Origin of the sequence: Croceicoccus pelagius, assembly GCF_001661915.1 — a bacterium.
Classification (GTDB): Bacteria; Pseudomonadota; Alphaproteobacteria; order Sphingomonadales; family Sphingomonadaceae; genus Croceicoccus; species Croceicoccus pelagius.
Genome location: NZ_LYWY01000039.1, coordinates 224700 through 333096, shown reverse-complemented (window position 1 = coordinate 333096; position 108397 = coordinate 224700). Strand labels below are relative to the sequence as shown.

125 protein-coding genes and 1 riboswitch (1 of these 126 running past the window's edge) are annotated in these 108397 nt (G+C 63.3%); of the genes, 40 read left to right on the top strand and 85 right to left on the bottom strand.

Going from position 1 to position 108397, the window contains the following annotated elements; translation table 11 throughout:
• Positions 1–34, bottom strand: partial view of an outer membrane protein gene (locus A9D15_RS13075; protein WP_066765674.1) — the 5' portion only. 623 nt of this gene lie to the left of the window's left edge; 34 of the gene's 657 nt are visible here — the first part of the coding sequence; its start codon is at positions 32–34; the stop codon falls past the left edge of the window.
• A 310-nt stretch (positions 35–344) separates the two neighbouring features.
• Here A9D15_RS13075 and rlmN point away from each other — a divergent pair, with 310 nt between their 5' ends.
• Entirely contained in the window at positions 345–1577 is a 1233-nt protein-coding gene (rlmN, locus tag A9D15_RS13070; RefSeq protein ID WP_066765672.1) for a dual-specificity RNA methyltransferase RlmN, read from the top strand.
• Here rlmN and A9D15_RS13065 read toward each other — a convergent pair whose 3' ends face one another.
• Entirely contained in the window at positions 1578–2009 is a 432-nt protein-coding gene (locus tag A9D15_RS13065; RefSeq protein ID WP_244881980.1) for a winged helix-turn-helix transcriptional regulator, read from the bottom strand. It lies immediately after the preceding gene.
• 38 nt (positions 2010–2047) lie between these two features.
• Here A9D15_RS13065 and A9D15_RS13060 point away from each other — a divergent pair, with 38 nt between their 5' ends.
• The 7 genes from A9D15_RS13060 to A9D15_RS16300 all read left to right on the top strand — a co-directional run bounded on the left by A9D15_RS13060 (position 2048) and on the right by A9D15_RS16300 (position 9394).
• Positions 2048–2641, top strand: coding sequence for an FMN-dependent NADH-azoreductase (locus tag A9D15_RS13060; protein ID WP_066765670.1), 594 nt, complete (start codon positions 2048–2050; stop codon positions 2639–2641).
• A gap of 195 nt (positions 2642–2836) precedes the next feature.
• Positions 2837–3196 (top strand): glycine zipper 2TM domain-containing protein, encoded by a 360-nt coding sequence (locus A9D15_RS13055; protein ID WP_066765668.1) that lies wholly within the window; start codon positions 2837–2839, stop codon positions 3194–3196.
• A gap of 141 nt (positions 3197–3337) precedes the next feature.
• On the top strand, positions 3338–4105 hold the full coding sequence (locus A9D15_RS13050) for an SDR family oxidoreductase (protein WP_066765666.1): 768 nt from the start codon (positions 3338–3340) through the stop codon (positions 4103–4105).
• 57 nt (positions 4106–4162) lie between these two features.
• Entirely contained in the window at positions 4163–5410 is a 1248-nt protein-coding gene (locus A9D15_RS13045) for an SAM-dependent methyltransferase (RefSeq protein ID WP_066765665.1), read from the top strand.
• 99 nt (positions 5411–5509) lie between these two features.
• Complete coding sequence (locus tag A9D15_RS13040; RefSeq protein WP_082924457.1) at positions 5510–6814, top strand: MATE family efflux transporter; 1305 nt, start codon at positions 5510–5512, stop codon at positions 6812–6814.
• A gap of 9 nt (positions 6815–6823) precedes the next feature.
• Complete coding sequence (locus A9D15_RS13035) at positions 6824–8041, top strand: argininosuccinate synthase (protein WP_066765658.1); 1218 nt, start codon at positions 6824–6826, stop codon at positions 8039–8041.
• 783 nt (positions 8042–8824) lie between these two features.
• Complete coding sequence (locus tag A9D15_RS16300; RefSeq protein WP_082924456.1) at positions 8825–9394, top strand: septal ring lytic transglycosylase RlpA family protein; 570 nt, start codon at positions 8825–8827, stop codon at positions 9392–9394.
• 7 nt (positions 9395–9401) lie between these two features.
• Here A9D15_RS16300 and A9D15_RS13025 read toward each other — a convergent pair whose 3' ends face one another.
• Positions 9402–9809, bottom strand: coding sequence for a hypothetical protein (locus A9D15_RS13025; protein WP_156521778.1), 408 nt, complete (start codon positions 9807–9809; stop codon positions 9402–9404).
• A gap of 172 nt (positions 9810–9981) precedes the next feature.
• Here A9D15_RS13025 and A9D15_RS13020 point away from each other — a divergent pair, with 172 nt between their 5' ends.
• Positions 9982–10527 carry a YybH family protein gene (locus tag A9D15_RS13020; RefSeq protein ID WP_066765652.1) on the top strand — a complete coding sequence of 182 codons (546 nt, stop codon included), beginning with the start codon at positions 9982–9984 and terminating at the stop codon, positions 10525–10527.
• A 4-nt stretch (positions 10528–10531) separates the two neighbouring features.
• Here the strand turns inward: A9D15_RS13020 and A9D15_RS13015 are convergent, their stop codons facing one another.
• The 4 genes from A9D15_RS13015 to A9D15_RS13000 all read right to left on the bottom strand — a co-directional run bounded on the left by A9D15_RS13015 (position 10532) and on the right by A9D15_RS13000 (position 15446).
• Complete coding sequence (locus tag A9D15_RS13015; RefSeq protein ID WP_066765650.1) at positions 10532–10846, bottom strand: hypothetical protein; 315 nt, start codon at positions 10844–10846, stop codon at positions 10532–10534.
• An 83-nt stretch (positions 10847–10929) separates the two neighbouring features.
• Positions 10930–11367, bottom strand: coding sequence for a CHRD domain-containing protein (locus A9D15_RS13010; protein ID WP_066765649.1), 438 nt, complete (start codon positions 11365–11367; stop codon positions 10930–10932).
• Positions 11368–11421: 54 nt separating this feature from the next.
• Positions 11422–14358, bottom strand: a complete 2937-nt coding sequence (uvrA, locus tag A9D15_RS13005) for an excinuclease ABC subunit UvrA (RefSeq protein WP_066765647.1) — start codon at positions 14356–14358, stop codon at positions 11422–11424.
• 107 nt (positions 14359–14465) lie between these two features.
• Positions 14466–15446 carry a hypothetical protein gene (locus tag A9D15_RS13000; protein WP_066765646.1) on the bottom strand — a complete coding sequence of 327 codons (981 nt, stop codon included), beginning with the start codon at positions 15444–15446 and terminating at the stop codon, positions 14466–14468.
• A gap of 84 nt (positions 15447–15530) precedes the next feature.
• Here A9D15_RS13000 and A9D15_RS12995 point away from each other — a divergent pair, with 84 nt between their 5' ends.
• The gene (locus A9D15_RS12995) at positions 15531–16271 is read left to right on the top strand and encodes a 2OG-Fe(II) oxygenase (RefSeq protein ID WP_066765645.1); all 741 of its coding nucleotides are present in this window, start codon (positions 15531–15533) and stop codon (positions 16269–16271) included.
• Entirely contained in the window at positions 16271–16825 is a 555-nt protein-coding gene (gene thpR, locus A9D15_RS12990) for an RNA 2',3'-cyclic phosphodiesterase (protein WP_066765643.1), read from the top strand. Before A9D15_RS12995 ends, thpR begins: the two co-directional genes overlap by 1 nt.
• On the opposite strand, the gene A9D15_RS12985 is transcribed toward thpR, so the two are convergent.
• From A9D15_RS12985 to A9D15_RS12965, 5 genes are read right to left on the bottom strand one after another with little or no spacing between them, the layout of a single operon-like run.
• On the bottom strand, positions 16818–17156 hold the full coding sequence (locus A9D15_RS12985) for a hypothetical protein (RefSeq protein ID WP_066765642.1): 339 nt from the start codon (positions 17154–17156) through the stop codon (positions 16818–16820). The two genes, thpR and A9D15_RS12985, sit on opposite strands and share 8 nt — an antisense overlap.
• 25 nt (positions 17157–17181) lie before the next feature.
• The gene (locus tag A9D15_RS12980; protein WP_066765641.1) at positions 17182–17964 is read right to left on the bottom strand and encodes an ABC transporter ATP-binding protein; all 783 of its coding nucleotides are present in this window, start codon (positions 17962–17964) and stop codon (positions 17182–17184) included.
• On the bottom strand, positions 17964–18923 hold the full coding sequence (locus tag A9D15_RS12975) for a FecCD family ABC transporter permease (protein WP_066765640.1): 960 nt from the start codon (positions 18921–18923) through the stop codon (positions 17964–17966). Before A9D15_RS12975 ends, A9D15_RS12980 begins: the two co-directional genes overlap by 1 nt.
• Positions 18920–19699 carry an ABC transporter substrate-binding protein gene (locus tag A9D15_RS12970; protein WP_066766122.1) on the bottom strand — a complete coding sequence of 260 codons (780 nt, stop codon included), beginning with the start codon at positions 19697–19699 and terminating at the stop codon, positions 18920–18922. Before A9D15_RS12970 ends, A9D15_RS12975 begins: the two co-directional genes overlap by 4 nt.
• A gap of 39 nt (positions 19700–19738) precedes the next feature.
• Positions 19739–21610: a TonB-dependent receptor plug domain-containing protein gene (locus A9D15_RS12965; protein ID WP_066765638.1), complete on the bottom strand. Its 1872-nt coding sequence runs from the start codon at positions 21608–21610 to the stop codon at positions 19739–19741.
• Positions 21611–21707: 97 nt separating this feature from the next.
• Positions 21708–21941: riboswitch (cobalamin riboswitch) on the bottom strand.
• Between the two features lie 229 nt (positions 21942–22170).
• Here A9D15_RS12965 and mdh point away from each other — a divergent pair.
• The 9 genes from mdh to A9D15_RS12920 all read left to right on the top strand — a co-directional run bounded on the left by mdh (position 22171) and on the right by A9D15_RS12920 (position 32196).
• Entirely contained in the window at positions 22171–23133 is a 963-nt protein-coding gene (gene mdh / locus A9D15_RS12960) for a malate dehydrogenase (protein ID WP_066765636.1), read from the top strand.
• Positions 23120–23623 carry a hypothetical protein gene (locus A9D15_RS12955; protein WP_066765635.1) on the top strand — a complete coding sequence of 168 codons (504 nt, stop codon included), beginning with the start codon at positions 23120–23122 and terminating at the stop codon, positions 23621–23623. Before mdh ends, A9D15_RS12955 begins: the two co-directional genes overlap by 14 nt.
• Positions 23620–24240, top strand: coding sequence for a hypothetical protein (locus A9D15_RS12950; protein WP_066765634.1), 621 nt, complete (start codon positions 23620–23622; stop codon positions 24238–24240). Before A9D15_RS12955 ends, A9D15_RS12950 begins: the two co-directional genes overlap by 4 nt.
• 22 nt (positions 24241–24262) lie before the next feature.
• The gene (gene sucD, locus A9D15_RS12945) at positions 24263–25153 is read left to right on the top strand and encodes a succinate--CoA ligase subunit alpha (RefSeq protein ID WP_066765633.1); all 891 of its coding nucleotides are present in this window, start codon (positions 24263–24265) and stop codon (positions 25151–25153) included.
• Between the two features lie 109 nt (positions 25154–25262).
• Positions 25263–28094 (top strand): 2-oxoglutarate dehydrogenase E1 component, encoded by a 2832-nt coding sequence (locus A9D15_RS12940; protein WP_066765632.1) that lies wholly within the window; start codon positions 25263–25265, stop codon positions 28092–28094.
• Between the two features lie 22 nt (positions 28095–28116).
• Positions 28117–29340, top strand: coding sequence for a 2-oxoglutarate dehydrogenase complex dihydrolipoyllysine-residue succinyltransferase (odhB, locus tag A9D15_RS12935; RefSeq protein ID WP_066765630.1), 1224 nt, complete (start codon positions 28117–28119; stop codon positions 29338–29340).
• 41 nt (positions 29341–29381) lie between these two features.
• Positions 29382–30785, top strand: a complete 1404-nt coding sequence (gene lpdA / locus A9D15_RS12930; RefSeq protein ID WP_066765629.1) for a dihydrolipoyl dehydrogenase — start codon at positions 29382–29384, stop codon at positions 30783–30785.
• A 77-nt stretch (positions 30786–30862) separates the two neighbouring features.
• Positions 30863–31555, top strand: coding sequence for a PepSY domain-containing protein (locus A9D15_RS12925; protein ID WP_066765628.1), 693 nt, complete (start codon positions 30863–30865; stop codon positions 31553–31555).
• Positions 31552–32196: a trimeric intracellular cation channel family protein gene (locus A9D15_RS12920; protein WP_066765627.1), complete on the top strand. Its 645-nt coding sequence runs from the start codon at positions 31552–31554 to the stop codon at positions 32194–32196. The genes A9D15_RS12925 and A9D15_RS12920 overlap by 4 nt, the downstream gene beginning before the upstream one ends.
• Here A9D15_RS12920 and A9D15_RS12915 read toward each other — a convergent pair.
• The 38 genes from A9D15_RS12915 to A9D15_RS16625 form a co-directional block, all read right to left on the bottom strand.
• A complete protein-coding gene (locus A9D15_RS12915; RefSeq protein WP_066765625.1) occupies positions 32178–32960 on the bottom strand; it encodes a hypothetical protein in 783 nt (260 codons plus the stop codon). The genes A9D15_RS12920 and A9D15_RS12915 overlap by 19 nt on opposite strands.
• 172 nt (positions 32961–33132) lie before the next feature.
• Complete coding sequence (locus A9D15_RS12910) at positions 33133–33717, bottom strand: hypothetical protein (protein WP_066765623.1); 585 nt, start codon at positions 33715–33717, stop codon at positions 33133–33135.
• Positions 33718–33918: 201 nt separating this feature from the next.
• Complete coding sequence (gene rplQ / locus A9D15_RS12905) at positions 33919–34341, bottom strand: 50S ribosomal protein L17 (protein WP_066765621.1); 423 nt, start codon at positions 34339–34341, stop codon at positions 33919–33921.
• 223 nt (positions 34342–34564) lie between these two features.
• On the bottom strand, positions 34565–35620 hold the full coding sequence (locus A9D15_RS12900) for a DNA-directed RNA polymerase subunit alpha (RefSeq protein ID WP_066765617.1): 1056 nt from the start codon (positions 35618–35620) through the stop codon (positions 34565–34567).
• 139 nt (positions 35621–35759) lie between these two features.
• The gene (rpsK, locus tag A9D15_RS12895; RefSeq protein WP_047820301.1) at positions 35760–36149 is read right to left on the bottom strand and encodes a 30S ribosomal protein S11; all 390 of its coding nucleotides are present in this window, start codon (positions 36147–36149) and stop codon (positions 35760–35762) included.
• A gap of 56 nt (positions 36150–36205) precedes the next feature.
• Positions 36206–36574 carry a 30S ribosomal protein S13 gene (gene rpsM, locus A9D15_RS12890; protein ID WP_047820300.1) on the bottom strand — a complete coding sequence of 123 codons (369 nt, stop codon included), beginning with the start codon at positions 36572–36574 and terminating at the stop codon, positions 36206–36208.
• Between the two features lie 295 nt (positions 36575–36869).
• A complete protein-coding gene (locus A9D15_RS12885) occupies positions 36870–37649 on the bottom strand; it encodes an SDR family oxidoreductase (protein ID WP_066765615.1) in 780 nt (259 codons plus the stop codon).
• A 36-nt stretch (positions 37650–37685) separates the two neighbouring features.
• On the bottom strand, positions 37686–39041 hold the full coding sequence (gene gdhA / locus A9D15_RS12880; RefSeq protein WP_066766120.1) for an NADP-specific glutamate dehydrogenase: 1356 nt from the start codon (positions 39039–39041) through the stop codon (positions 37686–37688).
• Between the two features lie 103 nt (positions 39042–39144).
• Entirely contained in the window at positions 39145–39903 is a 759-nt protein-coding gene (locus tag A9D15_RS12875) for a hypothetical protein (RefSeq protein ID WP_066765610.1), read from the bottom strand.
• A 110-nt stretch (positions 39904–40013) separates the two neighbouring features.
• On the bottom strand, positions 40014–40661 hold the full coding sequence (locus tag A9D15_RS12870; RefSeq protein ID WP_066765609.1) for an adenylate kinase: 648 nt from the start codon (positions 40659–40661) through the stop codon (positions 40014–40016).
• A 37-nt stretch (positions 40662–40698) separates the two neighbouring features.
• Positions 40699–42063, bottom strand: coding sequence for a preprotein translocase subunit SecY (gene secY, locus A9D15_RS12865; protein ID WP_066765607.1), 1365 nt, complete (start codon positions 42061–42063; stop codon positions 40699–40701).
• 116 nt (positions 42064–42179) lie between these two features.
• Positions 42180–42668 carry a 50S ribosomal protein L15 gene (gene rplO, locus A9D15_RS12860; RefSeq protein ID WP_066765604.1) on the bottom strand — a complete coding sequence of 163 codons (489 nt, stop codon included), beginning with the start codon at positions 42666–42668 and terminating at the stop codon, positions 42180–42182.
• 190 nt (positions 42669–42858) lie between these two features.
• Complete coding sequence (rpmD, locus tag A9D15_RS12855; protein ID WP_066765603.1) at positions 42859–43044, bottom strand: 50S ribosomal protein L30; 186 nt, start codon at positions 43042–43044, stop codon at positions 42859–42861.
• Between the two features lie 6 nt (positions 43045–43050).
• Positions 43051–43842, bottom strand: coding sequence for a 30S ribosomal protein S5 (gene rpsE / locus A9D15_RS12850; RefSeq protein WP_373283464.1), 792 nt, complete (start codon positions 43840–43842; stop codon positions 43051–43053).
• Positions 43842–44186, bottom strand: coding sequence for a 50S ribosomal protein L18 (gene rplR / locus A9D15_RS12845; protein WP_066552646.1), 345 nt, complete (start codon positions 44184–44186; stop codon positions 43842–43844). Before rplR ends, rpsE begins: the two co-directional genes overlap by 1 nt.
• A 1-nt stretch (position 44187) precedes the next feature.
• Positions 44188–44721: a 50S ribosomal protein L6 gene (gene rplF, locus A9D15_RS12840; protein WP_066765601.1), complete on the bottom strand. Its 534-nt coding sequence runs from the start codon at positions 44719–44721 to the stop codon at positions 44188–44190.
• The gene (gene rpsH, locus A9D15_RS12835; RefSeq protein WP_066765599.1) at positions 44721–45116 is read right to left on the bottom strand and encodes a 30S ribosomal protein S8; all 396 of its coding nucleotides are present in this window, start codon (positions 45114–45116) and stop codon (positions 44721–44723) included. The genes rplF and rpsH overlap by 1 nt, the downstream gene beginning before the upstream one ends.
• Positions 45117–45127: 11 nt before the next feature.
• Positions 45128–45433, bottom strand: a complete 306-nt coding sequence (rpsN, locus tag A9D15_RS12830) for a 30S ribosomal protein S14 (protein WP_066765597.1) — start codon at positions 45431–45433, stop codon at positions 45128–45130.
• A gap of 26 nt (positions 45434–45459) precedes the next feature.
• The gene (gene rplE, locus A9D15_RS12825; protein ID WP_066765595.1) at positions 45460–46041 is read right to left on the bottom strand and encodes a 50S ribosomal protein L5; all 582 of its coding nucleotides are present in this window, start codon (positions 46039–46041) and stop codon (positions 45460–45462) included.
• On the bottom strand, positions 46034–46354 hold the full coding sequence (gene rplX / locus A9D15_RS12820; protein WP_066765593.1) for a 50S ribosomal protein L24: 321 nt from the start codon (positions 46352–46354) through the stop codon (positions 46034–46036). Before rplX ends, rplE begins: the two co-directional genes overlap by 8 nt.
• On the bottom strand, positions 46354–46722 hold the full coding sequence (gene rplN, locus A9D15_RS12815) for a 50S ribosomal protein L14 (RefSeq protein ID WP_066765590.1): 369 nt from the start codon (positions 46720–46722) through the stop codon (positions 46354–46356). The genes rplX and rplN overlap by 1 nt, the downstream gene beginning before the upstream one ends.
• Before the next feature lie 65 nt (positions 46723–46787).
• Complete coding sequence (rpsQ, locus tag A9D15_RS12810; RefSeq protein WP_066765584.1) at positions 46788–47078, bottom strand: 30S ribosomal protein S17; 291 nt, start codon at positions 47076–47078, stop codon at positions 46788–46790.
• Positions 47079–47088: 10 nt separating this feature from the next.
• Positions 47089–47292 (bottom strand): 50S ribosomal protein L29, encoded by a 204-nt coding sequence (gene rpmC, locus A9D15_RS12805; protein ID WP_066552632.1) that lies wholly within the window; start codon positions 47290–47292, stop codon positions 47089–47091.
• The gene (gene rplP, locus A9D15_RS12800; RefSeq protein WP_066552631.1) at positions 47289–47723 is read right to left on the bottom strand and encodes a 50S ribosomal protein L16; all 435 of its coding nucleotides are present in this window, start codon (positions 47721–47723) and stop codon (positions 47289–47291) included. The genes rpmC and rplP overlap by 4 nt, the downstream gene beginning before the upstream one ends.
• A gap of 21 nt (positions 47724–47744) precedes the next feature.
• On the bottom strand, positions 47745–48440 hold the full coding sequence (rpsC, locus tag A9D15_RS12795; RefSeq protein WP_066765582.1) for a 30S ribosomal protein S3: 696 nt from the start codon (positions 48438–48440) through the stop codon (positions 47745–47747).
• A 3-nt stretch (positions 48441–48443) separates the two neighbouring features.
• A complete protein-coding gene (gene rplV / locus A9D15_RS12790; RefSeq protein ID WP_066765580.1) occupies positions 48444–48821 on the bottom strand; it encodes a 50S ribosomal protein L22 in 378 nt (125 codons plus the stop codon).
• Positions 48821–49096, bottom strand: coding sequence for a 30S ribosomal protein S19 (rpsS, locus tag A9D15_RS12785; RefSeq protein ID WP_066552624.1), 276 nt, complete (start codon positions 49094–49096; stop codon positions 48821–48823). Before rpsS ends, rplV begins: the two co-directional genes overlap by 1 nt.
• Positions 49097–49102: 6 nt before the next feature.
• Positions 49103–49939 carry a 50S ribosomal protein L2 gene (gene rplB, locus A9D15_RS12780; protein ID WP_066765579.1) on the bottom strand — a complete coding sequence of 279 codons (837 nt, stop codon included), beginning with the start codon at positions 49937–49939 and terminating at the stop codon, positions 49103–49105.
• Between the two features lie 12 nt (positions 49940–49951).
• Entirely contained in the window at positions 49952–50260 is a 309-nt protein-coding gene (locus tag A9D15_RS12775) for a 50S ribosomal protein L23 (RefSeq protein WP_066765577.1), read from the bottom strand.
• Positions 50253–50876: a 50S ribosomal protein L4 gene (gene rplD / locus A9D15_RS12770; protein WP_066765574.1), complete on the bottom strand. Its 624-nt coding sequence runs from the start codon at positions 50874–50876 to the stop codon at positions 50253–50255. Before rplD ends, A9D15_RS12775 begins: the two co-directional genes overlap by 8 nt.
• A 3-nt stretch (positions 50877–50879) precedes the next feature.
• Entirely contained in the window at positions 50880–51734 is an 855-nt protein-coding gene (gene rplC, locus A9D15_RS12765) for a 50S ribosomal protein L3 (protein WP_066765572.1), read from the bottom strand.
• Between the two features lie 190 nt (positions 51735–51924).
• Positions 51925–52236, bottom strand: a complete 312-nt coding sequence (gene rpsJ / locus A9D15_RS12760; protein ID WP_047820271.1) for a 30S ribosomal protein S10 — start codon at positions 52234–52236, stop codon at positions 51925–51927.
• A 168-nt stretch (positions 52237–52404) separates the two neighbouring features.
• Positions 52405–53580: an elongation factor Tu gene (gene tuf, locus A9D15_RS12755; protein ID WP_066765571.1), complete on the bottom strand. Its 1176-nt coding sequence runs from the start codon at positions 53578–53580 to the stop codon at positions 52405–52407.
• A gap of 138 nt (positions 53581–53718) precedes the next feature.
• A complete protein-coding gene (fusA, locus tag A9D15_RS12750; protein ID WP_066765570.1) occupies positions 53719–55851 on the bottom strand; it encodes an elongation factor G in 2133 nt (710 codons plus the stop codon).
• A gap of 122 nt (positions 55852–55973) precedes the next feature.
• Entirely contained in the window at positions 55974–56444 is a 471-nt protein-coding gene (rpsG, locus tag A9D15_RS12745) for a 30S ribosomal protein S7 (protein WP_066765568.1), read from the bottom strand.
• A gap of 25 nt (positions 56445–56469) precedes the next feature.
• Positions 56470–56841, bottom strand: a complete 372-nt coding sequence (gene rpsL / locus A9D15_RS12740) for a 30S ribosomal protein S12 (protein ID WP_047820267.1) — start codon at positions 56839–56841, stop codon at positions 56470–56472.
• 715 nt (positions 56842–57556) lie between these two features.
• A complete protein-coding gene (locus A9D15_RS12735) occupies positions 57557–58135 on the bottom strand; it encodes a MarR family transcriptional regulator (protein ID WP_156521777.1) in 579 nt (192 codons plus the stop codon).
• A gap of 87 nt (positions 58136–58222) precedes the next feature.
• The gene (locus A9D15_RS16625; protein WP_156521776.1) at positions 58223–58435 is read right to left on the bottom strand and encodes a hypothetical protein; all 213 of its coding nucleotides are present in this window, start codon (positions 58433–58435) and stop codon (positions 58223–58225) included.
• Positions 58436–58680: 245 nt separating this feature from the next.
• Between A9D15_RS16625 and A9D15_RS17000 the strand changes: the two genes are divergently transcribed.
• The 4 genes from A9D15_RS17000 to tmpT all read left to right on the top strand — a co-directional run bounded on the left by A9D15_RS17000 (position 58681) and on the right by tmpT (position 62033).
• Positions 58681–59616 carry a hypothetical protein gene (locus tag A9D15_RS17000; RefSeq protein WP_229660259.1) on the top strand — a complete coding sequence of 312 codons (936 nt, stop codon included), beginning with the start codon at positions 58681–58683 and terminating at the stop codon, positions 59614–59616.
• A gap of 40 nt (positions 59617–59656) precedes the next feature.
• Positions 59657–60472 carry a universal stress protein gene (locus tag A9D15_RS12725; protein ID WP_066765562.1) on the top strand — a complete coding sequence of 272 codons (816 nt, stop codon included), beginning with the start codon at positions 59657–59659 and terminating at the stop codon, positions 60470–60472.
• A gap of 131 nt (positions 60473–60603) precedes the next feature.
• Positions 60604–61278: an energy transducer TonB gene (locus A9D15_RS12720; protein ID WP_066765561.1), complete on the top strand. Its 675-nt coding sequence runs from the start codon at positions 60604–60606 to the stop codon at positions 61276–61278.
• Between the two features lie 116 nt (positions 61279–61394).
• On the top strand, positions 61395–62033 hold the full coding sequence (tmpT, locus tag A9D15_RS12715) for a thiopurine S-methyltransferase (protein ID WP_066765559.1): 639 nt from the start codon (positions 61395–61397) through the stop codon (positions 62031–62033).
• Position 62034: 1 nt separating this feature from the next.
• Here tmpT and A9D15_RS12710 read toward each other — a convergent pair whose 3' ends face one another.
• Positions 62035–62826, bottom strand: a complete 792-nt coding sequence (locus A9D15_RS12710) for a LysR family transcriptional regulator (protein WP_066766118.1) — start codon at positions 62824–62826, stop codon at positions 62035–62037.
• A gap of 149 nt (positions 62827–62975) precedes the next feature.
• Between A9D15_RS12710 and A9D15_RS12705 the strand changes: the two genes are divergently transcribed.
• Positions 62976–64064, top strand: a complete 1089-nt coding sequence (locus A9D15_RS12705) for an AI-2E family transporter (RefSeq protein WP_066765557.1) — start codon at positions 62976–62978, stop codon at positions 64062–64064.
• A gap of 68 nt (positions 64065–64132) precedes the next feature.
• The gene (mddA, locus tag A9D15_RS12700; protein ID WP_066765552.1) at positions 64133–64861 is read left to right on the top strand and encodes a methanethiol S-methyltransferase; all 729 of its coding nucleotides are present in this window, start codon (positions 64133–64135) and stop codon (positions 64859–64861) included.
• Between the two features lies 1 nt (position 64862).
• On the opposite strand, the gene apaG is transcribed toward mddA, so the two are convergent.
• From apaG to A9D15_RS12685, 3 genes are all read right to left on the bottom strand, one after another.
• Positions 64863–65261 carry a Co2+/Mg2+ efflux protein ApaG gene (apaG, locus tag A9D15_RS12695; protein ID WP_066766116.1) on the bottom strand — a complete coding sequence of 133 codons (399 nt, stop codon included), beginning with the start codon at positions 65259–65261 and terminating at the stop codon, positions 64863–64865.
• Positions 65262–65352: 91 nt separating this feature from the next.
• Positions 65353–66792, bottom strand: a complete 1440-nt coding sequence (locus A9D15_RS12690) for a sensor histidine kinase (protein ID WP_229660260.1) — start codon at positions 66790–66792, stop codon at positions 65353–65355.
• 33 nt (positions 66793–66825) lie between these two features.
• Complete coding sequence (locus A9D15_RS12685; RefSeq protein WP_066765550.1) at positions 66826–68034, bottom strand: trans-sulfuration enzyme family protein; 1209 nt, start codon at positions 68032–68034, stop codon at positions 66826–66828.
• Positions 68035–68113: 79 nt separating this feature from the next.
• Between A9D15_RS12685 and A9D15_RS12680 the strand changes: the two genes are divergently transcribed.
• Positions 68114–69397, top strand: coding sequence for a phospholipid carrier-dependent glycosyltransferase (locus tag A9D15_RS12680; protein ID WP_066765544.1), 1284 nt, complete (start codon positions 68114–68116; stop codon positions 69395–69397).
• A gap of 101 nt (positions 69398–69498) precedes the next feature.
• Complete coding sequence (locus A9D15_RS16620) at positions 69499–69666, top strand: hypothetical protein (protein WP_156521775.1); 168 nt, start codon at positions 69499–69501, stop codon at positions 69664–69666.
• Here the strand turns inward: A9D15_RS16620 and A9D15_RS12675 are convergent.
• The 4 genes from A9D15_RS12675 to recO are packed head-to-tail and all read right to left on the bottom strand — an operon-like array spanning position 69663 to position 72967.
• Positions 69663–70763, bottom strand: a complete 1101-nt coding sequence (locus A9D15_RS12675) for a glycosyltransferase (RefSeq protein WP_066765542.1) — start codon at positions 70761–70763, stop codon at positions 69663–69665. The two genes, A9D15_RS16620 and A9D15_RS12675, sit on opposite strands and share 4 nt — an antisense overlap.
• Before the next feature lie 45 nt (positions 70764–70808).
• Positions 70809–71228, bottom strand: coding sequence for a hypothetical protein (locus A9D15_RS12670; protein WP_172807528.1), 420 nt, complete (start codon positions 71226–71228; stop codon positions 70809–70811).
• Between the two features lie 35 nt (positions 71229–71263).
• Positions 71264–72319, bottom strand: a complete 1056-nt coding sequence (leuB, locus tag A9D15_RS12665) for a 3-isopropylmalate dehydrogenase (RefSeq protein ID WP_066765539.1) — start codon at positions 72317–72319, stop codon at positions 71264–71266.
• A 39-nt stretch (positions 72320–72358) separates the two neighbouring features.
• Complete coding sequence (gene recO / locus A9D15_RS12660) at positions 72359–72967, bottom strand: DNA repair protein RecO (protein ID WP_066765537.1); 609 nt, start codon at positions 72965–72967, stop codon at positions 72359–72361.
• A gap of 85 nt (positions 72968–73052) precedes the next feature.
• Between recO and A9D15_RS12655 the strand changes: the two genes are divergently transcribed.
• Positions 73053–73973: an energy transducer TonB gene (locus A9D15_RS12655; RefSeq protein WP_082924453.1), complete on the top strand. Its 921-nt coding sequence runs from the start codon at positions 73053–73055 to the stop codon at positions 73971–73973.
• 117 nt (positions 73974–74090) lie between these two features.
• On the top strand, positions 74091–74933 hold the full coding sequence (locus A9D15_RS12650; protein ID WP_066765533.1) for a hypothetical protein: 843 nt from the start codon (positions 74091–74093) through the stop codon (positions 74931–74933).
• 41 nt (positions 74934–74974) lie between these two features.
• Here A9D15_RS12650 and A9D15_RS12645 read toward each other — a convergent pair whose 3' ends face one another.
• Genes A9D15_RS12645 through A9D15_RS12635 form a run of 3 tightly spaced genes read right to left on the bottom strand, consistent with a single transcriptional unit; the run spans position 74975 to position 76593 of the window.
• A complete protein-coding gene (locus tag A9D15_RS12645; RefSeq protein WP_066765527.1) occupies positions 74975–75283 on the bottom strand; it encodes an accessory factor UbiK family protein in 309 nt (102 codons plus the stop codon).
• A gap of 26 nt (positions 75284–75309) precedes the next feature.
• Positions 75310–75813, bottom strand: coding sequence for a TspO/MBR family protein (locus tag A9D15_RS12640; protein ID WP_066765525.1), 504 nt, complete (start codon positions 75811–75813; stop codon positions 75310–75312).
• A 21-nt stretch (positions 75814–75834) separates the two neighbouring features.
• Positions 75835–76593, bottom strand: coding sequence for a TlyA family RNA methyltransferase (locus A9D15_RS12635; protein WP_066765524.1), 759 nt, complete (start codon positions 76591–76593; stop codon positions 75835–75837).
• 75 nt (positions 76594–76668) lie between these two features.
• On the opposite strand from A9D15_RS12635, the gene A9D15_RS12630 reads away from it, so the two are divergent.
• Entirely contained in the window at positions 76669–77283 is a 615-nt protein-coding gene (locus A9D15_RS12630; protein WP_082924451.1) for a hypothetical protein, read from the top strand.
• A gap of 689 nt (positions 77284–77972) precedes the next feature.
• Positions 77973–80030: a 3-hydroxyacyl-CoA dehydrogenase NAD-binding domain-containing protein gene (locus A9D15_RS12625; protein WP_156521773.1), complete on the top strand. Its 2058-nt coding sequence runs from the start codon at positions 77973–77975 to the stop codon at positions 80028–80030.
• A 94-nt stretch (positions 80031–80124) separates the two neighbouring features.
• Here A9D15_RS12625 and A9D15_RS12620 read toward each other — a convergent pair whose 3' ends face one another.
• Both A9D15_RS12620 and glk read right to left on the bottom strand, forming a co-directional pair.
• Positions 80125–80421 carry a UrcA family protein gene (locus A9D15_RS12620; protein WP_066765523.1) on the bottom strand — a complete coding sequence of 99 codons (297 nt, stop codon included), beginning with the start codon at positions 80419–80421 and terminating at the stop codon, positions 80125–80127.
• 171 nt (positions 80422–80592) lie between these two features.
• Positions 80593–81576, bottom strand: a complete 984-nt coding sequence (glk, locus tag A9D15_RS12615) for a glucokinase (protein ID WP_066766105.1) — start codon at positions 81574–81576, stop codon at positions 80593–80595.
• A 48-nt stretch (positions 81577–81624) separates the two neighbouring features.
• Between glk and A9D15_RS12610 the strand changes: the two genes are divergently transcribed.
• A complete protein-coding gene (locus A9D15_RS12610; protein WP_342341731.1) occupies positions 81625–82416 on the top strand; it encodes an SDR family NAD(P)-dependent oxidoreductase in 792 nt (263 codons plus the stop codon).
• Here A9D15_RS12610 and A9D15_RS12605 read toward each other — a convergent pair.
• Entirely contained in the window at positions 82413–83570 is a 1158-nt protein-coding gene (locus tag A9D15_RS12605) for a D-alanine--D-alanine ligase (protein WP_066765521.1), read from the bottom strand. The two genes, A9D15_RS12610 and A9D15_RS12605, sit on opposite strands and share 4 nt — an antisense overlap.
• Positions 83571–83662: 92 nt before the next feature.
• Here A9D15_RS12605 and A9D15_RS12600 point away from each other — a divergent pair, with 92 nt between their 5' ends.
• Both A9D15_RS12600 and A9D15_RS12595 read left to right on the top strand, forming a co-directional pair.
• Positions 83663–84427, top strand: a complete 765-nt coding sequence (locus A9D15_RS12600) for an alpha/beta fold hydrolase (RefSeq protein WP_066765519.1) — start codon at positions 83663–83665, stop codon at positions 84425–84427.
• Complete coding sequence (locus A9D15_RS12595; RefSeq protein WP_082924450.1) at positions 84424–86046, top strand: Mur ligase family protein; 1623 nt, start codon at positions 84424–84426, stop codon at positions 86044–86046. Before A9D15_RS12600 ends, A9D15_RS12595 begins: the two co-directional genes overlap by 4 nt.
• Before the next feature lie 16 nt (positions 86047–86062).
• On the opposite strand, the gene A9D15_RS12590 is transcribed toward A9D15_RS12595, so the two are convergent.
• The 5 genes from A9D15_RS12590 to A9D15_RS12570 form a co-directional block, all read right to left on the bottom strand.
• Positions 86063–86851: a DUF2189 domain-containing protein gene (locus A9D15_RS12590; protein WP_066765518.1), complete on the bottom strand. Its 789-nt coding sequence runs from the start codon at positions 86849–86851 to the stop codon at positions 86063–86065.
• Positions 86852–87183: 332 nt separating this feature from the next.
• Positions 87184–87750: a nucleotidyltransferase family protein gene (locus A9D15_RS12585; RefSeq protein WP_066765516.1), complete on the bottom strand. Its 567-nt coding sequence runs from the start codon at positions 87748–87750 to the stop codon at positions 87184–87186.
• A gap of 10 nt (positions 87751–87760) precedes the next feature.
• Positions 87761–88510, bottom strand: coding sequence for a molybdopterin-dependent oxidoreductase (locus A9D15_RS12580; protein ID WP_066765513.1), 750 nt, complete (start codon positions 88508–88510; stop codon positions 87761–87763).
• Positions 88507–89304 (bottom strand): cytochrome b/b6 domain-containing protein, encoded by a 798-nt coding sequence (locus A9D15_RS12575; protein WP_373283470.1) that lies wholly within the window; start codon positions 89302–89304, stop codon positions 88507–88509. Before A9D15_RS12575 ends, A9D15_RS12580 begins: the two co-directional genes overlap by 4 nt.
• 19 nt (positions 89305–89323) lie before the next feature.
• Positions 89324–89836 carry a hypothetical protein gene (locus A9D15_RS12570; RefSeq protein ID WP_066765509.1) on the bottom strand — a complete coding sequence of 171 codons (513 nt, stop codon included), beginning with the start codon at positions 89834–89836 and terminating at the stop codon, positions 89324–89326.
• A gap of 203 nt (positions 89837–90039) precedes the next feature.
• Between A9D15_RS12570 and A9D15_RS12565 the strand changes: the two genes are divergently transcribed.
• A complete protein-coding gene (locus A9D15_RS12565) occupies positions 90040–90366 on the top strand; it encodes a PilZ domain-containing protein (protein WP_066765507.1) in 327 nt (108 codons plus the stop codon).
• Here the strand turns inward: A9D15_RS12565 and A9D15_RS12560 are convergent.
• From A9D15_RS12560 to A9D15_RS12515, 10 genes are all read right to left on the bottom strand, one after another.
• Positions 90363–90656: a formate dehydrogenase subunit delta gene (locus A9D15_RS12560; protein ID WP_066765505.1), complete on the bottom strand. Its 294-nt coding sequence runs from the start codon at positions 90654–90656 to the stop codon at positions 90363–90365. The genes A9D15_RS12565 and A9D15_RS12560 overlap by 4 nt on opposite strands.
• Positions 90653–93508 (bottom strand): formate dehydrogenase subunit alpha, encoded by a 2856-nt coding sequence (gene fdhF, locus A9D15_RS12555; protein ID WP_066765500.1) that lies wholly within the window; start codon positions 93506–93508, stop codon positions 90653–90655. Before fdhF ends, A9D15_RS12560 begins: the two co-directional genes overlap by 4 nt.
• A complete protein-coding gene (gene fdhD, locus A9D15_RS12550; protein ID WP_066765498.1) occupies positions 93508–94323 on the bottom strand; it encodes a formate dehydrogenase accessory sulfurtransferase FdhD in 816 nt (271 codons plus the stop codon). Before fdhD ends, fdhF begins: the two co-directional genes overlap by 1 nt.
• Positions 94320–95858, bottom strand: a complete 1539-nt coding sequence (locus A9D15_RS12545) for an NADH-ubiquinone oxidoreductase-F iron-sulfur binding region domain-containing protein (protein ID WP_066765496.1) — start codon at positions 95856–95858, stop codon at positions 94320–94322. Before A9D15_RS12545 ends, fdhD begins: the two co-directional genes overlap by 4 nt.
• On the bottom strand, positions 95855–96271 hold the full coding sequence (locus tag A9D15_RS12540; RefSeq protein ID WP_066765494.1) for an NAD(P)H-dependent oxidoreductase subunit E: 417 nt from the start codon (positions 96269–96271) through the stop codon (positions 95855–95857). Before A9D15_RS12540 ends, A9D15_RS12545 begins: the two co-directional genes overlap by 4 nt.
• A 4-nt stretch (positions 96272–96275) precedes the next feature.
• Entirely contained in the window at positions 96276–96704 is a 429-nt protein-coding gene (locus A9D15_RS12535; protein ID WP_066765492.1) for a ketosteroid isomerase-related protein, read from the bottom strand.
• Entirely contained in the window at positions 96677–97516 is an 840-nt protein-coding gene (gene fghA, locus A9D15_RS12530) for an S-formylglutathione hydrolase (RefSeq protein WP_066765490.1), read from the bottom strand. Before fghA ends, A9D15_RS12535 begins: the two co-directional genes overlap by 28 nt.
• A gap of 4 nt (positions 97517–97520) precedes the next feature.
• A complete protein-coding gene (locus A9D15_RS12525; protein ID WP_066765488.1) occupies positions 97521–97898 on the bottom strand; it encodes a VOC family protein in 378 nt (125 codons plus the stop codon).
• An 87-nt stretch (positions 97899–97985) separates the two neighbouring features.
• Positions 97986–98369 carry a VOC family protein gene (locus tag A9D15_RS12520; protein WP_066765486.1) on the bottom strand — a complete coding sequence of 128 codons (384 nt, stop codon included), beginning with the start codon at positions 98367–98369 and terminating at the stop codon, positions 97986–97988.
• A gap of 71 nt (positions 98370–98440) precedes the next feature.
• Entirely contained in the window at positions 98441–99553 is a 1113-nt protein-coding gene (locus A9D15_RS12515) for an S-(hydroxymethyl)glutathione dehydrogenase/class III alcohol dehydrogenase (RefSeq protein ID WP_066765484.1), read from the bottom strand.
• 111 nt (positions 99554–99664) lie between these two features.
• Between A9D15_RS12515 and A9D15_RS12510 the strand changes: the two genes are divergently transcribed.
• Complete coding sequence (locus tag A9D15_RS12510; protein ID WP_172807527.1) at positions 99665–100558, top strand: LysR family transcriptional regulator; 894 nt, start codon at positions 99665–99667, stop codon at positions 100556–100558.
• Here the strand turns inward: A9D15_RS12510 and maiA are convergent.
• The 4 genes from maiA to A9D15_RS12490 form a co-directional block, all read right to left on the bottom strand.
• Positions 100555–101196, bottom strand: coding sequence for a maleylacetoacetate isomerase (maiA, locus tag A9D15_RS12505; RefSeq protein ID WP_066765482.1), 642 nt, complete (start codon positions 101194–101196; stop codon positions 100555–100557). The genes A9D15_RS12510 and maiA overlap by 4 nt on opposite strands.
• Positions 101196–102491 carry a fumarylacetoacetase gene (fahA, locus tag A9D15_RS12500; protein WP_066766098.1) on the bottom strand — a complete coding sequence of 432 codons (1296 nt, stop codon included), beginning with the start codon at positions 102489–102491 and terminating at the stop codon, positions 101196–101198. The genes maiA and fahA overlap by 1 nt, the downstream gene beginning before the upstream one ends.
• A gap of 29 nt (positions 102492–102520) precedes the next feature.
• Positions 102521–103804, bottom strand: a complete 1284-nt coding sequence (gene hmgA, locus A9D15_RS12495) for a homogentisate 1,2-dioxygenase (RefSeq protein ID WP_066765480.1) — start codon at positions 103802–103804, stop codon at positions 102521–102523.
• A 185-nt stretch (positions 103805–103989) separates the two neighbouring features.
• A complete protein-coding gene (locus tag A9D15_RS12490; RefSeq protein ID WP_066765477.1) occupies positions 103990–104577 on the bottom strand; it encodes a GNAT family N-acetyltransferase in 588 nt (195 codons plus the stop codon).
• 113 nt (positions 104578–104690) lie between these two features.
• Between A9D15_RS12490 and A9D15_RS12485 the strand changes: the two genes are divergently transcribed.
• From A9D15_RS12485 to accC, 3 genes are all read left to right on the top strand, one after another.
• Entirely contained in the window at positions 104691–105104 is a 414-nt protein-coding gene (locus A9D15_RS12485) for a holin family protein (protein WP_066765476.1), read from the top strand.
• A 105-nt stretch (positions 105105–105209) separates the two neighbouring features.
• Positions 105210–105704 carry an acetyl-CoA carboxylase biotin carboxyl carrier protein gene (gene accB, locus A9D15_RS12480; RefSeq protein ID WP_066765475.1) on the top strand — a complete coding sequence of 165 codons (495 nt, stop codon included), beginning with the start codon at positions 105210–105212 and terminating at the stop codon, positions 105702–105704.
• Between the two features lie 13 nt (positions 105705–105717).
• Positions 105718–107064 carry an acetyl-CoA carboxylase biotin carboxylase subunit gene (gene accC / locus A9D15_RS12475; RefSeq protein WP_066765469.1) on the top strand — a complete coding sequence of 449 codons (1347 nt, stop codon included), beginning with the start codon at positions 105718–105720 and terminating at the stop codon, positions 107062–107064.
• Between the two features lie 45 nt (positions 107065–107109).
• Here accC and A9D15_RS12470 read toward each other — a convergent pair whose 3' ends face one another.
• Positions 107110–107697, bottom strand: a complete 588-nt coding sequence (locus tag A9D15_RS12470; RefSeq protein ID WP_156521772.1) for a hypothetical protein — start codon at positions 107695–107697, stop codon at positions 107110–107112.
• Positions 107698–107713: 16 nt separating this feature from the next.
• Positions 107714–108175, bottom strand: a complete 462-nt coding sequence (locus tag A9D15_RS12465; protein WP_066766097.1) for an Lrp/AsnC family transcriptional regulator — start codon at positions 108173–108175, stop codon at positions 107714–107716.
• Positions 108176–108397 lie beyond the last annotated feature (222 nt).

Below are 108397 nucleotides of genomic sequence, written 5' to 3'. Positions count from 1 at the left end.
TGCCTGCGGCGAGAATTGCAACGATCTTTTTCATAGTAACTCCAATCATTTCCCTCATTCGCCCTCTTGTGAGGTACGATGCCCCGCGACGGGGCTTGGATCACGGAAATGATCGAACGGCGAGCCTTGTTTCATGAACGCCAGACAACGATGCGGCCGGTCGAAAATCCGTCACGATCTGACGCTGAAGCGTTCCATGCTTGCGACCGACTGCTGCCGAATGCGTTTTTCGGACAGAGTGTGTATTGAAATCGTGCCGGGCGCCTCCTTCCCGCACGGGCACGCCCGGTCCCGTCCTATCGGCGCCCTTTGCGTGCGCGCAGTTCCTCTCTATATGGCGCGCCATGCAGATCCCCGGCCACATCGACCCCGTTCCCGTTCCCCGGGAGGTCACTCCGCGCGAAGACGGACGTATCGACCTCCTCGGCCTGCCGAAAAAGCAGATCGCCGCCCTGTTTGAACAGGCGGGCCTCGACGCGCGCCAGGCAAAGCTGCGCGGCAAGCAGGTGTTCCATTGGATCTACCATCGCGGCGTATCCGACTTCGAAGCGATGACCGACATCGCCAAGACCATGCGCCCGTGGCTGGCCGACCGCTTCGTCATCGCCCGCCCCGAAGTTGTCGAGGCCCAGCATTCAAGCGACGGCACCCGCAAGTGGCTGCTGCGCACGGCGGATAAGCACGACTTCGAGATGGTGTTCATCCCCGACGCGGACCGCGGCACGCTCTGCGTTTCGAGCCAGGTCGGCTGCACCCTCAATTGCCGCTTCTGCCACACCGGCACGATGCGCCTTGTCCGCAACCTGACGCCGGGCGAGATCGTGGGACAGGTCATGCTGGCCCGCGACGCCTTGGGCGAATGGCCGAAGGGCCGGATGGACGGGCTCGACGATGCGGAAAGCGAGGGCGATTATTCTGCCGACGGACGCTTGCTCACCAACATCGTGATGATGGGTATGGGCGAACCGCTCTACAATTTCGACAACGTGCGCGATGCGCTCAAGATCGTGATGGACGGCGATGGCCTTGCGCTGTCAAAGCGCCGCATCACGCTGTCGACCAGCGGCGTCGTGCCGATGATGGACAAGTGCGGCGAAGAGATCGGCGTGAACCTTGCCGTCTCGCTCCACGCCGTCACCAAGGACATCCGAGACGAGATCGTACCGATCAACAAGAAGTACGGCATCGAGGAACTGCTGCAGGCCTGTGCCGATTATCCGGGCGCATCGAATGCGCGGCGCATCACGTTCGAATATGTGATGCTGAAGGACAAGAACGACAGCGACGACGACGCGCGCGAGCTTGTCCGCCTTATCAAGAAGTACAAGCTTCCGGCCAAAGTGAACCTGATCCCGTTCAACCCCTGGCCCGGCGCGACTTACGAATGTTCGACGCCCGACCGTATCCGCGCTTTCTCGAACATCGTGTTCGAAGCCGGGATCAGCGCGCCGGTCCGCACGCCGCGTGGGCGCGACATCGACGCGGCCTGCGGTCAGCTCAAGACGGCAGCGGAAAAGAAGAGCCGGGCCGAACTGGACCGGATCGCCGCCGAAAAGCAGGCGGCGCTGGAAGACTGATCAGTCTGCGTCGGCGCGCGCGTCATATTCGGCGCGCGCGCTTTCGATCTCGATCCGGTTGTCGATGACCCACCGGCTGAGCATCGTCACCGGGCCCCACAGCGACTTGCCAAGCGGCGTCAGTGCATAGTCCACGCGCGGCGGGACCGAAGGCGTGACCTTGCGGCTGACCAGCCCGTCGCGTTCTAGGTTGCGCAGCGTGCGGGTCAGCATGCGCTGGGAAATACCCTCGACCGCACGGCGCAGTTCGTTAAAGCGGCGCGGTTCCTCGCCCAGCTTCATGACGACCTGCATCGACCACTTGTCCCCCACGCGCGACATCATGTCGGTCACCGCCGGGCATGCGCCGATCGCTTCAATCGCAGCGGTCACACCCATGTGCCCTGCGGACGTTTCTGTGCCTTCTTGAAGGTCCGGGTCGATCATTTCCATATGGGGTCGGTTATCATTTGATACCGGAGCATAGCAACGTGAATATCCTGCACATCGACAGTTCGACATCCGGCGCCGATTCGGTCAGCCGCGCGGTTACCAGGGCCGTCATCGACAAGCTGACCGCCGACAATCCGGACGCCAGCGTCACTTATCGCGATCTCGGCACCGAACCTCTGGCTCACCTCAACCCCGTCATCACCGGCGCGATCCGCACGCCCGAGGAACACCAGACCGACGACATGAAGGCCGCCGCGGCGCCCGAACGCGCGATCCTGGACGAATTTCTTGCCGCCGACACGATCGTGATCGGCGTGCCGATGTACAATTTCGCGATTCCCTCCAACCTCAAGAGCTGGATCGACCGTCTGGGCGTGCCGCGCACCACGTTCCGCTATACCGAGAACGGCCCCGAAGGCCTTGCCGGCGGTCGCCGCGTGATCTTCGCGATCGCAGCCGGCGGCCCCTACGAGCCGGGCAGCCAGCCGCTCAGCCTGATCGAGGATTTCCTGACGACGATGTTCGGTTTCATCGGCATCACCGACATGACATTCGTGCGCGCAACGGGCGTCGGCATGACCGGCCCCGAAGGCGCGATCGACAAGGCGAAAGAGGACATCGCCAAGCTCTGAACCCTTGAAACGAGACCGGCGAAACGTGCCTAATTCGGAGTTAATCGCGTTTCGTCGTTTCTCGGAAACGGTTCGTCCATAAGCTAAAATCTGAAGACGCGGTTCATCTCCCGTTCCGGGATCGGATTGCACTCATGAGGGTAAGTGCTGAGCGATCTGACCGATTGACCAGTCGGACTGAAGAAAGGACGAACCATGAAGAAGACGCTGATGGGGGCCCTCGTGGCAGCAAGCGTAGCCATTCCCGCCCCGGTTCTCGCCGATCCGCCGCCTTGGGCGCCCGCGCATGGCGCGCGTGCGAAGCATAAAGGCGGCCATTATTACGAGCCGCGCGTTATGCGCCGCGGTGATCGTTACTGGCGCGGCGACGATGGCCGCTACTATTGCAAACGCAATGACGGCACTACGGGCCTGATCATCGGTGCTGCCGGCGGTGCTCTTCTGGGTCGCGAAATCGACGGCGGCCGCGACCGCACGACCGGTACGATCCTCGGCGCTGCGGCCGGTGCGATCATCGGCCGCGCGATCGACAAGGGCGATGCCCGCTGCAACTGATCTCCTGAAATCAATGCCAGCCAAGGGCCGGGCACCGAATGCGGTGTCCGGCCCTCGTCGTTTATGCGCGGCGAAATATACAGGCGGCCGTTTTCAGCCGGCCGTTTGCGCGAATGGGGGATTTGTGGTCCAAGCGTGACCATGTCCGGAACCGATCGCCCCGCTGTCCTTATTACCGGTGCCGCCCGCCGCCTCGGCGCGGAAATGGCCCGCCGCTTTGCAGCCGATGGCTGGCATGTCGTCGTCCACTATCGCAGTTCCACTGACGAGGCGGAAGCGCTGGCCTCGGGCCTTGAAAGTGCAGAGACGGTGCGCTTCGACCTCACCTGCAGGAACGAGATCGCGGCGACCGTGCGCGATCTTTCCGCCCGCCTGCCAGACTGGCGCGCGCTGGTGAACTGCGCTTCGCTGTTCGAACTCGATACGGCCGAGGCGCTCGATCACGCGACTTTCGCGCGTGGATTGGAGGCCAATGCCGAGGGACCGGCCCTGCTCGCGCAGGCCTTCCTTGCCCATGCCCGTGCACCTGCCGGTCGCCGCGTCATCAACGTGCTCGACCAGAAACTCGCGAACATGAACCCCGATTTCTTCAGCTACACGATGTCGAAGGCAGCACTCGCGTCCGCGACCGAGATGCTGGCGATGGCGCGCCAGGGGACTGCGGACCGCATATACGGCCTGTGCCCGGGCGCGATGCTGCCCAGTTTCGATCAGGTCGATACAGAGCACGAAGCAAGCGGACGCATGAACCTACTGCAGCGCCTGACCGATCCTGCCGAACTGGCCGATGCGGCGCTGTTCCTGGCCAGCGGCGCAGCGGCCAACGGACAGGTTCTTTATGTCGATTCGGGGCAGCACCTTATGCAGCAGGACCGCGACGTCCTGTTCCTCGCGCGCGGAGAACATTGAAGCTGTGCCCGATTGCCGCTTGCCTACTGCCGCCAATAAGCGTCTATGTTCAGGCACATGAGCGCTTCCGACCGGATCATCGCCCGCTTCTTCGCAAGCACCGTCAAACAGGGAACGCTCGAAGTTCACTTCGAGGGTGGCGGCACCGAGACTTTCGGCACACCCGCCCCCGGTTTCGAAAATCTCTCGGTCAGGTTGCGCGAAGGCGCGACACGCCAAATCCTGACAGACCCGCGCCTCGGTGCGGCAGAGGCTTTCATGGATGGCAAGCTTGTCATCGAAGGCGGCGGCATCATGGAACTCATCCACATGCTGCGCGCCAACCAGCCTTGGGACAAGGGACAGCGCCTGCGCCCGCCGACGTTCCTGCGCCGCTTGAAGGACCGCGTGGCGCACTTGCGCGCCGCCACCAACCGGGCGTCCAGCTCCAAAAGCAACGTCGCGCATCACTACGACATCGGCAACGATCTCTACGAACTGATGCTCGATGCGCCGCACATGCAATATTCATGCGCCTACTGGCCGCGCGAAGGCATGACGCTGGAGGAAGCACAGCACGAAAAGCTGGCGCATATCGCGGCCAAGCTGGCCCTCGAACCGGGGCAGGAAGTGCTCGACATCGGCTGCGGTTGGGGCGGAATGGCTATCTTCCTTGCGCAAAAGGCAGGCGTTCGCGTCACCGGCATCACCCTGTCCGAAGAGCAGCTGGCCCTCGCCCGCAAACGGGCAGAAGTGGCAGGCGTTGCCGACAAGGTCAGCTTCGAACTTGTCGACTACCGCGACCTTGCCGCATCGGGCCGTCGATTCGACCGGATCGTCTCTGTCGGGATGTTCGAACACGTCGGCCAGCCGCAGTTCGAAACCTATTTCCGCGCGGTCGGCAATCTCATGCACCAGGACGGCGTGGCACTGATCCACACGATCGGTCGCATGGGCCAGCCGGGGATGACCGACGCTTTCACCCGCAAGTACATCTTCCCCGGCGGCTACATCCCCGCTCTGTCCGAAACGATCGCGGCGAGTGAGAAGGTCCGCCTGATCGCCAGCGACGTCGAGAACCTGCGCATCCACTACGCCAAGACCCTGCGCTGCTGGTACGACCGCTGCATGGCGCACCAGTCAGAGATTGAGGCGATGTACGATCCACGCTTTTTCCGGATGTGGACGTTCTACCTTTCCGGCGCGACCGCCGCGTTCGAAAACGGCGGCATGTGCAATTTCCAGATTCAATACATCCGCGACCGCCGTGCCCTGCCGCTGTCACGCGACTACATTAGCGAAGCGGAGAAAAAGCTGCTCGCCTGACGCGGCTTGCCCTGCCCCTGGCCGCGCGGCATGGGCGAAAGGGTGACTGACGCCGGCCCTCTCACCCGAAAAACCATACTCGCGCAGGCTTGGCCTATCATGCTGGGCCAGGCCTCGGTGCCTCTGGTAGGCATCGTCGATACCGTTGTCGTGGGCCGCACTGGCGATGCAGGCGCGCTGGCGGGGGTGGCACTGGGCGCGACGATCATCAACCTCGTTTTCTGGAGCTTCGGTTTCCTGCGCATGGGCCTTACCGGCCTTACCGCACAGGCGCACGGGGCAGACCGGCAGCGCGAGGTCGAGGCGCTGTTCCTGCGCGGAATCGGCATCGGCGGGTCACTGGGTTTTCTGCTGCTGGCCTTCCAGATCCCGCTGACCTCCCTCGCGCTCGCCGTCATGTCGGGCGGAAAACAAGTCAGCGCCGAAGCCAGCGCCTACGTCTCTGCCCGGTTTTTCGGCGCGCCTGCCGCTTTGGCCGTCTTCGCCATTACCGGCTGGCTACTGGGCCTTGGGCGCACACGGGCAGCTCTCGTGCTGCAGATCGTGATGAACGCGTCGAATACCCTGCTCGATGTCGGGCTTGTCTGGGGCGCCGGAATGGGCGCAGGCGGGATCGGCGCAGGTACGGCAGGGGCCGAATGGATCGCGCTCGTCACCGGCCTCGTCATCTGCGGGCGGGTGGCAGGGGCAAGTCCCCTTGCCATGCTGAAACGGTTTCCGAAGTCGCACCTTCTCGACCGCGAGGAACTCGCCAAGCTCTTCGCCGTCAACCGCGACCTGATGATCCGCACCGTTGCGCTGCTTCTGGTCTTCACGTGGCTCGCCAGTTCGGGGGCAAGGCTCGGCGCGACGACGCTGGCGGCGAATCACGTGCTCTTGCAGTTCATCTCGGTCGCCGCTTTCGCGCTCGATGCCTTCGCCTTCACCGCTGAAGCGCGCGTCGGACAGGCGCTGGGAGCGGGGTCGCGCCCGCGTTTCCTGCGCGCGATCCGGCTCACGAGCGAATTCGCGCTTCTGGGCGGAGCATTGATCACGCTGAGCTACTTCGTGTTCGGAAAGAAGGTGATCGATCTCATGGTGACCGACCCTGCAACCTTCGAGACTGCCGCGGCGTTTCTGCCATTTGCCGCCCTTGTTCCCCTGCTTGGCGCGCCCTCGTGGATGCTCGACGGCGTGTTCATCGGCGCGACGCGCGGCAAGGCCCTGCGCAATGCCGCGGTGCTTACCACCGCGCTCTATATCGCGCTTGACCTGCTGCTCCGCCCCTATGGCAACTGGGGCGTCTGGATAGCCTTCACGGCCACCTATGTGCTGCGTGCAGTGACCCTCGGCGCGTACCTTCCGGGTCTCCTCAGGTCGATCAAACCCGCAGAGAGACTTGCAGGAGGCGCAAGTCCCGCCTAACCGGCCCGCATGAGCGATTCCATCAAGAAAGTTGTGCTGGCCTATTCAGGCGGCCTCGACACCTCGGTCATCCTTAAGTGGCTGCAGGTCACCTACAACTGCGAGGTCGTGACGTTCACGGCTGACCTCGGCCAGGGCGAGGAACTCGAACCCGCGCGCGCCAAGGCGAAGCTGATGGGTATCCCGGACGAGCACATCTACATCGACGACCTGCGCGAGGAGTTCGTGCGCGACTTCGTCTTCCCGATGATGCGCGCCAACGCGAAGTACGAAGGCGACTACCTGCTCGGCACTTCGATCGCACGCCCGCTCATTTCCAAGCGCCTGATCGAAATCGCGCACGAAACCGGCGCCGACGCCATAGCCCATGGCGCGACCGGCAAGGGCAACGACCAGGTCCGCTTCGAACTGTCGGCCTATGCTCTTGATCCCGACATCAAGGTCATCGCCCCGTGGCGCGAGTGGGACCTCAATTCCCGCACCGCGCTGATCGCGTGGGCCGAACAGCACCAGATCCCGGTTCCCAAGGACAAGCGCGGCGAAAGTCCGTTCTCGACCGACGCGAATCTGCTGCACACCTCGTCTGAGGGCAAGGTCCTGGAAGATCCGTGGGAAGAGACCCCCGACTACGTCTATTCGCGAACGGTGAACCCCGAGGACGCGCCCGATACGCCCGAATATATCGAGATCGGGTTCGAAAAGGGCGACGGCATTTCGCTGAATGGCAAGGCAACCTCGCCCGCCACGCTTCTGACCGAGCTCAACGAGCTGGGCCGCAAGCACGGCATCGGGCGTCTCGATCTCGTCGAGAACCGCTTTGTCGGAATGAAGTCGCGCGGGATGTACGAAACGCCGGGCGGCACGATCTATGCGGCGGCGCATCGCGGTATCGAGCAGATCACGCTGGATCGTGGCGCCGCGCACCTCAAGGACGAGCTGATGCCGAAATATGCAGAGCTCATCTACAACGGCTTCTGGTTCGCGCCGGAGCGCGAGATGCTGCAGGCCGCGATCGACCACTCGCAGGTTTCCGTGAACGGCACCGTTCGCCTGAAGCTCTACAAGGGCTCGGTCTCGGTCGTCGGACGCAAGTCGCCGAATTCGCTCTATTCCGAACGCCACGTGACGTTCGAAGACGATGCCGGTGCCTATGACCAGAAGGACGCGGAAGGCTTCATCAAGCTGAATGCGCTTCGTCTGAAGCTGCTGGCCAAGCAAGGCCGCTAATCGCCTTTGCGGGCGTGCCGCAGTCGCGAGATTCGCTCGCGATCGCGGCGAACCGCGCCAATTGACGGGTTTATCCACTCTTGTCCACCGCGAAGATTGCGATTTGTGGATAAGTCGCCGCTTGCCTGCTTGAACGACTCAGTCATCAGGATCACCTTGAACTTGTCGAACGGGGATGAAGCCCTTTCGGATCGGGCCGCAAGGCTCTGAAACGTAAAGGAAATCGAACCGATCGATATGCTGGCGAAAGCCGCGCGACAGATGGACGGACCAGCGTCCGGCAGGCCTCTCGAAGGCCGCGGATGAGGAAAGACCGGATACGCGAAAGGCGCATCAGCATGGCCGGAATTCCGGACCGACGTGGACGAAAGGCATATCCCTTGTGGAAATGCCGGATCGGTTGAAGCGCCGGACCAATATGGAACGAAGGCTTCGGATCCGGGTGAGAAACGGAACGGGAGAAGAGAACGCTCTTCTTCGCCGGGCCGAACCCCCGCCAGGAACCGGATGCCGGCGCGAGCGCCGGGCGACATAGGCATCCCGACCTTCGGGAAAGGAAGCCGAAACGCCAGGCGCCAAGTTCCCCAGTGGACCACGCGTCGGTGAGAGTGGGGCCAGCAGCGATGCTGGCCCCATTTGCGTTTGGGCGCGCAGAAAGTGCTTCAAGCGTCGAGTCGCGCCCTGCCCCGAAATCTGTGCAAGTTCCCCGAACCCGGTCCGAATGTGGCCGAATTGAGACGGGCCGAAACCTTTGGGCTACTTTTCCATGTTATAAGCCAGCCCATGGACGGGACAACATTGCACCGCTTCATCCGCCACCACCGTGTGACGGATCGTCGCCGCCGCGTATCGCGCCTGGCCGTGGGCTTCGCCCTCGCCACGCTCGTTCCCGGAGCCGCGCTCGCCGTGTCGGACGACATTCAGGTGACCGCGCCGGGCTTCGATATCGACACCGCGACGCCGGACGAAGCCCTGCCCGAACTGCCCGGCATGGGCACCGACGATCCCGGCTTTGCCGAGCCGGCTCCGGTCATCTCCGAACTCAGCGACGTTGCCGAAGAACTCGGTGTAGGCCTTGCCAGCTGGTACGGCCCGCGCTTCGCCGGTCGTCCGACGGCGAATGGCGAACGCTTCGATCCGACCGAATATACCGCCGCGCATCGCACCCTGCCTTTCGGCAGCAAGGTCCGCGTGACGTCGCAGCGCACCGGCAAGTCGATCATCGTGCGCATTAACGATCGCGGCCCGTTCCACGGCAAGCGCGTGATCGATCTGTCCGAAGCGGCCGCAGACGCCATCGGTATGAAGTCGCGCGGCCAGGACCGCGTCGCCCTCAGCCTGCTTCAGAACTGATACCCGATTACTCGGCAGCCGGAGCATCCGTCGCTGCCGGTTCATCCATGATCGGCTCGGCATCGCCGGGGCCTTCCACTCCGGGCTCGCTCGCCGAAGGCTTGGGCGCGGGCGCAGTGCTCTTGCTGAAAATACCGACCTGCTGACCGCACCAGCGCAGTTGCTCCATCGCGCGGTCGCGCTTGGCGCCGCGCAAATCGTCCACGGTCAACTGCTGCTGCGCCAGCCTGCCGGTCAGACATTCGCAGAGCTGGTCCTTCTTGCGTTGGGTCGGCGCGAAATGTCCGACGACCGCCTTGCAGTCGCTCACCTTCTCGACGCGCTGTTCGTCCTGCAGACCCGGCTTGGGATCCTCGCACCCCGCAAGGGCAAATGTCGCCAGCGCCATCGCGCCTGCAAGCCTGACCGCCGTCATCAACCGTCTCCGTATTCTGTCCGTCTGGCCCGATCCCTAAAGCCTGATGGTGAAGAGCAGGTTACCTGCCCTCAACCACCGGCCCAGCCAAGGGGATAGTCACCCGATTGACTCCCGTCCGCAAGAGGCGCCTTCTTCCCGTCCTCGGGTCGCCAATGTCCGGAGAGTCGCCATGAAGCGTCTGCCTGTAACCGTGCTTGCCATTGCCCCTGCCCTTCTTGCCCTTGGTGCCTGCAACTCCACTCAGGCCGAAGCGCCGATGGTCGACACCGATGCGGAACTGGCGACGATTACTCAAATTCAAGACGGTCAGGCCGCCGCTTTTGCCGCCGACGACGCCGAGGGCGCGACCAACATCTATGCCGCCGATGCAACCTTCGCGGCCAGCGGAGCGCCGGTGATGAGCGGTCTCGAGGCAATCCGGGCCGCCTTCGACGAGATGCTGGGCGATCCGAACTCGGCAGTGGAGATCAAGACGGTGGACGGGTGGGTTGCCACCTCGGGCGATCTAGCCACGACGACGTCGGACTATACTTATTCATGGTCGGGCGAGGACGGGAAGGTCATGACCGAAAAGGGCTTCAACCAGACGCTGTGGCGCAAGGACGGCGGCACGTGGAAAATCGTGGTCGATTCGAACACGCCGGTCTCCGCGCCGGAGGAAGCCGCAGCTGCCGTGTCCGCGCCCGCTCCGACCGAAACGCCTGAGGCGGGCTGACGCCTTAGCCGGCGTGCATTTGCATGCACGCGCTCGAGATCGACTGCATTTCGGGCGCGTCCGTGCCGAGCATGTCCTTCAGCTTCAGTTTTTGCCGTCTGGTCTCGACAATCAGGCAGTCGCACACAAGACCCGCGCGCCGCTCGGTCAGCGGAACCTGCGTGTATTCGGCGATGCACTGGGCGCGGACTTCATCGTTCTGTCCGCCGCCCCGCTGGTTGAGCCAGGTGCGGATATCCTCGGCAAAAAAGAACGACACGACCGTCGCGATTACCGCGAGAACGAGAAAGATAATCAGCTTTTTGGCACCGTCGCTCATGGAGACCCCCTGGATTCAGGGGGTTGCATGGCACGACATTGGTTAATTGGTCGCTAAGGCTGTTCCGGTAGCCGGAACCGAGGTCAGTGGCTCATCAATTGGCCGCGCACGGCGCCGGCGGGATGTTCGGCGTTATGCACGTTGACATAGTAAGCGCCTGACTCTGCCCAAAGCGCCGCCATGGTATCGGCATCGACCGTGGCGCAGCCTTCGACCTTGCCGTCCGTCGGTGCCGACAAGCCGACAACAACGCCGCCGTTCACGCCGGCAGCACCGCTGTGGATATGCGCAGCGGTCGGGGCATCGACGTTCGAGACCATGAGCCGATAGCAGAGCTGTCCCTCGGCATCGGGCCAGGCCATGAACTGGCCGCGGCCGTCCTCGTCACCACCGTTGACCTGGTTCGTGCCGAGCAGACCCGCCATCAGCATCTTCGAATGGCCGTTGGCCTTGTCTTCATGGTGTCCGGCAATGGCCGGGGTGGCTGCAGCGATGGCAGCAAGGGCAATGAGCTTCTTCATGACTTCGCGACTCCTTCTCCTGCCGCCGAACTTAGCACGACGAGCATCCCACCTCTACTCCGCCGCCTCGCGCCCAAGCGCGGGCTTGCCCAGCATCGGGGCAAGGTACTGGCCGGTGAAGCTGCGCGGGTTCTCCGCCACCTTTTCAGGCGTACCCTCTGCGACGATCTCGCCGCCGCGCACCCCGCCTTCGGGGCCAAGATCGACGATCCAGTCGGCGGTCTTGATGACGTCGAGATTGTGTTCGATTACGACCACGCTGTTCCCCTGCTCCACCAACCGGTGCAGCACTTCCAGCAGCTTGCGCACGTCTTCGAAGTGAAGGCCGGTCGTCGGCTCGTCGAGGATGTAGAGCGTCTGCCCGGTCGAACGACGCGACAGTTCCTTGGCCAGCTTCACGCGCTGCGCCTCTCCGCCCGAGAGCGTCGTCGCCTGCTGGCCGACCTTGACGTAGCCGAGGCCGACCTCGTTCAGCATGTGCATCTTGTCGCGGATCGGCGGGACCGCCTTGAAGAATTCCTCGGCATCCTCGATCGTCATGTCCAGCACGTCGGCGATCGAGTGCCCCTTGAACTTCACCTCCAGCGTTTCGCGGTTGTAGCGCTTGCCGTGGCACTCCTCACACGTGACATAGACGTCGGGGAGGAAGTGCATCTCGATCTTGATGAGGCCGTCGCCCTGGCACGCCTCGCAGCGGCCACCCTTCACGTTAAAGCTGAAACGCCCCGGCTTGTAGCCTCGCGCCTGCGCCTCGGGGAGGCCGGCAAACCAGTCGCGGATATTGGTGAAGGCGCCCGTATAAGTCGCCGGGTTCGACCGCGGAGTGCGCCCGATCGGCGACTGGTCGATCTCGATCACCTTGTCGCAATTTTCGAGGCCCGTGATCTTGTCATGCGCCCCTGCCACAACCCGCGCGCCGTTCAGCGTACGCGCCGCACCCGCGTGGAGCGTATCGATGGTAAAGCTCGACTTGCCCGAACCCGAAACGCCCGTGATGCAAGTGAACGTGCCGAGCGGGATCGATGCGGTCACGTCGCGCAGGTTGTTCGCCCGTGCGCCGTGAACGGTGATCTTCTTGCCGTTACCCTTGCGACGCTTTTTCGGCACCGCGATCTCGCGCGTGCCGTTAAGGTATGCAGCGGTCAGAGAGTTCTTTGACTTCAGGACCTGTTTCAGCGTGCCCTGCGCCACGATCTCGCCGCCATGCACGCCCGCGCCGGGACCAAGGTCCACGACATGGTCGGCGGTGCGGATCGCGTCCTCGTCATGCTCGACCACGATGACCGTGTTGCCGAGATCGCGCAGACGCTTCAGAGTTTCCAGCAGGCGATCGTTGTCTCGCTGGTGCAGGCCGATCGACGGTTCATCCAGAACGTAGAGCACGCCCGAAAGCCCCGAACCGATCTGGCTGGCAAGGCGGATACGCTGGCTCTCGCCGCCCGACAGCGTGCCGCTCGTCCGGTCGAGGTTGAGGTAATCGAGTCCGACATTGTCGAGGAAACCCAGCCGCTCGTTGATTTCCTTCAGGATCGCCTTGGCAATCTGGTTCTGCGTGTCGTTGAGCTTCTCCGGCAGGGCGAGGAACCAGCCCTTCGCGTCGGCGACGCTCATCTTGGTCGGCTCGGCGATGTCGGTCGCGGCGATCTTGACCGCGAGCGCCTTGTCGTTGAGGCGCTTGCCGTCACAGACCTCGCAGGGCTGCGCGGTCTGGTACTTGCCCAGTTCCTCGCGCATCCATGCGCTCTCGGTCTGGAGCATGCGGCGATTGAGATTCCCGATCACGCCCTCGAAAGGCTTCTTGACCGTATATTCCTTGCGCCCGTCCTTGAAAGTCAGCGGCACCGGCTTGCCCGCAGTGCCATAAAGGATCACGACTTTCACTTCGCCCGGCAGGTCCTGCCACGGCGTTTCGAGGCTGAACCCGAATTCCTTCGCAAGGCTGGACAGCACCTGCATGTAATAGGGCGAAGGTGGATTCGACTTGGCCCAGGGCACGACCGCGCCCTTCTTGAGGCTCAGCCCCTCGTTCGGAACCACCAACTGCGGGTCGAACAGCAGCTTTTCCCCCAGTCCGTCACAGGCCGCGCAAGCGCCCTGCGGCGCGTTGAACGAAAACAGGCGCGGCTCGACTTCCTCGATCGTGAAGCCCGAAACCGGGCAAGCGAATTTTTCGGAAAAGACGATGCGGTTGGCGGGAAGCCCCGCTCCCTTCATCTGCCCGCCGGTGACATTGGCCGACTTTTCTTCGTCCTCGCGCCCCGGCACGACGCCGTCGGCAAGGTCGATGTAGGCAAGCCCCTCGGCCAGCTTCAGCGCGGTCTCGAAGCTGTCTGCCAGCCGCGTCTCGATACCTTCGCGCACCGCGATACGATCGACCACGACCTCGATGTCGTGCTTGTACTTCTTGTCGAGCGCGGGCGCTTCCTCGATCGCGTACATCTCGCCATCGATGCGGACGCGGGTGAAGCCCGCCTTCTGCCACTCGGCCAGTTCTTTCCGATATTCGCCCTTGCGGCCGCGCACGACCGGCGCGAGCAGGTAGGCGCGCGTGCCTTCGGGCAGGGTCATCACCCGGTCGACCATGTTCGACACGGTCTGCGCCTCGATCGGCAAGCCCGTCGCTGGACTGTAAGGAACGCCGACACGCGCCCAAAGCAATCGCATGTAGTCGTAAATCTCGGTCACGGTCGCCACGGTCGAGCGCGGGTTGCGGCTCGTCGTCTTCTGCTCGATCGAGATCGCGGGCGAGAGGCCGTCGATATGCTCGACATCTGGCTTCTGCATCATCTCGAGGAACTGGCGCGCATAGGCCGACAGGCTCTCGACATAGCGGCGCTGCCCTTCAGCGTAGATCGTATCGAAAGCAAGGCTCGACTTGCCCGAACCGGACAGGCCCGTGATCACGATCAGCGCGTCACGCGGCAGATCGATGTCGATACCCTTCAGGTTGTGCTCGCGCGCGCCGCGCACGGAAATCTTGGTAAGACTCATGGGAGAATGATGTTCCGCAAATGTTCCGCGCCGTCAAGACCTATGGGGCCGTGGCGCGTGGCCAGTTCCGGTCGATGTGGTAACGACCCGCGCGATTGCAACGCCGGTCAGAGCAGAGGTGTGGGCTGCGTCAGCGGAATCCCGGCGCTGGCTGCAATCTGGCTGACCCAGTGCGCGACCTTGGCGATCTCCTCATCGACCACTTTGCCATGACTTCCAGATTGAGTCGGGACCGCGCCTCCGGTCTTGGCGTCGCGGGCGAAAATTGCGCCTTTGGCAATGGCGCGGGCATGCTCTTCGGTGATCTCCCGGCCCGCAAAAGCCAGCGTCTTTCGAATGGTCTCGGCCGGACGCGTCTTCACATCCTCGGCATCGAGGGAGCGCATCCGCCCCTCCGCTCGCGTCATCTGCATGGCGAACCAGCGCCGGTTCATCAGCCATGCAAGCCCCGCCACCTGCAGGTCGCTCATCGCGAAGACCTGCCGCCCGTCCATGCCGAGGTTCAGCGGCGCGTAGTCCTGAACCTCGAGATAGAGCCGCCGTGCCCAGCTGCGCCCCGGCAGGCCTTTGCGGTGGATCGACCCGAGAAACTGGTCGCACTGGCTCGACAGCATGATGCCGCGCGCATCGGGTCTTGCCGCCATCAGCGCCGAAATGAGGCTGTTCGCATGATTGCTCGGTTTGACGAAGACGACTTCGCCCTCTCCCCGCGGTCGGGTCAGGAGGGCAAGGACCGCAGGCAGTAGAGGATGCGCGGCTGTGCCATGCGCGGCGATGTCGTTGAGGATTCCGGGCTCGCTGTAGCCCACCGAATGCCCCGGAATATCGAGCGCCTTGGCCAGCAGGGTCGAACGGCAGAACGCGGTGTGGAAGATGAAATGCAACGACCCGCCGGACTGCGGCACCTGTTGCAGGGCGGCGAATGGCAACCACGCCTCGTCCCCGCCGCTCGGCTCGAACTGCGCGAGGAACGGCCCTTCGCCCAGCCGCTCGCGTTCGATCTTGAGGAACTGGACCCGCTGCCCGTTCATGTCCAGCCGGTGCGGCATCCATGCCGGGTCGCCGATGATCTTTGCCGCGCTCTCCATGCCGATGCTCTAGGGCGGCGCTTGGCGGTGTGCAATCGCGCCTCGGCTGTTCCGTCCCGCGCCGGGCACTGCTAGCACCGCCAGATGGACCTCGGCCTCAATCCCGAACTCGATCGCGCAGACCTTGCACGGGCCTATCGCGCGGACAACCGCATCCAGATCCGCGACGTGCTGCGCCCCGAAAGCGCGCAGGCCGTGCTGGAAGCGCTCCATGGCGTGCCCTGGAACCTGGTCTTCCGCGACGGGAACACGGTCGTGGAGATGACGCCCGAGCAATTGCGCGCCCTCACTCCGCAGCAGGCCAGCCAGATCCGGCAGGTCGTCGATAGCGGCGCGCTGAGCGGGTTCCAGTTCTTCTACAACAACTACCCGCTGCTACAGGATTATTCCCGCCCCGGACGGCCGGACCGCGACATCTTTCGCGCCTACGAGTTCCTGAACAGCGCGCCGGTGCTGGACTTTCTGCGCGAAGTCACGGGACTTCACGAAACGCGGTGGGTCGATGCACACGGGGCGCTCTACCAGGCGAACCATTTCCTGAAGTACCACACCGACGAATCCGAGACCGAACCGCGCCTTGCCGCCTACGTACTCAGTTTCGCGCAGGACTGGGATCTCGATTGGGGCGGGTTGCTTCAGTTCTGGAGCGAGGACGACGATGTCGAATTCGCTCTGCGGCCGCGGTTCAATGCGCTCAATATCTTTACCGTCCCGCGTCGCCATTCGGTCAGCGCGGTCGCATCCTACGCCCCGCCGCGCCGGTTCTCGATCACGGGCTGGCTGCGCGCGGACGAGCCGCCCTTTCCCATTCCCTGGCAAGGCTGATGAGCCACCGCCTCTTCGTCGCCATCCGCCCCAGCGAGGACGCGATGGGCGCCATGTTCGACGTCATGGACGGGATCGAGGACGCGCGCTGGCAGGACGAGACGCAGCTTCACCTGACCTTGCGCTATATCGGCGAGGTCGACACGCCGCAGGCGAACGACATTGCCGACGCCCTGTCGAGAATCGAGGCACCTGCGTTCGATCTCGAACTGCGCGGGCTCGGGCATTTCTCGAAGTCGCACTGGCCGCACGCGGTCTGGGCGGGCGTGGCGCATTCGCCCGAACTGCTGACCTTGCAGAAGAAGGTCGAGCGCGCGGTTGTCGCCGCGGGCTGCGAGGCGGAGACACGCCGGTTTCTGCCCCACGTAACGCTGGCGCGGCTCAACCGGTCCAGCGGCCCGATTGGCGACTGGCTGGCGCGTTTCGGCGATTTCCATGTTGGGCCAATGCACGTCGACAGCTTCCTACTCTACGAGAGCACGTTGACGCCTAGCGGGTCGCAATACGACCCTGTCGTGAGGTTCGCGCTGAGCGGAAAAGCAAACCTCAAGTGACCTTGAGGTCGACGTTCGCAACCAGCTGGCCCCGGTATTCGCAGGTATAGCGCAACACGTACACAGCATCGCGCATCGAGACGACCGACTGCTCTGCAAAGCGTGCGCACGCCGTGGCGCAAGCCTCAGGCGAGAACGTCGTGTCCTGCATCAGGATGACGTCCTTGATGTAATCGTTGGTTAGCCGGAAGGTACAGTCGAGCGCGTTCCGCTGACGGATCGCGCGCGGATCGCGCGACTCCTGCGCCGCAACCGGCAGCACCGGCGCGGTCACGAGGCCGAGCACGAGGGCGGCCAGATAAGGTGTACCGCGCATCTTGGAATAAATCATGCCGCAACGACGGTTACAGTCAAGTTTACGCCACGGATTGTCCCATTGCGAGGGCACGCGCCCCGGCTTCACCCAGCCATTGACAAGGCACTTGCCAGACGGTTTCGATGACTTCGCGCGACAGGGCCTGTTCGGGCGCACCGTCCGCGACCACGCGCCCCTTGTCGATCACGATGACGCGCCCGGCATGGTTCATCGCGGCAGCAAGGTCGTGCATGACGACAACCACACCGCGCCCCGCATCTGCCTGCCCTTTAAGCGACGCAGCAAGAGCTTGCTGGTGCGAAAGGTCGAGATTGGCGAGCGGTTCGTCGGCGAGGATCCACTCGGGCTCTCCCGCCAGCACGCGCCCCATCGCTGCGCGCGCTTTCTCGCCGCCCGAAATCTGCGAGACGGGACGCAGTGCCAGCGCCTCCAGTTCCATGGCGGTCATGGCCGACGCGATGGCATGGCGGTCCGCATCGCGGCTCGCCCGCGCAGGTCGGCCGGGGACCGAGCGCCACGGCAACCGGCCCAGTGCGACCAGCGTCTCGACAGAGATATCCCATGCGACATCGGCCTGTTGCGGCAGGAACCCGATAAGACGCGCCTTTTCGCGCGCGGGGATCGCCGGCACTTGCCGGTCATCGAGCATCACTTCTCCCGATGCGGCGGGCAGGAGTCCTGCCAGCACCGCCAGAAGGCTCGACTTGCCAGCGCCGTTCGGCCCGCAGATCGCGGTCAACTCACCGCGTTCCAGCGCCAGCGAGGCGCCCTCGACCACCGTGCGGCCAGCCCGCTTCACCACCACATCTCGTACAGAGAGCATCAGGCAAGCTCCCTGCGAAGTCGCAGCAGCAGCGCAAGGAAGAACGGCGCGCCGAGCAATGACAGGGCAATGCCCAGCCGCAACTCGATTGCCATTGGCAGCGCACGGCAGACCGTATCCGCCACAAGCACCAGCAGCCCGCCCGCAAGCGCGCTCGGCACGATAAGGGTGGATGGTCGGCGATCGGTGAACGGCCTGACGAGGTGCGGCACCATAAGGCCGACGAAGCCGATGATACCCGCGACCGCGACCCCCGCCCCGATCACGAGTCCGATGCCCAGCACGATCCACCATTGCAGCCGCTTCGCCTCAACGCCAAGCGAAACCGCCGCCTGCTCGCCCAGAGTAAGCGCGTCGAGCGAAGGGCCTGTGCGCCAGAGCACGACAAGGCCCGCCAGCGTCAGCGGTGCGGCGATCCAGAGATCGGTCCAGCTACGATCGGTCAGCGCACCCATGAGCCATGTGACAATCTCGCTCGTCGAGAAAGGATTGGGCGAAAGCGAGATCGCCAAGCTCGTCAGCGTTCCGGCAAGGCTGGCGATCATGAGACCTGCCAGCGTGAACAGCGCAATCCCTCCGGTGCGGCCCGCAATGATAGCTAGCAGTGCCATGGCTCCGCCAGCGCCGATCAACGCAAAAGCGGGAAGAACGAAAGGGATTGCGGCAAGCCCGAGAAAAAGCGCCATCACCGCACCCAGCGCAGCACCCGGCGCGATACCGAATAACCCCGGATCGGCCAGCGGATTGCGCAAGTATCCCTGCATCGCAGCACCCGCCCCGCCAAGACCTGCGCCTATCACCATGGCCAGAAGCCCGCGCGGCAAACGAAGCTCCATCAGGATGGCAGTCGCATTCGGGACGGGCTCTGCCCAAGGCGCAATCCACACGCGGCCCGCCAGAAGCGAAAGCGGCAGCGCAATCACCAAGGCGGCGAGCAGGAGGAGGGACAGCCGCCTCACCGGGTCAGCCCGTCACGGATTTCGGACAGCCTTGCGGCAGCGGCGATGATCGTCGGCCCGCCGCACCACGTCAGCCTGGTGTCGAATTCGGTCGTGCGGTCTGCCAACTTGCCCAGCGCAGGATGGTTCTGCATCCGCCCGTTCCCCGCGTTGAGGATGACCTGCGGCGGATCGGCCAGCACGTCTTCCAGCGGAACGACAGCCCCCTGCCCCAGCCCGCGACCTGCCGAGAAATTGGTGAAGCCGGTGTGGCGAAGGAGATCGGAAACGAGCGTCTGTTCACCCGGCACCAAACCGCCTGCCTGCCAGACGAGCGCCGAAACCGGCTCCTGCTCTAAGGGCCTCGCAGCGATCAGACTCGCTTCGATCTGCACCACCAGCCGCTCTCCCGCCTCCTGCTCACCGGCAAGGTCAGCCAGATCGCGCACCTGTTGCAAGGCATCGTCGAGAGAGGCAATCGATCCGGTCTTCACGACGCGGTAGCCCATTGCGGCAAGCGCCCGTTCGGTAGCAGGCGGCAGGAAAGTTGCCGCAACGACGATGTCGGGGTCTAGCTTCGCTATTTCCTCGGCACTGCCCGATGTCGCAGCAAATCGCATGGCCTGGGCCACGCCCATCGAACTCGACGCCGGATCGTAGCTGTAGTGCGAAACCGCGAGCAGGTGATCGGGCGCGACTTCGGCAAGGATCGCATCGGCGCAGGGGTTTAGCGACACGATGCGCGGAGCCTTGGCGGCTGTGCCATCCGGCGCGGGCGCGCACGCGGCGGCGAGCATGCTCACCAGAACCGCGATATGCGCGCCGCGCCGCACGGGTCAGATGCTCAGCCGCGCGCCGACATAGGCGCTGCGTCCGGCGGTGTTGTATCCGGCAACAGTCTCGTAGCCTTCGTCGAAGACGTTCTCGACACGTCCGAATACCTCTACCGCGCCAAGCGGCAACGAAGCGCGCAGATCGACGGTCTGATATCCGTCCAGCCGTGTCCATTCGCCGCGATCGTCGAAGCTGTCGCCGACCATGCGAATGTCCCCGCCAAGCGCGACACCCGCCACCGGCGCGGTCCAGTCGAGGCTGGCCGTCACGGTATTGCGCGGGCGGCGGTTTAGGTCATTACCCTCGTAGATGCCGCCCGCCGTGCGGTCGGTCGACTTCACGTAAGTATAGACCAGCCCAGCGCGCAGGTTGTCCGACGGCCGCGCACCCAGTTCCAGTTCGACACCCTCGGAACGCGCCTTACCGATGTTGTAGTAAGAGTACGACACCAGATCGAAGTCGATCAGGTTGCGGCTGTCGCGGCGGAACAGCGAAACGCCCGCAAAGAAGGCGCCGTCGCGGCGTCCCTTTTCCAGCCCGATGTCATAGCCCTTGCTGGTCTCGGGCTGCAGGGAAGTGTCGCCGTAAAACGAGTAGAGCTGATAAAGCGAGGGAACCTTGAAGCCCTCGCCATAGCTGGCCCGGACGCGCAAGTCCGACGCGATGGAAAAGGCTGCGTTCGCACCGAACGTCCATTCGTCTCCGAACGTCGAGTGATCGTCATAGCGGGCGCCAGCCGCGACAGATGCAAAGGGCAGATAGATGCCCAGCATCGCATGGCCGCTGTTGATCGAGGCATCCTCGGTCGTACCGCTGTCCTCGAATTCGGACCATTCGCGGTCCGCGCCGAAGTCGAGGCGCACCGGACCTGCGAGCGCATACTGACCAAAGATTTCAGCGCGTTCCGCACGCCCCTTCGTGGCATAGGGGAAGTCGCCGTAGCTTTCACCGGTGTAGGTACGCTCGGTATCCGAAAGCGCGTAACCTGCCCGAAGCGAGAGGCTATCGCCCAGATATTCGGCGCCGATCCGGCCCGACCATTCGCTGGTATCCTGAAGGTCGGACGTGTCGGCGAACATGTAAGCCGGTGCCGGATAGCCATCCTGCTCGAGCTTTGAATCCGCGTAGCGCCCGTTGGCGACGATGCTGAACAAGTCGGTCACGCGATAGCGCGCCCGGCCCGTAACCTGATACTGGCGATAGCCATCATCCTCTGTGCCGTCAGCGGCGGCACTGAAACCTTCGGTGTCGTAATAGCTGCCGGTCAGACCCATTTCGAAAACGTCCGTACGAACACCGCCGCCAAGTGTTGTGTAGACGGTTTCGCGCGCGCCATATTCAGCGCTCGCCGTCACGCCATCGGGGGCGCGGGTCGTAAGGTTCATGACCCCGCCCATCGCGTCTGCGCCCCAAGCCACGGAGTTCGGCCCGCGCAGCAGCTCGATCCGTTCGATCTCGCCCGCAAGCAGGTTGCCGAAGTCGAAACCGCCGCCAGGCGAGGCGACATCGTTGACCTTGACGCCGTCGATCAGGACAAGCAGCTGTTCGGAAGCCGCACCGCGCACGCGCACGCCGGTAAAGCCGCCCGCGCCGCCATTACGCGTCGTCGAAACGCCGGGCATGCGCTGAAGCACGCGGGTGATATCCGCACCCTGGACAGCCTCGATCTCGTCACGAGAGATGATCGAGACCGGCTGACCGGTCTGCGACACGTCAAGCGGCAGGCCCGTCGCGGTCACCGTGATGGTCGAGACTTCTTCTGCCATCGGCGGCGGTGCGGCGGTCGCGTATTCGACCACGCCATCGCCATCCACGTCCTGCGCAAGAGCAGGAGCGGCAAGAACGGAACTCAAGAGAAACAGGTACTTGTACATCAAACCTCCCGCATGGAACGAAACGTCGTCCAGACGGGAAGCCGGTCGGACCCAAGCCGACAGACTGCTCGCTGCTCCAGGTACACCCCGCCCCGAAACATGAACGACAGCTACGGGCAGGTCTCCTGGCTCCCGGGTCGTCACACATCCCTTTGCCTTCCCGGTCCGCGATGAAGCGGCAGCCAGTGGCGCGTGAAGGGCGCGCTGTCCGGTTACAGTTGCGGGGGCAGCGCCGGAGTGGCAGGCTTCACACGAAGCACAAAGCGCACCGGACTTCCCTCTTAGCGCTTCACCCCTGTGGGATCGGCGAACCCGTAACGTCGCCGCGCCCCTAGAACGGCAGTGCAGCGTTGGCAACAGTTACTCCTGAAACGGCCATTTTGATATTGCAAACCAATTGCAAAGATAGTTCGTTTCCTCGACTTTTTGCTGGTTGCAATCCCTACATCAGGGGCCTAGGTCGCCTTTCGAACCCGCGGCGAGCGACGAAATGCGGGCCGTCGCCGTGCGCTTACCGGTTATGAACCGTCGCCCGCAGCGCGATACGAGGAGCCTAGTCAATGGCACGCAAGAAGATTGCCCTTATCGGCGCCGGCATGATCGGCGGAACGCTCGCCCATCTCGCCGCCAAGAAGGAAATGGGCGACGTCGTCCTGTTCGACATCGCCGAGGGCATGCCGCAGGGCAAGGCTCTTGACCTCTCGCAGTGTGGCCCGATCGAAGGCTTCGACGCCAGGATCACCGGCACGAACGACTACGCCGACATCGCAGGCGCGGACGTCGTGATCGTCACCGCCGGTGTCCCGCGCAAGCCGGGCATGAGCCGCGACGACCTTCTGGGCATCAACCTGAAGGTCATGAAGTCGGTCGGCGAAGGCATCAAGAACCACGCTCCCGACGCGTTCGTGATCTGCATCACCAACCCGCTCGACGCGATGGTCTGGGCTCTACGCGAATTCTCGGGGCTCCCGCACAACAAGGTCGTCGGCATGGCCGGCGTTCTCGACTCCGCCCGCTTCGCCACTTTCCTTGCTTGGGAATTCGGCGTTTCGGTGAAGGACGTGAACGCGTTCGTCCTGGGCGGCCACGGCGACACGATGGTCCCCGTCACCAGCTACACCACCATTTCGGGCATCCCCGTCGACGACCTCGTCAAGATGGGCAAGTCGAGCAAGGAAGCCATGGACGCCATCGTCCAGCGCACCCGTTCGGGCGGCGGTGAAATCGTCGGCCTGCTCAAGACCGGTTCGGCCTACTACGCCCCCGCCACGTCGGCGATCGCGATGGCCGAAGCCTATCTTGGCGACCAGAAGCGCATCCTGCCCTGCGCAGCGCACCTGTCGGGTCAGTACGGCGTTGACGGCCTCTATGTCGGCGTTCCTGCGATGATCGGTGCCGACGGCATCGAAGAAGTCATCGAGATCGAACTGACCGCCGAAGAGAAGGGCAACCTTCAGGTGTCGGTCGACGCTGTCAAGGAACTGCTGGAAGCCTGCAAGGGCATCGACGGTGACCTGGCTTAAAATCGCCACTCTTTGTGCAAGCCTGTCGGCCCTCGCATTCGCAGGGCCGGCAGCAGCACAGTCGAAGCCCGCGTCGCCTGAACAGGTGAGCGAGGCTGTCGACGTTTGCGCGGCGATCACATCGCCGACGTGGATCGAGCTCGACGACCTTAAGGCCTACGGCTGGAAAAACGTTCGCAAGTCGAGCGGAAATCGCCAGATGGTGGTACGCGGCGCTTACGAAAAGATCGGTAACGAGGCTTACATTGTCATCACGAAGGAAAACCTTCGCGACAAGACATGCATCGTCATGACGAAGCTCGAAACCACCGCCGATTACAACACGCTCGCCCGCGACGTCAGCGCGGTGATCGGCATGCCGGTCACTCAGGACGGCTTCGTCTATACGTGGCTGCGTTCGGAAAAGACGGTCGAAATGAACCCCAGTGGCGACCGTTCGTCGCCCAAGGCGCTGTTCGTCGTCTCCGCCGCGCAAGAGACTGCCGAGTGAAGCTGGCTGCCGCCCTTGGTGCTGGTGCGATGATCGGGCCGATGCTGCTGACAGCTCCTGGCGTGGCGGCTGATGGCGCGTACCCAATTGACGCGATGTTCGCCGAGTTTGCGAAGGCTTGCGGGACGATGCCAGATTACGACGGCACGGTCGCCAGCGTTACCGCAGCCGGTTGGGAAGCGACCGACCGTGCCGGCGTACCTGCCCTCGCCTCTTTCATGGGATTTGCCGAAGACGCCGGCCGGAAGGCCGTTGCCGAAAGGGGCGGCACGATGTCGCCCGCCGCAATCTTCCGCAACACGGTCGAAGGCGAGGAAGTTGCCATCGTCGTGACCGAAGTGAACGTCCACGGCGGCCGCGTCACCGGATGCCGCCTGTTCGATCCGGCCGAAACTCGCGATGCGGGTGCGGGCAAGATCAAGGAACTGACGGCTAGCGAGCCCGTTCAGACCATCGAGCGGGAAGGCAATACGATCGTCAAGTTCGATGGGCTGAGCCCGTCAACAGACAGCTTCGATTATTATTTCGTCCCGGCGGGTAGCCCGCTGGAATCCCATGTCCATTTCAACGGCTTGGCCATGAAGATCGATTCGATCGGCCCTGCCGCCAACGACTGACCCAGCAAGAGGGGAAAATCGAATGTCCATCCTCGTTGACAAGAATACCAAGGTCATCACCCAGGGTATGACCGGTGCAACCGGCACTTTCCATACCGAACAGGCGCTGGCCTACGGCACGCAGATGGTCGCGGGTGTTACCCCGGGCAAGGGCGGCACGACCCACATCGGCCTCCCGAACTACAACACCGTCCACGAAGCGAAGGCCGCCACTGGCGCGACCGCATCGTGCATCTACGTTCCGCCCCCGTTCGCAGCCGACTCGATCCTCGAGGCGATCGACGCCGAGATGGAACTGATCGTCGCCATCACCGAGGGCATTCCCGTTCTCGACATGGTCAAGGTGAAGCGCGCCCTGCAGGGTTCTAAGTCGCGCCTGATCGGCCCGAACTGCCCCGGCGTCCTGACGCCCGGCGAATGCAAGATCGGCATCATGCCCGGTTCGATCTTCTCCAAGGGCTCGGTCGGCGTCGTCAGCCGTTCGGGCACGCTCACGTACGAAGCCGTTTTCCAGACGACCAATGCAGGCCTTGGCCAGACGACGGCTGTCGGCATCGGCGGTGACCCGGTCAACGGCACGAATTTCATCGACGTGCTCGAACTCTTCCTCGCCGACGACGAGACCAAGTCGATCATCATGATCGGTGAAATCGGTGGCTCGGCCGAAGAAGAAGCGGCGCAGTTCATCAAGGACGAAGCCAAGCGCGGTCGCAAGAAGCCTATGGTCGGCTTCATCGCGGGCCGTACGGCGCCTCCGGGCCGTCGCATGGGCCACGCCGGCGCGATCGTCTCGGGCGGCCAGGGCGGCGCCGAAGACAAGATCGCGGCGATGGAAGAAGCGGGCATCCGCGTCTCCCCCTCGCCCTCGCTGCTCGGCGAGACGCTCTCGGGGCTGCTCAAAGAAATGGCATAAGCCTTTCGGCGGTGGGGCGGCCGAGGAGGGATGGCCGTCCCACCGCCTGTGGCTCCACCGCCAAAATTACACCTGTGCCGGACGTGCCGGCCAGATGCGGGTGACTAAAATGGGTAAAGAAAACCAGTCCTTCCTTCCCGAGCTGGAGCCTGACGGCCCGCAGCCCGGTCCGTCCTGGGCCCGCAAGGGCTGGCCGCTCGACCTGGGCGGCACCGACGACCTGACGGCGTCAATGGACCCCACCCGCATGAAGGCCGAGATCAAGGCCGCTGCCGAAAAGAAGGGCGCCAAGCTCGACGAAAAGGCAGTCGAGGCGGCCTGCGACGATTCGGTTCGCGCGATGTTGCTGATCCGCACTTATCGCGTGCGCGGTCACCTTGCAGCCGATCTCGACCCGCTGGGCCTGTCGAAGCTGGAGCTTCCGGCCGATCTTACCCCCGAATATCACGGGTTCGGCCCCGACGATCTTGATCGCCCCGTCTACATCGGCGGCAATCTTGGCGTCGAATGGGCTACCATCAACGAAATCGTGGCGATCCTGCGCGCAAACTACTGCGGTAAGGTCGGCCTTGAATACATGCACATCGCCGACATCGAAGAGCGTCGCTTCCTTCAGGACCGCATGGAGGGCAAGGACGCGTCGATCGACTTCACCATCTTGGGCAAGAAGGCGATCCTGCAGGCCGTTATCCGCGGCGAGCAGTATGAAAAGTTTCTAGGCAAAAAGTACGTCGGCACGAAGCGTTTCGGCCTAGACGGCGGCGAATCGATGATCCCGGCGCTCGAATCCGTCATCAAGTACGGCGGCTCCAGCGGCGTGAAGGAAATCGTGTTCGGCATGGCCCACCGCGGCCGCCTGAACGTCCTGGCGAACGTGATGGGCAAGCCTTACAAGGTCATCTTCCACGAATTCTCCGGCGGCAGCGCCAACCCCGACGACGTCGGCGGTTCGGGCGATGTGAAGTATCACCTTGGCACTTCCACCGACCGCGAATTCGACGGCACCAAGGTGCACATGAGCCTCGTGCCCAACCCCTCGCACCTCGAGGCGGTGGACCCGGTCGTGCTCGGCAAGGTCCGCGCGCAGCAGCGGTTCCAGGACGACATCGGCGTCGGCAAGCACCAGACCGTGCTGCCCGTGCTGATCCACGGCGACGCTGCGTTCGCAGGCCAGGGCATCGTTTGGGAATGCTTCGGCTTCTCCGGCATCCGCGGGTACAACACCGGCGGCTGCATCCACTTCGTCATCAACAACCAGATCGGCTTCACGACCAGCCCGCAATTCGCGCGCTCGTCGCCTTATCCTTCGGACGTCGCCAAGGGCGTCCAGGCCCCGATCCTGCACGTCAACGGCGACGATCCGGAGGCGGTGACGTTCTGCTGCAAGCTCGCGATTGAATATCGCCAGCGCTTCGGCCGCGACATTGTGATCGACATGTGGTGCTATCGCCGCTTCGGCCACAACGAAGGTGATGAGCCCAGCTTCACGCAGCCGCTGATGTACCAGAAGATCCGCAAGCACCCGGGCGTCGCCTCGCTCTATGCGAAACGGCTCGAGGAAGAAGGCGTGATCGACGGCGGCTTCGCGCAGGAAACGATCGACAGCTTCACCAAGTACCTCGAGGGCGAATTCGAAGCGGGCAAGACCTACAAGGCGAACGAGGCCGACTGGTTCGGTGGGCGCTGGGCCGGTCTCAACAAGCCTGCCGACCCTGAAACCGCGCGCCGCAACATCGCGACCGGTATCGAGGGCAAGCTGTTCGACGGTCTGGCTCGTACGCTGACGACCGTTCCCGAAGACGTGACGATCCACAAGACGTTGAACCGCGTCCTCGACGGTCGCCGTGACATGTTCGAAAACGGCTCCGGCTTCGACTGGGCAACGGCGGAATCGCTGGCGTTCGGTTCGCTGTTGGCAGAGGGGTTCTCCGTCCGCCTGTCGGGTCAGGATTCGGGCCGCGGTACGTTCTCGCAGCGTCACGCCGTCTGGGTCGACCAGAACACCGAGGACAAGTACATCCCGCTGTGCCATGTCCCGCATGGTCACTTCGAGGTCTATGACAGCCCGCTGTCCGAATACGGCGTGCTCGGCTTCGAATACGGATATGCCCTCGCCGATCCGAAGAGCCTCGTGCTCTGGGAAGCGCAGTTCGGCGACTTCGCAAACGGCGCACAGATCATGATCGACCAATTCATCGCAGCCGGCGAGGCCAAGTGGCTTCGCGCCAACGGCCTCGTGCTGCTTCTGCCGCATGGTTACGAGGGCCAAGGTCCGGAACACTCCTCGGCGCGTCTAGAACGCTTCCTGCAGCTCTGCGCGGGCGACAACATCCAGGTGTGTAATATCACCGAACCGGCGAACTACTTCCACGTGCTTCGCCGCCAGATGCTGCGCTCGTTCCGCAAGCCGCTGATCATCATGACGCCCAAGTCGCTGCTGCGTCACCCGATGGCCAAGTCGACGAAGGAAGAGTTCCTCGGCGAAAGCCACTTCCGTCGCATCGTGTCCGACACGAATCCGCCGGCGGACGAGGATATCAAACGTCTGGTCCTGTGTTCGGGCAAGGTCGCCTACGACCTGATCGAGGCCCGCGATGCCGCCGGCCAGACAGATACCTCGATCGTACGTATCGAACAGCTCTATCCCTTCCCGGGTGAGCCTCTGGCCCTGCGCCTGTCACGCATGAAGAACTTGGAGAAGGTCGTCTGGTGTCAGGAAGAGCCGAAGAACAACGGTTCATGGTTCTTCGTCGAAAGCCAGATCGAACAGGCCCTGTCAGAGGCAGGCGCCCCCGTAAGCCGCGCCCGTTACGCGGGCCGCGCTCCGGCTGCATCGCCGGCAACGGGCCTCGCCAGCCGCCACGTCGAACAGCAGAACGCGCTCGTTGCAGACGCCCTCGGCCTCTCGGTCGAAGACGTCATCGCGGCACGCCAGAAATAAAATCGGTAAAGGAAACAAACCGATGAGCACTGAAGTCAAAGTCCCAGTACTGGGCGAATCCATCACCGAAGCCACTGTTGGCGAATGGTTGAAGCAGCCCGGCGAAGCGGTTGCACAGGACGAACCGATCTGCAGCCTCGAAACCGACAAGGTCGCGATCGACGTCAACGCTCCCGTCTCGGGCGTGATGGGTGAACACATGGTCGGCGCAGGCGATACCGTCGTCGTCGGTGCGGTCATCACTACGATCGCCGACGGTGCGGGCGCTGGCGACAAGGCCGTCGCACCGCGCAAGGACGAAGGCGCCTCGGTTCCCTCGCAGTCGGCCCCTGCCCCGGCAGAAGGCGATGACGCGGTAGTCCTATCGCCCGCGGTCCGCCGCGCGGTCCTGGAGCACGGCATCGACCCCACGACGGTCAAGGGCACCGGCAAGGACGGCCGCCTGACCAAGGAAGACGTGCTGGCCGCAGCCGAAGCGAAGAAGAGCGGCGCTGCCCCGGCGGCTGCCCCTGCTCCCGCCGCTGGCGAAGCTCCGGCCGCCTCGGGCCGCAACGTCGAACGCGTGAAGATGACCCGCCTGCGCCAGACGATCGCAAAGCGTCTGAAGAGCGCGCAAGACACGGCGGCCCTTCTTACGACCTTCAACGACGTCGACATGACCGCGGTCATGGAAGCGCGTTCGAAGTACAAGGACCTCTTCGCCAAGAAGCACGACGTTCGCCTCGGCTTCATGGGCTTCTTCACCAAGGCCGCCTGCCTTGCGCTCAAGGACGTGCCCAGCGTCAATGCCCAGATCGAGGGCGACGAGATCCTCTACCACGACTTCGTCGACGTCTCGGTCGCCGTGTCGGCCCCGAACGGTCTGGTCGTTCCGGTCCTGCGCGATGCCGACAAGAAAGGCTTTGCCCAGATTGAAAAGGACATCGCCGACTTCGGCAAGCGCGCCAAGGACGGCGCCCTGACGATGGAAGACATGAAGGGCGGCACCTTCACGATCTCCAACGGCGGCGTGTTCGGCTCGCTGATGTCGACCCCGATCATCAACCCGCCGCAGAGCGCGGTTCTGGGCCTGCACCGCATCGAGGACCGTCCGGTCGTCGTCGACGGCGAGATCGTGATCCGCCCGATGATGTACATCGCGCTTTCGTACGACCATCGGATTATCGACGGACGCGAAGCGGTTACGGCACTGAAGATCATCAAGGAAGCGATCGAGGATCCGACGCGCCTGCTGATCGACCTTTGATCGCGCGCCTCCCTCACGCAGCATAAAGACGAGAATAGAAAATGGCTGAATTCGACTTCGACGTGATCGTCATCGGTGCCGGACCCGGCGGCTACGTGGCCGCGATCCGCGCCGCGCAGCTGGGCCTGAACACCGCTTGCGTGGAAAGCCGCGAGACGCTGGGCGGAACGTGCCTCAACGTCGGCTGCATCCCGTCGAAAGCGATGCTTCACGGCTCGGAATTGTTCGAAGAAGCCAAGGACGGCACGCTGGCCAAGTTCGGCGTAAAGATCCCGGCCCCCGAACTCGATCTGTCCGCGCTGCAGGGCGAAAAGGCGACTGCGGTAAAGGAACTGACCGGCGGCATCGAGTACCTGTTCAAGAAGAACAAGGTCACCTGGCTGAAGGGTCGTGGCTCGTTCGTCGACAAGCACACCGTGAAGGTCGGCGATGCCGAGCATTCGGCGCGCAACATCGTCATCGCCACCGGCTCTTCGGTCACCCCGCTTCCGGGTGTCGAGATCGACAATGAAGCTGGCGTCATCGTCGACAGCACCGGCGGCCTCGCGCTCGACCGCGTGCCCCAAGAGATGGTCGTCATCGGCGGCGGCGTGATCGGGCTCGAACTCGGTTCGGTCTGGCGCCGCCTGGGGGCAGAAGTCACGGTGGTCGAATTCCTCGATCAGCTGCTGCCCGGCATGGACGATGCCGTGCGCAAGGAAGCGGGCAAGATCTTCAAGAAGCAGGGCATGGAGCTGAAGCTCGGCACCAAGGTAACCGGCGCAAAGGTGAAGGACGGCAAGGCCACGCTAACCATCGAACCGTCGAACGGCGGCGATGCCGAAACTATCGAAGCCGACTGTGTACTTGTCGCCATCGGTCGCAAGCCCAATACCGACGGCCTCAACCTCGAAGCCATCGGACTTGAGACCAACCAGCGCGGCCAGATCGAGACCGATCACGATTTCCGTACCAAGGTCGACAGTGTCTGGGCGGTCGGCGATGTCATTCCCGGCCCGATGCTCGCCCACAAGGCAGAAGACGAAGGCATCGCGGTGTCGGAGAATATCGCCGGCGAACATGGCATCGTGAACCATGCAGTCATCCCGAGCGTCGTCTACACGATGCCGGAAATCGCAGGCGTCGGCCTGACCGAGCAGCAGGCGAAGGATGCCGGCCACGACGTCAAGGTCGGCAACTTCCCGATGATGGCCAACAGCCGCGCCAAGACCAACCGCGAGCCGGACGGCTTCGTGAAGATCATCGCCGATGCCGAGACCGACCGCGTTCTCGGCGCATGGTGCATCGCCAGCCTTGCCGGCACGATGATCGCCCAGATCGCGCAAGCCATGGAATTCGGCGCGACGTCGGAAGACATCGCCTACACTTGCCACGCGCATCCGACCCATTCGGAGGCCGTGAAGGAAGCCGCGATGGCAGTCCGGGGCAAGCCGATCCACATCTGATCCCATCGGGGATTTAACGAATCGCGGATTTGACGAAAAAGCCCTCCGCCCGCAGACAAGCGGCCGGAGGGTTTTTCATGTCTCAAAAACCGATGCGACTGTTTGCCAAGTGGCATATCTGGCTTGCCTGGCTGGTGGGCGTGCCGCTGCTCATATGGACGGTCAGCGGCCTTGTCATGGTGGCAAAGCCGATCGAGGAAGTACGCGGCAATCACTTGCTGAAGACGACCGAGAAGCGCCCCATCCCGCCCGGTCATCTTGCCCGCATGCTGATCGAGGGCGAGGACCGCCCTATCGAACTGCGGACGCGAATGCAGGGCAATTCGGCAATTACCAGCGCGATCTACGCCGACGGCAAGGTCGAACGCTACTTCGCCCGTTCCGGCGCGCCGGTGCCCGAGATCGATATAGCCGCAGCCCGCACGATCGTCGCGATGGAAATCGAGGGCGGTGACGAGGTTTCGGAGATCCGCTTTTTCGAGGCCGAGGAAGTACCACTCGACTTTCGCCGCCCGATCCCAGTCTGGCAGGTCGTCCTGAAGGATGGTACCCACGTCTATGTCGGGCGCGACAGCGGCGCGATCGAGGCCGTGCGCACGCGCTGGTGGCGCATCTTCGACTTCATGTGGGGTCTACACATTATGGACCTTCAGGAACGTGAGGACACGCATCACCCGATCCTTATTGCCTTCGCCTCGCTCAGCGTCTTCTTCAGCCTGATCGGCATCGTCCTCATGTTCCGCCGCCGCAGGGCGCGCGTCGCAGCATGATGAACCTGCTTGCCACCTTCCCCTGGTTCGAGATGCTGGGGACCTTCGTCTTCGCGCTATCGGGCGCGATCGTGGCCGCGCACCTTCGCCAGACGTTCGTAACCGTGTGCTTCTTTGCATTCCTCACCGGCGTCGGTGGAGGCTCGGTGCGGGACGTGATGCTTGGGCAGGAGGCGTTCTGGATTGCCGATCCCTACGCGGGCCCGGTCGTCCTGATTGCGGCGCTGCTCGCCTGGTTCAGTCCGGTGCGCTGGTGGGAAGGCCGCCTGCTCGAATGGGCGGACGCGATCGGCCTTGCCGCCTTCGCTGCATTGGGCACGGCCAAGGCGCTATCGTTCGGCGTCGCTCCGATCTCGGCGGTCGTGCTGGGTATCGTATCGGGCTGCGTCGGCGGGATCATCCGCGATGTCGTTGCAGGCGTGCCCTCGATCCTGATGCGGCCCGAGCTTTACGTGACCGCGGCGGCGCTCTCGGCGCTTACCGCCACGGTGCTGCTTATGCTGGATATGCCGCGCGCGCCCGCTCTCGCAATTGCGACCGTGCTCGGCATCGCACTGCGCGGGGCGGCTCTTGTCTGGAGGATCGAGCTGCCGGCCTATTCAAGGCACGGCAGCGATCCCGATCATCCGACCAGCGCGTAGTCCGGTCCGTCAGCGGTCTGGTAACGGTCGTCAGGCGTTCCCCGCTCCCACGTGTCGCCTTCCGCGTCCGCCGGACCGGCGTCTTCCTCGACACGCACGGCCGGAGCCTGCTCCCCTGCCCGCGCGCGGGCGTCAGCGTAGTAGTCATCGCCATAACGGCTGTCGCGGGCCGGTCGAACGGCATCCCCGGCACTACCATAGCGGCGCGAGCCGACCTCGATATCGATGTCGCGCACACGGCCACTGGCGTCGATTTCGCAGTCGAAGCGGCCACCGTTCACAAGGTCGCCCTCGACGTGCCAGCCTTGCTCATCACGCTCTGCCGTATCGACCGTACGGACTTCCTCGCTGCGCTCGACCTCGACCACGCAGTCCTCGATCGCACCGTCGATACTGCGGCGCGAATTGTCGGCATAGCGGCGGTCATCATAACGACGGCTGTCACGGTCGTAATCGCGATAGCGGTAATCCTCGCCATCGCGGCGCTCACGATACTTGCGCTCTTGGGCGTTCTCGGCCGCCTTCGCGATGGCCACCACCCCGCCAAGGATGAGGATGCCGGCGAGCACGTCGCCACCGTCGATCCGGTCACGGCGCCAGCGGCGATGGTGGCCCCAGCCCTGCGCGCTCTCTTTCTCGATGGTCCAGATGCCCTGCGGCGCGTTCGACGAGGTGGGCAGAGTGGCTGCCTGCGCAGGCATGGTGAGCGAGGATGCGGCCAGCAAAGCGGCTGCTCCGGCAGCGGAACGGAAAATACTGTTCATGGTTCTGCGATCCCTGAAAACCCCGGGACTCGCGCGAGTCCCTGACACGATGCGGCAATTTGGGCCAGATTGGCTTTCCTATCCCTGAACCGCAGATAAACAAAGGGCCCGGCAGGAAGGGGAATACCGCCGGGCCCAGGTTGGGCATCAGTTGTCGTTGCTGGCAGGAGGGTCAGCGCAGACCACGAATGCCGGAGTAATCGATGTCGCGAACGCGGCCGTACCTGACGTCGCAAGTGAACTTGCCGCTGTCCCAACCCTGCATCGAGTTGTTCCAACCGCGGTAGTCGCTGCCCCAGCCACGGCCATAACGTCCGCCGCGATAACCGGCGTCAACCGCCATGCGTCCCTTGATGCGATATCCGCCGTTCTTGCGATCCACGTCGCGGATGTCGGTTACCTTGGCGCGAGCAAAGCCGGAGCGGCGGGCATCGCGCTCTGCGGCGCGTACACACTGCTCTACGGAAGCCCGAGCGTTGTTGCGGCGATCGTTGTAACCATAGCGGTCATGGCGATCGTAGTCGCGGTAACGACCGTCGCGGTAATCGCGGTCGTAATAGTAATCGCGGTCCCTATCCTTGCTCGCGGCGCTGGCGATGGCGGCGATACCGCCAATGATCAGCGCGCCAGCGATGACGTCTCCGGCATCGATACCGTCGCGGTCATAACGGTCGCGTGCCATGGCGGGGCTGGCCGAGGCAAGAGCCATCGCGCCGGCCGCAGTAGAGCCAATCATGGCTTTCATAATGTTGTTCATCGGTGCGATCCTTAGTCCTGACCGGACGGAATAGCCCGGACAAGACATGGGATAGCGATTCGGCCATGAGATGATCCTGAATTTCGGCGACAGCCATTGTTCAGGAAAAAAGCACTTTGTCTGAATAATCGTGAGACGCAAAAAGGGCGCCGGTTGCGTATCTGCAACCGGCGCCCTTCTGGCTAGCAAAGAGGCCTTCGATCAGGCTTCTTCGAATTCTTCTTCTTCGCTCATGACCGGACCGGAATCCTGGCCCTTGGCGTCGACGTCGCGATCGACCAGCTCGATGATCGCGATCGGAGCGGCGTCCGAAGCGCGGATACCGGCCTTGATGATGCGGGTGTAGCCGCCGTCACGGTCCTTGTAGCGTTCTGCAAGAACGTCGAACAGCTTGGCCAGCTGCGCATCGTCGAGCAGCTTCGAGTTGGCGAGGCGACGGTTCGAGAGACCGCCGCGCTTGGCGAGCGTGATCAGCTTTTCGACGTAGGGACGCAGTTCGCGAGCCTTGGGCGTCGTGGTCTTGATCTGCTCGTGCTTGATGAGGGCTGCTGCCATGTTGCGCAGGAGGGCCTTGCGGTGGCCGGTCTTACGCTGGAGCTTACGCCCACCCATCTTGTGACGCATGTTACTTTCCTTCGTTCGTTAGGGGCCCGTATCAGGTAACCCATACCCGGTGCCCGTTAGCGGTCGGCACCTCCACCGTAAAACCGGTTCATTCACCACGTGACGCGAAGCGATTCCCGCAAGGGCGAATGCCCGCCGTCGCATAGTGCGGCGAAGCCAAGCGGACCGGATAGGCCGCGCCCGGCGTTTGAGGCGTCCCCGCCGAAGCGGGGACACACCAAAATCAGCCCAGAAGTTCCTGTTCGAGCTTCTTGGCCATTTCTTCGATGTTCTCCGGCGGCCAGCCGGGGATGTCCATGCCGAGGCGCAAACCCATCGAGGAAAGGACTTCCTTGATCTCGTTGAGCGACTTGCGGCCGAAGTTCGGCGTGCGGAGCATCTCGGCCTCGGTCTTCTGGACCAGGTCGCCGATGTAGATGATGTTGTCGTTCTTGAGGCAGTTTGCCGAACGGACCGACAGTTCCAGCTCGTCGACCTTCTTGAGAAGATAACGGTTGAGCTGGTTCGCGTCGCTCTCTTCCGGAGCTGCGGCAACGCCGGCGACCTGCGGGGCGCCCTGCGGAATGCCTTCCTCGAAGTGGACGAACAGAGCCAGCTGGTCCTGCAGAATGCGCGCTGCGTAGGCAACGGCGTCTTCCGGCGTGACCGTACCGTCGGTTTCGACGGTCAGCGACAGCTTGTCGTAGTCAAGTTCCTGACCGACGCGGGCGTTCTCGACCTTGTATGAGACCTGACGGACCGGCGAGTACAGCGAGTCGACCGGGATCAGGCCGATCGGTGCATCAGCCATGCGGTTCTGCACGGCAGGGGAATAACCCTTACCGGTGTCGGCGGTCAGCTCCATGTTGAGCGTGGCGCCTTCGTCGAGGTGACAGATGACGAGGTCCTTGTTCATGACCTCGATGTCGCCCGAAACCTGGATGTCGCCAGCCTTCACTTCGGCGGGGCCGGTCGCGGAAAGGTTCAGGCGCTTCATGCCTTCGCCTTCCATCTTCAGCGCCACCTGCTTGATATTGAGGACGATGTCGGTGATGTCCTCACGCACGCCTGCAAGCGAGCTGAACTCGTGCAGGACGTTGTCGATCTTGATCGACGTGATCGCGGCGCCCTGCAGCGAGGAGAGCAGCACGCGACGCAGTGCATTGCCGAGCGTCAGGCCAAATCCGCGCTCGAGCGGTTCAGCAACGAAAGTCGCGCGCAGCTTGGCATCGCCCTGCGACTTGATTTCGAGGCTGTTGGGCTTCTTCAGTTCCTGCCAGTTCTTGATATTGACGGACATGGACTTCCCCTAGGGTTTGTCGGTTCTTATCCGGGGTGCGTATGGAGGGAATACGCCTTCCCCACAGTATCGATCCGAAACAGGCGAGTGCGGGTGGACGGGCCGTGGATCCTTCGGCCCGCCCCTCGCCCTTTTCAGATCAGACGCGGCGGCGCTTGGACGGACGCACACCGTTATGCGGGATCGGGGTCACGTCGCGGATCGAGGTGATGGTGAAACCCACCGCCTGCAGCGCACGAAGGGCGCTCTCGCGGCCCGAACCCGGCCCCTTCACCTCGACCTCGAGCGTACGGACGCCGTGTTCGGCTGCCTTCTTGCCCGCATCGTCAGCTGCGACCTGCGCAGCGTAGGGAGTCGACTTGCGGCTACCCTTGAAGCCCATCATACCGGCGCTGGACCAGCTGATCGCATTGCCCTGGGCATCCGTGATGGTGATCATGGTGTTGTTGAAGCTGGCGTTCACGTGAGCGACGCCGCTGGAAATGTTCTTGCGTTCGCGGCGCCGAATGCGCTGGGGTTCGCGTGCCATTGTCTTGGTTCCTGTATCCTGAAGGAAGGGTCAGCCTGCTGCCTGAAAGGCGCGGCTTACTTCTTCTTGCCGGCGATCGGCTTGGCCTTGCCCTTGCGGGTGCGGGCATTGGTGTGCGTGCGCTGACCGCGGACCGGAAGGCCCTTGCGGTGACGCAGGCCGCGATAGCAGGCCAGGTCCATGAGGCGCTTGATGTTCATCGCGTGCTCGCGACGAAGGTCACCCTCGACGAGGTAGTCGGCGTCGATCGTTTCACGGATCTGCAGGACTTCCTGGTCGGTCAGGTCCTGGACACGACGGGCTTCGTCGATACCCAGCTTGGCAGCGATGTCCTTGGCGGACTTCGGACCGATACCGTGGATGTAGGTGAGCGCGATAATAACGCGCTTGTTGGTGGGGATATTTACCCCGGCAATACGAGCCACTTAATTCTCCATGCTCCACAGGGGATAGGCACTGGCCTGCCCCTATCTCATCGCGGTTGAACGCCAGTCGTTTGGCAGGTCCATTTGCCCGAACGGCAAAAAGTCCGGGTGGTACGCGATTTGCCGCGAACCTGCCGGACCGGACCCGATTTATGACGAGCGAGGGCCGCGCTTACGTCGATTCGCGCGGCAAGTCAACGGGTCAGCGCGAAAGCTGCCCGTCGCGGCAATGGATGCCGATCACCGACTCATATCGCAGGGACGCGCGATCGTCAAAGGTAGGGAGGTATCAGTCCTAAAAATTGGTCCGGAGAGCCCCGCCGTCGAGCAGAAGCCCGCGTCCCGTGATGTAGGCCGCCTGCTCGCTACACAGGAAGGCGCAGGCCGCACCGAATTCTGCCGGATCACCAAGCCGGCCTGCCGGGATCGCCGCGACGCGCTGCTGCCGTGCTTCTTCGAAAGTGATCCCCTGACGCTTTGCCGCTGCCTCGTCGAGAGACTGGAGCCGGTCAGTGCCGAACATGCCTGGCAAGATGTGGTTGATCGTGACGCCATCGGGCGCAACCTGCCGCGCCACCCCGCCGAGAAAGGCGGTAAGCCCTGCCCTCGCGCCCGAAGACAGGTCCAGCCCCGCAATACCCGTTAAAACAGAAGACGAGGTGATATTGACAATGCGCCCCCACCTGCGCGCAATCATGCCGTCGATCACTGCCTGGATCAACGCGATCGGCGCGGCCATGTTCTGCTCGACGCCGGTGTGGAGCGCCTTGTTATCGATTTCGCGAAAGTCCTTTGGCGGAGGGCCCGCCGCGTTCGTCACGAGAATATCGGGATCGGGCATCGCCGCAAGGAGATCCGCCCTTCCCTCATGCGTCGTGACATCTGCCGCGACCGTATGAACCGTCGCTCCGGTGTCAGCGCGGATCTGCTCGGCCGCCGCTTCCAGCCTTTCGGCGTCAATTCCGTTGATGAGGACTTCGCAGCCCTCGGCTGCCAGCGCCTCGGCACAACCGCGTCCGAGACCCCGGCTTGAGCCGCAAACGATGGCCTTGCGGCCCGCAATCTTCAGATCCATTCGTTCATCCGTAACTGCGGGCCGCCCGCCGGGGCGTCAGACGACGCCGAAGGCCAGCATGGCATCCGCCACTTTCTTGAAGCCCGCGATATTCGCACCGCGCACATAGTCGGTATAACCGCCGCCCATTTCACCATACGTCAGGCAGCGGTCATGGATCCCGTCCATGATGTCGCGCAGCAGCACCTGGAGCTCTTCTTCCTTCCACGCGCGGCGGGCAGAATTCTGGCTCATCTCGAGGCCCGAGACCGCAACACCGCCCGCATTGGCGGCCTTGCCGGGTGCGAACATGATCTTCGCGTCCTTGAAGACGTGCACGGCATCGAGGTTCGAAGGCATGTTCGCCCCTTCGGAGACAGCGATGCAGCCGTTGGCGACCAGCGCCCGGGCATCGTCGCCGAGCAACTCGTTCTGCGTCGCGCAAGGTAGCGCCACATCGCATTCGACGTTCCACGGCGTCTTGCCTTCATGGAAGGTCGCACCCTTGAACGCGTCGACATAGTCCTTGATGCGGCCGCGTCGGTGCGTCTTGTGGGTCTTCACCCAGTCGATTTTCTCCTGCGTCAGCCCGTCGGGATCGTGAATGAAGCCGCCCGAATCCGAAAGCGTTATCGGCTTGCCGCCAAGGTGCAGGATCTTTTCCGCCGCGTGAGTCGCCACGTTACCGCTGCCCGAAATCACCGCAACCTTCCCGTCGAGGCTGTCGCCCTTGTGCTTGAGCATGTTGTCGAGGAAGTAGACCGCGCCATAACCGGTCGCCTCGGTGCGGATGAGCGAGCCGCCCCATTCCAGCCCCTTGCCGGTCAGCACGCCGGTGAACTGGTTGGTGATGCGCTTGTACTGGCCGAACATATAGCCGATCTCGCGTCCTCCCACGCCGATGTCGCCCGCCGGCACATCGGTGTCGGCGCCGATGTGACGATAGAGCTCGGTCATGAACGACTGGCAGAAGCGCATGATTTCGCGCACGCTCTTGCCCTTGGGGTTGAAGTTTGAACCGCCCTTGCCGCCGCCCATCGGCAGGCCGGTCAGCGCGTTCTTGAAGGTCTGCTCGAAAGCGAGGAATTTGAGGACGCTCTCGGTCACGCTCGGGTGGAAACGGATCCCACCCTTGTAAGGGCCGATCGCATTGTTGTTCTGCACGCGCCACCCGCGCTGGACACGGATGTTACCGTTGTCGTCTTCCCAGCAGACGCGGAAAGACACGACGCGATCAGGCTCGGCAATGCGGCGCAGGATCTGCTGCTCGTGGTATTCTTCCTTGTCGGCGATAAAGTCAAAGATGTCTTCGGCCACTTCCTGCACGGCCTGGACGAATTCGTCCTGGTGCGGATTGCGGCGCTTCACCCCCTCCATGAAAGTCGGCAAGTCGACGTGATCGGATACGGCCATGTTTTCCCCCTCTTGCGACGTACGCGTGGCGAGTCGCCCGCGCGTCATCCGGAAAGGAGCATAACCGCTTTACCGATGAGTGAAAGCGGGGGCTCAAGCACGCTCAGCGCGTGTCGAATTCGCCAAGCTCGCCGTCGTTGACCGGGGGGAGTTCCTCGGGCGGCGCCGGTTCTGCATCGAGGTCGGAGAGGAAGTCTGCGCCAAAGCCCGCTTCCGCGGCCGCGGCTTCATCCGCCGCCTGCTCCATCGCGACTTCTTCGGCTTCTGCCTCTGCGGGCACGGAAGGGGGCAGCTCGATCGCCTGCGGGGCGGAACCGGAATCGCTACGACCTATCTTGTCGGCGAGGCGCGAGAGTTGCTCGCCAATCACCCGGTCGACCGCCGGGCCAATCTGGTCGACGGGGAAGCGCATCGTGCCGCCGACAACATATTCAAACAGGATGCGCGTTCCGCCATCGACCTGCTTCATCGTTATGGTGAGTACGCCGTCGACAGCCTCACTCTGCAAGGGGCCCAGCGCGCCCGACAACCGCATGGCCGCGCCAGGATCGACGAACACGACCTCCATGTGGCGAACGCTGCCCGGCTGAGCGCGCCTGGCGCTTACGGGAAGCATCTCGCAAAAACAGCCACCAGCGCGCGGCTCGAGCGTCAGGTTCTCGGCATCGCCGGAGAAAGAATGCGCTCCGTTCCACCAGTTGGCAGGCTGGATCAGCTCCGCCCAGACAGCCATCGGCTCTGCAGCGACGACCTCGGTATGGCGAGTCACGAAACCGTCGTCGCCGATTTTTTCCATTGCGGCATGAGCCGGGCTTGCCAGCGCTGCAAGCGCGCTTGCAGCGGCTAAGACGGTCGAACGCATGTGCATTATGGCCCCTTCCCTGTTCCGAACTTGGGGCTAGCACAGCAAAACGCCGCGTCAAACGCGGCGCTTCACTTCATGGGTTAGGTTACCCCGCGAACGGGATGCGATCAGCCTTCAAGGATGGCGTTGATCGAATCCGTAACCGCGTCGATGTCGGCCATGCCGTCCACGCGGCTGACGATGCCGCGCGCTTCATAAACGGGCAGGATCGGCGCGGTCTTGGCGCGATACTCGGCCATACGGGTGCGCACGGTTTCCTCGTTGTCGTCCGGGCGGCGCTTGAACTCTGTCCCGCCGCAACGGTCGCAGACGCCTTCCTGCCTCGGACGCTCGAACTTGTCGTGATAACCCTTCCCGCACGATGCGCAGGTGAAGCGACCGGTAATACGTTCGACCAGCGCATCTTCATCGACGTCAAGCTCGATCACGTGCGCGAGAGTGCGACCATGCTGTTCAAGGATCTCGTCCAGCATGTGCGCCTGCGCTTCGGTACGGGGGTAGCCGTCAAAGATCGCGCCGACGTCGTTGCCCATCGAAGCCAGCTCGTCGCTGATCAAGGCCGAGACGATCGTGTCCGAGACGAGCTCGCCCGCGTCCATGACGGCCTTGGCCTGAATACCGACCGGCGTCTGCGCCTTCACGGCGGCACGAAGCATATCGCCGGTCGAAAGCTGGCGCATGCCATGCTTTTCAACGAGGCGCTGTGACTGCGTACCCTTGCCGGCTCCCGGCGGTCCGAGGAGGATGATGTTCACTTGAAAAACTCTCCCTGATTGCCGGAACGTCTATCGGTCAGCGAAGCCGACCTTTCAACTTAGCCTTTTTGATGAGATCGCCGTACTGGTGCGCCAGCAGGTGGCTCTGGATTTGCGCGATAGTGTCGACCGTCACGTTCACGACGATCAGCAAGCTGGTACCGCCAAGGAAGAACGGAAGGCCCGTCTGGCCGATCACGTACTCCGGCAGGACGCAGACCAGCGCCAGATAAGCGGCACCAATAACGGTAATGCGCGTCAGCACGTAGTCTAGATAGTCGGCGGTGCGCTTCCCCGGACGGATGCCCGGAATGAAGCCGCCATTGCGCTTCAGGTTGTCCGCAGTCTCTTCCGGGTTGAACACAACCGCTGTGTAGAAAAACGCGAAGAACACGATGCCGATGGCATAGAGCGTCAGGTAGATCGGCTGACCGTGCTGCAGATACTGATTCAGCGTCACCAGAACGCCGCCCATCGTGCTGTCGGGCGAAATCGAGTTCTGCGCGAACTGCGTGATCGTAAGCGGCAGGAGCAGCAGCGACGACGCAAAGATCGGCGGAATGACGCCTGCGGTGTTGAGCTTGAGCGGAAGGTGCGAGCGGTCAGCCTGCATCATGCCGCGCTGGCTCGCACGCTTCGGATACTGGATCAGAAGACGCCGCTGGGCACGCTCCATGAAGCAGATGAATAAAATCAGACCGATGATCACGACGATCAGCGCGATGATCAGGAACGGCGAGATCGAACCCGAGCGGCCACCTTCAAAAAGCTGGGCCGTGATGGTCGGGAACTGGGCGATGATGCCCGCCATAATGATCAGCGAAACGCCGTTGCCGATACCGCGCGAGGTGATCTGCTCACCCAGCCACAGCAGGAACATCGTGCCGCCAACAAGAGAGATGACTGCACCAATGCGGAACATCATGCCGGGGGCAACGACGGCATGCAGGCCGCTGGAGGCCGCGAAAGTCTCAAGACCCACGGCCAAGAAGTAACCTTGGATCGCAGTCAGACCCACGGTGCCATATCGGGTGTACTGGTTCAGCTTCTTGCGGCCGCTCTCGCCTTCCTTCTTCAGCGCGGCAAGCGCGGGGTGAAGCGCGGCCGCAAGCTGAACGACGATCGAGGCGGTGATGTACGGCATGATGCCGAGCGCGATGAGACTCATGCGCTCAAGGCTGCCGCCCGAGAAGGTGTTGAAGAGATCGAGAACGCCGCCGCGCGTCTGAGCATAGAGATCCTGCAGGATCAGCGGGTTCACGCCCGGAAGCGGAACAAAGCTCAGGAAGCGGAAGACGATGAGAGCACCTAGGGTAAACCAGATGCGCTGCTTGAGCTCGGTCGCCTTGCCGAAATTGGCCAGGGACATGTTGCTCGCGATGTTATCGGCGCGTGAAGCCATGATATGAATCTAATGCCTTGCGGGGGCTGAGACGAAGGTGCCGTCTCAAGAACTGGGAACAGCCCATATAGGCAGCGGGCGAGGATGCAAACACCCTCGCCCGAACCTTGTCCCGATTATTCGGCGTCGGCCTTTTCAGCCTTGGCCGGAGCGGTCGTCTCGACCTTGCCGCCGAGCTTTTCAACCTGGGCCACAGCGCCCTTCGACGCACCGGCGACCTTGAAGCTCGCCTTGGTAGTCAGCTCACCCTTGGCAAGGAGGCGAACACCATCCTTGCCGCCGCGTGCGAGACCGGCGGCCTGCAGCGTTTCGTGGTCGATGACACCCGATGCATCGAGCTTGCCCGCGTCGATGAACTTCTGGATCATGCCCAGGTTGACCTGCGCATAGTCCTTGCCGAACGGGTTGTTGAAGCCGCGCTTCGGCAGACGCATGTGGAGCGGCATCTGGCCGCCTTCGAAGCCCTTGACGGCAACGCCCGAACGGCTCTTCTGACCCTTCTGGCCACGACCGCTGGTCTTGCCCTTGCCCGAACCGATGCCACGGCCGACACGCATACGACGATGACGTGCACCTTCGTTGTCGCGGATATCATTCAGTTTCATATTCAACACTCGCTTTCGCTTTGTTCGCGTTGTGCGCGACGATTCGCGCCAATTGGGAAGTGCGCGCCTTAGCTACCCCTTCCCACTTTGTCACCCCATCGTCACCGATATCGGAAACGACAGGACAAAAACGAAACGGGCCGCAGCAGCGCCGCGGCCCGGATCATTGTTAGGTACAAGACCCGAAGGCTCAGTCCACGATCTCGACGAGATGGGGAACCTTGGCCACTGCGCCGCGAACTTCCGCAGTGTCCTGCAGTTCGACGACCTTGTGCATCTTGTTCAGCCCCAGGCCGATGAGGATCTTCCTCTGGCCTTCGGGGCGGCGGATCGGCGAACCGACCTGCTTGATCTTGATGGTCTTAGCCTTAGCCATGATCGATTACTCCACGATGGCCGCGGCGTCGGCTTCTGCCTCCGCCTCGGTCGCGCCGCCACGGCCCAGAAGGTCCGCGACCTTCTTGCCACGACGCTGTGCCACAGACTTCGGCGAAGTCTGGTTGGTCAGCGCGTCGAAGGTGGCGCGGATCATGTTGTAGGGGTTCGACGTACCGACCGACTTGGTCACGACGTCTGCAACACCCAGCGACTCGAAGACTGCGCGCATCGGGCCACCCGCGATGATACCGGTACCTGCCGGTGCCGTGCGGACGTTGACCTTGCCGGCACCGAAACGGCCCTTGCCGTCGTGGTGCAGCGTGCGGCCTTCCTTCAGCGGAACGCGGACCATCTTCTTCTTGGCAGAAGCAGTGGCCTTGTTGATCGCCTCGGGAACTTCGCGAGCCTTGCCGTGACCGAAACCGACGCGGCCCTTGCCGTCACCGACGACGACGAGTGCTGCGAAACCGAAGCGCTTGCCGCCCTTTACGGTCTTCGAGACGCGGTTGATGTGGACGAGCTTTTCGATCAGCTCTTCGCCCTGGTCCTCGTCACGGTTGCCGCGACGGTCGTCACGACGACCGCGACCACGGCCGCCACGCTCACCGCGTTCGCCACGATCGTTTCCGCCGCGACCACGGCCACCACGTCCACCGCGACCTTCGCGGGGCTGCGACGGATCGCCGGCTTCGGTCGACTGATTGTCGGCCGCTTCGGTGCTGGCGACGGTCGGGGTCGGGGTCGAACCTGCGTTGTCGACCACGGGGGTTTCGTTGTTGTTTTCTTCAGCCATCATCAGAACTCCAGCCCGCCTTCACGAGCGGCGTCGGCCAGCGCCTTGACGCGACCATGGAACAGGAAACCGCCACGATCGAAAACGACAGTCGTCACGCCGGCCTTCTTGGCGGCGGCGGCGATGTCCTTGCCGACCTGCTGGGCGGCATCGACGTTCGCGCCCGAGGCCTTCGAGCCCAGGGTGCTGGCAGCGGCAACGGTCTTGCCGGAAGCGTCGTCGATAACCTGCGCGTAGATGTGCTTGCCGGTGCGGTGCACCGACAGGCGGGGCTTGCCACCCGAACGGGCGCGGAGCGCAGTGCGCACGCGGCGACGGCGGCGTTCGAAAAGAGAAAGCTTAGCCATCTTACTTCTTCTTCCCTTCCTTGCGGAAGATGTACTCGCCGCGGTACTTGATGCCCTTACCCTTGTAGGGTTCGGGCTTGCGCCAGCGGCGGACCTCGGCAGCAAACTGGCCAACGGCCTGCTTGTCGATGCCCGAGATCTCAACGGTGGTCTGGTCCGGAGTCTTCACTTCGAGACCTTCGGGAACATCGAGATCGACGTCGTGCGAGTAACCGAGCTGAAGCTTGAGCTTCTTGCCCGATGCCTGTGCACGGTAGCCGACACCGGTGATCTCGAGGACCTTGGTGTAGCCTTCGGTCACGCCTTCGACGAGGTTCGAGACGAGGGTCCGCTGCATGCCCCAGTGGCTGCGCGCGGCCTTCGTATCATTCGCCGGCTGAACCGAGATCTCTTCGCCTTCCACCTTGTAGGTGATCAGGTCCGACAGACCCATCGAAAGGGTGCCCTTCGGACCCTTCACGGTGAGCGTGTCACCTTCGATGTTGGCAGTCACCCCGCTCGGGATGGCGACCGCTCTCTTGCCGATGCGGCTCATCAGAACACCTCCGCCAGCACTTCGCCGCCGACATTCTCGGCACGTGCTTCGTTGTCCGAAAGCACGCCCTTGGGCGTCGAGACGATGGTGATGCCGAGGCCGTTGCGGATCGTCGGCAGTTCCTTGGAACCCGAGTAGACGCGGCGGCCCGGCTTGGAGACACGGGCGACGTGCTTGATTGCAGGTTCGCCTTCGAAATACTTCAGTTCGATCCGCAGCGCGGGGTGCTTGCCCGTCGCGTCTTCACTGTAGCCACGGATGTAGCCTTCGCGCTGAAGAACTTCGAGGACGTTTGCACGCAGCTTGCTGGCGGGCGACAGGACGGAGTCCTTCTTCGCGCGCTGCCCGTTGCGGATGCGGGTGAGCATATCACCCAGGGGATCGGTCATAGCCATCTATCAGTACCTCACCAGCTCGACTTGGTCAGGCCCGGAATCAGGCCCTTGTTGCCGAGGTCGCGCAGTTCGATACGGTTGAGACCGAACTTGCGGTAATAGCCGCGCGGGCGGCCGGTGGTGGTGCAGCGGTTGCGCACGCGGGTCGGGTTCCCGTTGCGGGGAATCTCGGCCATCTTCAGACGCGCAACCCAACGCTCGCTTTCGTCGAGCGACTTGTCGTCGGCAATCGCCTTCAGCTTCGCGTACTGCGATGCGTACTTCTTGACGAGCTTCTTGCGACGCTCGTTCTTGTTCACGGAACTCAGTTTCGCCATGGACTTAAGCTCTCTTTCCTAGCGGCTCACGCCGCTTCCTGCTGTTCCGACTCTTCAGCCGGGAACGGGAAACCGAAGAGACGCAGCAGTTCGCGCGCTTCTTCATCGGTCTGGGCGGTGGTGGTCACGATGATATCCATGCCACGAACCTTTTCGATCTTGTCGTAGCTGATCTCGGGGAAGATGATCTGCTCCTTCAGGCCCATGGCATAGTTGCCACGGCCGTCGAACGACTTGGGGTTCAGGCCACGGAAGTCGCGGATGCGGGGCATCGCGATCGTGACGAGACGGTCGAGAAACTCGAACATGCGATCGCGGCGCAAAGTAACCTTGCAACCGATTGGCATGCCTTCACGCAGCTTGAACTGCGCGATCGACTTCTTCGCCTTGGTGATGACCGGCTTCTGACCGGCGATCAGTTCCATTTCCGCTGCTGCGGTCTGGACCTTCTTCTTGTCCTGACTGGCTTCGCCAACGCCCATGTTGAGCGTAATCTTCTCCAGCTTCGGCACCATCATCGGGTTCGCGTAACCGAACTTCTCGGTCATCGCCTTCACGATTTCGGCCTCGTACTTGGCCTTCATTCGCGGAGTGTAGCTATCAGCCATCGATCGTCTCCCCGGACTTGACGGCGACGCGCACCTTCTTGCCGTCACGCTCTTCAAAGCGGACGCGGGTGGGCTTGCCATCCTTGGGATCGGCAACGGCGACCTTCGAGATCGCCATCGGAGCAGGGTTGCGTTCGATGCCGCCCTGCGGGTTCACCTGGGTGGGCTTGCGGTGGCGTGTCGCGACGTTGACGCCATCGACCACGACCTTGCCGTCCTTCGGAAGGACCTGGGTGACCGTACCGGTCTTGCCCTTGTCCTTGCCCGACAGCACGACGACGCTGTCACCCTTCTTGATCTTCGCGGCAGCCATTACAGCACCTCCGGAGCAAGCGAGATGATCTTCATGAAGCCGCGACCGCGCAGTTCGCGCACCACGGGGCCGAAGATACGGGTGCCGATGGGTTCTTCGTTCTTGTTGACGAGAACCGCGGCGTTCGAGTCGAAGCGAATGACGCTGCCATCGGGACGACGGACGTCCTTCTTGGTGCGCACGATCACCGCACGGTGAACGTCGCCCTTCTTGACCTTGGCACGCGGCTGCGCCTCCTTGACGGAGACAACAATCACGTCACCGACGCTGGCAGTGCGCCGCTTCGATCCGCCCAGCACCTTGATGCACTGGACGCGCTTGGCGCCGCTGTTGTCAGCAACGTCAAGGTTTGATTGCATCTGGATCATCGATCCGGTTCCTTTTTACTCGGCTTTCCGGGACGAAAGCCCGGGAGTTCCAAAAGTCAGTCGGCTCAGCCGTTCGCGGCTTCAACCTCGATGTCGGCTTCCAGGGCGGTGTCGGCCCGGCCGCCGACGCGGTCGAGAACCTTCCACGTCTTGAGCTTGGAGATCGGAGCGACCTCCTCGATGCGGACCTTCTCGCCGGTGCGGAACGTGTTGTCCGCATCGTGAGCGTGGTACTTCTTCGAGCGACGGATGATCTTCCCGTAGAGCGGGTGCTTCACCTTGCGCTCGACCTTGACCACCACGGTCTTGTCGGTCTTGTCCGAGACCACGGTCCCGATCAGGATACGCTTGGGCATGGTCTTGTCCTTACTTCGCTGCGCGGGCGCGTTCGCCCTGCAACGTCTTGATGCGCGCGATCTGGCGGCGGACTTCCTTGATGCGAGCGGGACGCTCGATCTGGTTGGTCGCAGCCTGGAAGCGCAGGTTGAACTGCTCGCGCTTGAGATCGGTCAGATCAGCGGTCAGCTGGTCGTCGCTCTTGGCGCGAAGGTCTTCAGCTTGTGCCATCATTCACCTCCCAGGTGCGAGGAGTCGCCAAGTCGGGCGACAACCTTGGTCTTGATCGGCAGCTTCATTGCAGCGCGGCTGAACGCCTCTGCAGCGAGCGGGCCCGGAACGCCGTCCAGTTCGAACAGGATGCGACCCGGCTTCACGCGGGCTGCCCAGTATTCGACCGAACCCTTGCCCTTACCCTGACGGACTTCGGCAGGCTTCTTCGAAACCGGAACGTCGGGGAACACGCGGATCCACAGACGGCCCTGACGGCGAATGTGGCGAGTGATCGCACGACGGGCAGCCTCGATCTGGCGCGCGGTGATACGCTCCGGTTCCATCGCCTTCAGCCCGTACGAGCCGAAGTTGAGGTCCGTGCCGCCCTTGGCGTTGCCATGGATCTTGCCCTTGAACGCCTTGCGGAACTTCGTTTTTTTCGGTTGCAGCATTGCTCTTACCTTACCCTAACCTCAGCGCGCCGGTCGCACGCCGGAGGTCTGGGCCTCCATCATCAGACGGTCCTGCGCCATCGGGTCATGCGCCATGATCTCACCCTTGAAGATCCAGCACTTGATTCCGATGATGCCGTACGCGGTCAGCGCTTCGGCTTCGGCGTAGTCAACGTTTGCACGCAGGGTGTGAAGCGGCACGCGGCCTTCACGGTACCACTCGACGCGGGCGATTTCCGCACCGCCGAGACGACCACCGCAAGTGATCTTGATGCCTTCGGCACCAAGACGCAGGGCCGACTGAACGGCGCGCTTCATCGCACGACGGAAAGCCACGCGGCGAACGAGCTGGTCGGCGATGCCCTGGGCGACGAGCTTGGCGTCGATCTCCGGCTTGCGGATTTCAACGATGTTCAGCTTCACTTCGCTGTCGGTCATCTTCGAAAGCTTCGTGCGAAGCTTCTCGATGTCAGCGCCCTTCTTGCCGATGATGACACCGGGGCGAGCCGCGTAGATCGAGATGCGGCACAGCTTGGCCGGACGCTCGATCACCACCTTCGAGATCGCAGCCTGCGGCAGCGTGTCGACGATGAACTTGCGGATCTCGATGTCTTCCTTGAGCAGACCGGCATAGTCGCGCCCTTCGGCGTACCAGCGGCTGTCCCAGGTACGGTTGATCTGGAGACGCAGACCGATCGGATTCGATTTATGACCCATGGATCAGGCCTCCTCGACTTCGCGAACCACGATGCGCAGCCGGCTGAACGGCTTCAGGATGCGCGTGGACTTGCCACGGCCCCGCGTGTGGAAACGCTTCATTGTGATCGACTTGCCGACCGAGGCTTCAGCCACGACGAGTGCATCGACATCCAGGTTGTGGTTGTTCTCGGCATTGGCGATCGCCGAGGCCAGGACCTTGCGTGCGTCCTGGGCCATGGCGCGCTTGGAGAACGCGAGAATGTTCAGCGCGTCCTCGGCCTTCTTGCCGCGGATCAGGCCGGCGACGAGGTTGAGCTTCTGGGCCGAGCCACGGATCGTGGTCCCGACTGCCAGCGCTTCCTTGTCACCGACGCGGCGCGGAGCTGCCTGCTTGCTCATCAGCGCTTGCCCTTCTTGTCAGCGGCGTGACCCGGGAACGAACGCGTAGGCGCGAATTCACCGAGCTTGTGGCCGACCATGTCCTCATTGACGGACACGGGGATGTGCTTCTGGCCATTGTAGACGTTGATCGTCAGGCCAACGAACTGCGGAAGAATCGTCGAACGACGCGACCAGGTCTTGATCGGCGCGCGGCCGCCCGATTCCTGGGCGGTCTCGGCCTTCTTCAGCAGGTGGAGGTCCACGAACGGACCCTTGCGGAGCGAACGAGCCATGACCGCTTACCTCTTCTTCTTCGCGTGACGCGAACGGATGATCATCTTGTCCGTCGACTTATTGTGACGGGTGCGGGCGCCCTTGGTCGGCTTGCCCCACGGAGTAACCGGATGACGGCCACCCGAGGTGCGGCCTTCACCACCACCGTGCGGGTGGTCGACCGGGTTCTTGGCAACACCGCGGGTAAGCGGCTTAACGCCCATCCAACGGCGACGACCGGCCTTGGCCAGCGTCTGGTTGGAGTTGTCGGGGTTCGACACGGCGCCAACAGTGCCCATGCAGTCACCGCGCAGGTAACGCTGTTCACCCGAACCGAGACGCACGATGACCATGCCGCGGTCACGACCGACGATCTGGGCATATGCACCGGCCGACCGTGCGATCTGCGCACCCTTGCCCGGCTTCATTTCCAGGTTGTGGGCGATGGTACCGACCGGCATCTGCGACAGGAGCATCGCGTTGCCGGGCTTGGTGTCAGCCTTTTCAGCAGCAATGATCGTATCGCCGACAGCCAGACGCTGCGGAGCGATGATGTAGGCCTGCTCGCCGTCCTCATACTTGATGAGAGCGATGAACGCAGTGCGGTTCGGGTCATACTCAAGACGCTCGACGGTCGCGGGGACGTCCCACTTGCGACGCTTGAAGTCGATGTAGCGGTACTTCTGCTTGTGACCGCCGCCAATGCCGCGCGAAGTCACGTGGCCCTTGTTGTTACGGCCACCCGTCTTGCGCTTACCTTCAGTCAGCGCCTTGACGGGCTTCCCCTTCCAGAGGCTCGACTTGTCGACGAGCACCAGGCCACGGCGGGCCGGCGAAGTCGGTTTGTAGTTCTTCAGTGCCATCAGTCTCTAGCCTCAGATACCGCTGGTGACGTCGATGGACTGGCCTTCGGCCAGCGTCACGATCGCCTTCTTCACATCGACGCGCTTGTAGGGCTTGCCCTTCCAGCGCTTGACCTTGCCCTTCTGGACCATGGTGTTCACGCCGGTGACCTTGACGTCGAACAGCGCTTCGACGGCCTCCTTGATCTGCGGCTTCGTGGCGGTTTCCGCCACCTTGAAGACCACAGCGTTGTTTTCCGAAAGAAGCGTCGACTTCTCGGTGATGTGCGGAGCGACGATCACGTCGTAGTGCCGCACGTCGATTTCCTTAGCCTTAGCCATTGAAACGGGCCTCCAGCTTTTCGACAGCGTCCTTGGTGAGGATCAGCGTGTCGTGCTTCAGGATGTCGTAGACGTTGGCGCCTACGGCCGGCAGGACATTGACGCCCGGCAGGTTGCCCGCAGCCTTGCGGAACCCGTCGTTGACGCTGTCACCGTCGATCACGAGGACCTTGCCGCCAAAGCCGAGCTTCTCGAACTGAGCCTTGAGAGCCTTGGTCTTGGCATCTGCGAGCTCGAGGCTGTCGACGACGACGAGACCGTCCTTCGCCTTGCTCGACAGGGCCATTTTCAGACCGAGAGCGCGGACCTTCTTGTTCAGCGAGATGTCGAAATCACGCTTGCGGGCACCGTGAGCCTTACCACCACCGATAAAGATGGGGGCCTTGCGGTCGCCGTGACGAGCCGTGCCGCCGCCCTTCTGGCGACCCCACTTCTTGCCAGTGCGTGCCACGTCGGAACGCTCACGCGTCGGGCGCGCGGTGCCGCGACGGTTCCACAGCTGCCAGGTGACGACGCGGTGCAGGATGTCCGCACGCGGTTCGAGACCGAAGACGTCGTCGTTCAGCTCGATGTCGCCCGACGCCTTGCCGTCGAGTTTCTGGACCTTCACCTTCACGGATCAGCCCTCCTTGTTCTCGCCGCCATCGGCAGCGTTGTTTTCGGTGTCGGCACCGGCTTCCTGTTCCTTGAGCAGTTCAGCCTGCTGTTCGGCGGAAACTTCCGGCTGCACTTCGTGCTCGGCAGCGCTCTCGACCATGCCGGCAGGCGCTTCCTCGTGCTCGGGCTGCGTGCTCTTCTTCTCGAGCAGGGCTGCCGGGAACGGCAGGCCTTCGGGAAGCGGGAGCTTCACGGCGTCGGTGACGACAAGCCACGAGTTCTTCGCACCCGGGACCGAACCCTTGACGAAGAGCAGGCCGCGGTCGGCGTCGGTGCGCACGATCTCGAGGTTCTGCTGCGTGCGCTGACGATCGCCCATGTGGCCGGCCATCTTCTTGTTCTTGAAGACGCGACCCGGATCCTGGCGGTTACCCGTCGAACCGTGAGCACGGTGGCTGATCGACACGCCGTGCGTGGCGCGCATGCCCCCGAAACCCCAGCGCTTCATGGCGCCGGCGAAGCCCTTGCCCTGTGTGTGGCCGGTGATGTCGACCTTCTGACCAGCGATGAAATGTTCCGCGCTGATGGTGGCGCCGACCGGCGGGAGACCGTCTTCGGCCTCGACGCGGAATTCTGCGACCTTCATCTTCGGAGTCACTTCAGCCTTGGCGAAATGTTCGCGCTGCGGCTTTGCAACGTTCTTCAGCTTCGCTTCACCCGCGCCGAGCTGAACAGCGACATAACCGTCGCGGTCCATCGTGCGGTGCGAAACGACCTGGCAGTCTTCCAGGGCCAGAACGGTCACGGGAACGTGACGTCCATCCTCCTGGAAAAGGCGGGTCATCCCGACCTTTTTAGCGATCACGCCAGTGCGCATGACCTAATCTCCTAACAGAGGCACCAAGGGCCCATCCCATGGTGCGTGTCAGCCCAGATTTTCATGCGTCGCCCCGTCCGGGCTGATAATGCCCTCCCCCGTAAGGAAGAGAGCGAGACGGGGGACGCAGCCCGGAAAGAATTTCCGGCGGTATCCCTAAGTCCTCGAAGTGAAGACCTAAGACCGGCCCTTAGGCCAGCTTGATCTCCACGTTCACGCCTGCAGCGAGGTCGAGCTTCATAAGCGCATCAACGGTTGCGGCATTGGGCTGCACGATGTCGAGCAGCCGCTTGTAGGTACGCACCTCGAACTGCTCGCGCGACTTCTTGTCGATGTGCGGACCGCGGTTCACGGTGAACTTCTCGATACGCGTCGGCAGCGGAATGGGGCCCCGAATAAGCGCGCCGGTGCGGCGTGCGGTTTCTGCGATCTCGCCAGTAGCCTGGTCGAGTACGCGGTGGTCAAACGCCTTGAGGCGAATGCGGATGTTCTGAGCTTCCATGTCCAATACCGATGCGAAAGAGCCAAACAGCAAGGGCCGCAGCCCCCACCAAAAAAGAAAGAACCGCCCCGCCTCACCATCGTCGGTTTCCCGACGCGGGAAGGGGCGGCCCTTCCGAAAATTCCGACCGGCGGGAGTGAATCACCCCCGCCGGTGCGCGTGCCTATATTACTTCGTGATCGAGCTGACAACCCCCGAACCGACGGTGCGGCCACCTTCGCGGATTGCGAAGCGCAGACCTTCATCCATCGCGATCGGAGCGATCAGCTTGACGCCGATGGTGACGTTGTCGCCCGGCATGACCATTTCCGTGCCTTCCGGCAGGATCACTTCGCCCGTCACGTCGGTCGTGCGGAAGTAGAACTGCGGACGGTAGTTGGCGAAGAACGGCGTGTGACGGCCGCCTTCGTCCTTCGACAGGACGTAGACTTCTGCGTTGAACTCGGTGTGCGGGGTAACCGAACCGGGCTTGCAGAGGACCTGGCCACGCTCAACTTCTTCACGGCCAACGCCGCGAACCAGTGCACCGATGTTGTCGCCGGCTTCACCCTGATCGAGCAGCTTGCGGAACATTTCGACGCCGGTGACGGTCGTCTTCTTGGTGTCCTTGAGGCCGACGATTTCGACTTCTTCACCGACCTTAACGATGCCGGTTTCAACGCGGCCGGTAACAACCGTACCGCGACCCGAGATCGAGAACACGTCTTCGACGGGCATCAGGAAGGGCTTGTCGGTCGGACGCGGCGGCTGCGGGATGTAGTCATCCACGGCCTGCATCAGTTCCTTGATCTTGTCTTCGCCGATTTCAGGGTCGCGGCCTTCAAGGGCAGCGAGAGCCGAACCTGCGATGACCGGAATGTCGTCGCCCGGGAAGTCGTAGCTCGAGAGGAGCTCACGGATTTCCAGCTCGACGAGCTCGAGCAGTTCCGGATCGTCGACCTGGTCGACCTTGTTCATGAACACGACGAGAGCCGGAACACCGACCTGACGTGCGAGCAGGATGTGCTCGCGGGTCTGCGGCATCGGACCGTCAGCAGCGTTCACGACGAGGATAGCGCCGTCCATCTGGGCAGCACCGGTGATCATGTTCTTCACGTAGTCGGCGTGACCCGGGCAGTCGACGTGCGCGTAGTGGCGGGCGTCGGTTTCATACTCGACGTGTGCGGTCGAAATGGTAATGCCGCGCTCACGCTCTTCGGGAGCCTTGTCGATGTTTGCGAAATCGACGGCTGCGCCCTGGACCTTGGTGATTGCCGCGGTCAGCGTGGTCTTGCCGTGGTCGACGTGACCGATGGTGCCGATGTTGCAGTGCGGCTTGTTCCGCTCAAACTTAGCTTTCGCCATTTTAAAAAACCTCTGTTCGTCTGGATCAGTTGATCAATTTTGATTTTAGGCGGGACAGAGACGGCACCCGCTGAATCAGGCGCCGCCCCTAGACCGGTTGAGAAGCTTGTGCAAGCTTCTCCTTGGGCCCCACTCGCCTTAGGCGAGCTTTTCCTTAACTTCGGCTGCGACGTTCGCCGGAACCTCGTCATAGTGGCTGAACTGCATCGTGTACTGGGCACGGCCCTGCGTGAACGAGCGCAGTTCGTTGACGTAACCGAACATGTTGGCCAGCGGCACGTTGGCTTCGACAGCCTGTGCGTTGCCGCGCGAGTCGGTGCCCTGGATCTGGCCACGACGCGAGTTGAGATCGCCGATCACGTCGCCGAGGTAGTCCTCGGGAGTGACGACCTCGACCTTCATGATCGGTTCGAGCAGCTTGATGCCTGCCTTCTGCGCGACTTCGCGCATCGCACCGCGACCGGCGATTTCGAACGCGATCGCACTCGAGTCGACGTCGTGGTACGCACCGTCATAAAGTTCGACGGTGAAGTCGATGATCGGGAAGCCGACCATGTAGCCGCTCTCGGCCTGTTCGCGCAGACCCTTTTCGATCGCCGGGATGTATTCCTTCGGAATGTTACCGCCCTTGATGTTGTCATCGAAGACGAAGCCCTGACCGCGCTCACCCGGGGTGACCTTGATCTTCACGCGACCGAACTGGCCCGAGCCACCCGACTGTTTCTTGTGGGTGTAGTCGACGTCCACCGGCTTCGCGAGATATTCGCGATAAGCAACCTGCGGCGCACCGACGTTGGCCTCGACCTTGAACTCGCGCTTCATGCGATCGACGAGAATGTCGAGGTGAAGCTCGCCCATGCCCTTGATGATCGTCTGGCCCGATTCGTGGTCGGTCGAGACGCGAAACGAGGGATCCTCGGCAGCCAGGCGGTTGAGCGCGATGCCCATCTTTTCCTGGTCGGCCTTGGTCTTGGGTTCGACCGACAGCTCGATGACGGGTTCAGGGAACTCCATACGCTCGAGAATGATCGGCTTGGCCGGATCGCACAGGGTGTCGCCCGTGGTCGTGTCCTTCATGCCCGCCAGTGCGACGATGTCGCCGGCGTATGCTTCTTCGATGTCCTCGCGGTTGTTCGAGTGCATCAGCAGCATGCGACCGATCTTTTCCTTCTTGTCCTTCACCGAGTTCAGGACGGCACCCTTCGAGAGCTTACCCGAATAGATGCGCGTGAAGGTCAGCGAGCCGACAAACGGGTCGTTCATGATCTTGAACGCCAGCGCCGAGAACGGAGCCTCGTCGCTCGAGGGGCGCTCGGCCTCCTCGTCGCTGTCGGGCAGGACGCCCTTGATGGCCGGAACGTCAAGCGGCGACGGCATGTAGTCGACGACCGCGTCGAGCAGAGGCTGAACGCCCTTGTTCTTGAACGCCGAACCGCAGGTTACCGGAACGAAGTCTCGGGCCATCGTACCCTTGCGGATCAGCCTCTTGATCGTGGCGACGTCGGGCTCGTTACCTTCGAGGTACGCTTCCATGACTTCGTCGTCCTGTTCGACGACGGTCTCGATCAGCTGCTCGCGATATTCGGCAACCTTGTCGGCCATGTCCTCGGGGATGTCGACGAACTCGTACTTCGCGCCCAGGTCTTCAGCCTGCCACACTATGCCGCGGTTCGACACGAGATCCACAACGCCCTTCAGCTGGCTCTCCGCGCCGATCGGCAGCGTGATGACCAGCGGCTTGGCGCCGAGGCGGTCGATGATCGACTGTACGCAGTAGTAGAAGTCTGCGCCGGTGCGGTCGAGCTTGTTGATGAAGCACATCCGCGGCACGCCGTACTTGTCGGCCTGACGCCACACGGTTTCGGACTGCGGTTCGACACCTGCGACGCCGTCGAAGACTGCGACCGCACCGTCGAGCACGCGCAGCGAGCGTTCGACTTCGATGGTGAAGTCGACGTGGCCGGGGGTGTCGATGATGTTGATGCGGTACTTCGGCATGTCAGCACGCAGGTCTTCGGGAGCCGAGCGGGGATCCATGGTCGGATCTTCGGGCGTCCAGAAGGTGGTGGTGGCAGCCGAGGTGATGGTGATGCCGCGTTCCTGCTCCTGCTCCATCCAGTCCATGGTGGCGGCGCCGTCGTGGACTTCGCCGATCTTGTAGGACTTGCCGGTGTAGTAGAGGATACGCTCGGTCGTGGTGGTCTTGCCAGCATCGATGTGAGCCATGATGCCGATGTTGCGATAGCGATCCAGCGGATATTCGCGCGCCATGGAAAATTCCTTGAGGGGTTCGGGGTAAGCCGGGAGACCCGCCCCATATAGTGACTAATATGACTATCTGAAGACGCGGCAGGCGAGCACCGGGGCTCGGGCCGCCGCGTTCCAGATACGCCTTACCAGCGGTAGTGCGAGAAAGCGCGGTTGGCGTCTGCCATGCGGTGAGTGTCCTCGCGCTTCTTCACGGCGTTGCCGCGGTTGTTCGAGGCATCCATCAGCTCGCCCGACAGGCGCGCGGCCATCGTCGTTTCCGGACGGTTGCGCGCGGCCGTGATCAGCCAGCGGATGGCCAGCGCCTGGGCACGCTCGGGGCGGACTTCGACGGGGACCTGGTAGGTCGCACCACCGACGCGGCGGCTGCGGACCTCGATCTGCGGCATGACGTTGCCGAGCGCATCGTGGAACAGCTGGACCGGATCGGTCTTGGCCTTGGCTTCGACGGTGTCGAGAGCGCCATAGACGATCTTTTCGGCAACCGACTTCTTACCGTCGAGCATGAGGTTGTTCATGAACTTCGACAGGACCTGATCACCGAACTTGGGATCGGGCAGGATTTCCCGCTTCTCGGGACGACGACGACGTGACATCTATCTTACTCCTAGACGGGAATTCTTACTTCGGACGCTTCGCGCCGTACTTCGAACGGCTCTGCTTGCGATCCTTGACGCCCTGGGTGTCGAGCACGCCGCGAAGGACGTGGTAACGGACACCGGGAAGGTCGCGAACACGGCCGCCGCGGATGAGCACGACCGAGTGCTCCTGCAGGTTGTGGCCTTCGCCCGGGATGTAGCTGATGACTTCGCGGCCGTTGGTCAGGCGCACCTTGGCGACCTTGCGAAGTGCCGAGTTCGGCTTCTTCGGGGTCGTGGTGTAGACGCGGGTGCAAACGCCGCGCTTCTGCGGGTTCTGCTCCATCGCAGGGACCTTGCTCTTGGCCTTCTGCGGGACGCGGCCCTTGCGGACCAGCTGGTTGATAGTAGGCATTTAGCTTCCTTCCTTGGCCGACAGGGTTTCCCCCGCCGGGTTGCGCCCTCCCCCGCGCCCTTATTGAGAAGGTGCGAATGGGATCGGGCCAAAAAACTCTTGGCCGAGCCGTTTGCCAGTGATGGAAGGAATGGATCGGGCGAATGCGGCGAGCAGGCCTTTATATAAAGGCCCCGCCATCAGGCATCGCACGAACCGAAACGCTCCACCTGCATGGCAGGTTACTTTGACGGATATCCGGGCGGGCAATTGCCCATTTCCCCAAAAGGAAAAAGACCCGCGACAGGCGCGAGCCTTACCGTATCACCGGCAATGTTCAGCTCTATGATCGGTGGTGTTGGAAAAACCCAACCCCTCGACTGGCCGCGCCCCTACGCGGATTCGGGGGTTGGGTCAATGTTTGTTTGGCCTCAGGCGCCGGCGGGGCCATTCGCCCCCTCAGGCTATCCTCGCGCCTTCGGCGCTGCGGGCGGCCGTTCGGCCTTGCGGGAGTCACCTGCGGCGCCCCGTTCCAGCGCCACCTAGCTATCTGGCACCGAACGTCAACGCGCCAACCGCCAACACTGGCAGAAGTTCGGGGCGCGCCAGCGACACCCGCAAGCGCAAATGCGCGCCGCCGCTTATGCGGCGAAGCCAAGCGGGCCGGATGGCCCGCGCCCGGCGCTTGAGGGGCCTAGAAAAAACTGCGGAGCCTCATGCGGCCGCAATCCGCGTCTCAGTGCATGGAGTCTAACTCAACAGCACTTTCAACCTGCATATCAATCCAAGCCTCGTAAATCACGGCACCGGCAGCTTCGAGATAATCGTCCATGATCTCGACACCTTGGTCCGTGATCTCAACCATTCGCGCCCGCTGATCTTCCGATGCTCCGAATCGTCGAATCAGCCCCTGTTCCTCAAGATGGCCAATCCACCGAGATCCCGTACTCTGAGCACAGCCGGCACCGAGAATAACAGCCTTTGTCAGCACGGGCCCGCCAGTCGCCATTTCCTCTACGTAGAGGGTAAGCAACATATCCCACGATACGTTGCTGAACATATCGTTTTCGATGTGGTTCAGGCGGCAGTCTTTGAGCTTCAGCAGAAGCCGTGCCAGCGAAGCGCGGTCAAATTTGGGAATAGCGTCAGTCGATTTCGAACGCATGTCGGACGAAGGCCCAACGGCTCCCGCCTCACCAAAAAGCACAGCCTTTCGCTCTGCATCGGCAGCCAATCCATTCATCATTCGCTCGATCCGACGAAGTTTTGTAGCAATTTCCGAGAAGCGTTTTCCAGACATTTGATAATCCTGCATGACCCGAGGCACCCCTCTAACCTATTCGCGGAGCCATCCGAAAGCCTGCAAAATGCATTCCTGCATAAAATATACAAGTCAGTAAAATTAATCAGATGGTTCTTTCCCCGACGCTTCATTTGAGAGATCTTTCAGATCGACCGAAATAAAAGCATCCAAAGACTGTGAAATAGATTGCAGTTCGACCAATGCGGTTTCAAGAATTGCCCCTGCCTTTCTTAATCCTAACATATCAACCTGATGTAGGCAGTCTTCAACCTCCAAGATTACTTTCTTTATTGCTTCCGATTTTTGAATCATTGTTTCCCGCCCTAAAATCATGATCCATTTTTCGACATACAAAACTTTGCTTGGGAACGCCGTATTTTCCCCTATGTCGCAACTCAGGACAATCTAGCCCGCCTGTCCTACATCAAAGTCAGATTAAGGATAATTGCGTAATCTCAGCCGTCCGAAAACGAGCCATGCTCAGGTCTCGTTATTTTCCTACACCCCCTCCCCTCGCCTAATCCCCAGCGCCCCGTCCCCCGCACCGGAGCGCGTCCATGTCCGAACCCTTCACCTTCACGCCTGTCCGGCGGGCCGCTCATGCGCGGCTCGATGCGCGGCGGCAGAGGGACTTCATCGCGGCGCTGGCACGCCATGGGTTCGTGGGAGAGGCGGCGCTTCGGGTCGGGGTCTCGGTCGCGGCGCTGGAGAGGCTGCGCTACGCGGCAGGCGCCGAGGAATTTCGCGCGGCCTGGGACGCGGCGCGCAACTGCCCCACGGCCCGCGAGGCAAGGCGCGCCGCAAGACGCACCGGCAGACGCGCTTCGCGCCCCTCACCCGACTTCAGGCAGGCAGAGCCGCCGGTCTTTCCGCCGGACGAGGTGAGCGCGGCGCTTGCCGCTGATGGTGACCAGCCCGATGGTCCGCTTCACTGCAATTCTTCACGCCCTTCGCGGCGGACGTCCTATCTAGCGTTCCGGGGCGATCCGCCCTCTCCCGACGATCCGCTGCTGGGCTTTGCGCCCTATCTCCACGCCCGCCCCCGCCGCAACTCGATCACGCCGCCCCGCCAGCGCGCCTTCATCGCGGCGCTGGCCGCGACAGGCTCTGTCACGCAGGCCGCCCGCGAAATCGGGGCCAGCCTAGAGGCGCTCTACCGCCTGCGCTCCCGCGGCGGGGCGGAAGGCTTTGCCAAGGCGTGGGACAAGGCGGTGGACGCGGGCATGGCGCGGCTGGAGGACACCGCGCTCATACGCGCGATGGAGGGCGAGCTGCGCCCCGTCGTCAGCGGCGGCAGGGTGGTGGCGTGGTATCGCCGCCACAACGATGCGCTCACCATGTTCATGCTGCGCCACCGGCGCGCCCACCGCTATGGCTCGGAGGCAGAGCGCGCCGGGACAGAGGGGCCGGACGAGCAGGAGATCATCGATTCCATCAACCGCAAGCTCGACCTGATGCGGGCGAGGATGGAGGGGCGCGAAGGCATTGCGTGAAGGGATTGCGTGAGGGGGGCGCTTTGCATAGGCTGAGGGCATGACCGGTCCTGTTCTTGTCGCCACCAACCTTTCCGCCAGAGACGACCGCGCGATCGACCGCGCCGCGATGATGGCAAAGCTGCGGGGGGTGGAACTCGTCGCCGTCCACGTGGTGAAGCCCGGCAGCAAGCGGGCGCAGGATATGAACGCCGCCCGCGCCGCCTTGCAGGACGTGATGCCCGACGGGGTAGAGGCGCGGCTCGAACTGCCCACAGGCTCCGCCCCGCTGGAAATCCCGCGCCTTGCCGACGAAATCGGCGCGCAGCTGATCGTGACCGGCGTGGCGCGCTTCAACGACATCGGGGACTATTTCCTCGGCACGACAGTCGATCACCTGCTGCGCCAGGCGCTTGTGCCGGTGCTTGTGGTGAAACGCCGCGCGCACGGTGCCTACGAACGGATGCTGGCGGCAACCGACCTTTCGGACACATCGGCAGGCGCGATCCGCGCAGCCGGAGAGCTGTTCCCCGATCCGCCGATCCACGTCGTCCACGGCTGGCACGTGCCGTTCGCGGGCTGGCAGAAGGCGCTGCATGTGCGCGAGGATACCGAGAAAGAGGCGAAGAAGGCGCTGGACGAGTTCCTGGCCGATGCGGGCCTGTCCCCTGCCCTTAAAAAGCGGATCAAGGCCGAAACCCGCGACGGCGGGGCCGAGCGCGCGGTGATGGATGCGATTGCCGCTCACCACCCCGACCTGCTGGTGCTGGGGACGCAAGGCTGCGGCGGCTTTCGCAACGCGGCGCTGGGCAGCACGGCAAGCCAGCTGCTTTCCAGTGCACCCTGCGATGCGCTGGTCGTCCCGCCGGAGTGCTAAAGCCGGGCAAAACGCCGGAATATCAAATGATTTAGGCGATCACCGCGGCCCGTGATAGGCTGGCCGCCTCATCGCGCTGAAAGGGCGCGCAAGGAACAAGCGCCCGCAGCGCCCACGAGGAGAGGGTGAAAATGGCCTATTCCGATGCCAGCCACGGTCCGAACCGGACCCGGACGATCGCAACCGTCGCCATCATTCACGCAGGGCTGGGCTATGCCCTGCTGACCGGATTTGCCGGCGGCGTGATTGACACTATCAAACAGACGACGATCGGGACGACCTTCATAGAGGACGAGGTCGAGATCATCCCGCTCGATCCGATCGAGCAGCCTAAGGACGATGTCCGCGAAGTTCCCGTGCCCGACACCAGGATCGTGCCGATGGACAGCCCGCTCGACCGCACGAGCGAGTTCGTCTTGCCCAAGGTTCCTGTCCCCGACACCTTCCCGACCGGCCGTTCGAACGAGATCGTCGACCTTCCGGTCGAGCCGACGCAGCCCGCTCCGCTCTACAAGCCCAGGGCCGCCGCGCCGCGCGGCAATCCCGGCAGCTGGGTCACGCAGGACGATTACCCGTCCCGCATGATCCGTCGCGGCATCGAGGGTACCACCGATTTCCGTCTGACCATCGACGCGCGCGGGCGGGTTACCGATTGCACGGTCACCTCGTCGAGCGGTGCGGCCGAGCTCGACAAGGCGGCCTGCACATCACTGTCCAGGCGGGCAAAGTTCGAAGCCGCGCGCGACGGTAACGGAGATGCCATATCCGGCACCTATTCAAGCAGGATTGTCTGGCGCCTGCCCTGACGGCGGCGACCGGACGTGGGGGAACGGCCCCGCCCCTTACCGGGCGGGGCCGTTTGCATTATGAGCCTTGCGAAATCCCCTTCGCCCGTCCGGGCGCCACCCCAAGGAAACGTTCGATGGAAGCAGATTTCTGGCACGCTCGCTGGGATGCGATGGAGATCGGTTTTCACGAGGGCGCCGCAAACGATCTTCTGGTCCGCCACTTGCCCTCGCTGGACCTTCCAGCAGGCGCGCGCGTTTTCGTGCCCCTGTGCGGCAAAGCGCGCGACATGGCCTGGCTCGCCGCGCAAGGCTTCGAAGTCGTCGGCGTGGAACTGAGCATGAAGGCCGTCGACCAGTTCTTCGAGGAGATGGACGTCGCGCCCGAGATCGCCGGACACGGGGAACTGACACGCTATTCGGCAGGATCGGTCACGATCTATGCCGGAGACCTCTTTGCGCTCGACGCTACGACGCTGAGCGGGATGGACGCGGTGTATGACCGCGCTTCGCTTGTCGCCATGCCGGCATCCATGCGCGATGACTATGCACGGCAGATCCGCGCCCTGACGCCTGACGCGAAACGCCTGCTCATCACGTTTGCCTATGATCAGTCCGAAATGGACGGGCCGCCCTTCTCGATCGACACGGCCGAAGTCGAGCGGCTGTTCGCCAAGGACTACGACCTGACCTGTCTGGAAGAACGTGACGTCGAAGGAGGCTTGAAGGGGCGCATTCCCGCCACCGAAGCGGCGTGGCGAATGGTGCCGCGCTAGATCAGGCGCGGGTCAGAAATTCGACCAGCGCCTTCACTTTCTTCTGGCGCCACTGCGGACGCGGCGCGACGAACCAGTAGCCGTACCGGTTCTCCTCGACCTCGCCCTCTGCCACCAGTTCGCCCGCTGCAATCGCGCGTTCGACCAGTTCCAGCGGCAGGAGCGTACGGCCAAGGCCCGCAGCCGCCGCGGCCAGAGCCTGTCCGGTCGCGCCGACCTGCATCGTCTCTTCCTCGCCTTCGGGCGCGGGGCCGCCGGGCCATGTGATCCAGCCGCGGGCGCCATCGGGCGCAGCGACGATAACGACGCGCCCCGGCCTCAACAGCACGCCTTCGTGGTCGCCGGGGCCATCGGCAAGACGCACCGCGAAATCGAGGTTCGCCTCGGTAAAGTCGGTCTGCGCGCCGCCCGCCATGTGGAAGCGCGTGTCGGGATATTCCCTGCGGAAATCGGCCAGCCGGTGCGCGAACCACGCACCGAAAAAGTCGCGCGGCGCGGCGAAAGTGAAGTTATGGCTGGACTGACCCGCCTGCATCGCCGCGACCGCTTCCTCGAAACGCAGGAAACCTTCGCGCAGGGAATCGAGGCCCGCGATCGCCTCGTCCGTCAGTTCCAGCCCCTTGGGCGTGCGGCGGAACAGCACGACGCCAAGCAGGTCTTCGAGCGCGCGGATCTGCTGCCCCACGGCGGCAGGAGTCACGGCCAATTCGTCCGCCGCACGGGTGAACGACAGGTGGCGGGCCGCCGCGTCGAGCACGCGCAGGCCATTCAGGGGTAGATGCGTCCGCTTCATTGCAAGCCGCGACATAAGGCCAGCCGCCGGTTTGGGCAACGGGCGAAGGCGATGGGTCATTCGCAAGTCGGGGACTAAAGCCGCGGGTGGGCAGACACTTGGACAAGGCGGCGGTATTCTTCCCGCCGGTTGGATACGGGGTGATTTACATGCACAAGGGGCGCGACAGGGATCGGATCGAACGCGGCGGCTTCCTGCTGTTTCTTGCCGCGATAACGGCGGCGACGCTCTATATCGCGTGGCCGTTCCTGCCGCCGCTGTTCTGGGCTCTTCTGGCTGCGATCATGTTCCAGCCGCTCAATCGGCGAATGTTGCTGATCCTGCGCGGGCGGAAGAACTATGCCGCGCTTGCCTCGTTGCTCATCATCACCGTTGCCGTGCTGGTGCCGGCCATGGTGATCGGCACGATGGTCGTCGATCAGGCGACAGGCATTTACCTCGCGCTACAGGACCAGCAGTTCGACGCGGGCACGATCTTCGACCGCGTGCGCGACGGACTGCCCGCGCGGATGCAGATCCTGCTCGACAACTCGGGCTATGGCGAGTTCGAGATGCTGCGCGACAAAGTGACCGAGATCGCGCGCGATTCCGTCGGGCTCATCGCGACGCGCGCACTTGCCATCGGCGGCGGCGCACTGGGCTTCGTGCTCAGCTTCGGCGTCGGTCTCTACGTGACCTATTTCCTGCTGCGCGACGGGCGCGCCATCGGCCATGCCGTGCGCCGCGCCATGCCCATGCCGCCTGAAGTTTCGCGGCAGGTCGTGGACCGTTTCGTCGCGATAATCCGCGCGACGATCAAGGGTTCGGTCGTCGTGGGGCTGGTGCAAGGTGCGCTGGGCGCGATCACATTCTCGATCGCCGGGTTGCCCGCCGCGGTGCTGTTCGGATTGCTGATGGCGATTTTCTCGCTCCTGCCCGCGCTGGGACCGGCCATCGTCTGGCTGCCGGCAGCGATCTACCTGCTGGCAATCGGGGACATCTGGCAGGGCGTCATGGTCATCGTGTCGGGCGTTGCGGTGATCGGCATGGCGGACAATGTCCTGCGTCCCATCCTGGTGGGACGCGACACGGGGATTCCGGACTGGATCATCCTGGTTTCGACGCTTGGCGGCATTGCCGCGTTCGGGATCAGCGGGATCGTCGCGGGGCCGGTCGTGGCGGGGCTGTTCCTCTCCGGCTGGGCGATCATGCACCCGCCGATGGAAGGCGAAGCAGGCGAGCCTGCGCCGGTGACTTAGCAAAATCGCCAATCGATGGTATGATCGGCCCGTTTAGGGTCGCGATGTCCTGTTTGGGGGGACTCGTCATGGGTGCCATTCGCCTGGTCTTTGCCGTCGCGTCGTATCTGCTTTTCTTCGTGACATTCCTCTATCTCGCCGCGTTCGTCGGCAACCTGTTCGTACCGAAAACCATCGATGCGGGCGGCGTGCTCGGTCCCGTCCCAGCGGCGGTCGTCGATGTCTTCCTGATTTCGCTCTTCGGTCTGCAACACTCGGTCATGGCGCGCAGCGGCTTCAAGCGTAAGCTGACGCAGTTCGTACACCCGAGCATCGAGCGCAGCGTCTATGTCCTCGCCACCGTGGGCGTGCTGTGGATCATGTTCGCGCTGTGGCAACCGATCCCTGCCGTAGTCTGGGCGGCCGAAGGCACCGCGGCGGTCGTGCTTTGGGCTCTGTTCGCCATAGGGTGGACCATCGTGTTCCTGTCGACGTGGATGCTCGACCATTTCGAGCTGTTCGGACTGCGGCAGGCGTGGTTCGGCTTTACCGGCAAGAACGATCATGCGCCCAAGTTCCGCGAGCCGATGTTCTACCGCTATGTGCGCCACCCGCTTTATTTCGGGATGCTGATGGCGTTCTGGGCCATTCCGGTGATGACCGTGGGGCACCTGCTCTTCGCAGGCGTCATGTCGGTCTATGTGCTGATGGCGATCCGGTGGGAGGAACGCGACCTCACCCATGCGCTGGGCGAGGCTTATACCGACTATCGCAAGCGGGTCGGAATGATCGTGCCGGGGATCGGCAAGGCGCGCTAGATCAGCGGGCCGTCGCCGGGGCGGCGAGCGGGAAGAAGGGGATCGCCGCCTCGAACTTCGTGCCGTCGTCGCGGACGAAGCCGTAGTAGCCTTCCATCGAACCGAGCGGGGTTTCGAGCGGGCAGCCCGACACGTAGTCGTGGCTTTCACCCGGTTCCAGCCGCGGCATTTCGCCGACGATGCCTTCGCCGTCGACAAGGCTCACGCGGTCGTTTCCGTCAGTGATGCGCCAGTGCCGCGTGACCAGGCGGGCAGCCTCTTCGCCCTCGTTCTCGATCCGGATGTGATAGGCCCAGAACCAGCGCCCCGCGGCGACCTGCGACTGTTCGGGCAGGAAGCTTGCGGAAACCCGCACGGTGATGCCGTTGGTCTTGGCGACGTGATCGAAAAACTGGTTCATCATTTCACATAGCAGCCTAGACGATCACCCCCTGCCCCCGCAAATCCCGAAGGCGCGATACGGTGGAAATTACCGCCGCCAGCGCACCCGGCTAGTGCGCGATGACGGTGGCCGAATCGCATTCGAACGACCAGCTGGCCCCGTCCTTCGAGAAATTGAGGCTGGTCGTCGCATCCAAGACAGTCACCGGAATATCGCGAATGACCGAGGTGCCGAAGCCGGTGCGCGTCGTCGGCATGACTTCCGGCCCGCCGGTTTCGCGCCATGTCAGCTGAAAGCGCCCGTCGCGGTCGTCCCACGCGATTGACACCTTGCCGCCATCGACCGACAGCGCGCCATATTTCAGCGCATTGGTCGCCAGTTCGTGCAGCGCCATGCCCAGCGTTTCCGCCCCGCGCGAGGTGATGTCCACTTCCGGACCGTCGAATTCGATCCGCGTGCCCGCGATGTCGAGCGCAAAGGCAAGCTGCGCGCGCACGAGCTCGTGCATCTCCACCCGCGTCCAGGCGCGGCGGACCAGGAGATCCTGGTTCGCGGCCAAGGCCTCAAGCCGGCGCACGAAACGCTTCAGGAACTCGTCATTCCCAGGTGCGGACCGGCGGGCCAGCGACTGGATCACCGTCAGCATGTTCTTCGACCGGTGATTCACCTCGGTCAGCAGCGTCTCGATCGATTCGGCCTGCGCGCGCTGCTCGGTGATGTCGGTATTGGTGCCGAACCAGTAGGCGATTTCGCCGTTTTCGTCATGGATGGGCCGCGCGCGCGACAGGAACCAGCGATAGCGCCCGTCCCGTCCGCGCAGCGGGAACGTGTCTTCCCACAATTCGCCGCTGTCCCAGCTTTTCTGGATGCGTTCGATTACGCGATCGACGTGGTCGGGGTGGTGAACCTGTTTCCAGCCCCACCCTTCCATGTCGGACAGGGTCGTACCGGTGTAGTCGAACCAACGCTTGTTGTACCAGAAGATCCAGCCCTGCGAATCCGCGATCCAGGCCAGCTGCGACATGTTGTCGGCCAGCATCTTGAAACGACGTTCGCTTTCGGCCAGTTGCTGACGCGCCAGTTCCAGCGCGCCGACGTCGCGGGCGATCTTGCTCGCCCCGATGATCTTGCCATTGCCATCGCGGATCGGCGACACGGTGACCGAAACGCGCACTGACGCGCCCGTCTTGCGCAGGCGCGTGGTGTGGAGCGAGGAAACCCGCCGCCCTTGCGCGACCTGACGAAGGATCGCGTCCTCCTCCATGTGGCGTTCTTGGGGAATCAGCTTGCGGACCGACTGTCCGATCATTTCGGACGCGGTATAGCCGAACAGCCGTTCTGCCCCAGGATTCCAGCTGGTCACGATACCTTCGAGCGTCTTCGACACGATCGCATCGTCCGAACCCTCGATGATCGCGGCCAGCAAGGCTTCGGGCGCAACGCCGGGAAGCGGGGCCGCATCCCCGCCAATCCTCAGGTCGACGTCATCCGACGTCCGCGCAGCAAGCCGTTCGGGCCGCCCGTGTTCGATATCGGGATCGGATTTCAAGCGCCGGTCCTGCGAACCATGCGTGGCGCGTTGTTACAGGCCAGCGGCCGCAAGCCCCCGCGCGAGGTCTTCGATGAGATCGTCCGCATCCTCAAGTCCGACATTCAAGCGCAACATTCCTTCCGAAACACCCATCTCGGCCCGTGCCTCCGGTCCGACCGAATGGTGAGTCGTGCTGGCAGGATGACACATCAGGGAACGCGCGTCCCCGATATTGTTCGAAAGATCGATCAGTTCCAGCGCATCGAGGAAGGCGTGGGCCTGCTCGCGCCCGCCGTCGAGAACGATCGAAAAGATGCAGCCCGGCATCGTCATCTGCTTCATGGCCAGCGCATGCTGCGGGTGGCGTTCAAGCCCCGGATGCAGGATCGTGGGCACGCGGTCTTCAAGGAAACGGCCCAGCTTGAGCGCGTTGTCGCACTGCTGGCGGGCGCGCAGATGAAGCGTTTCCAGCCCCTTCAAAACGACCCACGCGTTGAACGGCGACAGGTTCGGCCCGGTATTGCGCTGGAACGGCAGCAGCTTGTCCTGGATGAATTCCTCGCTGCCGCAGACGGCGCCGGCCAGCACGCGGCCCTGTCCGTCCATCAGCTTTGTCGCGGAATAGGCCACGACGTCGGCGCCGAAATCCATCGGGCGCTGCATGATCGGGGTGCAGAAGGCATTGTCGACGACGGTGGTGATGCCGTGCGCCTTGGCCAGGCCGCAGACATATTCGAGATCGACGATGTCGAGCGTGGGGTTGGCGGGCGTTTCGAAGAAGAAGACCCTGGTGTTGGGCCGGATTGCGGCCTCCCACGCGGCATTGTCGGTCGAATCGATAACCGTCCCCTCGATCCCGAAACGCGGCAGCAGGCTGTCCACCAGCCAGCGGCACGAACCGAAGGCGGCACGCGCGGCGACGATGTGATCGCCCGCCGAAAGCTGGCAGAGCAGCGCGGCGGTCATAGCCGCCATGCCCGATGCCTGCGTGCGGCACGCCTCTGCCCCTTCCAGCACGGCGATGCGTTCTTCCAGCATCTGCACGGTGGGGTTCTGCAGGCGCGAGTAGGTCATGCCGTCCTGCTCGCCCGCAAAGCGCGCGGCAGGCGTTGCCGCGTCTTCATAGGTATAGCCGGAAGTGGCGAAAATTGCCTCGCTGGTCTCGCCCATCTCGCTGCGCCAGGTGCCTGCGCGAACGGCCTGCGTGGCCGGACGCCAGTTGCGAGTGATCGAGCGGTCCTGTCCTGTCGTGCGTTTCATGGCCCTGCCGTTAGCGCCGCCCCGTTGCCCATGCAATCGCGATTGCAAGCCTGACCGCCTGACGTTACCGGGCAAGGCAATGCAGCCGATTGCGAACAGGACAAGAAAAGAAAGCGATCCGATCGGCTGGATGCTGCTGATCGCGCTCGTCTTTGGCGGGGTTGCGGTTTGGGGCTTCGCCGAAGTGGCGATCCCGATCTTCGATGAAACCCACTATTTGCCCGCCGCAAGGGCGTGGGTCGCAGGCGAAATCCTGCTGAACCCCGAGCATCCCGTGCTGGGCAAGCAGATGATCGCAACCTCGATCCGCCTGCTGGGCGACAACCCTGTCGGCTGGCGCGCGGGTTCGGTTCTGTTCGGGGTGCTGACGCTTTTCGCGATGATGCGGATGACTTGGGCGGCCAGTGGATCGCGCTTTGCCGCCTTGGCCGCAGGCGTGCTGGCGGCGTCGAACTTCCTGCTGCTGGTCCAGTCGCGTGTGGCGATGCTCGACATCTACATGCTGGGTTTTCTCATGCTGGGCTGCTGGTCGCTGGTCGCAGCGGGCACGGGCAAGGCGGTGCGGCCGCGCGTGATCCTGGCGGGCGTGATGTTCGGGCTTTCGTTGGCGGTGAAGTGGAACGCAGCGCCCGTCATCGCCTTCGCAGGGGCCTGCGTGTTCCTCGGCAATTTGCGCGCCAAAGTAATCAAGGATGCGCGGCGGCCGCTTGACGACATGACGATCTACGAGGCGTTCGTCTGGCTCGCGTTGCTGCCGGTGGCGATCTACCTCGCCAGCTACACGACTATCTGGTTGCTCGATAATCCGAACCCGCGGTTCCACGGGCCGGTGTCTTGGCAAGGCTACATGCTCGACCTGCAGGAGAGCGTGAAGAAGGACCACCCCTATATGTCGCGCTGGTGGCAGTGGGTGGTCGACTGGCGGCCTATCTGGTATTTCTACGAAGAATACGAAGGCGACTGGCGCGGGATGCTGTTCCTTGGCAATCCGATCACGATGCTGGCGGGCCTTGTCGGCCTTGTCGGATGCCTGTGGCTCGGACTGGTGCGGGGGCGCATGGACTGCCTTATGGCGGCGGGCGCATGGGCTGCGGCGCTGGCATTATGGATCGTCGCGCCAAAGCCGGTGCAGTTCTACTACCACTACCTGATCAGCGCGCAATTCCTGATGGTGGCTCTTGCCCTGGCGCTTGACCACTGGGTCTGGCGCAATCCGCCGTGGCGTCTGCACCGCCGGCTGGCCCCTGCGTTCGTCGCGGCGAGCGCGCTGTTGTTCGTCTATTTCATACCGATCCTGACGACCCAGCCGCTACCCAAAAAGACCAGCTTTGCCGACTATGCGTGGTTCCAGAACTGGCGTTGACCGGAACCTGAGGGCGTTTCGGCGATTATTCGGGCAAGATGACGAACTGCCCGCAACCAGATCAAAGCCCTGACGATAGCGCTTGTAAAAGCAGGGACGAGTTGCGCCACGCGCTTGCCAATTCGCAGCAGGAAAAGATCGCGCTGCAAAACGTGCTAGCGCGTGCGGCGGACCAGATCGATCAACTGGTCGAAAGCGATTGCCACGAGATTGAAAAGGACAAGGCCGCCCGAACCGCCCGGCGCCTGCGCAGGTTTTCCGAAGTCTAGAACCGGCCCCAGACGAACCGGCTCGACAGGGCATAATTCCACACCGACCCGATGACGATACCCGCAATCGCGGCCAGTACCCAATGGGCCCCGCGGCTGACCAGCGCCTCTGCGACACCGACATTGGCAAAAGCGCCGATAGAACAGGTCAGCGCGAACTTGAGCCAGCCCACGGCCAGTCCGCCCAGCGAATGGATACGCTTGTCGGCGTAAGTCAGTTCGTTGTTGAGGATGAAGTTGAACGTCATCGCCGCGATCACCGCGCCGATCTGGCCGTAAAGGAACCCCGTCCCGAACATCTTGTAGAGCAGCCACAGCACGGCAAGGTGCACCACCACGCCCAGCGCGCCGATCGTGCCGAACAGGGCGAACCGCGTCGGGATGAACCGGCCCAGCGTCTTGTCATACAGACCGACGAGGAATTCGAACGCGATTGCCTGGTCCAGCTTGGATTCTCCTGCGGCCCGCGCCGCGAACGACAGCGGGAATTCCTTGACCGTCAACTTGCGCTCCGACGTCGAGAGGATGTCGAGCAGGATCTTGAACCCGATTCCCGAAAGCCGCGGCGCGACATCGCGAAGCGTGTGCGCAGGCATCATGAAATAGCCGCTCATCGGGTCGGACAGTTCGACACCGGTCAGCTTGCGGGCGATGCGGTTGGCGAGTTCGGACTGCTTCTCACGGTCGGGGCGGTTCCAGTCGGCCATGCTGGCCCCGGGCGCAAAACGGCTGGCGACGCAGACATCCGCCTCTCCGGTCTCCAGCGCCTGCACCATCAGCGGCAGCAGCGCGGGGTCATGCTGATGATCGGCATCCATCACCGCGACATAGGGCGCAGCAGTCGCCATCATCCCCTCGATCGCGGCACTGGCAAGGCCGCGCCGGCCGATGCGCTGGATCACGCGAACGCGGTGGTCGGCGCGCGACAGGGTCCGCGCTTCTTCCGCGGTGCCGTCCTGCGAATCGTCGTCAACGAAGATCGCTTCCCACCCCCCGATGCCCAAAGCACCGTCAAGCGAGGCAGCCATGCGCTTTACCAGCGAGGCGAGGTTGTCACGTTCGTTGAATGTCGGGAGAATGACGGCGAGTTTCAGCATCTTTGCAGTCCATCGCCGTAAACGCGCGCCCAGTCCAGCCGGACGTCAGAGCAACACGTTGGCGAAACGCCCTCCCCTTGCACGCAGCCAGCGCGTGGTGGACGGCATCCACAGGAGGATCAGCGTCGCAGAACCCATGAACATGATCAGCGCAAACCGCATGTAAGCCATCGAATTGCCGGTAAACCGCGAAAACTGGAACATCGCCCCCATCGGCACGAAGATCAGAAACCCGATGCACGCCGCCGAAAGCAGCAGCCACGACAGCGCCCAGCGCAGCCGCGTCACCGTGAGAACGACAAGCGCGACGAGCGTGAAGTTCACCGCCGGATAGAGCCACATGTCTGAAGAGGACATCCAGATTCCCAGCGGAATCCCGATCAGATAGATCATTTCCAGCCCGCACAGGGTGCAAGGCCGCTTGTCTGTCGCGTCCGTTCCAGACGCACCGAAACCAAATTTCATGCGGCCCCCCAGCCAGATGAATTTTCGCTAATTTATCAAAGGCGCGTTAAGATTGCGTCACCGATTTCGGCGCAATTCGAATCCCCACCAAGATCGCCGCCACGGATACCATCGGCCAGCGTCTTGGCAACCGCGTTCTCGACGCGCTTTGCCAGTTCTTCCTGTCCCAGCGAGTGGCGCAGCAGTTCGGCAAGGCTAAGGACGGTCGCCATCGGATTGGCAATGCCCTTGCCCGCGATGTCGGGGGCGCTGCCGTGGATCGGTTCGTAAAGGCCGAAAGTGCCGTAATCGGTCTTGCGCTCGCCCAGCGAGGCGCTTGCCAGCAGGCCGATCGAACCGACGCACATCGAGGCCTGGTCCGACAGGATGTCGCCGAACAGATTGCCGGTGACGACGACGTCGAACTGGCCCGGATTCTTCACCAACTGCATCGCCGCGTTGTCGACGTACATGTGGGTCAGTTCCACGTCGGGGAAATCGGCGTGCGTTTCGATCACGACATCGCGCCACAGCTGGCTGGTTTCCAGCACGTTGGCCTTGTCGACGCTGCACAGGCGGCCTCGGCGCTTCTGCGCGGCTTCGAAACCGGCGACGGCGATGCGGCGCACTTCGGATTCGTCATAGGACATGATGTCATAGCCCTGGCGCAGGCCCGCGTCGGTCGTGCGCATGCCTTTTTCGCCGAAATAGACGTCGCCGTTCAGTTCGCGCACGATCAAAAGGTCGATGGCGCCCGCAATCTCCGGCTTCAGCGCACTGGTATGCTCTAGCCCTTCGAACACCTTGGCAGGGCGCAGGTTGGCAAACAGGTTCAATTCGCGGCGCAGGCCGAGAATTGCCTGTTCGGGGCGCAGATGACGTTCCAGATTATCGCAATCGAAATCGCCGACCGCACCGAACAGGATCGCATCGGCCTCATTCGCGGCGACCAGCGTTTCATCCGGCAGCGGATGGCCGTGGCGCTTGTAGGCGATCCCGCCAACGTCGCCTTCGAGCAGAGAGACCTGAAGCGGCAGGGCATCGAGCACGCGCAGCGCCTGTGCCGTGACTTCGGGGCCGATACCGTCGCCGGGGAAAACCGCGATCTTCATGTGCTGTGCCTTTCGATGCTCTTAAGCGAGGCAGCAGGCTCAGCCGCCGGAGATCCGGGCGAGCCGCTGCATCATGACTTCGCGCGCGCCCATAACATTCGTGCGGCGATCTGCAAGCAGCCTGCGGGATAATTGCCGCCCGCTGCTGTCCAGAATACCGAGAATTTCGTCCCAGTTCTCCGCCACCGGAGGCATCTCGCCCCCGCCGAAACCCAGTTCGCGCAAGGTCAGCACTTCGTACTTCGCCATGGCCAGCGCCCACATCCGCGCCGACGGCGCATTGCATATCGCCTCCAGCAAGCCGGAAAGCGCATCGTGCAGCGCAGGATAGGGATTGTGTTCGGGCAGGACCGTTGCTGCCAGCGTAGTCGCCCAGCCGATGGCGGCAGCGGGCAAAGGCTCTGTCAGCCAGGGCCCGCGGCTGGTGACGAGTTCGAGTTTCAGGAACGGCAACTGGCTGGCCGAGCGTGAGCGAAGATCCGCCTCGACCACGTTTCCGGGGATCAGCACGGGCCGCATCCGCCTGCCCCGCGCGCCCGCGACATAGCCCGCCAGCATCCCGAATTCGCGCGTGAACACCCGCGCGATAGCCGCGGTCTCACCGTGGGCACGGCTGGCGCAGACGATGGCGGGGGCGCGGATTTCCATGGACTACGGATGTGGCGGGCATAGGCGCGGCTGGCAAGCGTACAGGTGTTTGACCTTTTATCGCACCCTCGCCTAACCTGCTGTCATGAAGAAGCTTTTCATAGGGGCATCGCCCAAACAACCGAACTCAATGAGAACCAAAGCGCTTGCCACCGCGCTGGGCATGGTCGCGACAGGCATTGCCTCCGCCGCGTCGGCAGAGCCGGTAAAGCTCGAGCAGTCATCTAAATGGGTCATGGACTATGCCGACAGCAGCTGCAGGCTCTGGGCCACTTTCGGCGAGGGTGAGGAGAAATCAACGCTCGAATTCGCTGCGCCATCTCCAAACAAGGCGGGCTTCGACGTGCTCGTCTATCCAAGCGATCCCGACAGCAAGGGATTAAAGTTCCGTTGGTCGGAGGCGGCTTCGGCTCAGGAGGTAGGTAAGGTCATACCGATCGCGTTCGAAACAGGAACCGGACTGATGTTCGAAGCCGGGCTTGGTCACAATGTTGCGGGATTGACCGATAATCCTTCGGCGGAAGGCTATCGGAACGAGGCAGAGCGTATGACAACCGAGGCTAGCGTCGAGGGGTTGTTTCTAACGGATGAAACCGGTGCGGACATCGCTTACATGACCGGTAGTTTGAAAGCACCTTTCAACGCGCTCCGGTCATGTCTCGACAATCTCATAACCGAGATGGGAGTCGACCCAGTCACGCTGCGAAACCGCTCACGCCCTGTTGCCACGCTCGACTTGGACAAATGGCGGAGTGACGTACTCAACGAATACGATACAACAGCGTTAAGGAACGACGAACAGGGCGACGTAACGTTCATGCTCATCATCGACGAAAAAGGAAAACCTGCTGACTGCCGAGTCACACGGAACCTCGCATCAAAAAGCCTAGCCGACTTCACTTGCAGGAAATGGCGACGGTACGGCAAGTTCACCCCCGCGCTTGACGCCGACGGAAATCCGATAACCGGCGTCTATTTTCAGACAATGTTCTACCGCCTCCCATAAGGCCGTAATCTCAGCCCTCCGGCGCGTCTTTCTTGTCCGGGGTCTTGCGGGCATAGGCGCGGCTGGCAAGCGCGCAGGGGTTTGACCTATTACATCAGCCTCGCCTAACCTGCTGTCATGAAGAAACTTTTCATGGGGGCCGGGCTTCTGTCACTGGCCGTGTCGAATCCTGCATTTGCCGAAGACCAGCCGGTTTTGCTCGAACCGTCTGCGCCTTGGTCGGTCGATTACCGCGACAATAGTTGTGCGTTGACCGGCGTATTCAAGAGCGGGGCGGGACCGGTCGTAATGCAGATCGAGACGTTCGATCAGGGAAGCAACGTGACAATGCGCCTTGCGGGGGAGCCGATCGAGGAAGTCGGCCCGTCCGTGGACGTACGCTGGCGCGATGACGTGCCGGCGCACACGCTCGACTTTGTCTTTGCAACAAGCAATGCAGACGGCGTTCGTGGATTTTTCGCGATGACGTCGCTTTGGACGCCCTATCTGGAGGGTAAGGCCGACACCAGTCCGTCGAAACTGAAAACGATCGGAGACGCCAGCGAACTTACCTTTGGTGGCAAGCTTGATCCGGTGCTGCGGCTAAAGACCGGTCCGATGGCTCCGGCCCTCGATGCGTTGAACAAGTGCGCGGACGATCTTGTAGCATCGTGGGGTCTGGACCCACTGGCCCAGCGCAAATTGTCACGTGCTGCCGAGACTGATGGCTTTTATCTCTCGACACCGCTCGTCAAGGCTTCCGGCCATCCTGCCGGCGTGCCTTCACCGATCAGGGTTCTGATCGGTGCGGACGGACGGGTCACCGATTGCAAGATCCTCTCCAATTTCCTGAGCGAAAAGGAAAGCGAACGCGTGTGCGGCCGGATCAGGCAAAAGGCCCCCTTCTCACCTGCCCTCGACGAGGCGGGAGAACCGATTGCGAGTTATCGCGTTGAAATCGGGATGAAGCTGGGCGGATGATGAGTGTAGCTGCCGTGCACGGCTACCCAAATCTTTAGTCCTCAACCCTCAGGAGCGTCCTTCTTGGCCGCGCCCTTTCGCGCCGCCGCCTTCGTCGATGCGGCGCGCAGGACTTCCGCCTCAAGCGTGGCGATGCGCTGCGCCAGCTTGTCGTTCTCTTCCCGCGCCTTCACGGCCATTTCCTTCACCGCCTCGAATTCCTCGCGGCTGACGAAGTCCATGCCGCCCAGCGCTTCTTTCAAGCGTTCGCGGGCGGCTTCGGCCGATTCCTGCGCCATGCCGGCAAAGGTGCCGGCGGCTGCGGTGAACATGCGGGTGATGTCCGAGATACGGGGATTGTCGCTCTGCATGGTTCCTATGTGGCCCCGATAACTGATCAGTTCAACTGCCAGAATCGCAGGTTCAGCACCGCGGCAAAGCATATCCACGCAAGGTAAGGTACGAGCAGCAGCATCGCCGTGCGGCTGACCCGCGCGAAATAGGCCATCGTCGCCATCACCAGCACGATCAGCAATACGATCCAGAAGAAGGCAAAGGCGATCAGGTGCGCGCTGAAGAAGATTGGCGACCACAGCACGTTCACCACCAGCTGCACCGCGAAAATCGTCACGGCAAACCGCTTGAAGGGCGTGGCGGGTGCGGCCAGTACGAAGGCGAGGGAGAAACCCATGAGGACATAGAGGATCGTCCAGACCACGCCGAACAGGTAGGGCGGCGGGAAGATGTCGGGCTTCACGAGCGAGGTGAACCATTCCCCGTCCCCGCCAGAGCCCGAGGCCCAGCCGGACAGGAGGCCCAGAACGACGACGACGGGAACGGTCAGAATGGCCCATTTAAGGACCGAGCGGGATGTGTCGGGGGATGCGATCTGGGTGTCCATGCCACCTGAACGCGCGAAGGGTCAGCCGCGTTCCGCCCACACGAGAAACTCGACATTGCCTTCCGGTCCGGTGATCGGGCTGGTCGTCAGGCCCTTCACGGTCCAGCCGATCGTTTCCAGCCAGTCGGTCACTTCGCCGCAGACCCGCTCGTGCAGCGCGGGATCGCGCACCACGCCGCCCTTGCCGACCTCATTGCGGCCCACCTCGAACTGCGGCTTGATGAGAGCGACGAGCGTCGCATTCGGTGCGGCGAGCGCGAGCGGCACTTCGAGAACCTTGGCCAGCCCGATGAAGCTGGCGTCGCAGACCACCCAGTTGCAGGGGCGGTCGATGTGTTCGGCGGTCAGGATGCGGGCGCTGGTCTGTTCCAGCACCGTCACACGTTCGTCCTGGCGCAGTTTCCATGCGAGCTGGTTCGTGCCCGAATCGACGGCAAAAACGTGATCTGCGCCCCTTTGCAGCAGGACATCGGTGAACCCGCCGGTCGAACTGCCGATGTCCATCGCGGTCGCGCCCTTGGGGTCGAGGCCGAATTCGTCGATGGCGTGGGCCAGCTTGATGCCGCCGCGGCTGACCCAGGGGTGATCGCGCCCGCGCACTTCGAGCGGCGCGTCTTCGGAAAGCTGCTGCCCGGCCTTGGCCACCTTCGTCTCGCCAGTGAAGACCGTGCCCGCCATGATCAGGGCCTGAGCGCGGCTGCGGCTTTCGACGAGCCCGCGTTCGACCAGCATCTGGTCCACGCGCTGCTTTTTCGGCTTGCTGGCAGGTGGCTTGATCATCGGACGGGCGAAAAGGAAAACCGGTTTGGCGTCAAGGGGCTTGAGTACAAGGCCAGCCCTTCGCATAACGCGCGCATGACGCCAAGCGACGACGTGCCCGCCCTTCCCGAAACCCAGCGCAAGAGCATTGCCCGCAAGGCGATGCGCCGGACGTGGCTGCTCATGGGCTCTGCCGTCGCCGCGACGGGGCTTGGCCTTGCTTCTTGCGTGCCACCCGCGCCCGAGCCGGTCTCGGCGCCGCCCCCGGCACCTGCCCCAACGCCCACACCGACCCCGCCGCCCGCAGCCCAGCCGCCCGCCAGTTGGATGGACGCGCCCCTGACGGCGGGCGACTGGCAATATGTCAGCAGCGGCACCGCGACGCGTGCCATTTTCGGCGAGGCGAATGGCGATGCGCGCTTCATCGTCGCCTGCGAACCGGCGAACCGGCAGGTGAAGCTGTGGCGCGCCGGCACCAATTCGGGCGCGACTTCGATGCATGTTACCACGACCGAGGCGGACCGCACCCTGCCCGCAGGCGCGGTGCCGAACCCGACGCCTTACACCGTCGCGACGCTGCAGCCCTACGACCCGGTTCTCGACGCGATGATCTTCAGCCGGGGCCGGATCGCGGTGCAGGTTCCGGGCCTCTCGACGCTCTACCTGCCGAGCTGGCCGGAGATCGCCCGCGTGGTCGAGGATTGCCGCTAAACCGCACACGCCCGAACACGGCTGTGGATAGTTGCGTGTCGCCTAAGGCGGCGGGCATCTACAGCGATCTGGGGGTGTCTTCGAGAGTTGTAAGCACGAGCCGGTCGGCGCGGACAAACCTTGTTTTTTCATAGGCTTGCCGCAAGGCCAATTCCCGAAGTCATCGATTATGACAGTGAATAAGTTTCACGCAAGACTTGTTGTGCAGCGCCAAAAAAGTAGTCTCTCGAATCAAGGACGGAGCGGAACGGCGATAGCCAGGCGCAAGGCCTCAAGATCGCTCGGATACACCGCCCGACCCCGCCGCTCGCAGGCTAACTTGGGGGCTTGCGGCACGCGGCTAAATCTTGGCCCCGGCGCGAAAGGAGGTGATCCGATGTCTCATGGTTCAGCAGAGAGGTCGGTGAAGTCCACTACGAGGCATTATCGTTAATCCACTCCCTTTGGGGTGTGAAACGATAGAGGTTTCGTCAGGGCGGCACTTCCGGCCGCTGACCATGCGAAAGCCCGTAGCGGGATTGCCCTGCTACGGGCTTTCTCATTATTTCACCGGTTATTCCCGCTACCTCGCCAAAAGACCGGTTTTCCCTGCGCAATTGTAATTTATGCCGCGCTGCGTAATGAACACGCCGAAACGAGGCGCGCCTTTGCGTGCACAGACCCGCAAAGAGACACGAGGAGCGACCTGAATGTCCGAAACCAAGAGCATGTCCGACACCGTCACGCTGAGCGTCGAGGACGCCGTCGCCGTCGTCCTGATCGACAATCCGCCGGTGAACGCGCTGGGCCTGTCGGTCCGCGAAGGGCTGGTCGCCGCGATCGAGGAGATCGAGGGCAACACCGACATCAAGGCCGCGATCATTTCGGCCAAGGGCCGCACGTTCCCTGCCGGCGCCGACATCGCCGAATTCGACATCGGCATGCGTGAACCCTGGCTACCGGGCGTAATCGACAGGATCGAGGCCTGTTCCAAGCCGATGGTCGCCGCGATCTTCGGCACCGCGCTTGGCGGCGGGCTCGAAGTCGCGCTGGGCTGCCATTACCGCATCGCCGCCGCATCGGCGAAAATGGGCCTGCCCGAAGTAAAGCTGGGCCTGCTGCCCGGCGCGGGCGGAACGCAGCGCCTGCCCCGCCTTGTCGGCGCGGAAGCCGCGCTGCAGATGATGATCACGGGCAAGCCGGTAAAGGCCGCGCTGGCCGAGCAGATGGGCCTTGTCGACAAGGTCGTCGCCGACGACGCGCTGATGGCAGAAGCGATGGCCATGGCCGCAGCCATGATGGCCAAGGACGGCCCGCTGCCGCGCGTTTCGGAAAAGACCGAAATGGTCGAAAAGGACCGCGCCGACGCAGAGCTGTTCGACCGGTTCAAGGCTGAACATGGCCGCCTGTTCCGCGACGTGATCGCGCCGGACGAAATCCTCGATTCGGTAAAGGCTGCCGTGAACCTGCCGTTCCGCGAAGGCATGTCGGTCGAGTCGGCCAACTTCAACAAGCTGTTCACCTCCGACCAGTCACGCGCGCTGCGCCACGTGTTCTTCGCCATGCGCGAGACTTCGAAAGTGCCGGGCATCGGCAAGGACACGCCGCTGATCGACGTGAAGAGCGTCGGCGTCATCGGCGCAGGCACGATGGGCGGCGGCATCGCCATGAACTTCGCCAACATCGGCATTCCGGTGACCATCGTCGAGGTTAAGCAGGAAGCGCTGGATCGCGGCCTTGGCGTCATCCGCAAGAACTATGAAAACACCGCCAGGAAGGGCCGCCTGACCGACGCCGATGTCGAAACTCGCATGGGCCTTCTGACCGGTTCGCTCGACATGGAATCGCTGGCCGACGTCGACCTCGTTATCGAGGCCGTGTTCGAATCGATGGAGATCAAGGAGAAGGTGTTCAGCCGCCTTGAGACGATCTGCAAGCCGGGCGCGATCCTTGCGTCGAACACCAGCTTCCTCGACATCAACCACATCGCCACCTTCACCAGCCGCCCCGAAATGGTGCTGGGCCTGCACTTCTTCTCGCCCGCCAACGTCATGCCGCTGCTGGAAGTGGTGCGCGGCGACAAGAGCAGCGACAGCGTGATCGCCACCGGCATGAAGCTGGCGGGCAAGATCGGCAAGACTCCGGTGCTGGCAGGCGTGTGCGACGGCTTCATCGCCAACCGCCTGATGCTGCCTTACATGGTCGCCAGCCAGGAAATGCTGCTGGCCGGAACGCCGATGCAGGTTATCGATTCGGCGATGCGCGACTATGGTTTCGCCATGGGCCCGATCGCCCTGCTCGACCTCATCGGTCTCGACGTCATCACTTTCCCGGGCGACATGACGCTGACCGGCGAACTGGTGGCGATGGAACGTCGCGGGCAGAAGCTGAACGGCGGTTTCTACGATTACGACGAAAAGCGCCGCGGCACCCCGGCTCCTGCCGCACACGACGTGATCGAGAAGGTTCGCAGGCATCGCGGCATCGCGGGCGACGTCGAATTGACGCCGGAACAGGTCGTGGCCGGCCTCCTCTACCCCGTCATCAACGAAGGCGCGAAAATCCTTGATGAAGGCATTGCGCTGCGGGCAGGCGACATCGATGTTGCCGCGATCCTCGGCTACAACTGGCCCAGCTATCAGGGCGGCCCGATGTGCTGGGCCGACATCCACGGCCTCGACAAGATTGTCGCCGGGCTTGAACAGATGGGCATCGAGCCGGCCGCCATGCTGAAGAAGCTGGCCGCAGAAGGCGGCTCTTTCACCTGAGCCGAACGCACCCCCGATAACGGGAAACGCCCGACCGCACGGGAGCGGTCGGGCGCAGGCGATTGACTGCTTGGGAACTGCTGGTTTTCGGCAGTCAGCCGCCCTTTGCCGTTTTCTGCTTCTCGACCAGGGTGGCGATCTGCTTGGAAAGCTGTGCCTTGGCGCCGGCGTAGCAGTCACGCGCTTCGCGGCTGCGGATGCGGGTGCCGGTCTGGATCTGGTCCATGCCGCAGACTGCGCGGGCCGCATCGTCGAGGCGATCCTCGAGCTGGGCCTGACCGGCAGCGGTCGAAAGGTCGAGATCCTTGTACTGCACTTCGACCGAGCCGGCGAAGGCCGGAGCGGCGGTGGCAAGGGCGGCAGTAGCGGCGATGGCTGCGATGATCTTCATGGCTTTAGTCCTCCTCGAAATGACGAGAACCTTGTGCCGCGCATCTCCGCGAAGCGCATTCGGTGTTCTATGGTCGCAACACGGTTGCCGACGAACGACTCCGCCTGCCGACGAACGGCATATCCGGTCCGACGAACGGCAACAGTGCCGTTCGCCAGCATTATGAACGACTTAGCTGTGCGCTTGTGCGAAGGCAGCCGCCGCGCCGAACAGTCCCGGCTGCGGGTGGGTGATCAGCCTGACGGGGATCGTTTCCATCAGCGACTTGAACCTGCCCTTGTAGACGAAGCGTTCGGCAAAACCCGAAGCGCGGATCTGGTCGCGCAGGCGCAGGCCTAGCCCGCCGGCGATGACCACCGCGTTGGAACCGTGCGCAAGCGCAAGGTCGCCCGCCGCAGCGCCGAGTATCATGCAGAACCGCTCCATCGCCTTGACCGCGACCGGATCGGTGCCGGTAATCGCCGAAAGCCAGAGTTCTCGGTCGTCTCCCGAAGGCATGGGCAGCCCCTCGATCCGCGCGATGGCTTCGGCAAGGTAGAGGATGGCCGGCCCCGAACACATGCGTTCGACCGAAACGCGCGGCAACGATTCGCGCACGACGGCGAGGATCTTTTCCTCGACGCGGTCTTCGGGCGCGAAGCCGATGTGGCCGCCCTCGGTCGGCTGGACCCGATACGACCCGTCGGGACGGCGCACCAGTGCGGCAACGCCAAGGCCGGTGCCGGGGCCAGTGATCGTCGTCGTGCCGAATTCGGGGATTTCCTCTGGCCCCGAAAGATGCAGGAAATGCTCTTCGCCCGCCGCGGCGACGGCATGGCCGACCGCTTCGAAATCGTTGATCAGGCAGTGGGCATCGACGCCAAGTTCCGAGCCGATGTCGGCGGGACGGATCACCCAGTGCGAATTGGTGAAGCGGATCTCGTTTGCATTGACCGGCCCGGCAACGGCAATTGCGGCAGCGCGGGGCAGGCCCTCGGGATGGGCGTCGGCGAACCGCTGCCACGCGGCGGCAAGGCCATCGACCGAGCCGGTCGCGAATGTCGTCGGCTCGTTCACCGACACGACTTTGCCGTCTGCAACTTCGGCAAGGGCGAAGCGAGCGTTGGTCCCTCCCACGTCGATTGTGACGAGGCTTTTCGTTTTTTCTTTTGCCATGATCAGCACGGCTAACCGCTCGTCCCTCGTTTAACAAGCAGTTGCAAGGTGGCGGTGAAAACTGCACCCGATGCGCCCATGAATATCGATCTTTCGGGCCGCACGGCCATCGTCACCGGCGCATCCAGCGGGATCGGCGCGCACTTCGCCCTCACCCTTGCCGAACACGGCGCTCACGTCGCGCTCTGCGCGCGGCGGGTGGACCGGCTGGAGGCGCTGCGAGACGAGTTGCGCGGGCGCGGCGTGAAGGCAGAAGCGGTTGCGCTCGACGTTGCCGATGCCGGTTCGTGCAAGAACGTCGTCGCCTCGATCGCCGGAACGCTGGGCACGCCGACAATCCTGCTCAACAACGCGGGAATCGATGGCGCGCGCATGGCGATCAAGCAGGAGCTTGCCGAGTTCGAGAAAGTCATCGCGGTCAACCTCACCGGCGTCTTCGCCATGGCGCAGGCCTGTGCGCAGGCGATGAAGGATGACGGTATCGGCGGATCGATCGTCAACACCGCCTCGATCCTGGGCTTTCGGCAAAGCCCGACGCTTTCTGCCTATGCGGCGAGCAAGGCGGCGGTGGTGCAGCTGACCAAGCAATTGGCGCTGGAATGGGCGCGTTACGGCATCCGGGTGAATGCGCTGGCCCCCGGATACTTCCCGACCGAGATTACGGAAGGCCTGCTCGACAGCCCGCTGGGTCAGGACATGCTGAACCGTATTCCGATGCAGCGTTTCGGCAACCTGCCCGATCTCGACGGACCGATGCTGCTGCTTGCCTCCGATCTCGGGGCCTACATGACCGGTGCCGTCATCCCCGTGGATGGCGGGCACCTCGTTTCCTCGCTTTAACGCGGCAGCAGGTACGCGCCCTGCGGCACGGGGTCGTCGAACCGCTTCACCGTGTCGCGTAAAGCCTCTGTCACCAAGTGCTCGACCAGTTCGGGAAACAGCTTCGGCTCTTCGGCGGCTTCCCACAGGAAGAAGCCGTAGGAGCCGGGGATGGCGTTGATCTCGTTGAACCAGATCTCGCCCGTCGCCTTGTTCGACATGAAGTCGATGCGCGGCGCGCCGCGATGGCCCAGCGTCATGAAGGCGCGGCGGGCATAGTCGTGGATCGTCGCCTTGAACTCGGCCGGAAGGTCGGGATTGATGTCGCGGGTAAGCGAGAGCATCCCCTCGCTCGGCAGGAACGCACCCTTGGTGCCGCCGCCCGATGACAGGTACTTTTCCTTGAAGTCGAGCAGTTCGGCGCCCGACTTGGGCCGCTCGATGGCGGAGAACTTCACTTCCTGGGCCGCCTCGTCCCACCGCATCGCGATGTTGTATTCGACAAGGTTCTGCACTTGCGGTTCGATGATGGCGAGATTGTCCTGCGCCAGCACGTAAGCGACGAGCGCAGGCAGGTCCGCCGCGGTCCTGGCAAGGCCGACACCGATGGACGAGCCGAGGTTCGCAGGCTTCACGATCGTGGGAAAGCCGAACTTCGCCTCGACCTCCGCGATCAACGCCTTAGTATCGGCGAGCTTCGAGCGATTGGCAGTGACATGGTCCAGCACGTTCACGCCCGCCAGCCGCACCAAGGCCTTGGTCGCGTCCTTGCGCATGGCCATCGCGCTCGACCCTGCGGCAAAACCGGTGACGGGAATGCCCAGCAACTCGAAATGGCCTTGCAGCCGCCCGTCCTCTCCGAAGGGCCCGTGGAATACCGGCAGGACGCAATCGATCGGCGTTTCGTTGAGGCTCTTGCGCTCGCGCATCACCGGCCCGCGTTCCGACCACGAGAAGATGACCTCGGGCGCGCCCGAAGGCTTGGGCCGGAACCGGCGGATGTCGCGCAGGAAGGGGGCGGAAAAAAAGCGGTTCTCGAAGTCGGTATAGACCGGCACGACCTCGATCCCGCGCACGTCGGCCGCATCCATCAGCTGGTGCGCCGACACGACGGAGACGTCATGTTCCTGGCTTGCGCCGCCGAACAGAACTGCAACCCGTTTTTTTTGGGCCATTACGCCACTTTCCCCAGCTTGCTCGTCGCACCCTGTGCGCGACTCGCAGGTGTCAACTTGTGCGCCATCGCACGCGCTGTAAGAAGGGGGCCATGCAGCCTCCCCACTACATCAGGATCGGCACGCCGGGCATGCCCAAGGTGGTCTTCGGCCACGGTTGGGGCCGGTCGCACCGCGATTTCATTCCCGTTGCCGAGGCACTTGCCCCGTCGATCGATGCCTACCTGTTCGATCTTCCCGGCCACGGCAAGTCCGAGCGGCCCGAAGATGCATGGGGAACGGTGGAATACGCCGAATACATGGCACGGTACATCGTGGGCGACCTCGGCATTTCGAAGTGTGTGTGGGTCGGCCACAGCTTCGGCGGGCGCGTGGGGCTTCGGCTTGGCGTGCAGTCGCCGGGCATGCTCGATCATCTCGTCATCGTGGCGGGCGCGGGCGTTCCGCGCAATGTGACCACGAAGGAACGGTGGAAGCGCAAGTGGAACGGCCGCAAGTTCCAGAGGCTGAAGGCGCAGGCGAAGACCGAGGATGACCTGATTGCGCTGGAAAAGAAATTCGGCAGCCCCGACTATGTCATGAGCCGGGAGACCGGAATGCGCGACATCTTCGTCGCAACCATCTCCGAGGACCAGAGCGCGGACCTGCCGCGCATCCCGACCGAAACGACCCTGATCTACGGCAGCGCCGATACCGAGACTCCGCCGGAAATCGGCAAGAAGATCGCCGCGCTCGTTCCGAACAGCACTTATGTCGAGTGCCCGCATTACGATCATATCTCGATCCTTGATCGTGGGCGGCACCAGATCGCGCTCGCCATCAAGGAAGCCGTGACGATCCCGGGAGAGGCCGCATGAGCGAACTGATGCTGCCGATCGCGCTTTTCGCGATGATCTTCTCGCTCGGCGCGCTGACATGGGTGCGGCTCCACACACTGCTGACCTATTTCCAGCAGGAAGAATACAACGGTTCGCGCTTCCTTGGCGCGGTGAAGCGGGTGCGGCTTTACGACGTGCGCGCCAGTCTCGTGCTGCTGGCGCTGCTGATCGCGACGATCGCGATCACGCAGCTTGAACTTGGCAGGGCGCTGCTGTTCGCGGCCATCGTCGCCGCGTCTGCCGCGATCTGCTTGATCGCGTGGAAGGAAAGCCGCTACGGTTACAAGAAACCGCTGGTCCTGACCGAACGCGTTCGCCGCATCCGCAAGCTGGCGGCGGTGTTTGCAGGGGTGCTGGTGCTGCTTGCGCTGATCGGCATCATCTGGGCCATCATCGCCCTGCAACTGCTGCCCTTCACGCTGATCCTTGCGAACCGCATCCTCGCCCCGGCACAGGAACGGATCAACCAAGGCTATATCGAAGAAGCGCGCGCCAAGCTCGCCCGCCTCAACCCCAAGCGCATCGGCATCACCGGCAGCTTCGGCAAGACGACGACGAAGCACATCTTCGCCGAGGTTCTCGCCGTGTCCGGCCCGGTGTTCTATTCGCGCGGGTCGATCAACACGGTGCTGGGCCTCACGCGCCACATCCGCGAACGGCTGCAGTGGAGCCACCGCTATTTCATCGCGGAAATGGGCGCATACGGCATCGGGTCGATCCACCGCCTTTGCAACTTCGTGAAGCCCGACTTCGGCATCGTGACCGCAATCGGCGACGCGCATACCGAACGGTTCGGATCGGTCGACAACATCGCGCAGGCCAAGTCCGAACTGGTCGAGGACGTATGCGAAAACGGCGGCACCGCGATCGTTTCGACGCAGGTGCTGGACTACGAACCGTTCCGGATCCTGCGCGCCGACTATCCGGGCAAGGTCATCTCTGTCGGACCGGAAGAGACCGCCGACATCCGCATAATCTCTGCCGCGCTGGTCGAGGCGGACTGGAAGATCGTTCTGGAAGACCGGCGCGAGGGCGCTGGCGGCACGAGACTGGAATACGAACTGCCGCTGCTGGGCGAACACAACGTTACCAACTCGGCGCTGGCCGTGGCGGCGGCGTGGATCATCGACCCCGCCATCGCGACGCGCATTCCGCTCGTAACGCCCGATGTCGAACAGGTCCCGCACCGCCTGCAAAAGCGCGAAAGCCCCGGCCAGCCGCTGGTGCTGGATGATGCCTACAACGCGAACGAGGCAGGCTTTCGCAACGCGGTCGCGGTCGCATCGGAACTCGCAAAGCAGCGCGGCGGGCGCTCGATCCTCGTCACCCCCGGCATTGCCGAACTGGGGATCGAGCATGACCGCGTTCACGCAAGTCTCGGCGAATATACGGCAGGCCTTGCCGACGTGGTCTATGCCGTGAATCCGTCGCGCATCGGCACGTTCACCTCGGCGCTGTCCGCCAACGGCAAGACCGCGATCGAGGTCGCCAGCTTCGCCGACGCGCGCGACGCCTTGAAAGTCGAGGCAAAGCCCGAAGACGTCGTGCTTTACGAAAACGATCTGCCCGATCTTCTCGAAGAACGCCGCCTGCTCTGATCCCGATTTGCCAGGCTCAATCGGGTCCGGCCACCACGCGGCGATAGAGATGCCATGTCGCGTGGCCCAGCACTGGCAACACGATCATCAGACCGAGGAACGCCGGTATCATCGCCGCGAACAGCAACGCCGCGATCAGCACAGCCCATGCCAGCATGACGAATGCGTTCGACCGCATGACGCCAAGGCTGACGATGATCGCGGTCAGAAAATCGACTTCGCGGTCGACCAGCATCGGTAGGCTGCATACCGTGATCGCATAGAACGCCAGCGCCATGACCGCGCCGACAACGCTGCCCACGGCCAGCATCATCATGCCCGCAGGCGTCGCGAACAGCGCCAGCGATTCCCCGCCGATACCCGATTCCGACAGGAACACCGCGAAGATGCCGTGGGCAACCATGAGCCAGAAACCGAAGGCGACGAAAACGATCACGCCCATCGACAGGATCTGTTCGTCACCCCTGCCCCGAAGTGCGCCCAGCACCGCGCCCCACGACAGCGTCTCTCCCGCCTCGCGCCTGCGGCTCACCTCGTAAAGACCGACCGCCACAAAGGGCGCAAGCAATGGAAAGCCCGCCGCCGCCGGGATAAGCCACGCGACCGCGTCCCATTCCATCAGCGCGTAGGCGAGAAATAGCCCCGCCCCCACATAAGTCGCGGCAAAGAACAGCCCGTACGCGGGATAAGCGATAAAGTCCCGCCACCCCGCAGCCAGCGCCGCGCCCAGATCTGCAATCGTCAGGTTGTCGGCAACCGCGACCGGCGCGATCTGCGCCTGCCCCGCCCGGCATTCCGTTGTCATGACACCTCTCCCGCAAAGCGTCGCTTCGGCGACAAGGGTGCATCAGGATCGGCGGGCCTTCAAGCCTGCGGCGTCACTGGCACTTGATGACCCAGCAGGCGGGCGTTCCGGGGCCGGCCGGCTCCATGTATTTTTCGCAGTCCTTGCCGATCGAACCCACCCAGGGCGCATCGGCGCGGCGGGCCTGTTCGGCGCGGTCGGCCGCGGCGCGCTGCGCCCAGCGGCTGCCTCCCTGCGCGGTGTTGCCGTGGTCTGATGCAGGAAAGGCAGCGGGTCGATCCCAGCCTTCCGAGGAGGCACCCGTTCAAATTAAAAATACGGCAACCTCATGATCAACCATCATCAACCGGGTCGATTTCAAGCCATTCCCACCGATCGCGGTAGCTTTGCGCCTTTTTCGCGAACAACTCCGGCCTGTAGTTGACCGGATTGGGCCGCAGAATCCCGCGCGCCGTTTCGTCGAGGCCGTAGGGCGCGAAAAGTTCGCCTGTCGCGACATCGATACCGATGCAGGTGCATGGGATAAGGTATCGTTCGATCGCCTCTCTCGACGATGCCAACGAAGGGTATTCACCGCCGAAACGGTCCGCGTACCAGAGATGCACGCGCGCCTGGTTGCGCACCTCGACGGTTACGCCCAGATCGGCGGTCGCGGCGTCGATCTGACGGATGACCTCGTCCTCCGCCTCGTAACTGAGGTCGGCGGCGTCGTAGTAGAACACGTCGTAGTCGTTGATGCCCCATTGCGGATCGCGGCCCGACTTCAGGTTCCACACCGTCTGGAACAGGCACCCCGCCGTCAGGTAGCATTCGGCAAGGCCGAACGCGGGCAGCCTGTCCAGAAGGACGCGGTTTACCGGGTTCTCCAGGGCAAGGGCCAGAAATTCGTCAGGGCTCACGTCGCGTCGCTCAGATGCCGGCCCACCACTGGTAACCCGCACGGTCTTCCCAGAAGCCGCCCTTCCCGCCCGCGATGCTGCGGAAATCCTCGATCACCTCGATGCCGGTCACGTATTTGGCGTGCTTGTAGCCAAGCTGTCGCTCCACCCGAAGGCGCAGCGGTGCGCCGTGGCGTTCGGGCAGCGGCTGGCCGTTCATGCGCCATGCCATGATCGTCTGCGGGTGCATCGCCTCGATCATGTCGATCGATTCGTAATAGGGTGTATCACCGAAACTGTCGGCGCAGCGGAACAGGACATAGCGCGCCCTGCCGTTGATCCGCGCGAGTTGCAGGAGATGCGAAAGCGGCGTGCCCGTCCACTGGCCGATCGCGCTCCACCCCTCGACGCAGTCGTGCCGCGTGATCTGGGTCCGGGCGGGCATCTGCTGAAGATCGGCAATGGACAGCGACAGAGGCCTTGCCACCATGCCGCCCACGCTAAGCCGCCAGTCGGCAAAGCCATTCGCAAGATGCCGCCGATATTCGGGCGTATCGACCGTGCGGGACCCGTTGGCGCGGAATTCGGGGCTGCGCTCTTCCGGCGCATATTCGCGGGCCAGTGCGTTCCGGTCGGTCACCAGCCGCTGCGCATCGCGGGTGAACAGGTCGAGCGAGGATGCCAGCCGGTCCGCCGGTTCGGTTTCCAGTATCTTCTGGCACCCGCCCAGCGCGATCCCCGCGCCCAGCCCTGCGATCAGCTTGCGCCGTCCGATGATCATGGCGTGTCTCCCTTTTCAGGCGGCAGGCGGAAGCGGCCCGTGATCATCGACCGGATCTCGTTCACCGGTCCCGCGATCACCACCATGACGAGGTGAACGACGATAAAAGCAACCAGCAGGCAAGCGGCGATGAAATGGACCGAGCGTGCCGACTGCCGCCCGCCGAACAGGTCGAGGATCCAGCCCCAGCTGGCATTCATCATCGGGCTCATCCCCAGCCCCGTCAGGACCATGACCGGCAGGATCACGAACAGGACCGACAGGTAGGCCAGCTTCTGCAACGGATTGTACCGCGCCGCCGCTTCGCCGCGCGGCAAGCGAAGCCGGGCATGGTCCTTCACGTCCTGCCACAAGTGGCGCGGCGCGATCTCATTGCGCCGAGGCAGCAAATCCCGCCAGACGTGGCGGTTCGCCAGCGACCACAGCAGGTAGAGCGTACCAGCAATCGCCAGCAGCCACGCGCCGAGGAAGTGATATTTGCGCCCCTCGGCAAGGCTGTAGTTCGACGGCAGCGTCATCCAGTGCGGAAAGGCGCGGGTCTGTGTTCGCCCGTCCTTTTCCCAAACGCCCAGCACGCCGGTCGTCTCCACCTCGAGAGGCCCGACACGAAGAAACCCCTCGCCCCCGCGCGTTGCATATATCCGCAGCCAGGGCTGATCCGGGTTCGCCCCGTACTGCCCCCAATAGAGCCGGGGGTGAGCATTGAAGATCGTCATCCCGCTCATCAGCAGGGTGAAGACGGCAACGACGTTGAGCCAGTGCCACGCCCGCGTGGAGGCGCGGTGGCGCCTCACCACGCGGGGCGGCGATCCTTTATCCGGCGATGATCTCGAGGCGGTAATCGGCAGTCTCCTCGCGCCGGGCGGCGCTTCGCATCATGTAGACCCTTATGCGGTAGTCGCCTGCCAGTTCGGTCGTACCTTCGAATTGGTTACCCTCGGTCGAACCGATGAAGAAGGCAACGTCTTCCTCGCCCGGTGCGATGAGGTTGAAATAGGTCGCGGTGTGCTGCGTCGCCATCGAAACGTTAAGGGGCTGCCCCGCCGCCAATTTCACCACGTAGTCGATCGATTCGTAGCCCTTGATAGAATCCTCGATCGTGATCGCCTTCTCGCCATCGGCGAATTCGACCCGCTCGATCGGGATGTCGGCAACCTGCTTGGCCGGCACGTAATTGGCATCGGCGGTTTCGTCAGTTGCAGGCTGGCTCGCCGCCACCTGTTCTTCTGGCGTTTCGACAGTCGCTTCGGCCGCCGGTTCGTCGGCAGGCCCGCAGGCGGACAGCGCTAAAGCGGCGCAAGTCGTGATCAGGGCAAGGTAACGCATGACAGACCCCCTTCCATCATGGCCGGCAGGGCACCACGCCCGTACGGCAGGGATCGGCACACTGCACCAGCGCGGTGCCAGCCGCAAGGCATCCGAAAGTTGTCCGGAACGGCGCGAAACTACGCATTTCGGGGACACTTTGCACATTAATTTGTCCGCAACCGGGGGAGGAAACGTTAAGCGTACCCGCATTATGAGGGGGCATGACCGCACGCCATGATCCCCGCTCTCGGGTCAGCATACCCGCCGGATACCGGACCGACGACGGTGCCGAGTACGAAACTTCCGTCATCGACATCTCCGAAATGGGCTGCCGCTTGCGCAACGGGGTCGAGCTTCTGGCTCCCGGCAAGGGCCTGTCGATCGCGATCGGCAACCTTGCCCCCGTTTCGGCGCAGGTTCGCTGGCAATACGGTTCGTTCTGCGGCCTTGCGTTCACCCGCCCGCTGCACAGCGCCCTGCTCGATCACCTCGAAGATGCCCATGCCCGCGGTATGCTCGCCCCCGATGCGGAACCGCGCCTGAGCTAACCGGCGTCTGACCGCCCGCCTTCATCCGCATCGTTGAACACCGTCGCCCGCGTCTGCGGAGCCGGTTCGCCCTGTTCGTGCAAGATCGCAAAGGCCCGTGCGGCAACATCCGACAGGTCGGCCTCCTTGCCCGAAATCGCCGCCTTCATTCGCGGGTCCCAGAACTGCGCGATATGATCTGCGGTGGCGGTGGCGGCAGCATCATGGTCGAGCGCGCAGAAATTGCGCGCGATCTGGTTCGCCATGTAGATCAGGCGGGCCAAAGTACCAGAATGGGGCGTGTCGCTCATTCCGCCGGCTCCCCCTCAGCCTCATGACTGATGCGGCGGGAGCGTTCGGCGAGGCCGGCGTAGTCTTCCTGCCAGTCGGTCGGCCCGTTGGAGGCGGAGACCTGCACCGCCGTCACTTTGTATTCGGGACAGTTCGTGGCCCAGTCGGAGAAGTCCGTCGTCACCACGTTCGCCTGCGTTTCGGGGTGGTGGAACGTCGTGTATACCACCCCCGGCGCGACACGATCGGTCACCTTGATGCGCAGCGTCGTCTCGCCCTTGCGGCTGGCGAGGCGCACCCAGTCGCCATCGTTCAGCCCGCGGTTCTCGGCATCCGTGGGGTGCATTTCCAGCAGGTCTTCGGGGTGCCAAGCCGTGTTCGCCGTGCGCCGCGTCTGCGCGCCGACATTGTATTGAGACAGGATGCGCCCGGTGGTCAGCAGCAGCGGGAAGCGCGGGCCGGTTTTCTCGTCCGTCGGAACGTATTCGGTAACGACGAAGTGCCCCTTGCCCCTCACGAAACCGTCAACGTGCATCACCGGCGCGCCATCGGGATTGGCCTCGTTCACCGGCCATTGCAGCGAGCCTTCCTCGCATAGCCGCTCCCACGTGACACCGGCGAATGTCGGCGTCAGGCGGGCGATTTCGGCCAGGATTTCACTGGCATGACCATAGTCCCAGCCAAGCCCCATCGCGTTCGCCAGAAGCTGCGTGACCTGCCAATCCTCATACCCGTTGGCAGGGTCCATGACGCGGCGGACCGGCTGGATGCGGCGTTCGGCATTGGTGAACGTGCCGTCCTTTTCGAGGAACGTGCTACCCGGCAGGAAAACATGCGCGTAGTTCGCGGTTTCGTTGAGGAACAGGTCGTGGACGATGACGCAGTCCATCGCCTTGAGCCCCGCCGCGACGTGCTTCGTATCGGGATCGGACTGGAGAATGTCCTCGCCCTGGATGTAGATCGCGCGAAACGTGCCATCGACCGCGGCGTCGAGCATGTTGTTGATGCGCAGACCCGGTTCTGCATCCAGCGTCACGCCCCAGTCGCTTTCGAACAGCGCGCGTGTTTCGGCATCGGAGATGTGCCGATAGCCCGACAATTCGTGCGGGAAGGAGCCCATGTCGCAGGCGCCCTGCACGTTGTTCTGCCCACGCAGAGGGTTCACGCCGACGCCGGGACGGCCGATATTGCCGGTCGCCATGGCGAGGTTCGCGATGGCCATGACCGTGCTCGACCCTTGCGAATGTTCCGTCACGCCAAGACCGTAGTAGATCGCGCCGTTCCCGCCGGTGGCGAAAAGCCGCGCGGCAGCGCGCAGTTCTTCGGCAGGGACGCGGGTGACAGGCTCCAGCCGCTCGGGGCTGTGGCTCTCGTCCGCGACGAAGCGGGCCCAGTCCTCGAACGCGTCGACTTCGCAGCGTTCAGCCACGAACTGCGTATCTACCAGCCCCTCGGTCACGATCACATGCGCCATCGCGGTCAGGACCGCGACGTTGGTGCCGGGTTGCAGCGGCAGGTGATACTGCGCCTCGATATGCGGCGAGCGGACGAGGTCGATCCGGCGCGGGTCGATCACGATGAGCTTTGCGCCTTCACGCAAGCGGCGCTTCATGCGGCTGGCGAAGACGGGATGCGCGTCGGTCGGGTTCGCGCCGATGACGAGGATCACGTCGCTATGCTCGACGCTGTCGAAGTCCTGCGTTCCCGCGCTGGTGCCGAAAGTGGTTTTCAGGCCGTAACCGGTCGGCGAATGGCAGACGCGCGCGCAGGTATCGACGTTGTTCGATCCGAACCCGCCACGCACCAGCTTCTGGACGAGGAATGTCTCCTCGTTGGTGCAGCGGCTGGAGGTGATGCCGCCCAGCGCCCTTGCGCCATGCTGCGCGCGGATGTCCTTCAGGCGTCCGGCGGTATAGCTGATCGCCTCGGCCCAGCTGACCTCGCGCCATGGCTCGTCGATGGAATCGCGGATCATCGGTGACGTGATCCGGTCCTTGTGGTTGGCATAGCCCCAGGCGAAGCGGCCCTTCACGCAGGAGTGGCCGCGGTTCGCCTTGCCCTCTTTCCACGGCACCATGCGGACCAACTGTTCGCCCCGCATCTCTGCACGGAAGGTGCAGCCAACACCGCAGTAGGCACATGTCGTGACGACCGAGCGTTCGGGCTTGCCGTGCTCCTTCACGCTCTTTTCCATGAGCGCGGATGTGGGGCAGGCCTGCACGCAGGCGCCGCAGGACACGCATTCGCTGGACAGGAAATCGTCCTCAGCCGTGCCCGCGCTGATCTTGGATGCAAAGCCCCGTCCGTCGACCGTCAGGGCCAACGTACCCTGCACCTCGTCACAGGCGCGCACGCAGCGCGAGCAGACGATGCATTTGTCCGGTGCGAAGAGGAAATAGGGGTTCGACAGGTCCGGCGCCTGCCCCAGATGATGCGCGCCGTCATAGCCATATCGCACATCGCGCAGGCCCACGTCGGCAGCCGCGTCCTGAAGCTCGCAATCGTTGTTCGCACTGCACGTCAGGCAATCGAGCGGATGGTCGGAGATATAAAGCTCCATCACCGAGCGCCGCAGCTTTTCCAGCCGCGGTGTCTGCGTCTTCACGACCATGCCTTCGGTTGCGGGCGTGGTGCAGGACGCGGGCGTACCGCGCATCCCTTCGACTTCGACAAGGCACAGGCGGCAGGAGCCGAAGCTCTTGACCATGTCGGTCGCGCACAGCTTCGGGATGTCGCCCCCGATCTCGGCCGCAGCGCGCATGACGCTGGTGCCTTCGGGAACGGTGACTTCGCGGCCGTCGATGGAAAGCGTGACCGTCCGGTCGCTGCGGACAGCGGGCGTGCCGAAATCGGGTTGTTTCGCGTATCCCATCAGGCCTCTCCCTCAAGTGCCAGGACGCCTTGCGGATCGCCGAAGACGAGCGCGGAATCGCGCCGTGCCAAGGCTACGAGCGCAAGGCCTGCCTGTGCCGCGCGGTCGACGGCAAGACTGGTCGGCGCGGATATGGTGACGAGCAGCGGGCAACCGGCACGCACCGTCTTCTCGACAAGTTCGAAGCTGCACCGCGCCGACAGCAGGATGAAGCCTGCGCCTGCATCGCGCCCTTCGCGTGCCATTGAGCCGATCAGCTTGTCGAGCGCGTTGTGCCGCCCGACGTCTTCTGCCGCCAGCACGATCGAACCGTCCGCCGCACAGAACGCCGCCACGTGCATGGCCCCTGTGCGCAGGCCCATGGGCTGGTGATGGTGCAGGCGGCGCAGCGCGTCCGCGATAGCCTCGCGGGTCGTTTCGATGCGTGCAGTGATGCGCGGCATCGGCCGCAGGACTTCGGCGATGTTGTCCATCCCGCAAAGGCCGCAGCTCGATTCCGAAACGCGGGTGCGCGCCCGTGCGATCACGGGCTCCATCGCCTCTTGCGGAAGCGCGATGCGCACGATCCAGCCGTCGACGGTTTCGTGAACGTCGATCGCCTCGATCTTCGAGGCCGCGTCGACAAGCCCTTCGGACAGGGTGAACCCCCGCGCGAAATCCTCCAGCCGATCAGGCGTGGCCATCATCACGGCATAGCCTAAACCGTTGTATTCTATGGCGACCGGCGTTTCGATGGCGAGCGGGCGGACAAGCTCGCCGTCGCCTTCTGCCTCCAGCCCCAGCCGCTGCACGCGGGCAAGTTCGGTGCCGTTCATGCCGGAACTGCCTGTTTCGCAAGGCCGAAATCCTCCGGCCAGTGGCGCAGCGCGGACAGGACCGGATAGGGCGTGAACCCGCCCAGCGCGCAGAGCGAGCCGAACTTCATCGTCTCGCACAAGTCCTCCAGCAGTGCGACCTGCTCTTCAAAGCTGCGCTGGGACGCGCGCACGTTGTGCATCTGGGGCAGCTTTTCGACCGCATCGGCCTGACGCCCTCCGGCAAGGATTCGCTCGATGATTTCCATGCCCCGCACCGATCCGATGCGACAAGGCGTGCACTTGCCGCAGGATTCCGCCGCGCAGAACTTCATCGCGAACCGGGCGAGCGATGCCATGTCGGCGGTATCGTCGAAGACCACGATGCCGCCATGACCGATCAGCGCGTCGGCGGCAGTATATGTTTCGTAGTCGAATGCGATGTCGAACTGGTCGGGGTGGATATAGGCGCCCAGCGGTCCGCCCACCTGCACGGCCTTCACCGGCCTGCCCGATGCCGTGCCGCCGCCGATGTCGTAGACCAGTTCGCGCAAGGTGACGCCGAACGCCGTTTCGTAAAGCCCGCCGTGCAGCACGTTGCCCGCGATCTGGATCGGCATCGTACCCTTGGACCGGCCCATGCCCAGGTTCTCGTAACGCACCGCCCCGCCTTCGGTCAGGATATGCGGCACGGCGGCAAGCGTCAGGACATTGTTCACGACCGTCGGACAACCGAACAGGCCCTGCAATGCTGGCAGCGGCGGCTTGGCGCGGACTTCGCCGCGCTTGCCCTCAAGACTGTTGAGAAGCGAGGTTTCCTCACCGCAGACATAGGCCCCCGCGCCGACGCGAACCTCGATGCGGAACGGCGCGATGCGCGGTGCGGCAAGGTCGATCGCTGCGTTCAGCTTGCCGATGGCGTCGGGATATTCGCTACGCAGGTAGACGTAGCCCTGTCCCGAGCCGACCGCGTAGGCGCAGATCGCCATGCCCTCGATAAGCGCGAAGGGATCGCCTTCCATGACCATGCGATCCGCAAACGTGCCGCTGTCTCCTTCGTCGGCGTTGCACACGACGTACTTGCGGGCACCTTCCGCCCTGGCGACCGTCTGCCACTTTATACCGGCAGGGAACCCCGCACCGCCGCGTCCGCGAAGGCCGGACTGCACCATTTCGGCCAGCACCTGTTCGCTGCCGATGGCACGGGCGCGGTCAAGACCTGCCCAGCCGCCAGTCGCGACATAGTCATCGAGGCTGAGCGGACGGGTGCGCCCTGCCCGCGCAAAAGTCAGGCGCTGCTGGCTGGCGATGAAGGGATGGGCCGCGACAGGACCGATGCAGAGGTCGTCCGCGCCGCCCTCGGCAATTTCTGCCACGCGATCCACCGTCACAGGCCCCCAGCCGACGCCGTTAACTTCGACCAGCGGTTCGAGCCAGTGCATGCCCCAGCTCGACACGCGCTCCACCGTCCAGCCCAGCTTGTCGAAGGCCGCGACGACCTTGTCCGCTCCGCAAGCGCGGGCGACGGCATCGTCGGAGATGCGGACCGTGCTCATGCGCCTTCCACCAGTTTCGTCAGTGCGGCCTCATTCAGCCGCGCGTGGAGATCGTCGCCGATCCGCGCATTGGGGCCGACGCTGCACAGGCCGAGGCAATAGACCGTCTCGACCCGCACCCTGTCGCCAGCCGCTGTGGCAACGGCAGGCATCATTGCCTCGATCCCGCGGGCCTGACACGCCTCTGCACGGCAGACCTGCACGACGGGGCGCAAGTCCTGCTCTGCACGAAAGTCGTGATAGAAGCTGACCACCCCGTGCACTTCGGCGCGGGTCAGGTTCAGCAAGTGCGCGATGCGGGTTTCGGCGGCCGTGTCGATCGCCCCCAGTTCCGCCTGCACGTCATGCAGGATGGGGAGCAGCGGGCCTTCACGGTCCACGTGGCGGGCGACGATTTGGTCGATCCGGTCCATGACGTCAGGCAGACTGAACCTGCTGCGTCCAGTCCGCAAGGTTGTAGTGGTTCGAAACCCGCGTGATGAGGCCGTTCTCAAGCGCGAAAAACGCCCCGACGCGCAGCCGGTAGGTCTGCCCCGTGGCAGGCGGCAAGCCCTCGTCCGTTTCCAGATAACGCCCGTCCAGCATGAATTCCGCCGCGCCGCGCGAGGCGTCTTCGCCTGTCAGGAACACCGGATCGATGACCTGCTCGGCATAACACCGGTTCATGTGGGCGAGGAATTCGCGGAAAGCCTGCTTGCCGTGTCGCGCAGTGCCCTGGCTCGGTTCGTGGACGACATCGTTGGCGAGCAGCGCCAGCATGCCTTCAGCATCCTGCCGGTTGAAGGCCGCGTAATAGGCGGCCAACGTCTCGGCGACGGTCACGCCTTCAGCCTTTCGGCGTGCCATGCGACGTGTTCGGCCATGAAGGTCGAGATGAAGTAGTAGGAATGATCGTACCCTTCCTGCAGGCGGATCATTGCCTTCATTTCCGCATCGTCGACCGCCTGTTCGAGCAGATTGGTCTTGAGCTGTTCGGCAAGGAAATTGTCCGACGTGCCCTGATCGACCAGCAGGTCGGGCAGGCGCGCACCGTCTTCGATCAGCGCGCAGGCATCGTATTCGCGCCACGCCGCCTTGTGCGCGCCGATATAACCGGTCAGTGCCTTTTCACCCCAAGGGCAGTTCAGCGGGCTGACGATCGGTGCAAAGGCGCTGGTCGACTTGAAGCGGCCCGGGTTGCGAAGCGAAATCGTCAACGCGCCGTGGCCGCCCATCGAATGGCCGGTGATGCCCTGCCGCGCCATGTCGGCGGGGAAGTTTGCAGCGACGAGTTCGGGCAACTCGCTCTCGATATAGGAGCGCATGTTGAAATGCGTCGCCCAAGGTTCTTCGGTCGCGTCGACGTAGAATCCTGCGCCCTTGCCGAAGTCGTAGCCTTCGTCGTCAGGCACATCGTCACCGCGCGGCGAGGTATCGGGCGCGACGAAGATTATGCCGTGTTCGGCACAGGCCGCGCGGTATTCGCCTTTCTCGGTCACGTTGGCGTGGGTGCAGGTCAGGCCCGAGAGGTACCAGAGCACCGGCAGCTTCTCGTTTGGCGCATGGTCCGGCACGAAGACCGAAAAGGTCATTTCGGTCCCCGTGGCGGCAGATGTGTGCTTGTACACCCCCTGCACGCCGCCGTGGGCCTTGTTCGTCGAAACGGTTTCTATGGTCACGGGATCAGGCCGCCACGTGCCACAGGCACAGCTTGTTGCCCGACGGATCGATCAAGTAGGCGCCGTAGCTGCCGGGGAACGCCTCGCGCGGGCCGGGCGCGCCTTCATCGGTGCCGCCATTGGCTATGCCAGCAGCATAGGCCGCATCGACCGCTGCCGGATCAGCCGCATAAAGACCCACGGTGCCGCCGTTCGCTGCCGTTGCCGGCTGGCCGTTGCGCGGATTGCCGACGATGAAGGCGCCGGCATCGCCGCGATAGAGAACCGCCTTGCCGTCGTTGATGACCGTGCCCTCACCATGGCCGAGCGCCTGCATGACGCCATCATAAAATGTCTTGGAACCGGGGACGTCGTTGGTGCCGACGAAAACGTGGGTGAACATCTTGGTGATTTCCTCACAAATGCGGGACGGGTGCGCGCGGCAGGCCCGCGGGCGCGATGGCCCGTAGCGACTGCCGCGCGGATACCCCTAACCCATGGCTTTAAGTGCGCACAGCTTGTTGCCGTCGGGATCGCGGACATAGGCGAGGAACAGATCGCCCACCATCTTGGTGCGCACGCCGGGGGCTTCCTCGATACCGACGCCGCCATTCGCGCAGGCGGTCTGGTACCACTTGTGGCCCATTTCCTCGCTCTCGACCGTGAAGCCGATCGTGACGCCGTTGCCGGGCGTCGCGGTTTCTCCGTCAAGAGGTTCGCCCACGATCAGCATCGTACCGTTGTGCATCCAGAAGTAGCGGTTGCGTTCCGCGTCGAATTTACCCGGTCCGGCCCCAAGCGCGCCCATGATGGCGTCATAAAACTTGCGGGACTTTTCAACATCGTTGGCGCCGAGGTGTACGTGACTGAACATGATCGCTCTCCTTTGGTTTATTCGATCTGCCGATACGTAAACGCACCGTCAGATCGCATACTACCAATACTTTAGAACACGACGACCGAACGGATCGATTTGCCCTCGTGCATCAGGTCGAACGCGGTATTGATCTCTTCCAGGCCCATGACGTGGGTGATCATCGGGTCGATCTCGATCTTGCCGGTCATGTACATGTCGACGATCTTGGGAACGTCGGTGCGGCCCTTGGCTCCGCCGAACGCCGTGCCGCGCCAGTTGCGACCGGTGACGAGCTGGAACGGGCGGGTCTCGATCGTCTTGCCAGCTTCGGCCACGCCGATGATGATGCTGGTACCCCAGCCTTTGTGGCAGGCTTCCAGCGCAGTCCGCATGACTTCGGTATTGCCGGTGGCGTCGAAGGTGTAGTCCGCGCCGCCGTCGGTCATCATCACGATCTTGGCGACGATGTCCTCGCGGCTCATGCCCTTGGTGTTGAGGAAGTCGGTCATGCCGAACTTGCGGCCCCATTCCTCGCGGTCGGGGTTGATGTCAACGCCGATGATCTTGCTCGCGCCGGCGAGCCGAGCGCCCTGGATGACGTTGAGGCCGATCCCGCCCAGACCGAAGATCACGACGTTGTCGCCGACCTGCACCTTGGCGGTGTTGGTAACCGCACCAACGCCCGTCGTCACGCCGCAACCGATGTAACAGCTGGTCTTGAACGGCGCATCCTTGCGGATCTTGGCCACCGCGATTTCGGGAAGCACCGTGAAGTTCGAAAAGGTCGAGCAGCCCATGTAGTGGAAGATCGTTTCGCCCTTATAGGAAAAGCGGCTGGTGCCATCGGGCATCACACCCTTGCCCTGCGTTTCGCGGATGGCGCTGCACAAGTTGGTCTTGCCCGACAGGCACATCTTACACTGGCGGCATTCCGGGGTGTAGAGCGGGATCACGTGATCGTCGGGCTTCACACTCGTCACGCCGGGGCCGACTTCGCGCACGATGCCAGCACCTTCATGGCCGAGGATCGAGGGGAAGATGCCTTCGCTGTCGAACCCGTCGAGCGTGTAGGCATCGGTATGGCAGATGCCGGTCGCCATGATCTCGACAAGGACTTCGCCTTCCTTCGGACCTTCAAGATCGACTTCGACGATTTCGAGCGGCTTCTTCGCTTCGAAAGCGACGGCGGCGCGGGTTTTCATGGGTATGCTCCTTGGGGATGCGTGAATGTCTTTGATGTCGCTCTAGCAATCACACCATCCGGTGATAAACAGAGATTTTGGCAAAGCATTATCACTCAGAGGCAATAATCAATGATCGGAGGCTGGGACGGGATAGAAGAGTTCGTCGCTGTGGCGCGGGCCGGGTCCTTCACCGCAGGCGCGAAAGCGTTCGGCGCTTCGGTCACGCACATGAGCCGCGCCGTCGCCCGACTGGAAGCGCGGCTGGAAACGCAGTTGTTCAACCGCACGACCCGCTCGCTGTTTCTGACCGACACGGGGCGCATCTTCCTCGAACAGTGCCAGCGGCTGGTGGACGAGCGGGAGGAGGCGATCGCGGGTATCGCATCGCAGGGCCAGCCGCGCGGGGCGCTGCGGCTCACTTGCTCCTATGCGCTGGGCGAACGTTTCGTTGCCCCGCTGGTGCGCGAGTTCGCGCAGGAGCATCCCGCGCTCGTCGTCACGCTCGATCTCGATAACGACGTGGTCGATATCGTCAGCCGTGGATACGACCTTGCCGTGCGCACCGGCCATCTCGAGGATTCGCGCCTGATCGCGACCCGCGTGGCCCAGCGCGAACTGGTGACGGTCGCCTCGCGCCACTACCTGTCCTCGCACGGGGAGCCGCGCGAGATTGCCGAACTGACCGCGCACGACTGTCTGGTCGGGTCATCCACGCAATGGCATTTCCGGCGCGGGCAGACCTTCCGTCCGCGTGGGCGCTGGCACTGCAACAGCGGGACGACCGTGGTCGACGCCTGCCTTGCAGGCATGGGCGTGTGCAAATTGCCCGCCTTCTACGTGCGTGAGCATCTGGCGGCGGGTCGCTTGCAGGAAGTGCTGAAAAACGAACGGCCCGAGGACGAGCCGATCTGGGCGATCTATCCCACGCGGCGACACCTCTCACCCAAGATCAGCGGCCTTGTCGCGCTGTTGCGCGCCAAACTTCAGGACAGGCTGGAAGCGGCCAAGTTCCAGCACGCCTAATCGGCGTCCGGCTGCTTGTCGGGATGCGCGGCCGCGATCGCGGGATGCGCTGCCGCCTTCTCGTATGCTGCCATCAGGTTCGGATAGGCCGACAGCGTGCTGCCGAACCGCTCGGCCGAATAGACCTGCGGCACCAGGTAGCAGTCCACCAAACTCGGCGTCGCGCCATAGGCATAGCCGGCCCCGTGCGCCGCGATCATTGTGTCGAGGGCGGCAAAACCTTCCGCGATCCAGTGGCGCGCCCATGCATCGACTGCCGCCTGCTCCTGCCCCAGTTCGTTCTTCAGGTATTTAAGGATACGCAGGTTGTTCAGCGGATGAACGTCGCTGCCGATCGTGGCGCACATGGCGCGGGCGATGGCCCGCTCGTTCGCATCGCGTGGCAGCAGCGGCGGTTCGGGGTGCGTGTCCTCCAGCCATTCGAGGATAGCGACGCTCTGCGGCAGGACCACGCCGTTACCGATCTCCAGAGCCGGCACCAGCCCCTGCGGCGCGAGCGCGGTATAGGCTGCGTTCTTCTGCTCGCCCTTGCGCAAGTCGTGCGTGACTTGCGCGTATTCCAAACCCTTCAGGTTCAGCGCGATGCGCGTGCGGTAGCTGGTACCAGAACGCCAGTAGCCGTGGAGCGTGAGCGTCATCAGCCGACGACCCGGCCCCGGCACTCGCCAAACCCGATTGTGCGTGCGCCTTGCGCCTCGCCGTGCGCGCGCATGATGATCTCGTCCCCGTTTTCAAGGAAAGTGCGAGTCTCGCCGTTCGGCAGTTCGATGGGATTCTTGCCCCCGCCCGACAGCTCAATCAGCGAACCGAAGCTCGACGCGTCCGGCCCTGACAGTGTGCCGGTGCCAAGCAGGTCGCCCGGCTGAAGGTTGCAGCCGTTGACCGTGTGGTGCGCGACAAGCTGCGCCGCCGTCCAGTACATCGCCGTCATCGGCCCCTTGCTCAGGCGATGCGGCTCCATCCCCGCCTCGCGCATCTTCGCGGTGCTGAGCAGCACTTCCATCGAAATCGCGTATGCACCCGACTTCTGATCGGTGTCGTCCCAAAGGTAATCGAGCGGCTTCGGATCGCCCTCGGGTCGGTCCGGCTGCGCCGTGCGGAAGGGGGCGAGCGCCGCGCTCGTCACGATCCACGGCGATACGGTGGACAGGAAGTTCTTGGCAAGAAAGGGCCCGAGCGGCTGGTATTCCCACGCCTGCAGATCGCGCGCCGACCAGTCGTTGAGGATCGACAGACCCGCGATGTGGCTCCCCGCCTCAGCGATCGGCACCGGCTTGCCAAGATCGTTCGACCCGCTGGTCCAGATCGCCATTTCCATTTCGTAGTCGAGCCGCGCGCTTGGCTGGAACGGCGGGGTCTCGCCATCTACCGGGCGGGTCTGGCCCGAGGGGCGGATCACGTCGGCACCGCTTGCCCGGATCGAGGAACTGCGCCCGTGATAGCCGATCGGCACGTACTTGTAGTTCGGCAGCAGCGGATTGTCGGGCCGGAACAGCGCGCCGATGTTCTTGGCATGCTCTATCCCGGTGTAGAAATCGGTGTAGTCGCCGACGTGGAACGGAACGAACAAATCGCATTCGTCCGCCGCGAACAGCATCCTGCCCGCAATGTCCGCCTTGTTCGCGTCGGTCAACAGTTCGAACAGGCCCAGCCGCAGCGTATCGGCCATCGCGTTGCCTTCTGCGAACAGCGCGTTGAGCGAAGCCGCATCGGCCAGCTTTGCCGCTTCTGCCGCCTTGCCAGAAAGCACGCTCGCCGCGCCACGCAGGCACAGGATCTTGTCGCCGATCGCGACGCCGCCCCGCAAGTCTTTCTCTCCCTTGGGCGAGAATATGCCGAGCGGCAGATTCTGGACGGGAAAATCAGCGTGTCGGTTGGCGCTTTCGACCCAGCTCGTGGCTTGGGCGTCGTGGGTATGGTCGAGCATTTGCATCCTTGTCGTTATCTCTGCGAAGCCGCGCATCACCGCGGCAGTTGCGCCTTCCTGAAGCCCTTCCAGCAGGTGTCGTAGTCGTCCTGCAGCGTCGGGCTGGTCAGCGCGAAAGGCGTGGGCCGGATGACCCAGCGGCTTTCGAACATGAAGGCCATGGTATCGGCGATCTTCTGGGGCCGCAGCGCTGTCTGCATGGCCCGCCTGGTGCTTTCCGCATCGGGGCCGTGACCGTTCATCTGGTTGTGCAGGCTGGCACCGCCGGGCACGAAGCCCCCGCCTTCCTTGGCATCATAGACACCCTGCACCAGTCCCATAAATTCGCTCATCACGTTACGATGAAACCACGGGGGGCGAAAAGTATCCTCGGCCACCATCCAGCGCGGCGGAAAAATCACGAAATCGCAGTTCGCGGTTCCGGCAGTCTCGCTGGGTGAAGTCAGGACGGTGAAGATCGAGGGATCGGGGTGATCGAAGCTGACCGAACCGATCGTGTTGAAGCGCGCAAGGTCATAGCGGTAGGGCACGGTATTGCCGTGCCACGCGACGACATCGAACGGCGAGTGGTCGAGCACAGTGCGCCAGAACTTGCCCTGGAACTTCTGCACCCACTCGAAATCGCGGTCCACATCCTCGAACCAGGCGACCGGCGTTTCGAAATCGCGAGGATTGGCGAGGCCATTCGCGCCGATAGGCCCAAGGTCGGGCAGGCGGAAGGGCGAACCATAGTTTTCGCAGACGTAGCCGCGCGAAGGTTCGCTGAGCCGCACGGCAAAGCGCAAGCCGCGCGGGATGACCGCGATGTGCCCCGGCGGCACGTCCATGCGACCCATTTCGGTATCGATGTGCAGAGTGCCGAGTTGCGGAACGATCAGCAGTTCGCCGTCGCTCGACTGGAAAACCCGCCGCTCCATCGACCGGTTCGCGGCATACATGTGCACCGCGATCCCAGCACCGGTGCCGACATCGCCATTGCCGCCATAAGTGACGAGGCCTTCGAGCCAGTCGGTCGCCGCCTCTGGCATGGGCAGCGGATCCCAGCGATAGCGGTTGGGGCTGGCATCGGGAAAAGGCGCACTCGACACGCGCAGCATCGTGTCCAGCGGCTCGAACGCGCCGTGCGCGGTGGTCGGGCGCATGCGATAGAACCAGCTGCGCTTGTTCTCGGCGCGGGCCATCGTGAAGGCGCTGGTCGAGAACTGTTCGGCATAAAGACCGAAGGCAGGCTTTTGGGGACTATTGCGACCGACGGGCAACGCTCCCTTCACCGCCTCGGTCTGGAATTCGTTGCCGAACCCTGTCTGGTATTGGTTCATTCGTCCTCGCCTCCTGCACCGCGCTGAATCGCACGGCTCTTTTCGAGCAGGACCCTACACTAGCAATTTCGCCAAGACGTTTATCACCTTATCTGAACGCCTTTGCGACGGATTCCACCACACTCCCATAGTTCAGCGCGATAACCCGCCAATTTTACGCAATTAAGGGCAGCTTATGCGAAGCATTACAGCGCCCGCATCCAGTATTGCATCGCCTTTTCCGTCTCGGCGGCGTCACGATGGTCCTTCCAGGCAAGACCCGTCTCGAATCCCGGTACTTTTTCATAGCCGCGCGCTTGCCAGAACGCGTCCAGCGGGCGGTAATTGGCCGGACGGTCGGGATGGTCGGCAGGCCGGACCACGGCGGCAAAGCAGGCGGTCTTAGCACTGCACTTGCGCGCCTGCGTCTCGCGGTGGTCGAAGAAGGCGTGGCCGATGCCCTGCCCGCGATATTCGGGCAGCAGGACGGATTCGCCGAAATAGAACATGTCCTGCGTGGCAAGGCCGCGCTTCTCGAACGGGCGCCGGAACTCGTCCTTCTGCGCCGCCATGGGCGAGGCCGTGGCAGCGCCGACGATCCGATCGCCATCCATCGCGGCAACCAGCACCGCATCCGGCGCGGCGGCGAATTCGCGCAAGTAGTCTTCCTCGTAGGCGAGATCGCCGTCGTAAAGGTACGGCCACTCAGCAAAGACCGCGATGCGCAGCGCTGCAAGCGCAGGGATCGCCGCCTTGATCTCTTCCCCTGTCAGCGACCTGATCGTAACTGCCAAAACGCGCCCTTCCCGAATTACCTGCCTGAACGCGCGAATTTATTTTCCTACTGCCTGCGCGCAATGGTCTTGGTGGCACCTTCATCGAAAAACGCCGAAACAGGAGGTCCCCCTTGCCCGTTCTCGATTCGCTCATCGTCCCGATCACCCGCATCATCGACAAGGTCATCCCCGACAAGGAGGCCCGCGAGAGAGCCAAGCTCGAACTCCTGAAGCTCGAAGGCACGCACGAGATGCAGATGGTCGAGGCCCGCCTTTCCGCCATCGTCGCAGAGGCCAATTCCGCCGATCCGTGGACCAGCAGGGCGCGCCCCGGTTTTCTCTACGTGATGTACGCGATGATCCTCTTCGCCATCCCGATGGGACTGGTCGCCGCCTTCGATCCCACAGCCGCACTCGCCATCGCCGACGGCATGACCCGCTACCTCAACGGCCTGCCCGAACCGCTCTACGCGCTCTTCGGGACCGGCTATCTCGGCTACACCGTCGCCCGCCAGTGGGGTAAGGCCAAAGGCATCGACCGCTAGGATCGCTCGTCCTGCCGCTGGGGGAACTTGGCCCTTTGCTCTTGCGAATGGTTCCTGCTGCGCGTAGCGCCGCCTGCAACCTGTAACTGCTTAGCCGAGGACTACATGGGCGAAGCCAAGACCCCCACCGGCCGCCGCACGGCCGGAATGAATGTTGACAGCGCACTCGTGCGTGAACTCGCCGAACTGTTGGCCGAAACCGGCCTGACCGAGATCGAGGTCGAGGACGGCGATCGTAAGATCAAAGTATCGCGTGCGGCCCTTGCCGCTGCCGCTGCGCCCGTCGCGATGCCCATGGCCGCTGCGCCCGCAGCCGCGCCTGCGTCGGCCGCCGCGCCCGCAGCCGACGCCGCCTCTGCGGTTTCAGCCGATGCGGTAAAGTCGCCGATGGTCGGCACCTGCTATCTCGCCCCAGAACCCGGCGCGCCCGACTACATCACGGTCGGCCAGAAGGTGAAGGCCGGCGAAACGCTTCTCATCGTCGAAGCGATGAAGGTCATGAACGCGATCCCCGCCCCCAAGGCCGGCACGATCAGCCAGATCCTCGTCAACAATGGCGAGCCGGTCGAATTCGACCAGCCGCTCGTCGTGATCGACTGAGCGGGGTCCAGCAATGGCAATCTCGCGCATTCTCATCGCCAACCGCGGCGAGATCGCGCTGCGTGTCCACCGCGCCGCGCATGAAATGGGCATCGAGACGGTGGCGGTACACTCCACCGCCGACGCCGATGCCATGCACGTGCGGCTGGCCGACCAGGCGGTCTGCATCGGCCCGCCTTCGGCGACCGACAGCTATCTGAACATGGCGGCGATCATCTCGGCAGCGGAAATCTCCAATGCCGATGCGATCCACCCCGGCTACGGCTTCCTTTCGGAAAACGCGAAGTTCGCCGAAATCGTCGAGGCGCACGGCCTCAAGTGGATCGGGCCCAAGCCCGAACACATCCGCACGATGGGCGACAAGGTCGCGGCCAAGAAGTCGGCCGGCGAATTGGGCCTGCCGCTGGTGCCGGGTTCGGACGGTGCGGTTTCGGATTACGACGAAGCCCGCAAGATTGCGGCCGAAATCGGTTATCCGGTCATCATCAAGGCCGCGTCGGGCGGCGGTGGCCGCGGCATGAAGGTCTGCGACGCCGAAGAAAACCTCGAAACCCTGATGAAGCAGGCCGGCAGCGAGGCGAAATCCGCTTTCGGCGACGCGACGGTGTATATCGAGAAGTATCTCGGCAACCCGCGCCACATCGAATTCCAGGTCTTCGGCGACGGTGAGGGCAATGCCATTCACCTTGGCGAACGCGACTGTTCGTTGCAGCGCCGCCACCAGAAGGTTCTCGAAGAAGCACCCTCGCCCGTCATCAGCGAGGAAGAACGCAACCGCATGGGCAAGGTCTGCGCCGATGCGATGGCCGAAATGGGCTATCGCGGCGCGGGCACGATCGAGTTCCTGTGGGAAAACGGCGAGTTCTACTTCATCGAGATGAACACCCGCCTGCAGGTCGAACACCCCGTGACAGAAGCGATCACGGGCGTCGACCTGGTGCGCGAACAGATTCGTATCGCCGACGGCAAGCCACTTTCGGTCACACAGGACGAACTGCGCTTCACCGGCCACGCGATCGAATGCCGCATCAACGCGGAAAACGCCTTCACTTTCGCGCCCAGCCCGGGCGAGGTGAAGAACTACCACGCGGCTGGCGGCATGCACGTGCGCGTCGATTCGGGGCTCTATGCGGGTTACCGCATCCCGCCCTATTACGATTCGATGATCGCCAAGCTGATCGTCTATGGCCGCACCCGCGAAGGCTGCATCATGCGGCTCAAGCGCGCGCTGGAAGAGATGGTGATCGAAGGCGTGCAGACCTCGATCCCGCTGCATCAGGAACTGATCCGGCAAACTGACTTCCTGAACGGCGACTACACCATCAAGTGGCTCGAGGAGTGGCTTGCCGAGCGGGGCTGAGGTCCTGTTCGGAGCCACCCGCTCCGGCACGCTTTTCCCTAGAAGTCAGGCCGCCTGATCATAGGCGCGCACCTCGGTCACGAGGATGATCTCGCACGCCCCGGCCCCTTGGTCATTGCGGGTACGCGAAGTGCGCCAACGGGAACCGTCAGGCGCGTCGATGTCCACCAGATAGCCTTTGAGGCCGACGACGTCGTTCTCGCCGATCCCGTCGATCTTCCTCGCGATCGCCTCGTCAGCGGGAATGAGGTGCCAGTTGGCCGAATGCTTGCCGAAGCGGCGCACACGCGGATCCTGCCATGCGTCCCCGCCCGCCCGCCAGTAGTAGAACCGGCCCGACTGTCGGATCTTGATCTGCGAGTGCACTTCGGCCCTTGCGCCCTCGCTCCACGCGACTGCCAGATCGACGGGCGAGTAGTCCGAGAATGTATCGCCGAACAATCCGCCATAGTTACGGCGGCTCAGCACCAGTACGTCGGCATCGAACGTCGCAACCTTGCGCAGACCCCGCGCATCTGCCGGCATGCCGTCCATCATCGCCTGACGCGGGGCAGAGACCTGCGCATCACGCGGTTCCTCGCTGCACGCCGCGAGCGCCAGGGTAATGACCAAAAGGAAAGCGCGGTTCCGCATGGGAAGCCGCATACGCTCAGCCCAGCGGAACGCCGGGTTCGTTCTTCGAACGGCGGATGACGAGCGATGTCTTTACGCTTGCTACGTTAGGAGCGGGCGTCAGGCTGCTGGTCAGGAATTCCTGGAAGCGCTGCAGGTCCTTGCTCACGATCTTCAGAATGAAGTCGATCTCGCCGTTGAGCATGTGACATTCGCGCACTTCGGGAAGCTTCAGCACGTGCTCCTCGAACGAACGCAGCGCGTCCTCGGCCTGACTCTTCAGGCTGACCATCGCGAATACGGTGATGGTGAAGCCCAGCGTCGCGGGATCGAGATCGGCGTGATACCCCTGGATCGCGCCGCTTTCCTCAAGCGCACGCACGCGCCTCAGGCACGGCGGAGCCGTCAGGCCCACCCGGCTGGCCAGTTCCACGTTCGTGATCCGGCCTTCTGCCTGCAGTTCGGCAAGAAGCCTGCGATCGATCTCGTCAAAAATCATGCTCGTCAAACCCTGTTCGCGGCGAATCAGGCCACGCTCCTGATCTAGGGAAACGGAAAATGCCTGATACCGCAACTTGCGGATAACAGGATGGCCCCACTACGCAATAAATGAACTATGACGATGCCTGTTCCACTTTGCAACGGACAGATCGTTCCCCTTCCCCCCCGTTAAGACGATGTTTACCTCAAGCACAGGGGCGGAATCACGTGCGTCATCACC

What these genes read in the sequence shown, in the direction of transcription:
- A9D15_RS12565 (WP_066765507.1), top strand. Translation starts at nt 90,040, where the DNA reads ATGACCGCACGCCATGATCCCCGCTCTCGGGTCAGCATACCCGCCGGA.
- A9D15_RS12510 (WP_172807527.1), top strand. Translation starts at nt 99,665, where the DNA reads ATGATCGGAGGCTGGGACGGGATAGAAGAGTTCGTCGCTGTGGCGCGG.
- A9D15_RS13015 (WP_066765650.1), bottom strand. Translation starts at nt 10,846, where the DNA reads ATGAGCGACGGTGCCAAAAAGCTGATTATCTTTCTCGTTCTCGCGGTA.
- rplO (WP_066765604.1), bottom strand. Translation starts at nt 42,668, where the DNA reads ATGAAACTGAATGATATCCGCGACAACGAAGGTGCACGTCATCGTCGT.
- A9D15_RS12525 (WP_066765488.1), bottom strand. Translation starts at nt 97,898, where the DNA reads ATGTTCACCCACGTTTTCGTCGGCACCAACGACGTCCCCGGTTCCAAG.
- fusA (WP_066765570.1), bottom strand. Translation starts at nt 55,851, where the DNA reads ATGGCGCGCGAATATCCGCTGGATCGCTATCGCAACATCGGCATCATG.
- A9D15_RS12735 (WP_156521777.1), bottom strand. Translation starts at nt 58,135, where the DNA reads ATGCAGGATTATCAAATGTCTGGAAAACGCTTCTCGGAAATTGCTACA.
- A9D15_RS12630 (WP_082924451.1), top strand. Translation starts at nt 76,669, where the DNA reads ATGACGCCAAGCGACGACGTGCCCGCCCTTCCCGAAACCCAGCGCAAG.
- rpsH (WP_066765599.1), bottom strand. Translation starts at nt 45,116, where the DNA reads ATGGCTATGACCGATCCCCTGGGTGATATGCTCACCCGCATCCGCAAC.
- A9D15_RS13050 (WP_066765666.1), top strand. Translation starts at nt 3,338, where the DNA reads ATGTCCGGAACCGATCGCCCCGCTGTCCTTATTACCGGTGCCGCCCGC.
- mdh (WP_066765636.1), top strand. Translation starts at nt 22,171, where the DNA reads ATGGCACGCAAGAAGATTGCCCTTATCGGCGCCGGCATGATCGGCGGA.
- A9D15_RS12520 (WP_066765486.1), bottom strand. Translation starts at nt 98,369, where the DNA reads ATGTTCAGTCACGTACACCTCGGCGCCAACGATGTTGAAAAGTCCCGC.
- rpsJ (WP_047820271.1), bottom strand. Translation starts at nt 52,236, where the DNA reads ATGGAAGCTCAGAACATCCGCATTCGCCTCAAGGCGTTTGACCACCGC.
- rplR (WP_066552646.1), bottom strand. Translation starts at nt 44,186, where the DNA reads ATGGCTAAGCTTTCTCTTTTCGAACGCCGCCGTCGCCGCGTGCGCACT.
- rpsQ (WP_066765584.1), bottom strand. Translation starts at nt 47,078, where the DNA reads ATGCCCAAGCGTATCCTGATCGGGACCGTGGTCTCGGACAAGACCGAC.
- A9D15_RS12470 (WP_156521772.1), bottom strand. Translation starts at nt 107,697, where the DNA reads ATGCGGAACCGCGCTTTCCTTTTGGTCATTACCCTGGCGCTCGCGGCG.
- A9D15_RS12875 (WP_066765610.1), bottom strand. Translation starts at nt 39,903, where the DNA reads ATGCGTTCGACCGTCTTAGCCGCTGCAAGCGCGCTTGCAGCGCTGGCA.
- odhB (WP_066765630.1), top strand. Translation starts at nt 28,117, where the DNA reads ATGAGCACTGAAGTCAAAGTCCCAGTACTGGGCGAATCCATCACCGAA.
- A9D15_RS12620 (WP_066765523.1), bottom strand. Translation starts at nt 80,421, where the DNA reads ATGAAGATCATCGCAGCCATCGCCGCTACTGCCGCCCTTGCCACCGCC.
- A9D15_RS13065 (WP_244881980.1), bottom strand. Translation starts at nt 2,009, where the DNA reads ATGGAAATGATCGACCCGGACCTTCAAGAAGGCACAGAAACGTCCGCA.
- A9D15_RS12595 (WP_082924450.1), top strand. Translation starts at nt 84,424, where the DNA reads ATGAGCGAACTGATGCTGCCGATCGCGCTTTTCGCGATGATCTTCTCG.
- rplQ (WP_066765621.1), bottom strand. Translation starts at nt 34,341, where the DNA reads ATGCGTCACAAGATGGGTGGGCGTAAGCTCCAGCGTAAGACCGGCCAC.
- A9D15_RS12985 (WP_066765642.1), bottom strand. Translation starts at nt 17,156, where the DNA reads ATGATTTATTCCAAGATGCGCGGTACACCTTATCTGGCCGCCCTCGTG.
- A9D15_RS12625 (WP_156521773.1), top strand. Translation starts at nt 77,973, where the DNA reads ATGTCCGAAACCAAGAGCATGTCCGACACCGTCACGCTGAGCGTCGAG.
- apaG (WP_066766116.1), bottom strand. Translation starts at nt 65,261, where the DNA reads ATGAACCAGTTTTTCGATCACGTCGCCAAGACCAACGGCATCACCGTG.
- A9D15_RS16300 (WP_082924456.1), top strand. Translation starts at nt 8,825, where the DNA reads ATGGACGGGACAACATTGCACCGCTTCATCCGCCACCACCGTGTGACG.
- A9D15_RS12560 (WP_066765505.1), bottom strand. Translation starts at nt 90,656, where the DNA reads ATGAGCGACACGCCCCATTCTGGTACTTTGGCCCGCCTGATCTACATG.
- A9D15_RS12720 (WP_066765561.1), top strand. Translation starts at nt 60,604, where the DNA reads ATGGCCTATTCCGATGCCAGCCACGGTCCGAACCGGACCCGGACGATC.
- A9D15_RS12940 (WP_066765632.1), top strand. Translation starts at nt 25,263, where the DNA reads ATGGGTAAAGAAAACCAGTCCTTCCTTCCCGAGCTGGAGCCTGACGGC.
- accB (WP_066765475.1), top strand. Translation starts at nt 105,210, where the DNA reads ATGGGCGAAGCCAAGACCCCCACCGGCCGCCGCACGGCCGGAATGAAT.
- rpsE (WP_373283464.1), bottom strand. Translation starts at nt 43,842, where the DNA reads ATGATGGCTGAAGAAAACAACAACGAAACCCCCGTGGTCGACAACGCA.
- A9D15_RS13045 (WP_066765665.1), top strand. Translation starts at nt 4,163, where the DNA reads ATGAGCGCTTCCGACCGGATCATCGCCCGCTTCTTCGCAAGCACCGTC.
- A9D15_RS12900 (WP_066765617.1), bottom strand. Translation starts at nt 35,620, where the DNA reads ATGTCCGTCAATATCAAGAACTGGCAGGAACTGAAGAAGCCCAACAGC.
- A9D15_RS12570 (WP_066765509.1), bottom strand. Translation starts at nt 89,836, where the DNA reads ATGCGTTACCTTGCCCTGATCACGACTTGCGCCGCTTTAGCGCTGTCC.
- A9D15_RS13010 (WP_066765649.1), bottom strand. Translation starts at nt 11,367, where the DNA reads ATGAAGAAGCTCATTGCCCTTGCTGCCATCGCTGCAGCCACCCCGGCC.
- glk (WP_066766105.1), bottom strand. Translation starts at nt 81,576, where the DNA reads ATGGCAAAAGAAAAAACGAAAAGCCTCGTCACAATCGACGTGGGAGGG.
- A9D15_RS12915 (WP_066765625.1), bottom strand. Translation starts at nt 32,960, where the DNA reads ATGAACAGTATTTTCCGTTCCGCTGCCGGAGCAGCCGCTTTGCTGGCC.
- A9D15_RS13035 (WP_066765658.1), top strand. Translation starts at nt 6,824, where the DNA reads ATGAGCGATTCCATCAAGAAAGTTGTGCTGGCCTATTCAGGCGGCCTC.
- lpdA (WP_066765629.1), top strand. Translation starts at nt 29,382, where the DNA reads ATGGCTGAATTCGACTTCGACGTGATCGTCATCGGTGCCGGACCCGGC.
- A9D15_RS12965 (WP_066765638.1), bottom strand. Translation starts at nt 21,610, where the DNA reads ATGTACAAGTACCTGTTTCTCTTGAGTTCCGTTCTTGCCGCTCCTGCT.
- rplE (WP_066765595.1), bottom strand. Translation starts at nt 46,041, where the DNA reads ATGGCTGATAGCTACACTCCGCGAATGAAGGCCAAGTACGAGGCCGAA.
- A9D15_RS12995 (WP_066765645.1), top strand. Translation starts at nt 15,531, where the DNA reads ATGGACCTCGGCCTCAATCCCGAACTCGATCGCGCAGACCTTGCACGG.
- rplP (WP_066552631.1), bottom strand. Translation starts at nt 47,723, where the DNA reads ATGCTGCAACCGAAAAAAACGAAGTTCCGCAAGGCGTTCAAGGGCAAG.
- recO (WP_066765537.1), bottom strand. Translation starts at nt 72,967, where the DNA reads ATGGAAATCCGCGCCCCCGCCATCGTCTGCGCCAGCCGTGCCCACGGT.
- rpsG (WP_066765568.1), bottom strand. Translation starts at nt 56,444, where the DNA reads ATGTCACGTCGTCGTCGTCCCGAGAAGCGGGAAATCCTGCCCGATCCC.
- rplX (WP_066765593.1), bottom strand. Translation starts at nt 46,354, where the DNA reads ATGGCTGCCGCGAAGATCAAGAAGGGTGACAGCGTCGTCGTGCTGTCG.
- rpsC (WP_066765582.1), bottom strand. Translation starts at nt 48,440, where the DNA reads ATGGGTCATAAATCGAATCCGATCGGTCTGCGTCTCCAGATCAACCGT.
- A9D15_RS12920 (WP_066765627.1), top strand. Translation starts at nt 31,552, where the DNA reads ATGATGAACCTGCTTGCCACCTTCCCCTGGTTCGAGATGCTGGGGACC.
- A9D15_RS12925 (WP_066765628.1), top strand. Translation starts at nt 30,863, where the DNA reads ATGTCTCAAAAACCGATGCGACTGTTTGCCAAGTGGCATATCTGGCTT.
- A9D15_RS12670 (WP_172807528.1), bottom strand. Translation starts at nt 71,228, where the DNA reads ATGAAATTTGGTTTCGGTGCGTCTGGAACGGACGCGACAGACAAGCGG.
- fdhF (WP_066765500.1), bottom strand. Translation starts at nt 93,508, where the DNA reads ATGGGATACGCGAAACAACCCGATTTCGGCACGCCCGCTGTCCGCAGC.
- A9D15_RS12680 (WP_066765544.1), top strand. Translation starts at nt 68,114, where the DNA reads ATGCAGCCGATTGCGAACAGGACAAGAAAAGAAAGCGATCCGATCGGC.
- leuB (WP_066765539.1), bottom strand. Translation starts at nt 72,319, where the DNA reads ATGAAGATCGCGGTTTTCCCCGGCGACGGTATCGGCCCCGAAGTCACG.
- rplF (WP_066765601.1), bottom strand. Translation starts at nt 44,721, where the DNA reads ATGAGCCGCATCGGCAAGAGAGCGGTCGCCATCCCGAGCGGGGTGACT.
- rpsN (WP_066765597.1), bottom strand. Translation starts at nt 45,433, where the DNA reads ATGGCGAAACTGAGTTCCGTGAACAAGAACGAGCGTCGCAAGAAGCTC.
- A9D15_RS12635 (WP_066765524.1), bottom strand. Translation starts at nt 76,593, where the DNA reads ATGATCAAGCCACCTGCCAGCAAGCCGAAAAAGCAGCGCGTGGACCAG.
- rpmC (WP_066552632.1), bottom strand. Translation starts at nt 47,292, where the DNA reads ATGATGGCACAAGCTGAAGACCTTCGCGCCAAGAGCGACGACCAGCTG.
- A9D15_RS12580 (WP_066765513.1), bottom strand. Translation starts at nt 88,510, where the DNA reads ATGATCATCGGACGGCGCAAGCTGATCGCAGGGCTGGGCGCGGGGATC.
- A9D15_RS12645 (WP_066765527.1), bottom strand. Translation starts at nt 75,283, where the DNA reads ATGCAGAGCGACAATCCCCGTATCTCGGACATCACCCGCATGTTCACC.
- A9D15_RS12970 (WP_066766122.1), bottom strand. Translation starts at nt 19,699, where the DNA reads ATGCTCGCCGCCGCGTGCGCGCCCGCGCCGGATGGCACAGCCGCCAAG.
- gdhA (WP_066766120.1), bottom strand. Translation starts at nt 39,041, where the DNA reads ATGGCCGTATCCGATCACGTCGACTTGCCGACTTTCATGGAGGGGGTG.
- A9D15_RS16625 (WP_156521776.1), bottom strand. Translation starts at nt 58,435, where the DNA reads ATGATTCAAAAATCGGAAGCAATAAAGAAAGTAATCTTGGAGGTTGAA.
- A9D15_RS12710 (WP_066766118.1), bottom strand. Translation starts at nt 62,826, where the DNA reads ATGAAGCGGACGCATCTACCCCTGAATGGCCTGCGCGTGCTCGACGCG.
- A9D15_RS12655 (WP_082924453.1), top strand. Translation starts at nt 73,053, where the DNA reads ATGAAGAAGCTTTTCATAGGGGCATCGCCCAAACAACCGAACTCAATG.
- A9D15_RS12605 (WP_066765521.1), bottom strand. Translation starts at nt 83,570, where the DNA reads ATGGCCCAAAAAAAACGGGTTGCAGTTCTGTTCGGCGGCGCAAGCCAG.
- A9D15_RS13025 (WP_156521778.1), bottom strand. Translation starts at nt 9,809, where the DNA reads ATGACGGCGGTCAGGCTTGCAGGCGCGATGGCGCTGGCGACATTTGCC.
- A9D15_RS12640 (WP_066765525.1), bottom strand. Translation starts at nt 75,813, where the DNA reads ATGGACACCCAGATCGCATCCCCCGACACATCCCGCTCGGTCCTTAAA.
- A9D15_RS12775 (WP_066765577.1), bottom strand. Translation starts at nt 50,260, where the DNA reads ATGGCTAAGGCTAAGGAAATCGACGTGCGGCACTACGACGTGATCGTC.
- A9D15_RS12705 (WP_066765557.1), top strand. Translation starts at nt 62,976, where the DNA reads ATGCACAAGGGGCGCGACAGGGATCGGATCGAACGCGGCGGCTTCCTG.
- hmgA (WP_066765480.1), bottom strand. Translation starts at nt 103,804, where the DNA reads ATGAACCAATACCAGACAGGGTTCGGCAACGAATTCCAGACCGAGGCG.
- accC (WP_066765469.1), top strand. Translation starts at nt 105,718, where the DNA reads ATGGCAATCTCGCGCATTCTCATCGCCAACCGCGGCGAGATCGCGCTG.
- A9D15_RS12540 (WP_066765494.1), bottom strand. Translation starts at nt 96,271, where the DNA reads ATGGACCGGATCGACCAAATCGTCGCCCGCCACGTGGACCGTGAAGGC.
- A9D15_RS12590 (WP_066765518.1), bottom strand. Translation starts at nt 86,851, where the DNA reads ATGACAACGGAATGCCGGGCGGGGCAGGCGCAGATCGCGCCGGTCGCG.
- fahA (WP_066766098.1), bottom strand. Translation starts at nt 102,491, where the DNA reads ATGCAAATGCTCGACCATACCCACGACGCCCAAGCCACGAGCTGGGTC.
- uvrA (WP_066765647.1), bottom strand. Translation starts at nt 14,358, where the DNA reads ATGAGTCTTACCAAGATTTCCGTGCGCGGCGCGCGCGAGCACAACCTG.
- rplC (WP_066765572.1), bottom strand. Translation starts at nt 51,734, where the DNA reads ATGCGCACTGGCGTGATCGCTAAAAAGGTCGGGATGACCCGCCTTTTC.
- A9D15_RS12685 (WP_066765550.1), bottom strand. Translation starts at nt 68,034, where the DNA reads ATGAAACGCACGACAGGACAGGACCGCTCGATCACTCGCAACTGGCGT.
- A9D15_RS12675 (WP_066765542.1), bottom strand. Translation starts at nt 70,763, where the DNA reads ATGCTGAAACTCGCCGTCATTCTCCCGACATTCAACGAACGTGACAAC.
- A9D15_RS17000 (WP_229660259.1), top strand. Translation starts at nt 58,681, where the DNA reads ATGTCCGAACCCTTCACCTTCACGCCTGTCCGGCGGGCCGCTCATGCG.
- A9D15_RS12600 (WP_066765519.1), top strand. Translation starts at nt 83,663, where the DNA reads ATGCAGCCTCCCCACTACATCAGGATCGGCACGCCGGGCATGCCCAAG.
- tuf (WP_066765571.1), bottom strand. Translation starts at nt 53,580, where the DNA reads ATGGCGAAAGCTAAGTTTGAGCGGAACAAGCCGCACTGCAACATCGGC.
- rplB (WP_066765579.1), bottom strand. Translation starts at nt 49,939, where the DNA reads ATGGCACTGAAGAACTACAAACCGACTTCGCCGGCCCGCCGTGGCCTG.
- A9D15_RS12650 (WP_066765533.1), top strand. Translation starts at nt 74,091, where the DNA reads ATGAAGAAACTTTTCATGGGGGCCGGGCTTCTGTCACTGGCCGTGTCG.
- mddA (WP_066765552.1), top strand. Translation starts at nt 64,133, where the DNA reads ATGGGTGCCATTCGCCTGGTCTTTGCCGTCGCGTCGTATCTGCTTTTC.
- A9D15_RS13040 (WP_082924457.1), top strand. Translation starts at nt 5,510, where the DNA reads ATGCTGGGCCAGGCCTCGGTGCCTCTGGTAGGCATCGTCGATACCGTT.
- A9D15_RS13020 (WP_066765652.1), top strand. Translation starts at nt 9,982, where the DNA reads ATGAAGCGTCTGCCTGTAACCGTGCTTGCCATTGCCCCTGCCCTTCTT.
- tmpT (WP_066765559.1), top strand. Translation starts at nt 61,395, where the DNA reads ATGGAAGCAGATTTCTGGCACGCTCGCTGGGATGCGATGGAGATCGGT.
- A9D15_RS13055 (WP_066765668.1), top strand. Translation starts at nt 2,837, where the DNA reads ATGAAGAAGACGCTGATGGGGGCCCTCGTGGCAGCAAGCGTAGCCATT.
- rpmD (WP_066765603.1), bottom strand. Translation starts at nt 43,044, where the DNA reads ATGGCTAAGGCTAAGACCATCAAGATCAAGCAGGTCGGTTCGCCGATC.
- fdhD (WP_066765498.1), bottom strand. Translation starts at nt 94,323, where the DNA reads ATGAACGGCACCGAACTTGCCCGCGTGCAGCGGCTGGGGCTGGAGGCA.
- A9D15_RS12515 (WP_066765484.1), bottom strand. Translation starts at nt 99,553, where the DNA reads ATGAAAACCCGCGCCGCCGTCGCTTTCGAAGCGAAGAAGCCGCTCGAA.
- A9D15_RS12725 (WP_066765562.1), top strand. Translation starts at nt 59,657, where the DNA reads ATGACCGGTCCTGTTCTTGTCGCCACCAACCTTTCCGCCAGAGACGAC.
- A9D15_RS12980 (WP_066765641.1), bottom strand. Translation starts at nt 17,964, where the DNA reads ATGCTCTCTGTACGAGATGTGGTGGTGAAGCGGGCTGGCCGCACGGTG.
- thpR (WP_066765643.1), top strand. Translation starts at nt 16,271, where the DNA reads ATGAGCCACCGCCTCTTCGTCGCCATCCGCCCCAGCGAGGACGCGATG.
- A9D15_RS12465 (WP_066766097.1), bottom strand. Translation starts at nt 108,175, where the DNA reads ATGATTTTTGACGAGATCGATCGCAGGCTTCTTGCCGAACTGCAGGCA.
- rplN (WP_066765590.1), bottom strand. Translation starts at nt 46,722, where the DNA reads ATGATCCAGATGCAATCAAACCTTGACGTTGCTGACAACAGCGGCGCC.
- rplV (WP_066765580.1), bottom strand. Translation starts at nt 48,821, where the DNA reads ATGAGCAAGCAGGCAGCTCCGCGCCGCGTCGGTGACAAGGAAGCGCTG.
- maiA (WP_066765482.1), bottom strand. Translation starts at nt 101,196, where the DNA reads ATGACGCTCACGCTCCACGGCTACTGGCGTTCTGGTACCAGCTACCGC.
- rpsK (WP_047820301.1), bottom strand. Translation starts at nt 36,149, where the DNA reads ATGGCACGCGAACCCCAGCGCATTCGGCGCCGCGAACGCAAGAACATT.
- secY (WP_066765607.1), bottom strand. Translation starts at nt 42,063, where the DNA reads ATGGCTTCACGCGCCGATAACATCGCGAGCAACATGTCCCTGGCCAAT.
- rpsS (WP_066552624.1), bottom strand. Translation starts at nt 49,096, where the DNA reads ATGGCTCGTTCGCTCCGCAAGGGTCCGTTCGTGGACCTCCACCTGCTG.
- A9D15_RS12535 (WP_066765492.1), bottom strand. Translation starts at nt 96,704, where the DNA reads ATGGCACGCCGAAAGGCTGAAGGCGTGACCGTCGCCGAGACGTTGGCC.
- rlmN (WP_066765672.1), top strand. Translation starts at nt 345, where the DNA reads ATGCAGATCCCCGGCCACATCGACCCCGTTCCCGTTCCCCGGGAGGTC.
- sucD (WP_066765633.1), top strand. Translation starts at nt 24,263, where the DNA reads ATGTCCATCCTCGTTGACAAGAATACCAAGGTCATCACCCAGGGTATG.
- A9D15_RS13000 (WP_066765646.1), bottom strand. Translation starts at nt 15,446, where the DNA reads ATGGAGAGCGCGGCAAAGATCATCGGCGACCCGGCATGGATGCCGCAC.
- rpsL (WP_047820267.1), bottom strand. Translation starts at nt 56,841, where the DNA reads ATGCCTACTATCAACCAGCTGGTCCGCAAGGGCCGCGTCCCGCAGAAG.
- A9D15_RS12910 (WP_066765623.1), bottom strand. Translation starts at nt 33,717, where the DNA reads ATGAACAACATTATGAAAGCCATGATTGGCTCTACTGCGGCCGGCGCG.
- A9D15_RS12545 (WP_066765496.1), bottom strand. Translation starts at nt 95,858, where the DNA reads ATGAGCACGGTCCGCATCTCCGACGATGCCGTCGCCCGCGCTTGCGGA.
- A9D15_RS12885 (WP_066765615.1), bottom strand. Translation starts at nt 37,649, where the DNA reads ATGGATCTGAAGATTGCGGGCCGCAAGGCCATCGTTTGCGGCTCAAGC.